This window comes from Serratia sp. 2C06 (assembly GCF_050037615.1).
In the GTDB taxonomy this organism is placed as follows: Bacteria; Pseudomonadota; Gammaproteobacteria; order Enterobacterales; family Enterobacteriaceae; genus Serratia; species Serratia ureilytica.
This window is the reverse complement of record NZ_CP188299.1, coordinates 3072434-3181854: the sequence shown is the minus strand read 5'-3', so window position 1 is coordinate 3181854 and position 109421 is coordinate 3072434. Positions and strand designations below refer to the sequence as shown.

At 55.9% G+C, this 109421-nt stretch carries 132 protein-coding genes, 2 tRNA genes and 4 other RNA genes (2 of these 138 running past the window's edge); 42 read left to right on the top strand and 96 right to left on the bottom strand.

What is annotated here, in order from left to right; genetic code table 11:
* The 3 genes in view from ACP3TA_RS15815 to ACP3TA_RS15805 are tightly spaced (at most 44 nt apart) and all read left to right on the top strand, a layout consistent with a single transcriptional unit that may run on beyond the window.
* A protein-coding gene (locus ACP3TA_RS15815; protein WP_033642744.1) for a fimbrial protein crosses the window boundary here: on the top strand, positions 1-970 show its 3' portion. The gene continues 371 nt to the left of window position 1, outside the view; only the last 970 of its 1341 coding nucleotides appear in the window; the start codon falls outside the window, past its left edge; it ends in the stop codon at positions 968-970.
* On the top strand, positions 970-1719 hold the full coding sequence (locus tag ACP3TA_RS15810; RefSeq protein ID WP_046686887.1) for a fimbrial biogenesis chaperone: 750 nt from the start codon (positions 970-972) through the stop codon (positions 1717-1719). The genes ACP3TA_RS15815 and ACP3TA_RS15810 overlap by 1 nt, the downstream gene beginning before the upstream one ends.
* A gap of 44 nt (positions 1720-1763) precedes the next feature.
* Positions 1764-2636, top strand: coding sequence for a hypothetical protein (locus ACP3TA_RS15805; protein WP_046686886.1), 873 nt, complete (start codon positions 1764-1766; stop codon positions 2634-2636).
* 140 nt (positions 2637-2776) lie between these two features.
* On the opposite strand, the gene hutU is transcribed toward ACP3TA_RS15805, so the two are convergent.
* The 8 genes from hutU to ACP3TA_RS15765 all read right to left on the bottom strand — a co-directional run bounded on the left by hutU (position 2777) and on the right by ACP3TA_RS15765 (position 11227).
* Positions 2777-4471, bottom strand: coding sequence for a urocanate hydratase (gene hutU / locus ACP3TA_RS15800; RefSeq protein WP_196018465.1), 1695 nt, complete (start codon positions 4469-4471; stop codon positions 2777-2779).
* A 79-nt stretch (positions 4472-4550) separates the two neighbouring features.
* On the bottom strand, positions 4551-5963 hold the full coding sequence (locus tag ACP3TA_RS15795) for a UbiD family decarboxylase (RefSeq protein ID WP_052764905.1): 1413 nt from the start codon (positions 5961-5963) through the stop codon (positions 4551-4553).
* Positions 5964-5975: 12 nt separating this feature from the next.
* The gene (locus ACP3TA_RS15790) at positions 5976-7208 is read right to left on the bottom strand and encodes an MFS transporter (protein WP_046686884.1); all 1233 of its coding nucleotides are present in this window, start codon (positions 7206-7208) and stop codon (positions 5976-5978) included.
* A 17-nt stretch (positions 7209-7225) separates the two neighbouring features.
* On the bottom strand, positions 7226-8446 hold the full coding sequence (locus ACP3TA_RS15785) for a hypothetical protein (protein ID WP_426784369.1): 1221 nt from the start codon (positions 8444-8446) through the stop codon (positions 7226-7228).
* Complete coding sequence (trpD, locus tag ACP3TA_RS15780) at positions 8406-9494, bottom strand: anthranilate phosphoribosyltransferase (RefSeq protein WP_198809266.1); 1089 nt, start codon at positions 9492-9494, stop codon at positions 8406-8408. Before trpD ends, ACP3TA_RS15785 begins: the two co-directional genes overlap by 41 nt.
* Complete coding sequence (locus ACP3TA_RS15775) at positions 9491-9892, bottom strand: cysteine hydrolase family protein (protein ID WP_198809267.1); 402 nt, start codon at positions 9890-9892, stop codon at positions 9491-9493. Before ACP3TA_RS15775 ends, trpD begins: the two co-directional genes overlap by 4 nt.
* 21 nt (positions 9893-9913) lie before the next feature.
* A complete protein-coding gene (locus ACP3TA_RS15770) occupies positions 9914-10105 on the bottom strand; it encodes an isochorismatase family protein (RefSeq protein WP_198809268.1) in 192 nt (63 codons plus the stop codon).
* Between the two features lie 45 nt (positions 10106-10150).
* A complete protein-coding gene (locus ACP3TA_RS15765) occupies positions 10151-11227 on the bottom strand; it encodes an LLM class flavin-dependent oxidoreductase (RefSeq protein ID WP_426784367.1) in 1077 nt (358 codons plus the stop codon).
* Between the two features lie 621 nt (positions 11228-11848).
* On the opposite strand from ACP3TA_RS15765, the gene ACP3TA_RS15760 reads away from it, so the two are divergent.
* Positions 11849-12265 carry a hypothetical protein gene (locus tag ACP3TA_RS15760; protein ID WP_046686881.1) on the top strand — a complete coding sequence of 139 codons (417 nt, stop codon included), beginning with the start codon at positions 11849-11851 and terminating at the stop codon, positions 12263-12265.
* 43 nt (positions 12266-12308) lie between these two features.
* Here the strand turns inward: ACP3TA_RS15760 and ACP3TA_RS15755 are convergent, their stop codons facing one another.
* The 5 genes from ACP3TA_RS15755 to ACP3TA_RS15735 all read right to left on the bottom strand — a co-directional run bounded on the left by ACP3TA_RS15755 (position 12309) and on the right by ACP3TA_RS15735 (position 14790).
* A complete protein-coding gene (locus ACP3TA_RS15755; RefSeq protein ID WP_046686880.1) occupies positions 12309-12902 on the bottom strand; it encodes an ATP-dependent Clp protease proteolytic subunit in 594 nt (197 codons plus the stop codon).
* 45 nt (positions 12903-12947) lie between these two features.
* A complete protein-coding gene (locus ACP3TA_RS15750) occupies positions 12948-13277 on the bottom strand; it encodes an SRPBCC family protein (protein ID WP_033652026.1) in 330 nt (109 codons plus the stop codon).
* Positions 13274-13588, bottom strand: coding sequence for an ArsR/SmtB family transcription factor (locus ACP3TA_RS15745; protein WP_033642736.1), 315 nt, complete (start codon positions 13586-13588; stop codon positions 13274-13276). The genes ACP3TA_RS15750 and ACP3TA_RS15745 overlap by 4 nt, the downstream gene beginning before the upstream one ends.
* Before the next feature lie 110 nt (positions 13589-13698).
* On the bottom strand, positions 13699-14124 hold the full coding sequence (locus ACP3TA_RS15740; protein ID WP_033642735.1) for a universal stress protein: 426 nt from the start codon (positions 14122-14124) through the stop codon (positions 13699-13701).
* A gap of 147 nt (positions 14125-14271) precedes the next feature.
* Complete coding sequence (locus ACP3TA_RS15735; protein ID WP_033642734.1) at positions 14272-14790, bottom strand: hypothetical protein; 519 nt, start codon at positions 14788-14790, stop codon at positions 14272-14274.
* Between the two features lie 236 nt (positions 14791-15026).
* On the opposite strand from ACP3TA_RS15735, the gene metQ reads away from it, so the two are divergent.
* A complete protein-coding gene (metQ, locus tag ACP3TA_RS15730; protein ID WP_015377546.1) occupies positions 15027-15842 on the top strand; it encodes a methionine ABC transporter substrate-binding lipoprotein MetQ in 816 nt (271 codons plus the stop codon).
* Between the two features lie 46 nt (positions 15843-15888).
* Here the strand turns inward: metQ and ACP3TA_RS15725 are convergent, their stop codons facing one another.
* The 5 genes from ACP3TA_RS15725 to ACP3TA_RS15705 all read right to left on the bottom strand — a co-directional run bounded on the left by ACP3TA_RS15725 (position 15889) and on the right by ACP3TA_RS15705 (position 21322).
* Positions 15889-16653, bottom strand: coding sequence for an SDR family oxidoreductase (locus ACP3TA_RS15725; RefSeq protein WP_426784366.1), 765 nt, complete (start codon positions 16651-16653; stop codon positions 15889-15891).
* A 137-nt stretch (positions 16654-16790) separates the two neighbouring features.
* A complete protein-coding gene (locus ACP3TA_RS15720; RefSeq protein ID WP_033642732.1) occupies positions 16791-17711 on the bottom strand; it encodes a sugar ABC transporter substrate-binding protein in 921 nt (306 codons plus the stop codon).
* 65 nt (positions 17712-17776) lie between these two features.
* Positions 17777-18817: an ABC transporter permease gene (locus tag ACP3TA_RS15715; protein ID WP_033652114.1), complete on the bottom strand. Its 1041-nt coding sequence runs from the start codon at positions 18815-18817 to the stop codon at positions 17777-17779.
* 15 nt (positions 18818-18832) lie between these two features.
* Complete coding sequence (locus tag ACP3TA_RS15710) at positions 18833-20317, bottom strand: sugar ABC transporter ATP-binding protein (protein ID WP_033642731.1); 1485 nt, start codon at positions 20315-20317, stop codon at positions 18833-18835.
* A gap of 75 nt (positions 20318-20392) precedes the next feature.
* Entirely contained in the window at positions 20393-21322 is a 930-nt protein-coding gene (locus ACP3TA_RS15705) for a sugar ABC transporter substrate-binding protein (RefSeq protein WP_033652022.1), read from the bottom strand.
* A 496-nt stretch (positions 21323-21818) separates the two neighbouring features.
* Here ACP3TA_RS15705 and ACP3TA_RS15700 point away from each other — a divergent pair, with 496 nt between their 5' ends.
* The 3 genes from ACP3TA_RS15700 (at position 21819) to dcuR (ending at position 25112) form a co-directional block, all read left to right on the top strand.
* Positions 21819-22661: a class I fructose-bisphosphate aldolase gene (locus tag ACP3TA_RS15700; protein WP_033642729.1), complete on the top strand. Its 843-nt coding sequence runs from the start codon at positions 21819-21821 to the stop codon at positions 22659-22661.
* 125 nt (positions 22662-22786) lie between these two features.
* Entirely contained in the window at positions 22787-24400 is a 1614-nt protein-coding gene (locus tag ACP3TA_RS15695; protein WP_033652021.1) for a sensor histidine kinase, read from the top strand.
* On the top strand, positions 24393-25112 hold the full coding sequence (gene dcuR / locus ACP3TA_RS15690; protein WP_033642727.1) for a two-component system response regulator DcuR: 720 nt from the start codon (positions 24393-24395) through the stop codon (positions 25110-25112). The genes ACP3TA_RS15695 and dcuR overlap by 8 nt, the downstream gene beginning before the upstream one ends.
* A 37-nt stretch (positions 25113-25149) precedes the next feature.
* Here dcuR and ACP3TA_RS15685 read toward each other — a convergent pair whose 3' ends face one another.
* The 6 genes from ACP3TA_RS15685 to fabV all read right to left on the bottom strand — a co-directional run bounded on the left by ACP3TA_RS15685 (position 25150) and on the right by fabV (position 29086).
* Positions 25150-25485: a hypothetical protein gene (locus ACP3TA_RS15685; protein ID WP_033642725.1), complete on the bottom strand. Its 336-nt coding sequence runs from the start codon at positions 25483-25485 to the stop codon at positions 25150-25152.
* Between the two features lie 33 nt (positions 25486-25518).
* Positions 25519-25944 carry a hypothetical protein gene (locus ACP3TA_RS15680; protein WP_050440156.1) on the bottom strand — a complete coding sequence of 142 codons (426 nt, stop codon included), beginning with the start codon at positions 25942-25944 and terminating at the stop codon, positions 25519-25521.
* A 61-nt stretch (positions 25945-26005) separates the two neighbouring features.
* Positions 26006-26305 (bottom strand): hypothetical protein, encoded by a 300-nt coding sequence (locus ACP3TA_RS15675; protein WP_033642724.1) that lies wholly within the window; start codon positions 26303-26305, stop codon positions 26006-26008.
* A 637-nt stretch (positions 26306-26942) separates the two neighbouring features.
* Positions 26943-27158, bottom strand: coding sequence for a helix-turn-helix domain-containing protein (locus ACP3TA_RS15670; RefSeq protein WP_025302459.1), 216 nt, complete (start codon positions 27156-27158; stop codon positions 26943-26945).
* 7 nt (positions 27159-27165) lie between these two features.
* Positions 27166-27729 carry a DUF2975 domain-containing protein gene (locus ACP3TA_RS15665; RefSeq protein WP_033642723.1) on the bottom strand — a complete coding sequence of 188 codons (564 nt, stop codon included), beginning with the start codon at positions 27727-27729 and terminating at the stop codon, positions 27166-27168.
* 157 nt (positions 27730-27886) lie between these two features.
* Positions 27887-29086, bottom strand: coding sequence for an enoyl-ACP reductase FabV (gene fabV / locus ACP3TA_RS15660; protein WP_033642722.1), 1200 nt, complete (start codon positions 29084-29086; stop codon positions 27887-27889).
* Between the two features lie 276 nt (positions 29087-29362).
* Here fabV and ACP3TA_RS15655 point away from each other — a divergent pair, with 276 nt between their 5' ends.
* From ACP3TA_RS15655 to ACP3TA_RS15645, 3 genes are read left to right on the top strand one after another with little or no spacing between them, the layout of a single operon-like run.
* On the top strand, positions 29363-29557 hold the full coding sequence (locus ACP3TA_RS15655) for a hypothetical protein (protein WP_144236179.1): 195 nt from the start codon (positions 29363-29365) through the stop codon (positions 29555-29557).
* Between the two features lie 29 nt (positions 29558-29586).
* A complete protein-coding gene (locus ACP3TA_RS15650) occupies positions 29587-30138 on the top strand; it encodes a DUF4225 domain-containing protein (protein ID WP_164489272.1) in 552 nt (183 codons plus the stop codon).
* Positions 30138-30440 carry a hypothetical protein gene (locus ACP3TA_RS15645; protein ID WP_016928136.1) on the top strand — a complete coding sequence of 101 codons (303 nt, stop codon included), beginning with the start codon at positions 30138-30140 and terminating at the stop codon, positions 30438-30440. The genes ACP3TA_RS15650 and ACP3TA_RS15645 overlap by 1 nt, the downstream gene beginning before the upstream one ends.
* A gap of 50 nt (positions 30441-30490) precedes the next feature.
* Here ACP3TA_RS15645 and ACP3TA_RS15640 read toward each other — a convergent pair whose 3' ends face one another.
* The gene (locus tag ACP3TA_RS15640) at positions 30491-30841 is read right to left on the bottom strand and encodes a DUF4377 domain-containing protein (RefSeq protein ID WP_122017089.1); all 351 of its coding nucleotides are present in this window, start codon (positions 30839-30841) and stop codon (positions 30491-30493) included.
* Between the two features lie 248 nt (positions 30842-31089).
* Here ACP3TA_RS15640 and ACP3TA_RS15635 point away from each other — a divergent pair, with 248 nt between their 5' ends.
* Together ACP3TA_RS15635 and ACP3TA_RS15630 are read left to right on the top strand one after the other, a co-directional pair.
* Complete coding sequence (locus ACP3TA_RS15635; protein ID WP_033642719.1) at positions 31090-31434, top strand: hypothetical protein; 345 nt, start codon at positions 31090-31092, stop codon at positions 31432-31434.
* A gap of 74 nt (positions 31435-31508) precedes the next feature.
* Positions 31509-31727 (top strand): hypothetical protein, encoded by a 219-nt coding sequence (locus ACP3TA_RS15630; protein WP_033640661.1) that lies wholly within the window; start codon positions 31509-31511, stop codon positions 31725-31727.
* Here ACP3TA_RS15630 and ACP3TA_RS15625 read toward each other — a convergent pair.
* The 3 genes from ACP3TA_RS15625 to umuD form a co-directional block, all read right to left on the bottom strand.
* A complete protein-coding gene (locus ACP3TA_RS15625; protein WP_170853218.1) occupies positions 31724-32128 on the bottom strand; it encodes a hypothetical protein in 405 nt (134 codons plus the stop codon). The genes ACP3TA_RS15630 and ACP3TA_RS15625 overlap by 4 nt on opposite strands.
* Positions 32129-32573: 445 nt before the next feature.
* Positions 32574-33842, bottom strand: a complete 1269-nt coding sequence (umuC, locus tag ACP3TA_RS15620) for a translesion error-prone DNA polymerase V subunit UmuC (protein ID WP_122004118.1) — start codon at positions 33840-33842, stop codon at positions 32574-32576.
* A complete protein-coding gene (umuD, locus tag ACP3TA_RS15615; protein WP_033637997.1) occupies positions 33842-34264 on the bottom strand; it encodes a translesion error-prone DNA polymerase V autoproteolytic subunit in 423 nt (140 codons plus the stop codon). The genes umuC and umuD overlap by 1 nt, the downstream gene beginning before the upstream one ends.
* Positions 34265-34713: 449 nt before the next feature.
* Here umuD and ACP3TA_RS15610 point away from each other — a divergent pair, with 449 nt between their 5' ends.
* The 3 genes from ACP3TA_RS15610 to ACP3TA_RS15600 are packed head-to-tail and all read left to right on the top strand — an operon-like array spanning position 34714 to position 37434.
* Positions 34714-35070, top strand: coding sequence for a GtrA family protein (locus ACP3TA_RS15610; RefSeq protein WP_072271515.1), 357 nt, complete (start codon positions 34714-34716; stop codon positions 35068-35070).
* A complete protein-coding gene (locus ACP3TA_RS15605) occupies positions 35067-35978 on the top strand; it encodes a glycosyltransferase family 2 protein (protein WP_060447306.1) in 912 nt (303 codons plus the stop codon). The genes ACP3TA_RS15610 and ACP3TA_RS15605 overlap by 4 nt, the downstream gene beginning before the upstream one ends.
* A 1-nt stretch (position 35979) precedes the next feature.
* Positions 35980-37434, top strand: a complete 1455-nt coding sequence (locus ACP3TA_RS15600; RefSeq protein ID WP_426784364.1) for a glucosyltransferase domain-containing protein — start codon at positions 35980-35982, stop codon at positions 37432-37434.
* Positions 37435-37447: 13 nt separating this feature from the next.
* Here ACP3TA_RS15600 and ACP3TA_RS15595 read toward each other — a convergent pair whose 3' ends face one another.
* From ACP3TA_RS15595 to ACP3TA_RS15480, 24 genes are all read right to left on the bottom strand, one after another.
* The gene (locus ACP3TA_RS15595) at positions 37448-38005 is read right to left on the bottom strand and encodes a tail fiber assembly protein (protein WP_426784363.1); all 558 of its coding nucleotides are present in this window, start codon (positions 38003-38005) and stop codon (positions 37448-37450) included.
* A 2-nt stretch (positions 38006-38007) separates the two neighbouring features.
* Entirely contained in the window at positions 38008-39636 is a 1629-nt protein-coding gene (locus ACP3TA_RS15590; protein WP_399611860.1) for a hypothetical protein, read from the bottom strand.
* Position 39637: 1 nt separating this feature from the next.
* The gene (locus ACP3TA_RS15585; RefSeq protein ID WP_089191830.1) at positions 39638-40225 is read right to left on the bottom strand and encodes a DUF2612 domain-containing protein; all 588 of its coding nucleotides are present in this window, start codon (positions 40223-40225) and stop codon (positions 39638-39640) included.
* Between the two features lies 1 nt (position 40226).
* Positions 40227-41474, bottom strand: coding sequence for a baseplate J/gp47 family protein (locus tag ACP3TA_RS15580; RefSeq protein WP_426784362.1), 1248 nt, complete (start codon positions 41472-41474; stop codon positions 40227-40229).
* The gene (locus tag ACP3TA_RS15575) at positions 41471-41827 is read right to left on the bottom strand and encodes a hypothetical protein (protein ID WP_038875867.1); all 357 of its coding nucleotides are present in this window, start codon (positions 41825-41827) and stop codon (positions 41471-41473) included. Before ACP3TA_RS15575 ends, ACP3TA_RS15580 begins: the two co-directional genes overlap by 4 nt.
* Positions 41827-42513 carry a Gp138 family membrane-puncturing spike protein gene (locus ACP3TA_RS15570; protein ID WP_060419437.1) on the bottom strand — a complete coding sequence of 229 codons (687 nt, stop codon included), beginning with the start codon at positions 42511-42513 and terminating at the stop codon, positions 41827-41829. The genes ACP3TA_RS15575 and ACP3TA_RS15570 overlap by 1 nt, the downstream gene beginning before the upstream one ends.
* A 1-nt stretch (position 42514) precedes the next feature.
* Positions 42515-43360 carry a baseplate hub protein gene (locus tag ACP3TA_RS15565; RefSeq protein ID WP_426784361.1) on the bottom strand — a complete coding sequence of 282 codons (846 nt, stop codon included), beginning with the start codon at positions 43358-43360 and terminating at the stop codon, positions 42515-42517.
* Positions 43357-43659: a phage baseplate plug family protein gene (locus ACP3TA_RS15560; RefSeq protein WP_164144127.1), complete on the bottom strand. Its 303-nt coding sequence runs from the start codon at positions 43657-43659 to the stop codon at positions 43357-43359. The genes ACP3TA_RS15565 and ACP3TA_RS15560 overlap by 4 nt, the downstream gene beginning before the upstream one ends.
* Positions 43659-44465, bottom strand: coding sequence for a phage baseplate protein (locus ACP3TA_RS15555; protein ID WP_164144125.1), 807 nt, complete (start codon positions 44463-44465; stop codon positions 43659-43661). The genes ACP3TA_RS15560 and ACP3TA_RS15555 overlap by 1 nt, the downstream gene beginning before the upstream one ends.
* The gene (locus ACP3TA_RS15550; protein ID WP_204280857.1) at positions 44462-46396 is read right to left on the bottom strand and encodes a transglycosylase SLT domain-containing protein; all 1935 of its coding nucleotides are present in this window, start codon (positions 46394-46396) and stop codon (positions 44462-44464) included. The genes ACP3TA_RS15555 and ACP3TA_RS15550 overlap by 4 nt, the downstream gene beginning before the upstream one ends.
* 208 nt (positions 46397-46604) lie before the next feature.
* Positions 46605-47009 (bottom strand): hypothetical protein, encoded by a 405-nt coding sequence (locus ACP3TA_RS15545; protein WP_049194151.1) that lies wholly within the window; start codon positions 47007-47009, stop codon positions 46605-46607.
* Positions 47009-47446 carry a phage tail fiber protein gene (locus tag ACP3TA_RS15540; RefSeq protein ID WP_038875737.1) on the bottom strand — a complete coding sequence of 146 codons (438 nt, stop codon included), beginning with the start codon at positions 47444-47446 and terminating at the stop codon, positions 47009-47011. The genes ACP3TA_RS15545 and ACP3TA_RS15540 overlap by 1 nt, the downstream gene beginning before the upstream one ends.
* Positions 47446-48930: a DUF3383 domain-containing protein gene (locus tag ACP3TA_RS15535; protein WP_426784360.1), complete on the bottom strand. Its 1485-nt coding sequence runs from the start codon at positions 48928-48930 to the stop codon at positions 47446-47448. Before ACP3TA_RS15535 ends, ACP3TA_RS15540 begins: the two co-directional genes overlap by 1 nt.
* Complete coding sequence (locus tag ACP3TA_RS15530; RefSeq protein WP_426784359.1) at positions 48911-49462, bottom strand: phage neck terminator protein; 552 nt, start codon at positions 49460-49462, stop codon at positions 48911-48913. Before ACP3TA_RS15530 ends, ACP3TA_RS15535 begins: the two co-directional genes overlap by 20 nt.
* A complete protein-coding gene (locus tag ACP3TA_RS15525) occupies positions 49447-49812 on the bottom strand; it encodes a hypothetical protein (RefSeq protein WP_195879960.1) in 366 nt (121 codons plus the stop codon). Before ACP3TA_RS15525 ends, ACP3TA_RS15530 begins: the two co-directional genes overlap by 16 nt.
* Positions 49809-50288 carry a hypothetical protein gene (locus tag ACP3TA_RS15520; protein ID WP_038875748.1) on the bottom strand — a complete coding sequence of 160 codons (480 nt, stop codon included), beginning with the start codon at positions 50286-50288 and terminating at the stop codon, positions 49809-49811. The genes ACP3TA_RS15525 and ACP3TA_RS15520 overlap by 4 nt, the downstream gene beginning before the upstream one ends.
* The gene (locus tag ACP3TA_RS15515) at positions 50289-50759 is read right to left on the bottom strand and encodes a DUF4054 domain-containing protein (RefSeq protein ID WP_038875751.1); all 471 of its coding nucleotides are present in this window, start codon (positions 50757-50759) and stop codon (positions 50289-50291) included.
* Between the two features lie 3 nt (positions 50760-50762).
* The gene (locus tag ACP3TA_RS15510; RefSeq protein ID WP_164144117.1) at positions 50763-51107 is read right to left on the bottom strand and encodes a hypothetical protein; all 345 of its coding nucleotides are present in this window, start codon (positions 51105-51107) and stop codon (positions 50763-50765) included.
* 3 nt (positions 51108-51110) lie between these two features.
* Positions 51111-52139: a major capsid family protein gene (locus tag ACP3TA_RS15505; protein ID WP_122004106.1), complete on the bottom strand. Its 1029-nt coding sequence runs from the start codon at positions 52137-52139 to the stop codon at positions 51111-51113.
* Positions 52139-52621: a structural cement protein Gp24 gene (locus tag ACP3TA_RS15500; RefSeq protein ID WP_038875760.1), complete on the bottom strand. Its 483-nt coding sequence runs from the start codon at positions 52619-52621 to the stop codon at positions 52139-52141. Before ACP3TA_RS15500 ends, ACP3TA_RS15505 begins: the two co-directional genes overlap by 1 nt.
* A gap of 1 nt (position 52622) precedes the next feature.
* Positions 52623-53948, bottom strand: coding sequence for a DUF2213 domain-containing protein (locus tag ACP3TA_RS15495; RefSeq protein WP_060419454.1), 1326 nt, complete (start codon positions 53946-53948; stop codon positions 52623-52625).
* A gap of 3 nt (positions 53949-53951) precedes the next feature.
* The gene (locus ACP3TA_RS15490; RefSeq protein WP_197808277.1) at positions 53952-54635 is read right to left on the bottom strand and encodes a phage minor head protein; all 684 of its coding nucleotides are present in this window, start codon (positions 54633-54635) and stop codon (positions 53952-53954) included.
* A 40-nt stretch (positions 54636-54675) separates the two neighbouring features.
* Positions 54676-56217: a DUF1073 domain-containing protein gene (locus tag ACP3TA_RS15485; protein WP_426784358.1), complete on the bottom strand. Its 1542-nt coding sequence runs from the start codon at positions 56215-56217 to the stop codon at positions 54676-54678.
* Positions 56217-57836, bottom strand: coding sequence for a TerL protein (locus tag ACP3TA_RS15480; protein WP_426784357.1), 1620 nt, complete (start codon positions 57834-57836; stop codon positions 56217-56219). The genes ACP3TA_RS15485 and ACP3TA_RS15480 overlap by 1 nt, the downstream gene beginning before the upstream one ends.
* A gap of 89 nt (positions 57837-57925) precedes the next feature.
* On the opposite strand from ACP3TA_RS15480, the gene ACP3TA_RS15475 reads away from it, so the two are divergent.
* Positions 57926-58393 (top strand): GNAT family N-acetyltransferase, encoded by a 468-nt coding sequence (locus ACP3TA_RS15475; protein ID WP_142076251.1) that lies wholly within the window; start codon positions 57926-57928, stop codon positions 58391-58393.
* A 219-nt stretch (positions 58394-58612) separates the two neighbouring features.
* Here ACP3TA_RS15475 and ACP3TA_RS15470 read toward each other — a convergent pair whose 3' ends face one another.
* The 6 genes from ACP3TA_RS15470 to ACP3TA_RS15445 form a co-directional block, all read right to left on the bottom strand.
* A complete protein-coding gene (locus tag ACP3TA_RS15470) occupies positions 58613-59635 on the bottom strand; it encodes a terminase small subunit (protein ID WP_426784356.1) in 1023 nt (340 codons plus the stop codon).
* 141 nt (positions 59636-59776) lie between these two features.
* Complete coding sequence (locus ACP3TA_RS15465; RefSeq protein WP_426784354.1) at positions 59777-60358, bottom strand: DUF4145 domain-containing protein; 582 nt, start codon at positions 60356-60358, stop codon at positions 59777-59779.
* Between the two features lie 355 nt (positions 60359-60713).
* Positions 60714-60983, bottom strand: coding sequence for an Rz1-like lysis system protein LysC (gene lysC, locus ACP3TA_RS15460; RefSeq protein ID WP_426784353.1), 270 nt, complete (start codon positions 60981-60983; stop codon positions 60714-60716).
* Positions 60868-61254, bottom strand: a complete 387-nt coding sequence (locus ACP3TA_RS15455; RefSeq protein ID WP_426784352.1) for a hypothetical protein — start codon at positions 61252-61254, stop codon at positions 60868-60870. The genes lysC and ACP3TA_RS15455 overlap by 116 nt, the downstream gene beginning before the upstream one ends.
* Positions 61251-61745 (bottom strand): lysozyme, encoded by a 495-nt coding sequence (locus tag ACP3TA_RS15450; protein ID WP_426784351.1) that lies wholly within the window; start codon positions 61743-61745, stop codon positions 61251-61253. The genes ACP3TA_RS15455 and ACP3TA_RS15450 overlap by 4 nt, the downstream gene beginning before the upstream one ends.
* Positions 61746-61749: 4 nt before the next feature.
* Entirely contained in the window at positions 61750-61971 is a 222-nt protein-coding gene (locus ACP3TA_RS15445; RefSeq protein ID WP_230554795.1) for an HP1 family phage holin, read from the bottom strand.
* 263 nt (positions 61972-62234) lie between these two features.
* On the opposite strand from ACP3TA_RS15445, the gene ACP3TA_RS15440 reads away from it, so the two are divergent.
* Both ACP3TA_RS15440 and ACP3TA_RS15435 read left to right on the top strand, forming a co-directional pair.
* A complete protein-coding gene (locus ACP3TA_RS15440) occupies positions 62235-63281 on the top strand; it encodes a nucleoid-associated protein (RefSeq protein ID WP_420287050.1) in 1047 nt (348 codons plus the stop codon).
* The gene (locus ACP3TA_RS15435; RefSeq protein WP_426784350.1) at positions 63274-64491 is read left to right on the top strand and encodes a hypothetical protein; all 1218 of its coding nucleotides are present in this window, start codon (positions 63274-63276) and stop codon (positions 64489-64491) included. The genes ACP3TA_RS15440 and ACP3TA_RS15435 overlap by 8 nt, the downstream gene beginning before the upstream one ends.
* A gap of 29 nt (positions 64492-64520) precedes the next feature.
* On the opposite strand, the gene ACP3TA_RS15430 is transcribed toward ACP3TA_RS15435, so the two are convergent.
* The 13 genes from ACP3TA_RS15430 to ACP3TA_RS15370 form a co-directional block, all read right to left on the bottom strand.
* Positions 64521-64883 carry an antiterminator Q family protein gene (locus ACP3TA_RS15430; RefSeq protein WP_420287048.1) on the bottom strand — a complete coding sequence of 121 codons (363 nt, stop codon included), beginning with the start codon at positions 64881-64883 and terminating at the stop codon, positions 64521-64523.
* Entirely contained in the window at positions 64880-65164 is a 285-nt protein-coding gene (locus ACP3TA_RS15425; protein ID WP_426784349.1) for a DUF1364 domain-containing protein, read from the bottom strand. The genes ACP3TA_RS15430 and ACP3TA_RS15425 overlap by 4 nt, the downstream gene beginning before the upstream one ends.
* A complete protein-coding gene (locus tag ACP3TA_RS15420; protein ID WP_426784348.1) occupies positions 65161-65754 on the bottom strand; it encodes a DUF1367 family protein in 594 nt (197 codons plus the stop codon). Before ACP3TA_RS15420 ends, ACP3TA_RS15425 begins: the two co-directional genes overlap by 4 nt.
* A 70-nt stretch (positions 65755-65824) precedes the next feature.
* Positions 65825-66013, bottom strand: a complete 189-nt coding sequence (locus ACP3TA_RS15415; protein WP_426784347.1) for a hypothetical protein — start codon at positions 66011-66013, stop codon at positions 65825-65827.
* 145 nt (positions 66014-66158) lie between these two features.
* Entirely contained in the window at positions 66159-66689 is a 531-nt protein-coding gene (locus ACP3TA_RS15410; protein WP_142075367.1) for an RloB domain-containing protein, read from the bottom strand.
* Entirely contained in the window at positions 66686-67969 is a 1284-nt protein-coding gene (locus ACP3TA_RS15405) for an AAA family ATPase (RefSeq protein WP_161707498.1), read from the bottom strand. The genes ACP3TA_RS15410 and ACP3TA_RS15405 overlap by 4 nt, the downstream gene beginning before the upstream one ends.
* Before the next feature lie 229 nt (positions 67970-68198).
* The gene (locus ACP3TA_RS15400) at positions 68199-68444 is read right to left on the bottom strand and encodes a hypothetical protein (protein ID WP_411261517.1); all 246 of its coding nucleotides are present in this window, start codon (positions 68442-68444) and stop codon (positions 68199-68201) included.
* Positions 68445-68447: 3 nt separating this feature from the next.
* Positions 68448-68870: a hypothetical protein gene (locus tag ACP3TA_RS15395; RefSeq protein ID WP_060433367.1), complete on the bottom strand. Its 423-nt coding sequence runs from the start codon at positions 68868-68870 to the stop codon at positions 68448-68450.
* 44 nt (positions 68871-68914) lie between these two features.
* A complete protein-coding gene (locus ACP3TA_RS15390) occupies positions 68915-70288 on the bottom strand; it encodes a replicative DNA helicase (RefSeq protein ID WP_342184811.1) in 1374 nt (457 codons plus the stop codon).
* The gene (locus tag ACP3TA_RS15385) at positions 70285-71004 is read right to left on the bottom strand and encodes a helix-turn-helix domain-containing protein (protein WP_342184812.1); all 720 of its coding nucleotides are present in this window, start codon (positions 71002-71004) and stop codon (positions 70285-70287) included. The genes ACP3TA_RS15390 and ACP3TA_RS15385 overlap by 4 nt, the downstream gene beginning before the upstream one ends.
* Positions 71005-71006: 2 nt before the next feature.
* Complete coding sequence (locus tag ACP3TA_RS15380) at positions 71007-71225, bottom strand: hypothetical protein (RefSeq protein WP_164050530.1); 219 nt, start codon at positions 71223-71225, stop codon at positions 71007-71009.
* A 23-nt stretch (positions 71226-71248) separates the two neighbouring features.
* Positions 71249-71668, bottom strand: a complete 420-nt coding sequence (locus ACP3TA_RS15375) for a toxin YdaT family protein (RefSeq protein ID WP_426784346.1) — start codon at positions 71666-71668, stop codon at positions 71249-71251.
* Between the two features lie 95 nt (positions 71669-71763).
* Positions 71764-71970, bottom strand: a complete 207-nt coding sequence (locus ACP3TA_RS15370; RefSeq protein ID WP_047568252.1) for a Cro/CI family transcriptional regulator — start codon at positions 71968-71970, stop codon at positions 71764-71766.
* 80 nt (positions 71971-72050) lie between these two features.
* Between ACP3TA_RS15370 and ACP3TA_RS15365 the strand changes: the two genes are divergently transcribed.
* Positions 72051-72437 (top strand): helix-turn-helix domain-containing protein, encoded by a 387-nt coding sequence (locus ACP3TA_RS15365; RefSeq protein ID WP_047568254.1) that lies wholly within the window; start codon positions 72051-72053, stop codon positions 72435-72437.
* 3 nt (positions 72438-72440) lie between these two features.
* Here the strand turns inward: ACP3TA_RS15365 and ACP3TA_RS15360 are convergent, their stop codons facing one another.
* Entirely contained in the window at positions 72441-72785 is a 345-nt protein-coding gene (locus ACP3TA_RS15360; protein WP_426784345.1) for a hypothetical protein, read from the bottom strand.
* A gap of 148 nt (positions 72786-72933) precedes the next feature.
* Between ACP3TA_RS15360 and ACP3TA_RS15355 the strand changes: the two genes are divergently transcribed.
* Genes ACP3TA_RS15355 through ACP3TA_RS15320 form a run of 8 tightly spaced genes read left to right on the top strand, consistent with a single transcriptional unit; the run spans position 72934 to position 78063 of the window.
* Complete coding sequence (locus ACP3TA_RS15355) at positions 72934-73248, top strand: hypothetical protein (protein ID WP_060450646.1); 315 nt, start codon at positions 72934-72936, stop codon at positions 73246-73248.
* A 10-nt stretch (positions 73249-73258) separates the two neighbouring features.
* Positions 73259-73537, top strand: coding sequence for a hypothetical protein (locus ACP3TA_RS15350; RefSeq protein WP_077038961.1), 279 nt, complete (start codon positions 73259-73261; stop codon positions 73535-73537).
* A 51-nt stretch (positions 73538-73588) separates the two neighbouring features.
* The gene (locus ACP3TA_RS15345) at positions 73589-75727 is read left to right on the top strand and encodes a hypothetical protein (protein ID WP_426784344.1); all 2139 of its coding nucleotides are present in this window, start codon (positions 73589-73591) and stop codon (positions 75725-75727) included.
* Positions 75724-76224, top strand: a complete 501-nt coding sequence (locus ACP3TA_RS15340) for a siphovirus Gp157 family protein (protein WP_077038959.1) — start codon at positions 75724-75726, stop codon at positions 76222-76224. The genes ACP3TA_RS15345 and ACP3TA_RS15340 overlap by 4 nt, the downstream gene beginning before the upstream one ends.
* Before the next feature lie 41 nt (positions 76225-76265).
* On the top strand, positions 76266-76442 hold the full coding sequence (locus ACP3TA_RS15335) for a hypothetical protein (protein WP_168166355.1): 177 nt from the start codon (positions 76266-76268) through the stop codon (positions 76440-76442).
* Positions 76443-76492: 50 nt separating this feature from the next.
* Complete coding sequence (locus ACP3TA_RS15330; protein ID WP_060450650.1) at positions 76493-76699, top strand: hypothetical protein; 207 nt, start codon at positions 76493-76495, stop codon at positions 76697-76699.
* On the top strand, positions 76665-77006 hold the full coding sequence (locus tag ACP3TA_RS15325) for an excisionase (protein WP_080435747.1): 342 nt from the start codon (positions 76665-76667) through the stop codon (positions 77004-77006). The genes ACP3TA_RS15330 and ACP3TA_RS15325 overlap by 35 nt, the downstream gene beginning before the upstream one ends.
* Entirely contained in the window at positions 76981-78063 is a 1083-nt protein-coding gene (locus ACP3TA_RS15320; RefSeq protein WP_342183515.1) for a tyrosine-type recombinase/integrase, read from the top strand. Before ACP3TA_RS15325 ends, ACP3TA_RS15320 begins: the two co-directional genes overlap by 26 nt.
* Before the next feature lie 316 nt (positions 78064-78379).
* Here ACP3TA_RS15320 and ACP3TA_RS15315 read toward each other — a convergent pair whose 3' ends face one another.
* From ACP3TA_RS15315 to ftnA, 4 genes are all read right to left on the bottom strand, one after another.
* Complete coding sequence (locus tag ACP3TA_RS15315) at positions 78380-78721, bottom strand: YebY family protein (RefSeq protein WP_206195936.1); 342 nt, start codon at positions 78719-78721, stop codon at positions 78380-78382.
* A 69-nt stretch (positions 78722-78790) separates the two neighbouring features.
* Entirely contained in the window at positions 78791-79672 is an 882-nt protein-coding gene (gene copD, locus ACP3TA_RS15310; RefSeq protein ID WP_206195937.1) for a copper homeostasis membrane protein CopD, read from the bottom strand.
* 2 nt (positions 79673-79674) lie between these two features.
* Positions 79675-80091 carry a CopC domain-containing protein YobA gene (gene yobA / locus ACP3TA_RS15305; RefSeq protein WP_046686875.1) on the bottom strand — a complete coding sequence of 139 codons (417 nt, stop codon included), beginning with the start codon at positions 80089-80091 and terminating at the stop codon, positions 79675-79677.
* A 293-nt stretch (positions 80092-80384) separates the two neighbouring features.
* The gene (gene ftnA, locus ACP3TA_RS15300) at positions 80385-80903 is read right to left on the bottom strand and encodes a non-heme ferritin (protein WP_033642716.1); all 519 of its coding nucleotides are present in this window, start codon (positions 80901-80903) and stop codon (positions 80385-80387) included.
* 340 nt (positions 80904-81243) lie between these two features.
* Here ftnA and ACP3TA_RS15295 point away from each other — a divergent pair, with 340 nt between their 5' ends.
* On the top strand, positions 81244-81474 hold the full coding sequence (locus ACP3TA_RS15295; RefSeq protein ID WP_206195938.1) for a DNA polymerase III subunit theta: 231 nt from the start codon (positions 81244-81246) through the stop codon (positions 81472-81474).
* 31 nt (positions 81475-81505) lie between these two features.
* Here ACP3TA_RS15295 and pip read toward each other — a convergent pair whose 3' ends face one another.
* Both pip and dksA read right to left on the bottom strand, forming a co-directional pair.
* Positions 81506-82459, bottom strand: a complete 954-nt coding sequence (gene pip, locus ACP3TA_RS15290) for a prolyl aminopeptidase (protein ID WP_426784343.1) — start codon at positions 82457-82459, stop codon at positions 81506-81508.
* Between the two features lie 177 nt (positions 82460-82636).
* The gene (gene dksA / locus ACP3TA_RS15285; RefSeq protein ID WP_033642714.1) at positions 82637-83062 is read right to left on the bottom strand and encodes an RNA polymerase-binding protein DksA; all 426 of its coding nucleotides are present in this window, start codon (positions 83060-83062) and stop codon (positions 82637-82639) included.
* A gap of 369 nt (positions 83063-83431) precedes the next feature.
* Here dksA and ACP3TA_RS15280 point away from each other — a divergent pair, with 369 nt between their 5' ends.
* Entirely contained in the window at positions 83432-84178 is a 747-nt protein-coding gene (locus tag ACP3TA_RS15280) for a carbon-nitrogen hydrolase family protein (protein ID WP_122004079.1), read from the top strand.
* A 26-nt stretch (positions 84179-84204) separates the two neighbouring features.
* Positions 84205-84873: an exodeoxyribonuclease X gene (exoX, locus tag ACP3TA_RS15275; protein ID WP_033644251.1), complete on the top strand. Its 669-nt coding sequence runs from the start codon at positions 84205-84207 to the stop codon at positions 84871-84873.
* Positions 84874-84908: 35 nt separating this feature from the next.
* Here exoX and ACP3TA_RS15270 read toward each other — a convergent pair whose 3' ends face one another.
* The 6 genes from ACP3TA_RS15270 to ACP3TA_RS15245 all read right to left on the bottom strand — a co-directional run bounded on the left by ACP3TA_RS15270 (position 84909) and on the right by ACP3TA_RS15245 (position 91798).
* Positions 84909-86942 carry a S9 family peptidase gene (locus ACP3TA_RS15270; protein ID WP_047575804.1) on the bottom strand — a complete coding sequence of 678 codons (2034 nt, stop codon included), beginning with the start codon at positions 86940-86942 and terminating at the stop codon, positions 84909-84911.
* A gap of 68 nt (positions 86943-87010) precedes the next feature.
* Positions 87011-87664 carry a tellurite resistance TerB family protein gene (locus ACP3TA_RS15265; RefSeq protein WP_033642711.1) on the bottom strand — a complete coding sequence of 218 codons (654 nt, stop codon included), beginning with the start codon at positions 87662-87664 and terminating at the stop codon, positions 87011-87013.
* 149 nt (positions 87665-87813) lie between these two features.
* The gene (locus tag ACP3TA_RS15260; RefSeq protein WP_122004077.1) at positions 87814-88392 is read right to left on the bottom strand and encodes a TorD/DmsD family molecular chaperone; all 579 of its coding nucleotides are present in this window, start codon (positions 88390-88392) and stop codon (positions 87814-87816) included.
* A 42-nt stretch (positions 88393-88434) separates the two neighbouring features.
* On the bottom strand, positions 88435-89172 hold the full coding sequence (locus ACP3TA_RS15255) for a phosphatase (RefSeq protein WP_122004076.1): 738 nt from the start codon (positions 89170-89172) through the stop codon (positions 88435-88437).
* Between the two features lie 90 nt (positions 89173-89262).
* On the bottom strand, positions 89263-90204 hold the full coding sequence (gene ghrA, locus ACP3TA_RS15250) for a glyoxylate/hydroxypyruvate reductase GhrA (protein ID WP_069100598.1): 942 nt from the start codon (positions 90202-90204) through the stop codon (positions 89263-89265).
* A gap of 127 nt (positions 90205-90331) precedes the next feature.
* A complete protein-coding gene (locus ACP3TA_RS15245; protein WP_047026284.1) occupies positions 90332-91798 on the bottom strand; it encodes a peptide MFS transporter in 1467 nt (488 codons plus the stop codon).
* Between the two features lie 446 nt (positions 91799-92244).
* Between ACP3TA_RS15245 and ACP3TA_RS15240 the strand changes: the two genes are divergently transcribed.
* The 6 genes from ACP3TA_RS15240 to ACP3TA_RS15215 all read left to right on the top strand — a co-directional run bounded on the left by ACP3TA_RS15240 (position 92245) and on the right by ACP3TA_RS15215 (position 93618).
* Positions 92245-92334 (top strand) — tRNA-Ser (locus ACP3TA_RS15240).
* Positions 92335-92862: 528 nt separating this feature from the next.
* Positions 92863-92952, top strand: a tRNA-Ser gene (locus ACP3TA_RS15235).
* Between the two features lie 47 nt (positions 92953-92999).
* A non-coding RNA gene (locus ACP3TA_RS15230) (RtT sRNA) lies at positions 93000-93119 on the top strand.
* 46 nt (positions 93120-93165) lie between these two features.
* A non-coding RNA gene (locus tag ACP3TA_RS15225) (RtT sRNA) lies at positions 93166-93285 on the top strand.
* A gap of 46 nt (positions 93286-93331) precedes the next feature.
* Positions 93332-93451: non-coding RNA, RtT sRNA (locus tag ACP3TA_RS15220), on the top strand.
* Between the two features lie 47 nt (positions 93452-93498).
* Positions 93499-93618, top strand: a non-coding RNA gene (locus ACP3TA_RS15215) — RtT sRNA.
* Between the two features lie 54 nt (positions 93619-93672).
* On the opposite strand, the gene ACP3TA_RS15210 is transcribed toward ACP3TA_RS15215, so the two are convergent.
* A complete protein-coding gene (locus tag ACP3TA_RS15210; protein WP_033642706.1) occupies positions 93673-94029 on the bottom strand; it encodes a helix-turn-helix domain-containing protein in 357 nt (118 codons plus the stop codon).
* A gap of 297 nt (positions 94030-94326) precedes the next feature.
* Here ACP3TA_RS15210 and sdeA point away from each other — a divergent pair, with 297 nt between their 5' ends.
* Positions 94327-95514, top strand: a complete 1188-nt coding sequence (gene sdeA, locus ACP3TA_RS15205; protein WP_089194563.1) for a multidrug efflux RND transporter periplasmic adaptor subunit SdeA — start codon at positions 94327-94329, stop codon at positions 95512-95514.
* A 24-nt stretch (positions 95515-95538) separates the two neighbouring features.
* Positions 95539-98682, top strand: coding sequence for a multidrug efflux RND transporter permease subunit SdeB (gene sdeB / locus ACP3TA_RS15200; RefSeq protein ID WP_046686866.1), 3144 nt, complete (start codon positions 95539-95541; stop codon positions 98680-98682).
* Positions 98683-98747: 65 nt separating this feature from the next.
* On the opposite strand, the gene ACP3TA_RS15195 is transcribed toward sdeB, so the two are convergent.
* The 9 genes from ACP3TA_RS15195 to hinT all read right to left on the bottom strand — a co-directional run bounded on the left by ACP3TA_RS15195 (position 98748) and on the right by hinT (position 105917).
* Positions 98748-99227 carry an RrF2 family transcriptional regulator gene (locus ACP3TA_RS15195; protein WP_033642703.1) on the bottom strand — a complete coding sequence of 160 codons (480 nt, stop codon included), beginning with the start codon at positions 99225-99227 and terminating at the stop codon, positions 98748-98750.
* Positions 99228-99492: 265 nt separating this feature from the next.
* Positions 99493-100029 carry a glycine zipper 2TM domain-containing protein gene (locus ACP3TA_RS15190; RefSeq protein ID WP_004928798.1) on the bottom strand — a complete coding sequence of 179 codons (537 nt, stop codon included), beginning with the start codon at positions 100027-100029 and terminating at the stop codon, positions 99493-99495.
* Positions 100030-100385: 356 nt separating this feature from the next.
* Positions 100386-101690, bottom strand: a complete 1305-nt coding sequence (locus ACP3TA_RS15185; protein ID WP_004928794.1) for an NAD(P)/FAD-dependent oxidoreductase — start codon at positions 101688-101690, stop codon at positions 100386-100388.
* A 332-nt stretch (positions 101691-102022) separates the two neighbouring features.
* The gene (gene ycfP, locus ACP3TA_RS15180; RefSeq protein ID WP_015377468.1) at positions 102023-102565 is read right to left on the bottom strand and encodes an alpha/beta hydrolase YcfP; all 543 of its coding nucleotides are present in this window, start codon (positions 102563-102565) and stop codon (positions 102023-102025) included.
* A gap of 79 nt (positions 102566-102644) precedes the next feature.
* Complete coding sequence (gene nagZ / locus ACP3TA_RS15175; protein ID WP_046686865.1) at positions 102645-103664, bottom strand: beta-N-acetylhexosaminidase; 1020 nt, start codon at positions 103662-103664, stop codon at positions 102645-102647.
* A 37-nt stretch (positions 103665-103701) separates the two neighbouring features.
* Entirely contained in the window at positions 103702-104568 is an 867-nt protein-coding gene (gene thiK, locus ACP3TA_RS15170) for a thiamine kinase (RefSeq protein ID WP_033650751.1), read from the bottom strand.
* Positions 104549-105139 carry a penicillin-binding protein activator LpoB gene (gene lpoB, locus ACP3TA_RS15165; protein ID WP_025302429.1) on the bottom strand — a complete coding sequence of 197 codons (591 nt, stop codon included), beginning with the start codon at positions 105137-105139 and terminating at the stop codon, positions 104549-104551. Before lpoB ends, thiK begins: the two co-directional genes overlap by 20 nt.
* Positions 105140-105165: 26 nt before the next feature.
* Positions 105166-105555, bottom strand: coding sequence for a YcfL family protein (locus tag ACP3TA_RS15160; RefSeq protein ID WP_025302428.1), 390 nt, complete (start codon positions 105553-105555; stop codon positions 105166-105168).
* Positions 105556-105566: 11 nt separating this feature from the next.
* Positions 105567-105917 (bottom strand): purine nucleoside phosphoramidase, encoded by a 351-nt coding sequence (gene hinT, locus ACP3TA_RS15155; protein WP_004928776.1) that lies wholly within the window; start codon positions 105915-105917, stop codon positions 105567-105569.
* A gap of 221 nt (positions 105918-106138) precedes the next feature.
* On the opposite strand from hinT, the gene ACP3TA_RS15150 reads away from it, so the two are divergent.
* On the top strand, positions 106139-107044 hold the full coding sequence (locus tag ACP3TA_RS15150; protein ID WP_033650750.1) for a transporter substrate-binding domain-containing protein: 906 nt from the start codon (positions 106139-106141) through the stop codon (positions 107042-107044).
* Here the strand turns inward: ACP3TA_RS15150 and ACP3TA_RS15145 are convergent.
* A complete protein-coding gene (locus ACP3TA_RS15145) occupies positions 107041-107418 on the bottom strand; it encodes a winged helix-turn-helix transcriptional regulator (RefSeq protein ID WP_080273385.1) in 378 nt (125 codons plus the stop codon). The two genes, ACP3TA_RS15150 and ACP3TA_RS15145, sit on opposite strands and share 4 nt — an antisense overlap.
* A gap of 99 nt (positions 107419-107517) precedes the next feature.
* Between ACP3TA_RS15145 and ACP3TA_RS15140 the strand changes: the two genes are divergently transcribed.
* Positions 107518-108267 carry an SDR family oxidoreductase gene (locus ACP3TA_RS15140; RefSeq protein ID WP_060659656.1) on the top strand — a complete coding sequence of 250 codons (750 nt, stop codon included), beginning with the start codon at positions 107518-107520 and terminating at the stop codon, positions 108265-108267.
* 49 nt (positions 108268-108316) lie between these two features.
* Here the strand turns inward: ACP3TA_RS15140 and ACP3TA_RS15135 are convergent, their stop codons facing one another.
* Entirely contained in the window at positions 108317-108835 is a 519-nt protein-coding gene (locus tag ACP3TA_RS15135) for a YybH family protein (RefSeq protein ID WP_069100828.1), read from the bottom strand.
* A 158-nt stretch (positions 108836-108993) separates the two neighbouring features.
* Here ACP3TA_RS15135 and ACP3TA_RS15130 point away from each other — a divergent pair, with 158 nt between their 5' ends.
* On the top strand, positions 108994-109421 hold the 5' portion of the coding sequence (locus ACP3TA_RS15130; RefSeq protein WP_033642696.1) for a LysR family transcriptional regulator. The gene runs 478 nt beyond the window's last position; 428 of the gene's 906 nt are visible here — the first part of the coding sequence; the start codon lies at positions 108994-108996; the stop codon falls past the right edge of the window.

Here is a 109421-nt window from a genome sequence, read left to right as displayed (position 1 = left end):
CGCCACCTACTTCCCTTACGTCGGCATTCGTTTGACCCATCTGGATTCCGGCAAGGTTTTTACCCGTTACTGGCAGTCGGCGCCGATTACCCGCTACGCCACCGTCGGCAGCAAAATTCAGATCCGGGTGAAAGATTTCAGCGCCATCCGTGCCGACCTGATCCGCATCAGTTCGCTGCCGGGCGCGGGCGCCAGCAACTACTGTGGCTACAGCGCCGGCAACCCGCTGGTGGGTATGGCCTCGACCACCGGCAATTCGAACTATACCTGCACGCAGCCGAACGGCTATGTCACCTTTCAGGGGCCCGGCATCGCCTCGGATCCTATCGGCAGCGACTCCGCCACCAACTACGCCACCTGGGGCACTGGGCGCTGGAACGCGATGGGCATGGGCACCGCACCGATCTCTTCGCTGACCTATACCGCCACCTGCGTGGCGCGCAACGTCACGCCGCTGGTGATCCTGCCGACCCTCTCCGTCAGCCAACTGACCGCCGGGCAAACCTCGCAGGCGCAGTTCACCCTCAATATCGAATGCGACAACGCCGCCGTGTCCGGCGTCAGCAGCAACAATACCGCCCTCGGCCTGCAGGTGCCGTATGAAAGCTATGTCGCGGCGCAGCGGCTCGGGTTGGTCAGCGCCAACGGCGGCGTAAGTTACCTGCTCTCCAGCGGCTACGGCACCGACAGCAGCGTCGCCACCGGCGTGGGCATCGCGCTCGCCAACGCTGGCAACGGCGCGCCGATGAACTTTGTCGGCTGGGCGCGCTGCAGCGCCGGGCAATGCCCGCAGGGCAGCGACGCAGGCTGGTATCCGGTGCTCAACGGCGCCAGCGGCGGCGGCAGCACCGCGGCGGGGTTTACCCACTACACCACCCAGCTCACCGCCACGCTCGCCCGGCTGCCTGGCCAGACCGTCACCGCCGGCAAGGTGGATGCCAGGGCCTACGTCTGGGTTAAGGTGCAATGATGAGAAAGAAATACCTGATTATGGGATGCGCCCTGCTGCTGGCGCTGGCCTCCATCGGCGCGCAGGCGGGCATCATCGCCTCCGCCACGCGGGTGATCTTTCACGAGGGCGAGACGGAAAAAACCCTGATGCTGCTCAACACCAACGGCTACCCGATCGTGGCGCAAACCTGGGTCGATAACGGTGACGTCAACGCCGCCCCCGAACTGTCTCGCGCGCCGTTTGTCGCCCTGCCCAGCGTATTCGCCCTGCAGCCTTCGGCGCTGAAAGGGCTGCGGATCCTGTTTGCCGGCGCGAACCTGCCCGCCGACAGAGAGTCGGTGTTCTGGCTTAACCTGTATGAGATCCCGCCCACCCGGCCGACCACGCCGCCGCTGGCGTCGCGCGTGACGCTGGCGATGAATACCCAGATGAAAATCTTCTACCGGCCCAGGGCGCTGAAGGGAAAAGCCGAAAACGCGGCCGAGGCCGTCTCATTCACGCTGCAAAAATCGCCGGACGGTTATCTGCTGCGCTGTCAAAACCGATCGGCGTTTTATCTCTCGTTCGCGCGTATCGCCGTGCACGCCGACAGACGCGATTATCCGGTGCGGCAAGAAAGCGACATGATGACCGCGCCATTCAGCTCGCGGGATTATCACCTCGACGGCGTTTCGGCATCCGCGCTCCCCTCTCGGGCCACCGTTCAGGCCACCCTCATCAACGACCAGGGCCAGCAGATCGTCAAGCCATACACAGCAAACCCATAACGATAAAAAGCAGCGCATTTTTTTAAGTACAGGAAATAGGGAAAATGAGTCTAAGCAGATTCCAGCTACAGTTTCATCTGGAGAAACAGGCCAACAACATCAGGCAGTCAGCGGCGTTTCACACCGCCATCGTCAAACACGGGGAATTATTGAGGGAGACCTACAAGAAGCATCCGCTGTTTTACAAAATCATTTTCAGGAACAGCCGGTTCATCATCTGCTCCACCATCCTGTCCATTTATTACCACCAGCCCGCCGCCGCGCTGAAAGACATCAAAGCCTTTTTCAAAGGGAAGAATATGATCAGCGAGAACTCCCTGGATTCCTTTCTGTTCTTTTTACGGGTCGGGCGCCGGCTGGAGGTCAAACCCTGCGAGCATGACAAACGCCAGTTGCGCTATAAACCTACGCCGCACGCGCTGGCGGAAACTCAGGCGCTGATCGCCTCAATGGCGCGGCCTTATCAGGCGCTGGCGCCACAGATGCCCATCGCGGCGCTGCTGGCGGCGCCCGACTTTCTGCCCACCTTTTTCGCCGCCTACGGGCAACTGATGCTCAAGGAGATCTACCTGATCGACCTGGTGCCACAGTCCGGGCTGTTTATCAGCAAAGACGCCGGCCACATGGTGTTGTTGATGCTGTTTATCGAAAGCATCCGACAGGACTCCCCCTTTCTGCTGCTCTCCTCGGCGAAAATCGCCAAGTCGTGTTCCGTCTCTCGCGCTCACGTGAACCGCATTCTGCAGGCGGCGGAAAAATCCGGCCTGCTGGCCACCACCAATAATGTGGTGATCGAACTCAACAGTTCGTTTTTCATCATGGCGGAGCGTTATTTCAGTCTCTATTTCGCGATGGTCGAATTCGGGCTTGAACACGTTTGGCAAAACTGGCAAGAAGGCCAGACAGCAAAACCGTAAGTTGACGCCAAGACTAAATCGTCACATGCCCAGAGGTGAAATACTCACAAGACAGGCAATACGGTGTAAAAATCATCCTATAGAGAAATAGCGGTTCTACCTTATAAGAACCGCTATAAAGCCTCAATATGCTCTTATTCTCAAAGCATCGGCAGTTTCAATCCAAATCTTTTCGCGGCAGCAACGGCTTGCTCATAGCCAGCATCGGCATGGCGCATCACGCCGGAACCGCAGTCGTTGACCAACACCCGAGCAAGCCGCCGGTCAGCCTCCTCACTGCCATCGCACACGATCACCATTCCCGAATGCTGCGAATATCCCATCCCCACACCGCCACCATGATGCAAACTCACCCAGGTAGCGCCGCCCGCAGTATTGAGCAATGCATTCAGCAACGGCCAATCGGAAACGGCATCGGTTCCATCCTTCATGCTTTCGGTTTCACGATTGGGGCTGGCGACAGAGCCAGTATCCAGATGATCTCGGCCGATAACAACCGGTGCGCTAAGCTCCCCTCTACGCACCATCTCGTTGAAAGCCAGGCCTGCCAGATGACGCTCGCCCAACCCCAACCAACAGATACGCGCCGGCAATCCCTGGAAAGCAATGCGCTCACGCGCCATATCCAGCCAACGATGGATATGCTGGTTTTCAGGAAACAGCGCTTTAACCTTGGCGTCCGTTTTGTAGATATCTTCCGGATCGCCAGATAACGCCACCCAGCGAAACGGCCCTTTGCCCTCGCAAAACAGGGGGCGAATATAAGCCGGTACGAAGCCAGGAAAATCGAAAGCATTTTCCACGCCCATATCGCGTGCGACCTGGCGAATATTGTTACCGTAATCAACAGCCGGCACACCCATGTCAACGAAATCAAGCATTGCCTGCACATGAATGGCGCAGCTAGCAGCTGCGGCGTCAGCCAACCTGGCATGCTGCCCCGGATCGCGTTGCGCTGCTTTCCACTGCGCCACGCTCCATCCCACCGGCAAATAACCGTGGATCAGGTCGTGCGCAGACGTCTGATCGGTAACCAGATCGGGTCGGATGCCGCCTGCACGCGCGCGTTTGACCAGTTCAGGCAACACCTCTGCGGCATTGCCTAGCAGGCCTATAGAAACCGCCTGTCCGGCCGCCGTGTGCGCCTTGATCAAGGCGATAGCTTCATCCAGATCTTTTGCCTGTTTATCGAGATAGCGCGTACGCAAACGAAAATCCAGGCTACTCTGCTGACACTCTATATTCAACGAAACCGCGCCGGCCAATGTCGCCGCTAACGGCTGCGCCCCGCCCATCCCCCCCAGCCCGGCGGTGAGGATCCAGCGTCCGGTCAGATCCCCGCCATAGTGCTGGCGGCCCGCTTCGGCAAACGTTTCAAACGTACCCTGCACAATGCCCTGGCTACCGATGTAGATCCAACTACCGGCAGTCATTTGCCCGTACATGAACAATCCCTTGCGATCAAGCTCGCTGAAGTGTTCCCAATTGGCCCACTGTGGAACCAAATTAGAATTGGCGATTAACACTCGGGGAGCATCAGTATGGGTGCGGAATACTCCAACCGGTTTTCCGGATTGAACCAACAGAGTTTCGTCTTCATTGAGCGCTTTAAGTGAGGCCAAAATCTGATCGTAACATTGCCAATTGCGCGCAGCGCGACCGATACCGCCATACACAACCAGCCCTTGCGGGTTTTCGGCGACGTCGGGATCCAGATTATTTTGAATCATTCGATAGGCCGCCTCGGTCAGCCAATTTTTGCAGGTCAATTCGTTGCCCCTGGGGGCACAAATAGTCCGGGTGGAATCGAAACGAGGATCGAGAGTATTCGTCATGGTTTGTCTCCTTCAACATGACAGACATCATGGTTCGCCAGCCTGGTCAGGCAGGCTGCAGAAAGGCGTACCGCTCACATTAAAACGCCCGTTGAAAACGCCGCCGAGAGCTAAAAGGAACCGTACAATCAACGACGCATTTATTGACGAGCCCATTCGCATCACTCCCGCCATAGAGCGGCAATTGCGAGGGATCAAGGGAAGTGCCGGGCAGCAAAGCGCTGACATGAATATCGCGTTCAAGTCGGGCGCGCGTACTCATAGCCCAGAGGACATCACGCTCCGAATAAGGGTCAACATCCTCATCCACCAGTAACACATTTTTGAGTGACGGCACCTCACCGAGCAATCTCTTGGCTGCGTCGATAACGCGCAGGTCATCACTGCAAGCGCGTTTAACGACTTGCAATACGGTAAGCAAGTGACCGCCGCCGGAAGGCAGAGCCGCGACGCGACAAAACAGCCTCTCAAGCCCCTCTGTTTTTAGTCGGGCGAGCAGCGAACACTCTTGGCCTAAACCAAGCAGAATGGATTGCTCCACACCAGGACCCGACAGCGTCTGATATATCGCCCCGGCGCGGTGGCTTACCGCCTGAACCTGCAGTGTTGTGGCCATACCACATGGCGAGCGATAACCGAGATACTCAGGTAAGGAAAAACCGGCCACCTCCGCTGTCTCCGGTTCTTTTTCCGCCCCCAACATCCCTTCTATAACGATCTCGGCATGGGCGATATATCGCCCCGTATTGGCGTGACATGGCGCAATCTCCACCGCATTGCCGCGCAGGGCCCCCGCAACGCCTAACTCGTCGCTACCGTAAGAAAGACAAGGCCGAGTCAATGTCGAAGCCAGATAAATGGCCGGATCAAGCCCGATATTGACGGAAATCGGCAGTAGCTCTCCGCGCGCCAGATGTGTCGAAAGCATGTGTTGTAAGTGACCACGAGAGTCAATCGCCACCACCGCCGAATCCTCTTTGAAGGTAACTCGGTGGTAAGAACAATTCGCGGCTCCGGTTCGATTATCGTGCGCATAGATCAACCCCAACGTCACCGTCGGCCCAGGATCATCTTGCAGATAACGTAGGATCGGCAGCAAAGCCAGGATTTCAGCAGGCTTACGCACGTTGTGAAAGTTGCGTTCCTCCCCGCCCAGTAATCTGGGCGCTATCGGCCTATTCGCCGCCTGCAACAACAACTGAGCATTTGATATGTCTGCGGAGTAACGTCCGAAGGGATCCAAAAACAGCCTGCAACGACGGCGATTACCAAACATCCCCATCAAAACGGGAAACTCGCCCCGCGTTGGTCGTCGATAAAGCCGTAACGGTTGCTCATCGGCAAACCAGGAACCGCCAGGCTGGCGATAGGCATCGAGAAAATCTTCAATCATCTCCACCTCGGGAGAAATCGATCTCTCCACCGGGGTAATCTCATCCCCTGCTTGCCGCAACAACGCCAAGGCAGAGCGCAAGTCATTAGGCAATAGCATTTGACTCCTCCCTCATCCCATCCGGGAAGTACAGCGAGAAGCCAAGACGATCCCCAACGCAGACAACAGCGCCGCCATGCCGGCCAACGCAATAGACAACGTGTAACTCTGATACAGGTCATACAGCCAACCGGCGGCGCTGCCCCCGCCAACGGCGGCGATCCCCACGGCGATATACAATGCCCCCAGAATGGCGCCCAGATTGGCGGTGCCGAACCATGTACTGGCCACTGCCGGGTACAGCGCAATACAGCCGCCGTTGGCCGCGCCGAACAACAGCGCGAAAATCGCCAGCGCGGTAAAGCTGTGCGCCACACTCCAAAAACCGCATAACAGGGCCAAACTCAACGTGACGATAACCAAAAAACGCCGCGCGCCCAGACGGTCGCCTATTCGTCCCAAAACCAGACGGCCGCCGATATTGCCCACGCCGATCAAACCGATGAGCAGATTGGCTTGTGTTACATGCAGCCCCTGTTGCTGCGCATAAGGATTGATATGAACCAACGCCAGGAACAGTCCGATAGAGCCGAAAAATATCGCGATAAAAAACCACCAAAATTGAGCTCGGCCAGCGGCCTCTCGCAGCGTGACGCTACCGCTGAAGCCTGGACGCTGCATTGAGGTCACCTCAACGGGACGAAGCCCATCGGGATATTCGCCCACGTCCTCTGGCCGGCCTCGTAAAATGAAGGCGGCAGCCAACCCCAACACGGCGATAGCGACGGCATACACTTGCAGAGTGCTTTGCCAGGACAAATGTCGCATCAGCCCACCGGCCACCATCGGCCCCACCAGCGTTCCCAAGCCGGTGCCAGCCAGCGCCAGGCCGGAAGCCGAGCTGCGATGAACGACGAACCAGCGTTGAATGGTTGAAACAGCCGGCACGTAAACCAATCCGACGCCAACCCCTACCAACAGGCAAAACGTGAGCAAAAACGCCGTCAGTGACGACGCCAGCAGGCTACTGCCGAAGAATCCCAGCGAAAGCAGTAAAATACCAATGCCGGTTACCGTCCTTACCGAAGTACGATCGCTCCAGGCACCGGAAAATACCCCAACGGCATAGTAAATTAACGCCGTCAGCGAGAAGATTGAGGCGGTAGAAAAACGCCCTGCGTCAAAGTTCGTCTGTAATGCAGTAAAAAATGCCCCGAATGAGTAAGCAGCGCCAAAAATAACCGCCAGTAAAAGATGAACGGCACCGACCATGTACCAACCGCGGAATTTTCTTTCCTTGACCATCACAGCCTCCTTTTTATTTAATAATTAACGCCGACAACGACCGAATGCTCGCCGCTCACATCCACTTCAATAAGCGATTGCACCGAGATCCCCGTCGCCTCGAACACGCGCCTGGCTCCACCATAATTGCGTTTTTCCACCACACATAAGATGCCTGATACATCAGCCCCTGCTTTCCGCACTGCACAAACCAACCCCACCAATGTTCCGCCAGTGCTGATGAGATCGTCCACGATATAAACGTTATCGCCGGGCTCCACGCCGTTCAAAAAGAGGCTGCCGCCGGTATATTCGCAATCGAAATCAACCTTAACCTGTCCTTCAAGACCGGATGGGTACCAGCGGGCAATGCCGTATGACAGGCCTGAAAGCAGCGAAACGGCAGCCAATAAACCGCCTCCTTTGTCTTCCTCCCCCACCAGCTTGGTTCCCGGCGGAAATTGCGCCGCATCGCAGACTCGCCTGGCTGCTTCACGCAAGAGTTCAGCCGGGGTTGCCGGGATCTGTTCCGTCAGAGCATTCAACAAAAACCGCCGCCCCTGAATCTCCACCAAAGGCTGCCGATCAAAAGACGCCTTGAGGATGTCCTCTTGCCCACTCTCAGCCGGCGCCTGCACGCGAAGGCGATCGGCATAGGCGACAGCGTCAAAAAAGGTTTGGAGTCGCACAGGGTCCTTACGGCGCGCGGACCGAGAGACGCCAGAACAGACATCAATGGCCGTGGGGAAACAATGCTGAATCAGATGGCTGACATTGCCGGCATGCAGTCCACCCGCAACAATTACCGGCCGCGCAAATGTTTTGTTTTTCAACAAACTCCAATCGAATGGCTTTCCAGAACCGCCGCTCAGCCCCTCGACCTGTGTGTCCAATAGGTATGCACTAACCTGATAGTCGTTTATCCTGTCCAGAGCCAAAGTGCTTTCGAGATGGAAACTTTTAATGACCGGGACATCAAATGCCTGGCAATACTCATTCGTTTCGTCACCCTGAAGCTGAATCGCTGTCAGGCCGCAATAACATATAATGTTTTGCACCCATTCCCTGGGTTCATTGACAAACACGCCGACCACCTGAGTAAAAGGCGGCAATCGTTCAATGATCGAACGGGCTTCGTCGGGCGAAACCTGACGTGGACTTTGTGAAAAAATGAACCCCAATGCATTGGCCCCCGCGTTTAATGCCGCCAGAGCATCCTCAAGGTGCGTGATGCCGCAGACTTCCACTCTCGTTCTCATTCATCGTCTCCTTGAATCGTTTAAGAACCTGATACGCCCGCCCGTTATCCAATACTTGCCGCACGAGTTTCGCCGCCTCGCCAAAGGAGCGCGTCTTGCCGGCCAACACCAGCGCCGTCGCGGCGCTCACTATAGTCGCGTTGCGATAGGTCCCCCGCTCGCCGTTAAGCACTGCCAGGCAGATTTTCGCGTTACGCTCCGCAGACCCCCCTCGCAGCGCCCGTAATTCACAGGCAGGGACCTCAAAATCATCCGGCTGCACGGAAAACCGACCTATACAGCCATCACTTACACACAGGACCTGGGTTTCTCCCAGGCAACTGACTTCATCCAAATCTCCGGCACCATGTACGATAAAAGCCGTCACCTTGCCCAACCTCACCAGCGCCTCAGCCATGGGATACAAAAGCGAAGCATGCGCAACGCCTATCAGTTGGTGCGTCACGTTAGCAGGATGAACCAACGACCCACTCAGATTAAACAGGCTACGAACACCCAAAGCGCGCCGTACAGCAGTCAGCCGTTCAGGAAACGCATACCAAGACGAAGTAGAGAGAAACGCGAAGTTGCTCGTTGCCAACGACCGCCGCAGCCATGCTTCATCACCCTTGCGCGAAACATCAATGCCCAACGCCGACATCATGTCGCTGCTGCCGCTGACGCTGGTTACGCGACTATTGCCATGCTTGATCACTGGCACGCCAGTTGCGGCCACAACCAAGGCTGCCGTGGTGGAAATATTGAAGGTCCCGCTCCGGTCTCCTCCAGTACCACCGATATTCAACGTAAGCGGCAAACCGCTTACCAATGGCCGGCAACGTGCCGCTATTGCGTCAACCGCACCGGCGATCTCATCAGCGGACTCGCCCTTTTGTGCCATAGCGACGAGCAACGCGCCGATCTGCATATCATCCAATTGCTGTCCCAGCATGGCCTGGACCAGATCTCGGGTCTGTTCCCGGCTCAAGCTAAGCCGTTTTTCAACCAAGATTTGCAAGACGTTTCTGAATCGCTCTTCCAGCGGTTTTATCGACAGCGTTGCGTTCATGTTTCCTCCAATCCCACCCGCAAGAGATTCATAACCTCAGTCAAACTCTGAATACTGCCAAATACATAACCGATGTTCTCAAGCGCCGCCTCATGTCGCACTTGACGCGTCCCCGCGACGCACTCGCGCGGCACTATGACGCGATAATCTAATTGCATGGCGTCCTGAGCAGTCGCACGAACACAAACATCCGTGGCAACACCGGTCAGAACGACGGTATCTACTCCCATCCCACGCAGCAGAAGATCCAGGTCGGTGGCGAAGAACGCACTGTAACGGCGTTTGATTAATACCTGATCGCCAACCTGTGGAGATAAGTCTGCGATGATCTCAACGCCACGACTCCCTTCGAGGCAATGAAGTGTCTCGCCGTAGTCAAGCTCCCGGCCGAAGTCCACACGGTTGACGCGGTGACTTTCCTAGGTATAGATCACCGGGATGCCCGCACCGCGCGCAAAGCTCAACAAAACTTGAAGCGACGCGATAATCTCCCGCCCTCCTTCGCAAGGAACAGGACCATCTTCATCCAGAAAGTCGTATTGCATGTCGATCACCAAAACGGCAAATCGACGTGTCCGATTGGGGGGCTGAGTTGCTTTTTGACGTTGCATCTTTCTCTCCATGAATGACCGCACGGTGCCGATATTCGGTCTGGGTCAGGCGAAATACGTCGTGACGAGCTCTTGCAATGCGCGATGGCTTTCACGTAAGGGTTTCAATTCATCCAAATGATCGAACCCCATGACATGCAACACACCGAATCCGCCAGACAGCGATTGCATTTCTTCTATGCGTTCACGTACCGTCTCCGGCGATCCAAGGAGCCAGCAATGCTTGGCGCAATACTCGACGGTGACTTCACTGTCGGGTACATCCGGGTGATGTTTGAACAAACCAAGCGCCTTGTTGCCGGCGATCATCGGCAAGTAATCCTCACGAAAGTAACGTCCCATTTCGCCTTCGACAGCAAGCCGCCATGCTTGCGCATCTGTGTCGGCGATCAGAATAGGACGACTGACACGCCATGTATCCCTGGCCGGAGGAACCCTTCCATTCAATGCGGCGCCCTCTTCAACAACTTGCCAATGGGTATGGAGATACTGCGGCGTAAAACAAAAGCTGATAGGGATCCAGCCATTACGACCGGCAATCTTTAACGTCGAGGATGAAGGTGAAAGGCCGGTCACGCCTACTGGCGGATGGGGTGATTGATAGGGCTTGAGGTGATAACCGGAGGTTTTATCCCACTGATCCGCCGGCCGACGCGCTGTCCAATACTTACCTTTAAATTCGAATGGCCCATCGCTATTCCAAAATCGCATCATGATCGCTATCGATTCTGCCGTCATCTCCCGATGCACACCCGACTTATGATCTATGTCGAACATGTCGAGATCCAACGTGGTACCGCTGGCGCCAATTCCCACCATTAATCGCCCCTTCGATATATGATCCAGCCAACAAATGCGATGAGCCAACTCGGCTGGATGATGAAACGGCAGCATAAAGGCGCCCGGCGCCAATTTTATGCGCTCAGTCTGCAAAATGGCTTGAGCGATGAGCAAATCTGGAGAAGGGCACGGTTCAGCCGGCATCGTATAATGCTCGCCAATCCAAGCCTCATCAAAACCGATTTTGTCCAAAAACCTCAAGGTATCAAGATCGTGGTAATGCCCATCGTGCAACGAGCGATAACGCGGATGTGCCGGCATTAAAAATGCGCCAAGTTTCATGTTCGATTATCTCCTTGAAGCGTAAAATCCCGATTAGCACGTGATATACGGCAAATTGACATTCAACCCATCAATTTCATTCAAATTAAAAATGAATTAATGTTTAGACATTATTAAGTCGTAAAATTAAACACCTGAAAAAGTTAACCACGAAAAGTTAAGATGATTATTGAACATTACTTTCCCCTTAAGTATATAGTTGTATAGACAAGGCAATGGCAACACGAAATTGCTTAATTTGTGATCAATAACAAATTCATAACAATTAGCCATGAAGAAAAAAAGACATTACTGGTTCAAAAAAAGAGGCAACGTGAAGTGTGCAAAAGTGAGACAAAAAATGGCTAACCTTACTGTTAAATAAAGAAAAAATAAACATCCCCGCGTGAATGATTGTGAGAAAGATGAAACATCTCTCCCAACTTGGTTTATTAACATAAGGAAACAACCAAATACAATAATTAGAATGACACGCATTTGTAGTTATATTCCAAGTGAATAATTAAACATAAATGCATTTTTAAATATGATGGATTATAGTTTCATTTACGCTTTACCCATTTTATTGAGAAAGGTATATTTACCAAACATCAATATAATAAATATCTCTGGAGAAATATCTTGCAAAATAAACTCACCATCCTCGCGGGCATAGCCACAATTATCGGCACCCTCTTCGCTGGTTATTCTGCCTTTTCATCTTCAACGGAAACACGCAGTCAGTTCGTTAATGGCAGCGCGAATACGACGATTGGTAGTAATAGCGGAAATATCACCATCACTAACACACCGGGTGAAAAGGCGCCTCAGCTAGTGCTGAAGCGGCCGATGCCTTTAATTGCTCAACCCAATATGGGTAACTTGTTGGAACCCACCAAACATATTTGCCAGCTCATCGCCGGCACACAGGTCGCATTGACAGGTAAAAGCGCTGCAATGGACATCGGCAATGCGGAATGGAAAGAAATCTCCATCATTACCGGCGAATGTGCCGGTCAGCGTGGCTGGATCACCTCAACGGCGCTCACCTACCAATAATCGAGTGATATTGCCCCCTTCATTCCGCTATCGGAGCCGACACTCACCGCGCCCGCAATACCCGATCGATCAATCCCCAGGCCGCCGCTTCGTCGGCGGTCATAAAGCGATCGCGATCCAACACCCGCTCCACTTCCTCTTCGCTCAGGCCACAATGTTGGGCATACAGCCGGATCACCCGGTCTTTGGTGCGTTTCATTTCCTCTGCCTGGATCAGAATGTCGGACGCCTGCCCCTGAAAGCCGCCCAGCGGTTGGTGCACATGCAGACTGGCGTTGGGCAGCGCCATGCGGTGCCCCGGCTCACCGGCCATCAGCAGGAACGACCCCATCGAGCGCGCGGTGCCCATGCACAGCGTATGCACCGGGGCACGGATATACTGCATGGTGTCGTAAATCGCCAGCCCGCTGGTGATCGCCCCGCCCGGCGAGTTGATGTACAGGTGGACCGGTTTTTCCGGGTTTTCCGCTTCCAGAAACAGCAGCTGGGCGCACAGCATTTCGGCCACGTCATCGTTGACTTCGCCGTTGAGGAACACGATCCGATCGCGCAGCAGGCGCGAGTAAATGTCAAAGGAACGTTCTCCCCGGCTGGTCTGCTCCACCACCATCGGGACGAGCATCATCTTCTCACGCATCGGTGAACTCCTGGGTTGGCAACAAAGAGAAAGGTGTTTAACGCGTCAGGCGGCGCGCATTACCGTCGTCGGGCCATCGTTGGCGGCGTCGAGCTGGTGGATAATCCGCAGCAGGCTGCCGCCGCCGGCGTCCGGCACGATCTGCAGGGTGACGACGCTTTCGAGAAACGGCGGTTGGTCGTCGCGCAGGCGATAGCTCACCGCTTCGCCCGGCGTGGCGGCCAACGGTTCTGCCTGCGCCAGATCTCCCGTCGGCAGCCACTGCTCGCGCAATTCGGGCACGCTGAGCGCTCGCCACACTTTTTCCGGCGGCGCATCAAGCGAATATTCCAACACCAGCCGTTCATGCGGCGGCGGCTCGGCCTGTTTGTTCATTGATCCATGTCCTTCAGCAAGGTTTGCAGCGCGTCGATGCGCGCCGGCCAGTAAGCACGGTACTTCGCCAGCCACTGCGCGATCTGCGCCAGCCCCTCCGGGTCGACCTGGTAATTGACGAAGCGCCCCTGTTTCGCCTCGCGCACCAGTCCGGCATTGCGCAGCACCGCCAGGTGTTGCGACATCGCCGACTGGCTGATGGTCAGCCCTTCGCGCAGCGCGCTGGCGTTCATGCTGCCGGCGGCGAGTTTGTCGAAGATGCAGCGGCGGGTCGGATCGGCCAACGCCTTGAAGATGTCATTTTCGTTCATACAAACACATTAGTATTCACTTATGTATTATGCAACCGAGCAAGGCATTTTTTGCTGCAAAAGAAACTCCGCGCCGCAGCGCGGAGTGAATGGACGAGGCATGATCGCGCTTATGAACGGATCGGGATCACCAGCACGTCGATATTCAACTGGTTGATGGCGTTGCGGGTGGAAGAAAACAGATTGCTCCACAGATCGTGGTGATGGCCGAACACCAGCAGATCGATGTCTTTATCCACGATCGCCGTGCGCAGTTCGTCAACGAAGCCGCCGCGCCCGATAATCACTTCCGCGATCGGGTAATTGACGTTTTGCGTGGTGGGTTCCAGCTCTTTGCGGATCTTCTCTTCGAACGGCACGCCGTCGTCGCTGCGCTCAGAAAAGCCGATCGCCGCGTGGTAGGTGTCGTAATGAACGTCCACATAGATCAGCGAGAGTTTGGCCTTCAGCGCTTCCGCCAGCAGCGCCCCCTTTTCGACCAGCCGTTTGCCGTCATCGCTCAGATCGGTGGCGATGACAATATGGTGGTAACACATAGCGCCTCCTGTCATGGACTCGGTAGAGCCGAGGCTCCGATATCACGCCGGGGTCATATCGTTATGGTTAATTTTAGTTCAGAAATGGCACTCGTGGCGGGAGGTGATGCGGTGGGAAAGCCCCGTTGCCGGGGCTGAAGGCAGAAATTACTTCTCGCGCTGCGCCTCAAACCAGACGTTGCACAACGACAGGATCAGCGTGTTGGCGTCTTTCACCAGCACGTTGTCGCCGGGCACCCCTTCGGTGCCTTGATCGGTGATGCCTTTGATAGCGATATCGGCATGCTGAATGGCCACGCGCTCGACCGACGGCGTGCTGATGCCCAGCATCGGGAAATCGATGTAGGAACTGCTGCCGGCGTTGTCCTCGACAAACTCCTGCGCCTCTACGGTGCTGACGGTAGCCCCCTCGCTTTTCAGCGCCGTGCCGTTCCAGCTGAACGCATCCGCTTTATAGCTGATCTTGCCGCCGATCAGGCTCTGCGCCTGCTGCTGATCCCAGCAGCCGGTGGTTTGGGTCGGCACGATTTTGCTGACGCGCCAGTTGCCCAGCAGCTGTTTAGGGATCGGCCCGGTATCGCTCTCCGCCGCCCGAACCTGAGTCGCCGAGACGCAGGCCAACACCACCAGCGGCAGCAGCGCCTTGCTCCAAGTGTTCAATCGCATTGTCTTTTCCTTCGTTTCAGTACCCAGTCTGCCCTCGCGGGCCAGCGGCTATCATAATAAGCCCGCCGATTCGCCGTCAAAGCAATCCGCATCGCGCCGGGCGGCGGCTACTCATAGCCAATCGCTATTAGTCATAGTGAATCAGTATTTTGTTTTAGCTCAGCGATTACCTACAGTCACTGCCACTATTCTGCCCGCCTAAATTAGCAGGCAATGTTGACAAGGACCCTGGGGAAATGACATTTACGCTGAAAAACCTCACGCTGGCGCTGGCCGCCGCCGGCACGCTGTTGCTGACCGCCTGCGGCCCGACCGCACAGGACGATCACCACATCAAGGTCGGCATCAGCGCCGGCATCGATCAGTCGCTGTGGGCGGTGGTGCAGAAAGTGGCCAAGCAGAAATACGATCTGGACGTGGAGGTGGTGACCTTCAACGATTACGTGCTGCCGAACGAAGCGCTGAACAACGGCGATCTGGACGTCAACGCCTTCCAACACAAGCCGTATCTGGACAAACAGATGCAGGAGCGCGGCTACAAGCTGGCGGCAGTAGGCAACACCTTCGTCTACCCGATCGCCGGCTATTCGAAGAAAATCACCGCGCTCAGCCAACTACCGGACGGCGCGCAGGTGGCAGTGCCGAACGATCCGACCAACCTGGGCCGCTCGCTGCTGCTGTTGCAAAAACAGGGGCTGATTACGCTGAAAGACGGCGTCGGCCTGCTGCCGACCGCGCTGGACATCGTCAGCAACCCGAAAAAGCTGAAAATCGTCGAGATTGAAGCGCCGCAGCTGCCGCGCGCGCTGGACGACCAGCAGGTGACGCTGGCGATCATCAACACCAACTATTCCAGCCAGATCGGTCTGTCGCCGGCGAAGGACGGGCTGTTTGTCGAGGACAAAAACTCGCCTTACGTCAACATCTTCGCCAGCCGCATCGACAACAAAGACAGCGAGAAAGTGAAGGATCTGGTCAAGGCCTATCAGACCGATGAAGTGGCGGCCAGCGCCGCCGAAATCTACAAGGGCGACGCCGTCAAAGGCTGGTAACGCCGCGCGTAGGGCCCGTGGCGCCTGGCCACGGGCGATGACAGCCTCAGCCGCGCTGGATGGAAACGCCGCCGTCCACCAGCATTGCGGTGCCGGTGACGAACGAGGAAGCGTCAGACGCCAAATACAGCGCCGCCTGCGCGATCTCCTCCGGCATCGCCAACCGCTTCAGCGCGTGCAGCTGGGCCACCTGCGCCAATGCTTCCGGGGTATTGCTCATCTGCCGCCCCATCGCCGTGTCGGTGCCCCCCGGCAGCAGCGCGTTCACCCGAATGCCGTGTCCGCCAAACTCCACCGCCAGCGCCTGCGTCAGGCCGAGCAGCCCCGATTTGCTGGCCGCATAGGCCGCCGTACCGGGAAACGCCGCGGTGTGGCCGACGAACGTGGAGGTGAAGATCACCGAGCCCGCGCCGCGCGCCTGCATGGCGGGGATTTGATATTTGGCGCTGTAGTAAGCGCTGGACAGGTTGGTTTCCAGCACGTCGCGCCATTCTGACGCGCTGAGCGCCAGCGACGGCCCCAGCGGCCCCAACGTGCCGGCGTTGTTGAAGGCGATATCCAGCCCGCCGAATTCATCGACGGCCGTCGCCGTCAACCGTTCGGCGAAGGCTTCGTCGCGCACGTCACCGGCTACCGCCAACGCCCGGCCGCCCTCGCGCCGAATGTCCCCCACCAGTTCAGCCAGCAGCCGCTCGCGCCGGGCGCCCAGCACCAGCGTCGCCCCCTGCCGGGCGAACAACAGCGCCGCCGCCCGCCCGATCCCCGAACTGGCGCCGCCAATCACCGCCACCTTACCGTTCAATGCGTTCATCTCTTATCCTCACACCGTAAAAGAGCCTCAGTGTGAGGCAAGATCCCGCGCCGCGCTGGCCGCAAGCGGACATGCAATTGGCGCCATGAAAAAGGCGCTGCAAGCAGCGCCCCGGCAACGCGGATCCGACGGCGAACTCACGGTTTGGCCGCGTATTTCTCCTGATTGGCCGGCGTCACCAACTCGAACGGGATCCAGTAATACGGCTCAAGCTTTTCGCCGTTGATCATGCGCTGCGCCACATCGACCGACGCCTTGCCCTGGCCGACCGCATCCTGGAACACCGTGACCTGCATCTTGCCGGAGGCCAGCGCCTTGAGGCCGTCGGGCGTGGCGTCGATGCCGCCGATCAGCACGTTCTTGTCCGCTTTGCCGGCCTGCTGCAGCGCCATGATCGCGCCGATCGCCATCTCGTCATTGTTGGCGGCGACGATGTCGATCGTTTCGCCGTTGGTCAGCCAGTTCATCATCAGGTCCATACCTTCACTGCGTGAATAGTTGGCGCTCTGTTTCTGCACCACCTTCATCTTCGGGTATTTGGCCACCACCTGCTCCACGTCTTTGGTGCGCTGCAGCGCGCCGGCGTCGGTCAGGTTGCCGATCATCACCGCCACATTGCCCTGATAGTTGGCCAGCCGCGCCAGTTCTTCCATCTGCAACGTGCCGGACTCCCGCTCGTCGGAGCCGACGAACACCACTCCCTGCGGCAGCCTGGCGTCGCCCGGCGTGCGGTTCACGTACACCAGCGGCACGCCGGCGGCCTGCACCATTTTGGTCATCACCGGCGTGCTGGCCGAGTTGACCGGATCGACGATAATCGCGTCCACCCCGGCGCTGATAAAGCTCTGCACCTGATCGGTCTGGCGGCCGACGTCGCCGCGCGCGTCCTCGAACTGCACGGTAATGCCGCGCGCTTTGGCCTCCTTGTCGATCGCCTGGCGGATAATGGTGAGGAAGTTCTGGTCGAAATAGGCCATCGATACGCCGATGGTTTGCGCCCATGCCGGCGCAGAAGCGCACAGCGCCGCCGCCAGCCACAGCCCTTTCAGAAAGTTCATGATGTGTCCCCCCGGGTAAAAAAACGCCGCCGGCCAACCTTGGCGCCGGCGGCAATTCACGGCAATCAGTGTTTTTTGCGGTTGCGACGCATGTCGATCGACACGGCGGCGACGATAATCACGCCTTTGATGATGTCCTGAATGTAAGAATCGACGCCGATAAAGGTGAAGCCGCTTTTGATAAGGCCGAGGATCACCGCGCCGATCAGCGTGCCGGTAATGCGCCCGACGCCGCCCATCAGGCTGCTGCCGCCGATCACCGCCGCGGCGATGGCGTCCAGCTCATAGGACATGCCCATGCTCGACTGGCCGCTGCTGACGCGCGCCGCCAGCACCACGCCCGCCAGCCCCGCCAACCCGCCGGCGATGGTGTAAACCGTCACCAGGTACTTATTGACGTTGATGCCGGAAACCCGCGCCGAGGTCATGTTGCCGCCGATGGCGTAGATGTATTTGCCATAACGGGTGTGCTTCAGCGCGATGTGGAAGATCACCGCGATCACCAGGAAGATGATCACCGGCATCGCGCCCTGGCCGATCGCCGTGAAGCCATCCGACAGGAAGCTGACCGGGTTGCCCTTGGTGTAGTACTGCGCCAGACCGCGCGCCGATACCATCATCCCCAGCGTGGCGATGAACGGCGGAATGCCGGTGCGGGTGATCAGGAAGCCGTTGATAAAGCCGCAGACGATGCCAACCCCGATCCCCGCACCGATCGGGATCGCCGCCGGCAGATCGAGCAGCCCCGGATACATCGGCGAAATGCTGTCCGAGGTCTGCGCCAGGCTGGCCGCCACCACCGCGGTCAACGCAATCAGCGAACCGGATGAGAGATCGATGCCGGTGGTGATGATGACCTGGGTGACGCCCACCGCGATGATGCCGATGATCGCCACCTGCAGCACGATCAGCAGCAGGCGGTTCGGGTTAAGCAGGAACGACTGATCGCGCATGTACCAGCCGAGGATTTCGAAGATCAGCGCAATGCCGAGCATCACGATGAAAATACCGGTGTCTTTCGGCATTTTGCCGCTCAGCCCGGAGAACAGCGATCCCTTGCCCGTTGAATCGGCGGAGAGCGGCTTCTCAATCTTTACGTTACTCATGATGTTCACCCTTCGTTATTCTGAGGCCAGCGCCAGGATCTTTTCCTGGTCCGCGTCGTCTTTGTCCAAAATGCCGGTGATGCGGCCGCCGTGCATCACCATCACCCGATCGCTCATGCCGAGGATCTCCGGCAGCTCGGAAGACACCAGAATGATGGCGACGCCGCGGTTGGCCAGCTCGCTGATCAGGCGGTAGATTTCCGCTTTGGCTCCCACGTCGATGCCGCGCGTCGGTTCGTCAAGTATCAGGATTTTCGGCTGCGCCAGCAGCCAGCGCGCGATCAGCACCTTCTGCTGGTTGCCGCCGCTGAGGTTATTGATGATCTGATCCATGGTCGGCGTTTTGATGTTGAGCTTCTTGATCTGCGCCATGCAGTCTTTGGCCATCTGCACATGGCTGACGAAGCCGTTCTTGCCGATGTATTCCGACAGGTTGACGATGCTCATGTTTTCGACCACCGACAGCACCAGAAACAGGCCGGACTTCTTGCGATCTTCGGTGAGAAACGCCAGCCCGCTCTCGATCGCCTTCGCCGGGGAATCCACCTTCACCGCCTGGCCTTCGATAAAGATCTCGCCGCCGTCCGCCGGGTGCATGCCGAACAGGCTTTCCATCACTTCGCTGCGTCCGGCGCCCACCAGCCCGGCGACGCCGAGGATCTCGCCGCGTTTGACGCTGAACGAGACGTCGTGGAACCAGCCGCTGCGGCGCAACCCGGCCACCCGCAGCACTTCCTCGCCGATGTTGTTGTTGAATTTGGGGAACATCTGCGTCAGCTCACGCCCCACCATCATGGTGATCAGCGACTGTTTGGTCAGATTTTCGGTTTTGTCGCAGGCGATGAAGGTGCCGTCGCGGAAAATGCTCACTTCGTCGGTGATGGCGAAGATTTCGTCCATCTTGTGGCTGATGTAAATGATGCCCTTGCCCTGCTCGCGCAGCTCGCGAATGATGGCGAACAGGTGCACCACTTCACCTTCGGTCAGCGCCGAGGTCGGCTCATCCATGATCAGCACGTCGGCGTTGTAGGATACGGCCTTGGCGATCTCCACCATCTGCTGGCTGGCGATGCTCAGTTCGCCCACCAGCGTTTCCGGCCGCAGTTTGATGTTCAGCCGCGCCAGCAGCTCGCGGGTTTGTTCATTCAGCTGTTCGTGGTTGACGAACCCCAGCCGCGCCGGCTCACGACCCAGCCAGATGTTTTCCGCCACCGTCATGTAGGGCACCAGGTTCAGCTCCTGGTGAATCATGGAAATGCCCGAATGCAGCGCCTGCAGCGTGTCGCTGAAGGTCACCGGCCGGCCTTTGATTTTGATCGAGCCCTCATCCGGGTGATAGATGCCGATCAGGCATTTCATCAGCGTCGACTTGCCCGCGCCGTTTTCGCCCATCAGCGCATGCACGCTGCCGGGTTTGATTTTAATCGAGACCTTATCCAGCGCTTTGACGCCGGGGAACTGCTTGCTGATGCCTTCGGCCTCAAGAACATAAGGGTACATACCGCTTACCTCCGCACTGACCCACGTTTTCTGCCGCAGGCGCTCAGGTGGAGCGCCTGCGGCAGGCTTCAAGGCTTATTTTTTGTTTTTATCGGCGAATTGCTGGTAATTGGCCTGGGTGATCAACTGATAAGGGATCAGCACGTTGCTCTCCACCTTCTCGCCTTTCACCAACTGAACGGCGGTTTGCACCGCGCCTTCGCCCTGGCCTTTGGCGTCCTGGAACACGCTCAGCGCCAGATCGCCTTTTCTGATGAATTCCAGCGCATCGGGCGTGCCATCCACGCCGGCCACCCGCACGCCGGACTTTTTAGCCTGCTTGAGCGCCAGGATGGCGCCGATGGCCATTTCATCGTTGTTGGAGGCGATGGCGTCGATCTGCTGGCCGGTCAGCACCCAGTCAGTGGTGATATCCACCGCATCTTTACGCGTCCACTTGGCGGTTTGCTTATCGACAATCTTGATGCCGGGATAGTTGGCCGCCACCTCTTCCACGCCGCGGGTGCGGTCGCGGGTCGATTCATTCGACAATTCCCCCATCAGGATCATCACGTTGCCCTTGCCGTTCATCAGCTTGGCCAACGCTTCCATCTGCAGTTTGCCGGCCAGCTTGGAATCGGAGCCGACGTAGGCCATGCCGGCCGGGAGCGTCACTTCCGGCTTGCGGTTGACGAACACCAGCGGGATCTTGGCGTTCTCGGCCAATTTGATCATCGGCTTGACGCCCTGAGTATCCACCGGGTTGAGGATGATGGCGTCGACGCCCTGGCTGACGAAGTTTTCGATTTGTTGAATTTGCTGCGCGATGTCGCCCTTGGCGTCTTCGAACTGGCCGCTGACGTTGCCGTCGGCTTTCATTTTGTTTTGCATCGACTGGCGCAGAATGGTGAGGAAGTTGTCATCGAAGTAAGCCATGGAAACGCCGATCTTGATGTCTTTCGCCAACACGCTGGCCGGCAGCATGCACATCAGTACGGAGGCGGCGATCAGTTTCTTCAGCTTCATGTTCGTTACCCTTTAATCGTTAGAATGAAGTGGTCTGTTGATTGACAGCTAATGAAAGATATTTTTTACATTCAAACAACATTACGGTCGGTGTTATCCCTTTGATACGGCGAAATTACCGCGTTATCACCGTATTAAGGCCGTGAACAAAATGGTGATCGATATCTCAAAACAGATTAAAAACAATCAATTGAAATAAACCCCTGGTAGAGCAAGCCGCGTCTTCGCCGCTTTTTTAAATATTTATTTCATAATTGAGATTATTGAAACTTTTTAACCCAAACAAGCGAAACATGCGTTTTGGAATGGCTTATTAACAAAAACATGACACGGATCTAACAAATGCAGTGAAAGCCATCGGGTAACGCGCCCCGCGCGTGCGCCACGCCGGGCGTCGGCAAAAACTGCGAGCGGGCGCGCAGTTTGCGGTTTCCGCGTTTCCCGACCATCCTTACTCGGCAATAATGGACATATCCCTATCTCAGGAGGACCTGACATGCAGCTCAGCAGTAAGGTGCGGATGAACCGCCTGTTCAATAACGGCAAGTGCCTGGATGTGGCGATCGATCACGGCATCGCCAACGAACCGGATTTCTTAATCGGTCTGGAAGATATCGAACGGGTGATGGGCAACCTGATCGCCGCGCGCCCCGACGCCATTCAGGTCAACTACGGCCAGGCGGAGCTGCTGCAGCGCGCGCCGCAGCGCGAAAAGCCGGCGCTGGTGATGCGCACCGACGTCGGCAACGCCTATAACGCCGCGCGCCACCGTGAGATGTGGGCGGTGTTGCACAACCCGGAAGCGCCGATCCTCGCCGCGCTGCAAATGGACGCCGCCGCGGTGGTGGTCAACCTGTATATGATCCCGGATGAACCCGGCATTTTCCGCCAGTGCGTAGAGAACATCGGCCGCCTGCGCCACGCCTGCGATCGCTACGCCATGCCGCTGATGATCGAACCGCTGGTGATGGCCCCGGCCGGCCAGGGCGCCGCCTACGGGTCGCTCGGCGACGTGGAAAAGATCGTGCCGCTGGTGCGGCTGGCGCGCGAACTGGGTGCCGACATCATCAAGGCCGACCCGACCGAACGGGTGGAAGATTTCCACCGCGTGGTGGAAGCGGCGCGCTGCCCGACGCTGGTGCGCGGCGGCGGCAAGGGGGAGCTGGGCCCGGTGCTGGAGAAATCCGCGGCGCTGATGGCCCAGGGCGCGTCCGGCATGGTCTATGGCCGCAACGTGTATCAACACAGCAATCCGTCGCAGGTGGTGCGCGCCCTGATGGCGATCATCCATCAAGGCGCCAGCGGCCAACAGGCGCTGGAGATCTACCACCAGCAGTGACCCGCTTTTGTAACTAAAATAACCCCTTCGCGACCCGGCAGCATGCTATAACCTGCTGCCGGTAACTGCAGCTTGCCTCATTCCTCGCTAGAATACGCCGTGATATCGCCATTCGGAGAACCGCCATGCCAAAACAACGGGTGCCGCTCAAGCTGAGCACCTCCATCACGCTGATGGTGTCCGCCATCATCGCTTCGGTGCTGCTGGTGGTGTTCGCGCTGTTTTTCGTGCAGATGAGCCGCGAAGGGCAAGATCAGCTGCAGCAAAAAGCCATCGCTATCGCCAACACGCTGGCGCTCTCGAGCACCGTGATAGACGGCCTGCAGCGACGCGATCAAAGCGGCGCCGTGCAGCGCTTCGCCGAGCAGGTGCGCCATCAAAACGAGCTGCTGTTCGTGGTGGTGGTGGATATGCAGGGCATCCGCTATTCGCATCCCAAACCCTGGCTGATCGGCAAACATTTCATCGGCGAAGATCTGGCGCCGGCGCTGCAGGGCAACGTCAACAGCGCCATCAACCGCGGCACGCTGGCCCCGGCGCTGCGGGTGTTCGTGCCGGTGTATGACGAGCAGCGGCGGCAAATCGGCGTGGTGGCGCTCGGCATCGCGCTGGACACCGTGCAGCGGGTGGTGGCGGAAAGCCGCTGGATCATCTATTGGACCATCGCCTTCGCCGCGCTGGTCGGCAGCCTGGGCACTTTTTTCCTGGTCTCCGCGCTCAAACGCATCATGCTGGGTTTCGAGCCTTACGAAATATCCAACCTGTTCGAGCAGCGCAACGCCATGCTGCAGTCGATTAAAGAAGGCGTGATCGCGGTCGATAATGATTCCCGCATCACCATCGTCAACGACGAGGCCAAGCGCCTGCTGCGCCAGAGCGGCCCGGTGGAAAACCTGCTGCTGGACGCCGCCAGCAAGCATTGGCCGGCGCAGCTGCATCTGGCGGAAGTGCTGGCCAGCGGCAAGCCGCTGCGCGATCGACAGATCAGCTTCAACGGCAGCGAACTGCTGACCAATACCGTGCCGGTGATCGTCAACGGCCAGGTGACCGGCGCCATCGCCACCTTCCGCGACAAGACCGAGGTCAGCCGGCTGCTGCAGCGCCTGAGCGGCATGGCGCACTACGCCGATGCCCTGCGGGTGCAGTCGCACGAATTTATGAACAAGCTGCACGTGATACTCGGCATGCTGCACATGAAGGCTTATCAGCAGTTGGAAAACTACATCATCAATACCGCCAGCAACTACCAGGAAGAGATCGGCGCGCTGCTGCGCAAGATCCACTCGCCGGAAGTGGCGGGCTTCTTCATCGGCAAGATCAGCCGCGCTCACGAAGCCGGCATCGAACTGACCATCGAGGAAACCAGCCTGCTGCCGGAAACCGACGACGCGGAAACCACGCACGTGCTGATCAGCGTGCTCGGTAACCTGATCGAAAACGCCATCGACGCCATCGACGGCGTTGAAGGCCACGAGATCGGCCTGAGCTTCCATCACCACGACGATCAATTACACTGTATCGTCAGCGACGACGGCCCCGGCATCGATCCGGCGATCGCCGCGCACATCTTTGAACACGGATTTTCCACCAAGGGAACGGGACGCGGCATCGGCCTGGCGCTGATCCGCAGCCATCTGGAGAAACTGGGCGGCGGCATCGATGTCGAGTCCGAACCGGGCGAGCTGACCCAATTTTTCGTGCACCTTCCCTATCAGGCCAAGAGCGAAACCCATGATTAACGTACTGATTGTCGACGACGACCCGATGGTGGCGGAGCTGAACAAATATTACCTGAGCCAGATCGGCGGTTTTCACTGCCAGGCGACGGTCGCCACCCTGGGCCAGGCGCGCGCCCTGCTGGCCGACGCCAGCGTCAGCATCGATCTGGTGCTGCTGGATATCTACATGCAGCAGGAGAACGGGCTGGATCTGCTGCCCGGCCTGCGCGAGCTCGGCGAGAAGACCGATGTGATCATCATCTCTTCCGCCAGCGATGTAAACACAGTGCAAAAGGCGCTGCACTACGGCGTGGTGGATTACCTGATCAAGCCGTTCCAGTTCAGCCGCTTCAAAGAGGCGCTCAGCCACTATCGACAACAGTCGCAGCTGCTGGCGCAGCGCGAGTTTTCGCAGGCTGACGTCGACAGTCTGCTGCGCCGCCAGCCCGGCGGCCAGGAGAGCAAAAAGCTGCCGAAGGGCCTGACCAGCATCACCCTGAGCACGGTCTGCGAGTGGATAGAACAGCAGCACGACAGCGAATTCTCCACCGACAACCTGGCCAACGCCATCGGCATTTCGCGGGTGTCCTGCCGCAAGTACCTCATCTATCTGGCGGAAAGCGGCATTCTCGGCACCCGCATTCTGTACGGCGCGACGGGCCGCCCGGTTTATCTATATCAGCTGAAGCCGGACGCGATCGCCATGCTGAAAGAGCATTGCCGCCCGGCATAAACGACGCCGGGCGCTGCAAGCGCCCGGACGTTGAAAGCTAGAAGTTGTACATGTAACACCTCGCCTCGCGGTGAGGATCTTTCGAGTGTATCCGCAGGCAGCGCTGCTTTTTCTGCTGTTGCTCCAGGTGTCGCTGCTGCCGCTTGGCGGCTTCTGCGGCCTCGCGCTGCTGTTCGCGTGCAATCGCCTGCTCATTGGCCTGCGTCAGGCTGTCGACATTCCACACCTTGTGGCGCAGCGCGCTGCGTTTTTTCTGGTACTCCTCGGGGACTTTATTGTCCTTCGGCGGCGCCGCGTGGTATTCCAAATCCACCCGCGCCTGCGCAAAGCAGGCGCAACACAGGGCCACGCCGACCAACACTAGCCTTTTCATCGATAAACTCCTGACAAATCCCTGTTCTCATCTTTAGCAATTCAGCGGCCGGCCATTCAGCCAGGCGCGGCAATAAACGCCGACAAACGGCCGATGCGGCCCCGTCAGAGACGTCCGCCGCAGACGCAGCGACAGGCAACGGACGATATCGGCACCCTGTTCACAGGCCGATCGGGCGCTCTGATGCCCCTGTGCGGAAGGTCTCGCCGCTTCCTGCGTTTGCAACCGGATTTCCAACGCTTCCCGCTCCGCACGCAGCAGCGCCAGCTGCATGCGCTCCGCCTGAATCTGTTCAGCCAACCAAATATGCTGCAACAAGCCATCCAGCCGCGCCGGACACCCCGCCGCAGAGGGACTTTCCGTCGAGGCGCCGGGCGAGGAATGGCGATCGATGAACGCCTGACTGCAAAATGAGGCCAGCAGCGCCAGCGCCGCAGCGATTAACGAAGGTAGTTTCAATACACAAGCTCCATGAATAAGCCGACTGGGGCGCGCCGCGAAAAACGACGCAGAGAACCGTTCAACAGCCGTTGAGTGAAGACACCTGAGGCTCCGCGGGATCGGGCGCATGTTGCCCTCCCGTCGCCGGCGCTTTCGCGTTTTCGGCATCGCATTCCGCCAGACGCGCCAGGGTTTCGGCCTCATTCTCCGTGGGCGGGGTCGGCTCAGCCATCTCTTGTCGCAGGCCATGCGCCAGCTCTTTCAATTTCTTCTGAAACAGCACGGGAGAAATTCCCTCGCATTGCCGATCGTAACGGGCCGCATTTGCTTGCAGACTCAACAACGACATTATCAACATGGCGACAATACGCTTTGCCATTGAAAACTCCTGTAAGGATGTCTGGGTATGTTGATATATATTCAACAAGCAGAGATTCATCGTTTAAAGATAAATAACGCATCGGAAAAACAGAGTAACGAATTAATAATAAACCGTTCCACAATATCTTTGAGATAACGTCTGCCGCCCCGCCGAATAAAGAGCGGCGGTTAGCGCCCCCCTATTTTCGACCAGTCCAGCGTACCGCCGATACCGACCCGGCCTTCATTCAGCACGGCAGCGGCGGATTCGCCGGCGATAATGCGCTGTTTCTGTTCTCGCGTTGCGGGCTGCGGTGTTCCCCAACTCCCCCAGTGAGTGGAGGAGGATGAGGATGAAACAGTGGGGTGAATGGCACTGCATCCGTTTAATACAAGACACAATGCCAGAAGAGAATTACGCCATGTCATACTATTTCCCTTAAAATAACGCTATTGGTAGTGACGGTAAATGAAAAACGAGTTTATTTAGTTTAATAACTTTCGCCGCATGCAATCGCCTGCGACAAAAAGAATACGCAAGTGTTAATCACCCGTTATTTTAATTAACCTGAATCAAACAAATATCGTTCAATAAGACAACGCTAATCGCAGAAATGGGCCAGCAGGCTCAGCGCACTTCCGAGTGCGCTGGGATCTTACTCTTCGCCGTCCGGCTGCCAGGCCAGCAGATCGCCAGGCTGGCAGTCGAGAATGCGGCAGATCTTGTCCAGCGTTTCCAGCCTGACTCCCTTGACCTTGCCGTTTTTCAACAGAGACAGGTTTTGCTCGGTGATCCCCACCTGCTCCGCCAGCTCCTTTGAACGCATCTTCCTTTTGGCCAACATGACATCAAGACTTACGATTATTGCCACTCTATTCTCACACGAAAGAAAGCTGTTCTTCATTCAGCCGCAACGCTTCCAGAAATACCCGGCTAAATACCAGGATTGCGCAGCCTACGATCAGCGAGCGCACCGACTCGCTATTGACGCCATAATAAAGGATAAACAGCATTTTTTCATCGGCGGTCAATACCATTACCTGCAGCAGACCGGCTAACGACGGGAACAACACATCGACGATCAGCAAGATGCCAATGATCTGCAACAGCACCATATTGTTGCGATGCCACACGTTGCCGCGGAAGAATTGATAAAATAGCCCGGCGCCGCACAGCAGCGCGCTGTAATAGGGCAAATAACCGAGCATGTCGATAACCAGCGTGGCGAACAGCGCCCAGCGTTGCTGCGGGATCGCGTAGGCGAGCAGCTCCGGGTAATATTCCCGGTAAGAGGCGACGATATCGCGATAGGCTACGCCCTGCAGCCAGTCCCGCACGATGATGAACATCTCAACGCCGGTGCTGACGATCAGCATCGCCATAATGAGCAAACACAGACAACGCACATACAGCGGCAGATGGATCCTTGGCGCAGCGCCCATAATTTTCTATCCCTTAATCAACAGCAATAAATTATCGTAAAACGATAATTTATTGCTGTCAATGATCAAGTGGACTGATGAGTCAGGCGGTGGTCGCCAACGCGCGCACAATAAAAAAGGCCGGGCTAACCCGACCTTGTTTGACCGCTCGACGCGCTTAGACCAGTTCGATCACGTCGAAGTTGGCTTCGCCGCTCAGATCGGCATCGTAATCAACGCCCTGCAGACCGAAGCCGAACAGGCGCAGGAATTCCGCCTTGTAGCCCTGGTAATCGGTCAGTTCGTTGATGTTGCTGTCGTTCAGCTGCTTCCAGATTTCACGGCAGGTTTCCTGCACTTCGTCACGCAGTTCCCAGTCATCCAGGCGCAGACGGTGTTTCTCGTCGGTATCCGGCGCCGCACCGCTGTACAGCTTGGTGGCGAACAGACGCTGGATCTGCTCGATGCAGCCTTCGTGAATGCCCTGCTCCTTCATGATCTTGAACACGATGGAGATATACAGCGGCATCACCGGAATGGCGGAAGAAGCCTGCGTCACCACCGACTTGAGCACCGCAACGTAAGCCGCGCCGCCTTTGGCCTGCAGCTTCTGGTTGATGGCGTGCGCCGCGCGATCCAGATCTTCTTTCGCCTTGCCCAGCGTACCGTGCCAATAGATTGGCCAGGTCAGATCGGTACCGATGTAGGAGTAAGCGACAGACTGCGCGTTATCCGCCAGCACGCCCGCTTCGTCCAGCGCGTCCATCCACAGCTGCCAGTCCTGGCCGCCCATCACCTTCACGGTGTCGGCGATTTCTTGCTCGTTGGCCGGCTCGACCACGGCCTCAACCAGCACGTCTTTGTTGGTGTCCAGCGCGACGGATTTGTACGGCTCGCCGATCGGCTTCAGTGCGGAACGCACCACTTCGCCGGTTTCCGGCATCTTACGCACCGGCGAAGCCAGCGAGTAAACCACCAGGTCAACCTGACCCAGGTCTTTCTTGATCAGATCGATAACGGTCTGACGGCACTCGTTGGAAAATGCGTCGCCGTTGATGCTTTTCGCGTACAGGCCTTCTTCTTTAGCTGCCTTGTCGAAACCGGCGGAGTTGTACCAACCGGCGGAACCGGTTTTGCCTTCGCTGCCAGGCTTCTCGAAAAATACGCCGATGGTGGCCGCACCGCTGCCGAAAGCGGCATTGATGCGCGAGGCCAGACCGTAACCGGTGGATGCACCAATGACCAGCACCTTTTTAGGCCCGTTTTTCAGTTCGCCGCGCGACTTAACGTAGGCGATTTGCTCACGGACGTTGGCTTCACAGCCTGCCGGGTGAGCGGTGGTGCAGATAAAACCACGAATTTTAGGTTTGATAATCATAGTAATTTTTTCTTGGTAGCTAAAAACCGAAGGACAATATACCTGATTTTCTCGATATACTTAAGAAAGTGCGAAAACAAGCGCAGTGAACAGACCAGTTTAGTCGAGGGATCAGGGTTGCCCAACTCCGCATCGTGATGCCTCCACGCGCCACGCTTCGCACCCTCAGCGCGTTCAAGCCTTCCCTCTTAAAATCAGCAAAAGTTGATCATGCTTCTGGCGTTGCGTTATGGTGTGGCTGTTTTTCGGTCGAAATCCAGGGAGGAACAAAGAAAAATGGATAATCCACTGTTACTAAAGGAACGTTTAAATACCTACTCGCAAACGATGGCTCGTCAACAAGGACGTATGCTTTTAGAACTCTCAGAGCGCGTTAATAGGGACTTTTTAAAAGATCGGACAGTCGGTAATGCCTTCAGACATGAGATGCACTGCTTTGTGAATGATAAATTGCAAAATGCCAACAAGTAGGTGAAGCGGCGAATGTTGCAATGAGAGAAATGAAGCAAGAATATCAATCGCTTTCTGAGCAAGAGCGCTTATTGCGAACTGACGCCGTGACACCTTATGCCGTAATGAGAAAGAAAGTCAGTCATGACGCCGTAGTGACCTACGTGTTAGCCGGCGTTGGCTTCCTCTCGGGAATAGCACAAATTTTACTCGGCGTGGGCTTGGATTGGACTGGCGTCGGAGCCATTCCAGGAACGTTACTTTTAATCAATGGCATCAATAATGTCTACGAAAACGGTTATACGCTGTTATTTGGCAAGAATACTATTGGTCCAGGCCGAATGATGTACCGTTCTGCGGCTTCAACGCTAGGCTATTCCCATTCAGCAGCAGACATGGCGTTAGGTGGCGTAGACTTACTGTTATCAGGCTATGGTTTACTAAAACTGTCGCTGAAACCAGAAGCCTGGCGATTATTTCGCTACATCAATACAGACTATATTCGCGGTTGGAGAAACATGGGAAGAACCAGCTTGATGCTTGAAGGTGGCGCAGATGTCTCAACCCTTAATTCCATTTATAAAGGCAGCCAGGAACAGTGATGGAACCAACTTTATATTATATTCTTTCTACTCTCGCTGCCGCGGCCTGTCTGGCCGTGAAATACGGCTTCAGACCGCCTCTGGGTTCCAAGGGTTATGTCGTTCTGGTTACGATATGTTTTTTAATCCTTTGCTGGCAATTTACCCTTTTTGCCAACGGCAACGCGATGTTTATTGCTGACTCTGAAACATGGACCAAAGAAAATTGGCCTCTACGCTACTGTGCGTTGGGGTTTGCTCTTGCACATGCCTTCGCCACTTTCGAATCCTCCAGAAGAAAGAAAAAAGACAAACTTTCCTGAAGTCGTCACCACCAAATGAAACGCCATTTGGTGGTGACAAGGTAGATCCATTACGCCTTGTTCTTTTCCAACTGCTCGATCAGCGTGTAACGCAGCGATGAGGCGTCGGCCGGTACGTTCTCCACCGGGGTGACGCGCACTTTCAGCCGATACTGATAGCCCGGTTCGAAGGTGAAACCCTCGATGCCGGTATAGAACAACTCCCACGGCTGCTGCGCGGAGCGGCGCACCTGCATGCACTTCATCGGGCCGACGCCCACGCAGTCCACCAGCGCGCTGTTGACCAGCAACACTTCCGTTTGGCCGCCTTTCTCGTTCTCGGGCTGATTCATCGAGGTTCCCTCCTGGCTGCAGCCGGCCAGCGCGGCCAACGCAACAAATAACAACGCTTTAATTTTCAATGTACTGCACCAATAGTCATCCAGGGGCGCCATGCTAACAAATTAACCGGCTCAAGAGAACGGATAGCGATACGGATCCACACGCCCAAAATATCATTCCTCGGTGCTCTATCAGTCTGGAAAATATCGCAAAATAAACCCCCTGTTCTTATCCGAACCGGTAATTACCCCCGCTATTTTTTCTGTTAAAAACAGCTGGCTTGCGCAAGCTTTACTGAATTTAACTGAATCGATAAAGAGGGAATTTTATGCAAGAGATCGATGCCAAACACTTTCACCTGATCGCCGGCGCCGGTAACTTTGCCGACAACCGCGGCAGCAATGGCCGCGTCAACAACAACGGCGGCAACAAGAACGGGGGCGGGTCATCCAATCAGGGATTCTACGGCAAGCACACCTCGCCGGATTGCGTTAACGGCGTGATCACCGGTTCTCTGGGCGGCCTTGGCGGCCTGGCGGTGGGCGCGCTCAACGGCGGCTGCTTCAAGGAAGGCAGCAAAGGCGGCGGCAACGTCGGCATGGGGAAAGGCGGCAACAAAAACAGCGGCAGCAACTGCAATAGCAATAAAGGCGGCAATACCTGTTCGCGCTAAGCGGTTTTAATTAATCAAAGCCCCGGCTGAGCCTCTCCGTTCGGTCGGTGCTTTCCGTATTTTTGGTGATAACCATGTTTAAACTGTTTCGTACCTTATGCCTGCTGCTCGGCTTCTGGATCGCCACCCTGCTGCTCAGCGGCGCGGGGGTCTCCTTTACCCACGGCTACGCCGCGCCTAAAAATCTGTCGCATTTCGTCGTCTCGCTGGTGGTGGTCGGCGCCATCCTGCTGTGGATCCATAAATTGCTGCGGTTCTTTTTTGCCGAAAAATTTGAGAAGAAACCGCGTTAAGCCGTGTTCTCGTTGGGGGCACCGCCCGCAACGATAAAACCGGCATCGCGAATCGCCGCCTTAACCTGCCTGGCGTCCATCACGGCCGTTTTCACATAGCCAAAAAAGGCCACCCGTGCGCTGGGCAAACGGATTGGCGTCGCCAGTTGGGCCCTGAGCTCACGATTGCGCTGCGCCATCACCTCGGCGCGCGCCTGCCAAAACGCGGTGGCGTCGGCGCGTGTTTCAGTGGCGGAGTCGAACCGAGAGGCCAACTCGCTGAGCGCCTCCCACTCCGCCAACAGGGCGGCGATCACTTCAGGATTAGCCACCTGCTCCCAGTCAGAGGGTAAGGCCCCCTCACGCCACGCCTCGAGATAGCCGGGCAACATCATCTTTAATTGACTCAGTTGCTCGTTCACTGCGGGTTACCTTTTATAGCGCCTGATGCCGGGATATTTCCCATAATGACACTCTCGTTAAACCGTTGATGGGAGCAATGGTCGAAGCTTATCAGCGCCATAGATGACGTAATGACTTTTGGTGCGGCCAAATTAGCGATGTGTGCGGTTGGGGAGTGAGACGGGAGCTCGGGCTGATGGCTGTGACGCGAAAAGAGAAACGGGGATTGTTGCTGGCGTCTTAGGTGAAATTTACTTATAAATCAATCACACAAAAAAAGACCGAATACGATTCCTTTATACGAAGAGGAATGAAAATATCCTTTTTTAACAACGCGTTACCAAACTTTTAGTCTTTGCAATCCCTTGCTATACCTTGCATTCCCTGCCTTTAATTTCAGATAGTTACTAGAACCCTCGGAGCAATTCGGAATAATTTAGGTACTAAAACTCTCAATCACAAACGCTAATATACTCGCGCACGCGGCAGATCACTCAGCCGTGTCGTGTATGCCGGCGACAGTAGCTCACGCTTCATTGACCACACCTGATGCGCCCCTTGTCCTGCAAACCACAGTTTTGCCCTCCCCGAGTTATTGATCCGATCAAGCACCCCCATCAGTTGCTCGCTGTTATGCCGTGGCTTGTACTCATCGAACAACCCCAACTGAGCCACACCTTGACTGTAAAAATCCTGCAGCATCACCCCGCCTTTCTGATATCGATGGCCAGGTTGCCAAACCGCATCCAGGCAACGCATAGCCGCAGCGATAATGTCCCGAGTATCCTGCGTTGGCGTGCTCAGTTTTATGCTTGCGGTGTTGCCATAGTATTCCTCATTGATGGCAAATGGGCTGGTTTTGAGCCACGCGCTGACATGCCGGCAATACTGATGCTCCTCCCTCAACTTCTCCGCTGCACGCGTCGCGTACATGCAAATAGCCTGATGCATCTGGTCATACTCGGTGATCCGATCTCCGAAGCTGCGGCTGCAGATGATCTGTTGTTTTGTCGGCGCAAACTCCTCCAGCTCGAGACAAGGCTGACCACGTAGCTCGCGGACGGTTCGCTCTATCACAACGCTGAAATGCTTGCGGATCATCGTAGTGCTTGCATCGGCCAGTTGGAGTGCCGTTTCTATACCCATCATGTTGAGCTTTTTCGATATCCGGCGTCCGATACCCCAGACCTCATCGACAGGCACGAGGCCCATCAATTTGCGCTGGCGCCCTTCATTGGACAGATCCACTACTCCGCCAGTCTTGTCCCACTTCTTCGCCGCGAAGTTTGCCAGCTTGGCTAACGTCTTGGTTTGGGCAATGCCAACGCCTACAGTTAGCCCAGTGTTGCGCAGTACCTTGGCCCTCACCTGGCGGCCGAAAGTATCCAGATCAATGCAGTTACGAACTCCAGTCAGATCAAGAAAACTTTCGTCAATTGAATACACTTCTACGCGTGGCGCCATCTCTTCTAAAACAGCCATCACACGCTGAGACATGTCGGCGTATAGCTCATAGTTGCTGCTGAACGCGATGCCCCCTGCGCGCTCAAATTCCCGCTTAATTTTGAAATAGGGTTCTCCCATCTTTAACCCTAACGCCTTCGCTTCCTTGCTCCTGGCTACGACGCATCCGTCATTATTCGACAGAACGACGACAGGACGCCCTCGCAGATCTGGGCGCCACAACGTTTCGCAGCTCGCGTAGAAGCTGTTCACATCAGCAAGCGCGTACATCACTTGAGCCTCGTTATCGAAGACACAACAACGCCCATCACCTCCAGATCGTCACCGCCATCATGAAGCAGGATCGGCTCATACTTCGGGTTCATGGGTTCCAATTGCGCGCGAGGATGCAAACAGAGACGCTTCACGGTGAACTCGCCGGCTATGCTGGCAATAACAATATCTCCATGGGCTGGGCTGATGCTGCGGTCAACAACAAGCATAGAGCCCTCAGTGATCCCGGCCTCAAGCATGGAATCACCTGTCGCATAGAGAAAATAGGTCGCATTGGGATGGCTGATGCAGTACTCGTTCAGATCGATGCGCGAACTGACGTAATCGGCTGCAGGACTGGGAAACCCCGCCGGCACCTTGTCGGCGAAAAGCGGGATTTTGAGCTTGGTTGGGTTTGGTGTTGGATAAAAGAAAGTCATAATGTTGCCTTGTTACTGTGTTTTTATACAGTATATGCGCAAGATTTTGACGGGGGAAAGTTCGGATTTTTGTTAGAAAGGTAGGATATTGATCGGTAAAGAAAGATAGTTTCGATGAATGGCCGAGTTCCCTCCAGGCTACAACTCACGATCGAAGTTCGACCTTCAGCGCGTTTTCGCGTCCACAAGTAGAACACTGTGCCGATGTTTATCGCGACATTATCCCTTGAGATATCAGTCTGAGAGGAGCGCCAGAACCCAACTATCAGGTGGCGTGAGGCAACGCTGACGGACGGCGTGCTGGGAGTCATACGTTGTTACTACAGTACGTCACCATGCCCCAACGATAGTGATTGTGCTTACTTATCATCTTGATGGGCTAGAAAATTTTGCCATCAATATCATGCGATGGCAGAATATGGCAAACCAACATTTAAGAATTTTACGCATTGAATACTTTTATACGTTATGCATCTGTAGGGGTAATGAATACCCTGGCTCACTGGGCTGTTTTTGGGCTCATGCTCTTTAGCGGTTTCTCACAATCAGTTTCAAATGTTGTCGCTTTTGGCATCGCTGTAACCGTTTCGTTCTTTGCTAACGCCAAGTGGACGTTCAAGGCACAAGCTACAACTTACCGCTATATGGTGTATGTGTTGTTTATGGGAGGTATGGCATTCTCTGTCGGTTGGGCAGCAGATACGCTACATGCAAACCCAATTGTAACTCTCGTTACTTTTTCAGTGATCAGCCTAATCTGTGGCTTCATTTATTCTAAGTTAGTTGTCTTCAGGGAAGATAAATGAAAATTTCACTTGTAGTTCCCGTATTCAACGAGGAAGAAGCAATTCCTCTATTCTACCAATCTGTGCGTCAGTTTAAACCTTTTCAGCATATAGATGTAGAGATCGTTTTCGTCAACGATGGTAGCTCAGATAGAACGGAAGAAATACTGTCTTCCTTATCTAATGATGATCAAAATGTTAAATCGATAAATTTTTCCAGGAATTTCGGGAAAGAACCTGCATTATTTGCTGGTTTGGAAGCCGCTACCGGTGATGCTATTATCCCAATTGACGTTGACCTTCAAGATCCAATTGATGTTATCCCACTATTATTGAATAAGTGGCAAGATGGTGCAGACGTGGTGTTGGCTAAACGTATGGATAGGCAATGCGATGGCCGAATGAAGAGAAAAACAGCAGAATGGTTTTATCGAGTACACAATAAAATAAGTAAACCGGCCATAGAAGAGAATGTAGGTGATTTTAGGCTGATGACCAGGGAAGTGGTAGAAAGCATTAAATTACTTCCAGAGAGAAACCTATTTATGAAAGGTATCCTTAGCTGGGTTGGAGGAAATGTTGAAATTGTTGAATACTCTAGAGCCGAGCGAGTCGCAGGAACCAGCAAATTTAATGGCTGGAAGCTTTGGAATTTGGCAATAGAGGGAATTACAAGTTTTTCCACCTTCCCTCTTCGTGTTTGGGCTTACATTGGATTTTTTGTTGCTGCAATTTCCTTCATGTATGGCGCATGGATGATCATAGATAAGGTTATTTGGGGAAACCCGGTAGCTGGCTACCCTTCAATTATTGTTTCCATTCTTTTCCTTGGCGGTGTACAGCTTATAGGAATCGGAGTGCTTGGGGAATATATTGGTAGAATATACATTGAAACCAAACGTCGCCCACGCTATATAATAAAGAAGTGAGATGAGAATTAAAATGTTTTGTAAAATCGACAAAAAAGCACTGCTCCTTTACTCAGGGATTGCTCTTCTTTTTATTTATCCATTAATCCAAGCTGGTATTTTTTATAGGGATGATCTAGATAGAGCCATAACTGGTCAGTATGGATGGAGAGGATTAGGTCGGCCTGTTGCAGATATTCTCATGAAAGTTTTATCCGCCAGTGGCCACTATAACCTTGATCTATACCCCTATACTATGATTGCTTCCTGCTTGTTTATCGGTGGGGCATCGCTTTTACTTAGCGATCATTTATCGAGGTTAGAAGTTCCTTCACACAAATTAGTTGCGGCTCTTCTAATTTTTAATCCATTCATGCTGCAAAATATCGCTTACAGATATGACTCTTTAGGCATGTCCATCGCTTTTTTCCTAGCGGTTATGGCTTATACCTATACAGCCAGTAATCCTACAAGACAAACTTTAGTAAAACTGTTCGCTGGCGTACTATCTTTAACCATATACCAACCATGTGCAAATGTATTTATTGGTTTACTTGCTGTAGACGTAATGATCGCAGCAGTAAAAAATGACTGTAAAGCTACTGACATTATAAAAAGAATACTTAACAAAACGGCTTTATTCGTCTCTTTTTACATGGTTTACATGTTATTCTTTGCTGCAAAAAGTAATTCACGCGCAGAGATCATATCAGCTAATACTGAAGGGCTAGAGCATTTAGCCTCTACGCTTAGTTCATTAAAAAACATGGCGCTATCATATTTCCATGGCCCAGTTTATATTTATTTTTTGATTCCAGTTATTGCTGGCTTGATTTTCATGTTGTTTGCAAATCGCCATAAGAAAAAATCTATATTATCATTCAGTCTTTATTGGGTTATTTCCCTATTTATATTTTTAGTTTCACTGATGGGGCCAACCATATTTCTTAAAGATGCTCCGGTATTCCCCAGGACTTTGGTTTCCTTCTCAGCGTGTCTTGTTTTAATTTCGATTCCCATTGTTTATTTTTTACCAAAAATGAAATATTTATCACTAATTCCTGTTATTACAGCAATTGCATTCAGCGCACAATTAGGCAGTGCCATTAAATCACAGCGCGAGTATGAAGATTTTATTTTTAACATGATCAGTCGTGACTTGCTCACTCATAATGAAATTACCACCATCGGAACAGTTGGCCAGGTCAATATAAATGAAAGGGCTAAATTGTTAGTGGACAACAAACCATTAATAGGCTATTTCCTTAGCCCTGCATCTGAGTTTTTAGCTTCTTTTCAACTAATTAACAAAGGGTTCCCGCAGACTCTGCATGGTTATGGAGATGAACAAAACAATAAAAATGTGCTTTCTCGTATGATTAGCAGTGGGATTAAACCAATCTCAACTAATAAGGAATATTCTCTGTTCATTTCAGGTAATACAGCCATTGTATCATTGGGAATGGATAATAATTGATCTATTCAGCCCTCTACCATGAGGGCTTTATTTTCGGTTCCGGCCACACGATTTTTTCAAGATCTGTGTTATCGCTGATCTTCTCGATCTCGTTAACGTAGTCCATCCATACCCGCAATTTGGCTTTCTCTTCATCGGTAGCCATACCCAATAGCAACTTGCTATTGAGGGTTTGCGTAACCTGGTTAACACGTGCGATACGACGTTCTTTCTCCCCCTGTAACATCTTGCGCTTTTCAGCAGAGCTGTAGGTGCGCTTAATCACCCTTCCGTCACGATATACCCACGTCATATCGTTGCACGCTTCAGGTGGGGTTTCGCTAATCGCCACCTCTGCTACTGAGTAACCAGGAGGGAAAATTGCTGTGACGTCTTTTGATATACAGACGATAATACCATTCTCGTCATACATGACCTTCAGCGTGTCTGGACTAAAATCCACCTGACAGGCGTACCAGTCTCGCCCATTTTTATCTCTGGCGTAAAGAATATCAGGTCTATATGCTGGCTCATTCTCTTCGGTGGATTTAAAATCAGGCTTGTAAATAGCAAAGTTTTCAAATTTAACCATGATTAAGAAGTCCCTATATTTCGCCAAGAACCATTAATTAAAACTTGGATATATGAATAAGAAGCCCAAATAGATGGGTTATAGTTGGCCCCAGACATACCAGTAAACACGCAACCGTCAGGAGCTCTAACTTGCCCCCCAGTATCAGGCTGGTTAATTCGTCCAGTGAGCCTGACGTTTTGGACAAGATTTTGATAAGCCCAGTTTTGTGCGTTGTTTTGCGCGTTCGATATATTTTGATTCAGCCAGTTGCTAAGGTAGCCTCCCCATTGAGGGCCTTCGACATTGCCGTCTGGGTGCCATGTAGTCCCGGCGGAGTTGCTTATAGCTGGCCAGCTCCCATTAAGAGAAAGCGAACCATTATTGTTAAATGCCGGATAGGCATCCAATCCCCCTCCGTGGATATGGAATGATAATGATCCATATTTCCCTACAGTCTCAAGATAATAAATATCTCCATATTGGTCACCAGCACCTTGGATATGCAGTCCGTTTGTTTGGTTAAAACTTTGCCCGTTACTTGTATAGGGGTTAACCCCTAACTTATTAATATATCCAGTATAATTAACCGAAAAACTTGTACCTACATTTATGGAGCCGTCACTGGTGGAGACAGCAAGCGGTCGCAGGTTATTAAATGTCCCCCACTGGTCACCAGCATTGGTGAGCATGAGATAGAGGGCATTGCCGTCATTACGCCAGAATGTACCGTATTGACCTGCAACGATCCTATAGGTGTCGGTATAAGTCGAACCTAGCGCACCACTCATTCTATCGCCAGTCTTAGCAACAGCGTTTACATCGGCAGCAGTAGGTTTAAACCTATCGGTATAAATTCTCGCCCAGGTAATCCCGCCAGCCTCTGCTTGTGAAATGCCGACATACGCCGCCAAATTACCGCCAACAACAGCAACGTAGCCTGAGGATGGTGCCGCATCCATAGGCAAGCATACAACGCCAGCTGATACGTTTCCGGACACTGCAGGAGGCTTATTGGCTGACGAAGCATTTACGCGGAAAAACTGCGCGATGTTACTGTAAGCGTCGCTTTTGGCTATTGGCCCGACACCCAAACCCGCCGTGCCCATTTCCATTACATTACCACTGCCAGTGCCGACGTTTTTCGTCGCAGCAGTACCGAGCTCAAGATTTTTCCGGCCCTCCGCTTTATTTTGTAAATCCGCCAGGTTTTGTGACTTTTGAAGAAACAGCCCATTGGGATCCGCCAACAGATTTTTCCAGCCCGCTGCACTGGCGCCATCCGGATCCGTTGTGTTCGCTTCAACTGTATTCCACCAGATTTTCGAGCCGTCAGCGCTTAATACCGTTGCGCCTTTTGCATATCCGCCGATAGCCTGAGCAAAAGCAGAATCAAAGGTATAATGGCCGCCGGCTTGAGAAAAACGAATTGCCGCAGTGATGTCGTTCAGCAGTCCGTTAAAATCCTTCCCGTGCGGTGGGATACCGCCAGCCGCGATTGCTGTCATTGTGAGTGGCGGAAAGCCAGAGTCATAGGCAGCTTTGCCCTTTTCCTTGGTTTCCTGCGTGGCATTATTGGGGATCGTGTTTTTGTCAGCTGTACCGCTGGCGAACGGCACTGCAATCTGACGCGGTTTATCTGTCAGTTTCATTTTATGCCTTCTGAATTATTGAAACGTTAATACCTGGCGGCGCCGGCAGCGCGCCGGAGGACTGGACGATAGCCAGCTCTGCGGTCGACAGTTCAAACTCGAACACATAGCTCATCTTCATTCCGCCATCGTTCTGGATATAGGCGCGCCCCCGATCGCCGAACATGTAACGCAACATCCGATTGATATTCGGTATTGAGCAATCGGTGATATTGCTCATGGCTTTCATCATGATCAGACGGCGATAGATCGGGTCCGCAAGTTCAATGGTCTGCGTTGTGCTCTCACCGCTATAGAACGGCGCCTGGTCAAATGGGCGGGGATCTGTCCGCGTTGGCGTATCCAGCCGCGCCTCACTGAACCCCAAATAATTAAAGTCGTCGTCGACCGTTAGCCGCCGGCTTACGTCCACAATTTTTCCCCACACATCGAGGCCATAGGTCTCTGCGGTTTCGATGTTCCAGATCAGATCGTAAAAATCATCGACGAACTTGTCGGGGGAAACGGCTTCGTTGAAGCTGCCGATCAGGGCGTTAAGGCGGGGGCTGGCGGCGTACTGTGCGAGCACAGTGGCGGCCACATTCTGCAATTTAGACCTCCTGCAGCTCTACGCTGATATTGTTCGGATCCAGCGTCGGAATTTCGTCGATTCCAAACTGGAGGGATGATGAAAAGGCGTTACCATCCCTGCTCAGTGCCAGGCTGAGAATATCGATGTTTGAAGGGTCAATGCTGTAAATGCCCGCATAGAATCGCCCGGCGGCCAGCGCAGCCGCTGCACGCGCACGATTGCCCCCATCAGCGCCATTGAATGCCGCGATCACTTTACCCTTTACCTGATCGGTAATGTCCGATGGTAAATATTCGCTTTTTTTCAGGATACCCCTCACTGACACGCTCACCGGCTTCAACCCTTGCCAGGTGATCACATACTCCGGGTATGGCGGCTCATAGCCGTCGGTATCTGCAATCGTGTATGAAGAATCACCGTTCATGTCGACACCGGGCGGCGCCTTGCGCCAGATAGCATCCGCGATATCCTCAGCCTTTCCGCCATATACGCCAACGTAGAACGAGTTTTTCTTCAATGTATATTTGGATGAGCCGACTTGTCTGTCTACCGGGGTCGGGTTATGCGTAACGTATACATCCACTACGTTGGGAACTTTGGCGAGGATCTCGCCGCGGATCGCGTTCAATGTGTTCCGGGCATTGTTGGCAACGGAATTGCGTCGGCGGTGCTCAAAGTCGGCTCTGCTCTCCTCATTGTTGCCCGGCACCCCGGCGGCGCGGTTCGTCACACCAGACCAGCCAGGGATCGCTTTGTAGACCTTGCTGAGCGCACCAATGGGGCAACCGGTCGGGCCTGTCGTGAGGTTCTGGAAAACCACATCAACGCTACCGGCGGCGCCGATCGTGGCATCGGACAGGCTGGCGTAGAGATACCCTGCTTCATCCTGTGCCAGGCTTCCAGCAGGGATCAGCGTATCCACCAGCCCTGAGCACGTCCCGGTTACTGTCGTGCCGGTGGCACCGATGCGGTCGAGGAAATAAACCCGGCCAATCGCATCCTGAAACCTGCCGCTGCTGTAGTCCGCGTTCACCTGGTTCGCGATCGCCAGCAACTGATCGTTCTTATCGGCGATGATGGCCGAATCGCTCATCGCCAGCTGTCCCTGTGGGCTCGTAAGGCTGGTCCCCATCGAGCTCCCCAGCGCGGTGGAGAAATCGGTTAGCCGGCCGTTTAGTATGTCCACCTCATCCGGCACCAGCAGCCCCGTTTTTGAAAACGTAACCGCCGGTACCGCAGTTGTGTAATTGGTGTTTTCATCCGTCATAACAGCACCGTGTAATCGTTGAAATTGGTATCGGTGATCGTCATTACGCCACCAATGCGGCGATCGCCATCTGAGACTGCCGTACACAACGCGCTGGAGACCGTCGGCAGTTTCATCGCCTCCTGCTGCATTTTTGTGTTAATCAGCTGCGTGCCGGGCCAATGGCCGAGGATCCGCGGGTAATAAGGAATTCCGAGCGTGTTGTCATACCAACACTCGCCAAGGAAAGTGCTGCAGGCGCACGCCACATCCTGCGCCACCGCATAAGGATTGTCCGTGACCGCCAGGTTGCCTTTGTCGTCCAGCATCAGATCCCAGGTATTCGTATCGAGAAGAAGTGAGCGAGTTTGCATCATGCCCCCTGTTGCGGTTTATTCGTCTGCGCGCTACCTGATTGCACGCCACCATGCACGTGGTCACCAAACTCGATGCCACCAATCGTGGCGCCGCCGGACAAGTCCGCTTTGCCTTTAGCTGTAAACTTCTGGCTCACCTCGGTCGCGCCGTTCAGTGCGATTTCCGGCGAGTTAACGGCAAAGCGCTTCGATGCATTGGTTTCAACATCCGGCGCATTCAGCGTGATTTTCCAGGGTGAAGTTACATTGATCTGCTGATCAGCAAACTCGACAAATTGCACCGGGTCGCCATTCAGCACACCACCCAGATAGATCGCATCTGACAGGCTGTGCGTGCGCCTTGATCCCGGCATCGCGGGCTGGCGCGTGGCTTTAACCCCGCTGATATCCCGATCGCAAATCGCTATGAACCCAATATCACCAGCTTTCGGTGGCATAATCACCGCACTTTGGCCACCCTGCAGACGCCATACCGGCACGTTGTAAATTACCTCATGCGGGATAGGTGAGCCGTCACCAGCGACGGCCATCACCATAGGGCGAATGTCCACGTGCTCCCCATTGGCATTGATCACCCTACCCAACGTGATAAACGCATGACGCCCCAGAAACTGGCGCATAACGAAGTCCTGCGCGTTGATATCACCATTCAGATCGGAGCCGTTTACATGAAAATTTTCCATATCAGCCCCCAGGTTGCCGCAACAATTCGCAGGATGTTGAACATTGGCCGCCCTCAATCCATGAGGTTAACGTGTGCATTGCACTGAGCACCGCATAGCGGCCGCTGGCGTTCGGGAGTGAGGTCACCAACGACAATTTGCGACCAATAAAAATATCAGGACAGAACAGACACGAAATGCTCAGCCCAACATTGGTAAAAATGGGATACCCGATTAATCCGTGGTCGGGAGAAACGAGCAATGCCGGCTCTTTTCGGGATACTCCCTTTGGCCAGATCGTCACCTTCTCCACGTTGATATCGATCTCGGCATCAACAGCCCGTGCCGCCTCGATCATCTGCTGCGTGATATCTCCCTGGAAATACGGATCGGGCAGTGTGCGTTTAACGCCCTGATTCTCATATTTCAGCCCCACTGATGATGCCATTGGCATCAAAATGTCATCGATCGAAACGGGACCTTGCGCACTGAATGGCGACACCTTTTTCGCCCGCAGATAAAACATCATGTTCGCCGTAATAATCAGCGGCACATCCGGCGCCTGGTTGTAATCCGCATATGCATCGCTGATAAAACCCTCGAAAATCAGACGGTCAGCAGCCCATACGCGGATCCGATTAGGCTTGGCCCCATCAATCCAAATCCCTTTGTAGCTCAGCGCCGCCATCTGCTGGGCCACGAGCCCCCACAGATAAAGCGTAATTTGCGTGCCGGCAATCCCGCCATAAGCCGCCAGGCTTATATAACAGCGCGCATTTTTGACGGTAAGCACGTTACCCCGATCGTCAAACGTTCGCCCCTCTGCCAGGGTAAACTCCACCCTGATATCCCGTTGTTGATAGCTCACGGCATTTCCTCCGCCGCAAGGTAGTAAAGTTTGAAACGCTCACCCAGGCCGGACCATTCAGGATCCGCGTTTCCCGCCAGGTCAGCGAAAAATAATTCGCCGGCGAATGGCAGATAGCCGTAACGTACGATCTTGTTGCCGTTCAGGCACAACACCCCCTGCAGGCAGGGAGTACCGTTAACGGTCAGATCGATATATAGCCCCGTGGTACGCTGTGCCAGACGAATTTCACAGGCCTGATTATTCAGGGAGACGGTGAATCGTTGAGACTTGAGGGGCTTGAGTACAATTTCCAGCATCAGGTTAAACTCCCCGCCAATTGCTTAACCGCCGCATCCAACTTTTGCGTCGCGCTGACGGTGACCTCTCCGAGAGGTTTGGTCACATCCTCGACCGCTGACGAAACCTTATCGGCAATGTTCCCAACCAATTCCGACGCCGAGCGCTGCACGCCGGAGGTCGCTTTCTTCACATCAGAAAGGGTGGAACCACTCGTTGAAGAGGTAACGAGCTCCGTTTTGGCGCTCGCTCCCTGGGTGATTTGATTATTGGTAGTGTCGGCCTGCGATGTCTCGCTGCTGACGGTCACCTCGGCCACGTCCTGCACGTCCTGAAAAACCGCCGTTACCGTAAGCAACGTCGGGCCGCCGTCGCTTCGGATCCGATAATCGTATTTGGTCAGGTCATAAGACGAATAGGTTTTGTCGGGGGTTTCGATGTCATAAACCTCCGCCGTTGTTCGCATCGTCTCCAGGGTGGCCAGCACGTCCGAGCGGGATGTCAGCGTGAGATTGGTCAGGTTCGGAAGCCCGCCTGAAAACCCTGTCCAGCCCTCCACGGTAAACGTAATGTGTAATTCTGCCGGCCGCTGCACCTTGTTGAACGACGTGTAACCACCTCGCTCGATCGGTGCAGTAGTGATCGACGCTTCGCCCCCCACTTCGATAACGACAAATGACGTTGGCGAAAAGGGCTTCGTGCCAACACTGGCGCCGGAGGCATAATAAATTCCGTATCCCGGTGCCAGCACGCTGTTAACGACAGACAGCAGGCCACCGCCCCGCACAGCATTCAGTACAGTGGCCTGATTCAGGGAAAACCTCATGTCGACACTCCCGATGCATACGCGCCCACAAAGCTGGAGCGATTAATTTTTTGCCTTGCGTCGTCGATGATCCCTTTCGTGCTGTCCGCCGGCGAATTCACCTGCAGAGTGCCGATATGGGTTGTTTCGGTGATCGTGGATTGCGAACCGCCGACCGGCTGGCGCGCCTGCGCCGCCATGCCTGCGCCCGGCTGAGGCAAATTCGACAACACCTTCGGCACGTATTCCCGCGTTTCCTGCGGGGCCGCGCCGAGCCCTTTGCGCTCAACATTACCCTGGCCCCAGTTATACGCCGCCAGCGCCTTACCCAGATCACCATCGAACATTTTCAGCAGCTGCGACATGTAGCGCGCTGCGGCATAGGCTGATTTCTCCGGATCAAAAACGTCATCGCCGACCAGCCCAAAGTCCTTCGCCGTGCCTGGCATGAACTGAAACGGCCCTTTGGCGCCCGCTTTCGATATAGCCTGAGTATCGCCGCCTGACTCCGTGATCACCATGCTGCGCAGCAGCCCGGCAGGGAGCCCGAACGTTTCCTCCAGCTTGCTGAGTTTCGGCTGCAGCCACGCCAGCATTTCCTCACCGGCCTTTGTTGGCTGTGGCCGGCGTACAGATTGAGCAAACTGCGTCGGAGCCTGGTCTTGCCCGTAACCATCACCACGCGGAAGATTGATCCCGAATGTATCCTTAACCCAATCGTGAGCGGATTTTCCCCACCCCTCTACCTTGTCACTGAATGGCAGATTGTTCAGGGCATCCGCAACGGGGTTATTTTTCAGCGCAGGGTATTTTTCCTCGAGGGGTTTAATGACAAACTCCTCAAGCGCCACCAGAGCTGCAATAAGGCCGGCAGGCCCCATCAGCGCCCCGCTGAGCCCTTTAAACAGGGAAAGCAGCTTGCCACCCACCGATGCGCTAACCAGCAGCAGAATGGCGTTCTGCCAGCCTCCTACCGCATTGGCGGCTTCACCGGCGATACCGACAATGCTCGACAGAACATCGAACACTCCCTGCACTGCGGCTTTGATTTCATCCGGGTGCTGTGCCATCCAGCTCGCCAGATCGTTCAGCCACGCGTTGAACTGTTTGATGTAAGGCAGCAGCGCGTTAAAGAGGATGTATCCCGTTTTCTCAAAGGCCTGGCTGATCTCTGCCCACTGCTGGCGAAACTTTCGCGCCGCCGCGATTGACTGATCGTCAACGCCTGAGCGCGCTGTAAATCGGTCAACATCGCGCAACGCATGGCCAGAGCCGAACCATTGCTGCGCGGCGTAGCCATACCCCAGCTCACTGCCATAGGCCTGCTGCTGATCCTTATTCAGGTTTGGAAACGCGGCTGCCAATTTGCGGACAATATCTTCAGTCCCATCCCGGCCCAGATCGATATTGGCGCCCGCCTGGTTGGCGGCCAGTAGCAGGCTTTGAAGTTGTGGATCCAGCCCAAGGCCAGATTTTAAGCGTGCCTTTGCATCGTTGATGCGGGAGAACGCGCCAACAATCTCATTGGCACTGACACCGAACGCCTCGCCCGCCTTGGTCCAGCCATCCAGCGATTTGGCCGACATGCCAAAAGCATCGGCCGCCGTCGCCAACTGGTTCAGGTTACTGGTGAACCCGGTAACAAAGCTTTTGAGGCCGCCCAGCGACAACGTGACGCCGGCCAGCGCCAGCACCTGGGCGCGAATACTGGAAAAGAACGACGCCGCCTTTTTGCCGCTGGCTTCCATGTCTTTGGCGGTTTTGTCGGCTTTTTTCCCGGTTTTATCCAGCGCCTCGCTGCTTTTCTTCTCACCGGTGTCGAACGCCTGCGCAACGTTCTCCATGACCGCTGTCAGGCGGTCAAGCCCTGCCACTACCGCCTGCTCGCCAGCGCTGAAGTTTTTGTCGTCAATACCCAGGGCGAGGACGAGCTCGTCAAGTACCATTGCCACTATTTCCCCTCCTGCATTACGCGTGCGTTATGGGCGTCCACCTGGATGATTTCCAACAAATCCCACAAGTCCTGCACACCAAGCACCGCATCCAGCTCGGCCTTGGAGGCTTTGCCGGCGGAAATCACGGTAGCGATGGTGTGCGGAACGTTGGTGTAATCGACAAGCCCAAACGGCCTGTCAGGATTGGCAAAACGAGGCGGTATATCTAGCGGCCGGCGGTAGCGAAAAAATCCACGTGCAGTTTGAACACCTCCGCGCGCAGGTTAAGGCGTGTGGCCACTTCATCGATATCGGCTTCAATCAAAGGGCGAACCACGGTTTTATCCGCTGGATTCGGCACGGCCTGAACACAGGTCATCAACTCATCAAGCAGCGGCTTGGCCTCATCCGGGGGGATCTTCGAAATCGCCTTTAAGCCCTCAACAGCCATCGCCGCGATCCCCATGCTGCGTAAATTATCGGGGATCTCGACGCCGCCGCGCCCCATCGCCATGAGCGCCCGCAAAGCCCACCATTCAGCCTGTGACGCCGACATTTCCTTGATATAGAAAACCTTGCCCTGATCGCGCCCGGCGGCGTCGATAGTGATAAACGTCTCTTTACGTGCCATCAGTTAAACGCCTCCGGAGTGATGGATTCCCATTCGATGATCGCCTGGCTGGCCTGCAGAATGCGGCCGGCATCCGGTAGCGCCTTCCACTGCTTCAGCACGCCGTTCACACATTTATATTTGCGCTTGAGCGCCGGCAGGATAACCGTTGCATTGCAGCGGAACACCGCCACGCTGGCGCGCGATGTGGTCGCCCAGGTATCGAACACGTCCCGGCTTTCCGAATCCGGCATAATGTAGATCGTCTGGTTGATGTTGCCGTAAATGAAGCCAGCCGATAACTTGCCGTCGGCGCCGCGCACCGTTTCCGCCAGGCTCAGCGCGTCGGTCCCGTAGATATTATCCGCAGCAAAACCCTGCAGCTGCACGCCTGACGGGTACAGGTTCATTACCGACAGCGTAATGATGGCGTCGGCAGAAGTGATGGTGTTGGACATTATTGAACCTCCGTCGATGCAATATTCAATTTCTGGATGCTGCCGCCGTCGCTGTACCACAACGCGCAGTTCGGGCTGGTGCGAGCAGGACGAAGGGCCGGCAGCATTTCACCGACATAGAGGTAGTACCCCGTCGCGAAAATTGTCGCCGACACGTCTTCCCCTACTGCGTTGCTGATCTCCAGTTTTTGCGCCGCGGACAGTGTCACCCCTGCACGAATGCCGCCCCATGCTTTAAACTGCTCGATCACATCGGTCATCGAGGTTGCAACCAGCGCGCGCCCGGCGTTGTTGTAGGGGATCGTCTTGTTGGATTTGAACAGCGCCAGCACCGCGCCCTGCAGGTTGGCGTTCAGCCAAATTTGCCCGGCGAAGCTGTCCAGCCATTTGAAATCGCCGGTGATCGAGCCATCTGCCCAATAATCCTCGACGATGTTATTGGCGGCGTACTTGCCGTAGAAGTTATAGCCATTGGCGATCAGCACGTCGTACTCACCCCCGCTGGTCACATCGGCCGCCAGCCCGTTGTATTCGCGGAATTTGAACGGCACGCGCCCTTCTGTGCGGGTAAAGTCCAGCGCAGCGGCATATCCCAATACGGATGCAGGTTTTTTGACGTCAGTGCAGAACACCGGCACGACACTCCCGTAATTGTTCACGGTGATGATCTTGTACGCGATGTGATCCTGATTGCCCGTAATTCGGGCTTTTTCGTTGGTGGTCCACGCCACATAGAAAAAGCGCTCCTCCTGCGCGCTGGCCCATGCGGACAACGCCAGGTGTTCATCATCCTTGCACTCGAAAACGGTCGAAAATGAGGCCCACTGCTGCGACTTGGCGATGATTGCCGTGAACAGCGCGGGAACCACTGCCGCCGGCGCCCCCTGGGAGATCTTGGCGCCGAGATCGCTGGTCATCTTCATGGGTGCCGCTGCGGTGCTGGTCGCATACGCGATAGTCGTCGCTTCCGGCTTGGCGCCGGCAGCAGTGATGATGAAGGCATTGTGCGTGGTGTCATATACCACCGTCGCCACGGCGGCCGTCAATGAGGTTTGCAACGCGGCGGCCGCCTCCGCAAAACTGGTTACCGCGCTGAAATTGACTTCCGCACTGGCATTCTTCCCGCTGATGCTGATCGTAAGCGTACCGGAGATTTTTTTCAGCTCCTCGACCGTCACCCCTTTGAACGATCCGCTGCGCAACCATGCTGCCGCCGGCGCGCGGTTGAATCGGGCGAACAGCAACGCCCCCGGAGATTTTGTCGCGTTGTTGTAGCTCTGAAAATACATGGATGCCATAACGTATTCGTCAGAGTCACCACCGAAATAATCGGCCACGCTCGAGGGTGACGAAAACGAAGGGACGTCGCCGATCGGTACGTAAGGGCTGTCGGTTAAAAGCAGGCCGTTGAGGTCGACCGCATTACCCACGGCGGATAGCACGCCCGGTTTGATTTTTACGTCTTTACTGATTGGAATTGCCATCGATGGACTCCGTTGTGGTCGTTTTGATGGTCACGTTGTCGAAGAACGCCAGAGGCGCACTGACCACCGGTTTGATTTGCGCGATGAATTCCAGCGTCCAGCGCGGTTCGTATTGCCACTCGCCGTTAATCATCGTGGTCTGACGGGGATCGCTACAGTAGAGCGGCGTTAAGACGCCCCCGGAGCAGCGAAAAGCGGAGGTGCCAAACTCCGAGCGGATCAGCGTGGCGAACATCAGGGAATTTCGCTCCGCGCTGTCGCCAAAGAAATCAAGCTGACATTCCCAGCGCGTGGTGCGCGTGATGTGTTGCGTACCCATTCCGGCCGCCGGTGGCGGCGTGTACTTCACCACCGCCGTAGACAAACCGGCGGAATTCAGCGAAGTCATCGCGATAAATTCGCCCTGTGGCATCGACACCCCGTTTTGCTGAGTGCGCTCGATCTGCGCATCAACAAAAAGCCCCTGGAGAAAATCGCCAAGGGCTTTATAGAGATCGCTTTCAGTGATCGAGAGCGTTACGTTTGCAGACATGCAACAACCCTCGTCCAATCCGGCCAGTTCTCCGGCACCGCCACCACAAGCCACGTTTCGCCCGCGATGACGAATTTGTCACCGCCGACCTGCTTCGGTCGGCTCACACCGCACCAGTTCCCGTTCGTATAGATGGACGTGAACACCCCCTGAATATTCAGGTTGTCCAGGTGGCGGATATCGCCCTGGGTAACAGCCTGTTTTTGTACCATCATCGAAATGGGCGCGTCATAGGCCGGCGCCCGGGAATAATCCTCACGTTTTTCGGCACCGAGCGATCGATAAATCTGCGCCTCAACGAAGGGATTAACTGCGCCGACGGCGCGCGAAACAATACCGTGCAAATTCACTCATCACCTCCATCAACGGCATAGTCGACGCTGTTCTGCATGTGGCCAGTGTCGACCAGCGGCTTATCGAACCCTTTGCGCTTAATGGTCGATTCCGCCAACGGCGGAGAGTTGAGCTCCCGGATAGAGTCCTGCAGCTGGCTTTTTATCCGCTCCCCCATCAATCCAAGCGCTAACCGCGCGTCATAATTTGATGAACGGATAAGCTGCGAAAACTCACCGGGCCACTGCGCACTGTTGGCTGAAATCATGTTGCGGAAAAAAGGCCGCGGCAGCTGAAAATAGGACTCCCCGGCCTTGGTCATCACCATTTTTCCGAACTCGTTCGCGGCGGCCACCAGCGCAACCGGGGTCCCGTCCTCATAGGTCGCATCGGCCAAAAAACCCACCTTGAGGCTCTTGCCCGAAGACAACCCGTCGGCAATTTGCGCCAGGCGCGCTTTAAACGCGGCACCGCCGCGAACACTTGCACCCATTTAGCGCCCCCGCCTGACCGGCCGATAGTAGTGATCTGGATAGCGCGATGGCGATGAGCCCGGGTGATAAACCATCGTCCTGTAGGGCGCGGTCGCTTGCCAATAATCCGCGCCATAGGGAGTCTGCAGATACCACCATGACTGATCGTTACTGCCGGCGCTGTCCACCGATACAGAAACCGATCCCTCTGAGGCACTGGTAATGCGGCCAACAAGGCCGCTTCCCTGACCGCCCGACTGTCCTGAACCAAATCCGCGCAACGCACAGAGATGAGCAACAAGCAGGAAAAATAACTGCTCGCGCTCTTTCAGATCCTGCACTTTGCTTTCATCGGTATTATCGAGGTAGAGGGTCGAGGCCTGATTGAACAGCGCCTCGAGCAGGTCATCACTTGGCGCCGATCCGCATCCCGTTGCAAACGCCGGGTAAAGCGCCCGAAATGCCTTGATGTTGAAAACCACGGCGCCCATGCATTACTCCTTTTTATTCATCGCTTCATCATCACGCTTGATCCCCGGCGCCGGGTTGTTCTGCGGCAATGGGTCAAGGCCTGACTTCAACTTTTCCTGCTCTTTGGCCTGCGCACGGGCGCTGTTGCCATTGTCCTGGGCGAAGATCACACCGTTTTTTACATACGGTTGATCTTTGTGGATCTTCAACCAGGCATCCCACAGTTCCTTATCGACCGGTGTGAGGCCATAGCCGCCGATAATGCGCACATCTTCGCCGCGGTAACCCGCGACCGCCTGCTGATGGCCGTCGACTTCCAACACCAAACCGTTCGGCAATTTGCAGCCAACTGTTACTTGCTCTGCCATCTTTTAAACCCCCAACATTTGTACGTAAGCCAGCGGTTGGCGAATGATCGCCCCCCAGGTACCGGCGGATTTTTTCTGGTGCCAGGCTGAAGACTCCGTCACCACGGCGTGCGCGCGCATTTTCTCGGTGAACGCACAGTAACCGGTGTCGTTCTCCCCCAGACGCTCGGCAATCAGCTGAACCACTTCACCCGCATCGCTGGAATACTCCACCGCCGTTTCGATGGTCATACCCGGGAAGTTTTTCTGCAGCAGGTCTGCAACGTTGACCTTGTATTGGTTGGTCTTCGTCAGGTTGGCTTCCGACAACGGAGACATATTCAGCTTCATCTTGTCGGTTCGCTCGACATACCCTTTGGTCTGACTGACGAGCTGCTTGTACAGCTTGACGATGTCGTTATAAATCGCCTCGGCGTCCTTATCGTCCCATTTCAACTTACCGCCAACGTCAATCGGGGTAATCGGCGCCGACAGCGATGGATCGTTCAGCAGGCCGTAGTTCTGCAAACCCTCGATGCCGTAGAAGTAGGATTTATTCTGGAACTTGTTCAGCACCAGGGCAGACGCGACATTCAACTCCGCCGCCCAGCCGATGCGCGCTGCGCCGTACATATCCAGTTCGCGTTCACCCCAGCGGGTGTGCGTCTGGTAGTGGTAGCTCTGGCGTGGCACCCAGTTTGCGTTCGCGGTTACCATGCCGTTGTTGTTGTAGTCGCCGTAAGAGCTGGTGTCACCGGCTGATTCCACGATCGGGAATTGAGTGGTCAGCGTCGTCCAGTCGCCCTTTTTGGTTTCGCCCAGGATTTGGGCTGCTTTCATCGGTGTCACCAGCACGCGAATTAATTCTGGATCAACGTAGTTGGTGAAATAGGCCGGCACGCCGGAGTTTGAGACCGTTACCAGATTAGGCTGCGCATCCATCGCCAGCGCGAAATCGCTCGCGTACTCCGGCGGCAGGTAAGCCTGCGCGCCCGGCAGGATGATGCCGTAATCGCGGCTGGCGGTAGCGTAATGCTGCTTAAATTTATTCATCACTTGCTCCAGGTGCTGATTTTGATACGTTCTTTGGCCGCCGCGGCGCTGGCCACCGAGAATGCCGTTTCCGCAAAGCCTTCAATGGTCGCGCCGGCGGCACCGGTAGCAATCTCGCCGGTGGTCAGTGACGCAAACACTTTTTGGCCGACAGTGGCCGCTGTCGTGGTAACCGCCCAGTAATCACCGCCGGTGTGCAGCGTGCACTCTCGCCCCGGCTGGATCACGTTAGACGCCGCGCCCAGCCATTCAACGATTGACGCCTGGCCATCGCGAGGAACAAACCCCGACGGCGCGCCAGTGCCTTTGTTCGATGCCACGCCCTTCACCACCCAGGCAAATCGCCCAATGGTTAACCCGTCGGCACCGGTGACCAATGCCCCCTCACCGGCCACATAGCTGGTGTATGGGTTGTTACTGGCAAAAGCCCCCTCAATACCCGGAGCCGGGTATTGGTTAATGCTCGTCTGAAATCCTGACATGTTAATAACCTCGTTTAAGTTTGCCGGCGGTAGGGAAGTCGGCAGCGAAAGACGATGCAGCCGCGGAGTCATGGGCCAGCTTCGGCGCCTTGACGGCCTGTTTTTGTTCTACGGCATACTTCACCATGCTGCGGTAAGCGCTTGGGTGTACGTCGGTGATATCGATCCCGGCCTGTTCGAGCGCGGTGCGGTAAACCTCCTCGGCGGAGTCCATCGCCACCACGTCACCAATCAGAGGACGCACCTCACTTTCAGCGGTGCGAACCGCCTGGAAGTTTTTCGCCGCCGCCTTGGTGGCGTTGTCAGCCGCCAGCCTGATAGCTGCGTCCATCGCCGGTTTGCTGACCGTATCGGGATTCGGTTTTACCGGGTCTTTTGCTGGATCGTCCGGGGTGTCATCCGCCGCCGGCATCAGTACCGCTTTGATTTTTTCCAGCACTTCCTCCGGCACTTTGTCGGACAACAGCGCCAGGATGCTTTCCAGTGGGTTTTCCGTATCAAACGCTGGTCCGTTCTCTTCCGGCTCGACCACTTCTTCGGCGGCCTCCATCAGTTCGGCAAGCTCGGCCGGCTCGATTTCCATATCCTGCGCCAGGCGGCCGGAAAACGCGGATTTGACCGCATTCGCGATCGCGTTGGGGCGTTTATGCTGGCCCACCAATTGCGTGAGGTCTTTCGGCGAGGCGTCTTGCGCCAGGCGAGGTTTAAGATAGGCGCCCAGCGCTGCGCGCATGGCGACACCCTTACGATTTAATTTCATGTTTTGTAACTCCTTCGGGAGGCAATCAAATACCAGCACATCGGATCCGGCCCGGCCGTCACCGACCAGCGCCACGTGGTTACCGACGATATCCCGCATCACGCCGTCAAATTTGACGCCATCCGGGGTAACGCCTGGGGTCATGTCAGCGACGTACGCATACGACGATGACAGTTCTCGTTGCTCGTCGGTCTCGATACCGGCGATGGCGGAGTTGTCCCAAATCGACAATCCGTTTGTTAGGTAGGTGCCATCAAAATCACTGTTGGCGTGCGTTGTCCCCACCCGAAGCTCACGCGCGGGCGCGCCTGGGTAATCAGGCTTGTGTCGGCAAAGGATGGGGATGTTATTGAAGGTTTTCGCTGCCTTGCGCAGCTCGTCGGGGTCGCGGTACAGCATGTACAGCCGGTCGGGCTCAAGTCCTAGCGCCTCGGAATTCGGGATTTCTCGCCCGTAATAGCCGCACACGTTGGCCTTGCTGATGTTGCTGCGTTCTACCTGCAGCCGTCCGACCTTATCAATTTGCCGCACCGAACCCCGGTCAAATGCCAGTCGTTCAGTCGTCATTCATTACTCCAGTCCCGGTAAAATCGCCTCCCATCCACACCTGCAACGAATTTTTTCCCCTGGCATGATCCATTCGCCATCGATAAACATGCCTTTGTCCAGATCGAATTCTTTGCCGTCGGCTTTCACATGGGAGATGCGCGGTTCTTTCCCTGCGTGGGAATGGCGCCAGCGCCCTCGGCGGAAGCCAAGCGCACGCTGGCGCGCCGACTGCATGGCAGACGTTGCCTTGTTGTTCTGATCCAGCGCGATAAAAGCCGCCCGGCGCCGGGTGACGCCATAGCGCTGTTGCAACTCTTTGGTAAGGGTGCCGAGATCACGCCCGCGGGATACCGACTGCATTACCAGCGTTTCGACCTGCGTGAGGTATTGCTGCGGAATGGAGCGGATCAGGTTGACGTTCTCGGTGATGGTCGCCTGCAGCGCGTTGTTCATTTCCGCCGTCATTTTGAATGGCACCGTGAAACCGGCCTGCTGCAATGCAGTGGAAAGCGACGCATCGCTATTCTTCAACACATCAGAAGCGAAACGCTCAGCCAGTTTCCCGGCCAGCACATCGAATTTTTTTCGCCAGCGCCGCGACAATTTGCGCATGGCATCGCGCATCATGATCGCCGGTGAGGCATCCTGCGCCAGCCCGGTCTGACGGTATTCGGCGCGCAACCAATAAAGCGTGCTGTTGTGCAGCTCCTGCACCGCCCTATCCAGCTGCCGCCGGTACCAGGCCTCAATCCCCGCGTTGGGTCGGATCTGACGGAGGGTCTTTTTCCGACGCGCTTTCCTCGAGGTTGAAGTTTTCGTCGTCTTCGTCGTCAATCTCAATCTCCCCGCTTAAATCCAGACCGCTGTAGGGGCTGTTCGGATCAGAGGCCAGTTTTTCGCGCACTTCGTTATTCGTCACCGCGCCGATACTCTCGTAAATCTGGTCCGTCTCCGCTTCTGTTTTGCGGATGGCGGCCTGCTGTTCACGCGTCATTTCGTGCAGGGATTCGAATTCAAAGGTGATATCCGGATCGATGTCGCCAAACTCCGACAGCTGGATAATGTCCATCACGCGCTTTATCGGGTGCTTGAGCAATCTGGACGCGCCGGCTGCTATCGTGTCGTAGAACACCTTGATCTCGCCCTCGCTCGAGGCATTCAAACCCGTGGGGCTAAGGCCGGCGAACTTCACCGACGGGATCGCGCTGACAAAGAACATGTGCTCTTGTGCCTGCGCCTGCAGCGTATCCAGCCCACTCAATGGCGTATTGAACTGGAAGAACTCCTCCTGTTGCTTGTCCAGAATCAACAAGCCGCGTGTGTCCCGCGTGCGGTTATACAGCTCCGCGCGCTTGGCATAGTTGGGATCGTTCTTTCCGCTTAACGCATTCCCCATGTTCGTGAGGATGCCGCTCAGGGAGAAGGAATGAAGCACATCACCCACGCTATCGCGGGTACGCAGCCAGTTATTGACGTAGGGCTCGGCGATTTGCGTCAGCGACAAGCCACCGAAGTTATAGGCCGGCTTCAACATGTCAGGCACCGGCCGGGAAATCAGATCCAACATGCGGCTGGCGTGTACGGTCTTACCCATCACGAACCACTCCGCCGGCTTGTAGAAATCATCGCTCAGCGGGTTATCGGCGTTGTAGATGCCTGGGTAGGTCCATACCGGCTCAATCACGCGAAAGCCCACCAGCGAGCCGGGCGTGATTTTTTTGTTGGACAGGAACAGCCGGGATTGCAGCTCCTCCGGATCCGTCCATGCGGACAAACCGCGCGGGGAACGCACATCGATGTATATCTGGCCGCGGCCGAAAAATCCGTCGTGCTCAATAGCCAGGCGGAAAATATCCTGCACCTTGTAGCGCTCCATCGCCTTAACGAGCAGCGCGATGCGGTCAGCCTTGCTTTCATCCCCGTCACTGGCCGCTTTAACCTTGATCCATTTGCGGGTCATTTCCTCGGCGATCACGCTCACCATCCGGCGATATTCCGGCAGTTGGGCGAGTTGCGCCAAATAGGGGTAGCCAGGGAAGCCGCCGAAAACGTAATCGGGGTAGCTGCCGTTCAGTGAATCGTATGGCGTTGCATCCATCGCAAGAATCGCACTGCGGATACAGTCGGGGATAACACCGGCCGGCGGTTCGTACTTCTCGAACTCACGCCGCTTTTTGTGTCCGACCTCGGCGAGCATCTCGTCGCTGATCGCAATCCCTGGCGATTTTGGCGCCTCCTGCACTGGCGGCGCCTCGCCACTCGTTTTTGTTCGCTTAAAGGGCCACATCAAATACTCTCCAAAAAGTCGTCGGAAATGAGCATTGGCATTTCCATTGGGGCGTAGGCGATCATTGCCGAGTCGGCGAGGTTAGGTGATTTGGTGCCGTCAGGCTTTTTATCAACCACGATTTTCCCCACACCATTCACCGTGTAAGTGGACTGGGATAATTCAATAACCAGCTTGTCCTTTTTTTTCATCGTCCCAGAGATGGAAATGATTTCGTCAGGATCAAATTCCATCCCTTCAGTCACTGCGCGGTAGGTTTTTTGGAACCGGGTACGCAGTGACCACCATCCCTGTGCTTTGGCATTGGCGAAAAAGTCCTTGTTAAGGCGGGCGGGCCGTCCGTTATCACCACGAACAGCTTCGCCTTCGGGATCGAATACCGCGCCGCTACCGCGGAATGGCACAGCGACAATTGTCGGTATGTCCTCGGCTTCACGGTTTTCGTTTATTACCCGTGCATCGCCGCGCGCCCCGGCTCCCAAACCGTCTGAGTCAAACCGGAAGTGATCAAGCAGTTGCTGATCGCAAATGTTAAAAGCTTTCTGAACGGTTCCAAAAATGTCGTCGCCCTTCCCCGACCACTCGTCGATATCCTCCAGGAGGAAGCCGTGACGGGACGTAAAGGCGTTGGTGTCCTTGCCTTCATCGGCAACATCCAGCGCTCCCATGCGCACGCCCGTTGGCTCGATGCCAAGCGCGATGTGAGCGTCGATCGCCGCCTGCACCCATGCAGACGGGATCAGCACGCCCTCGACGGATGCGCTGTAGTTGATGTCGATTTCTTGTGCCACGGTGACCGCGTCGAGTTCCTCTACCTGCTTGTCGTACCAAGCCTGGTCTTTGCGAGGGTCATCACGCCAGTGGAACGTAAACACGTCGATCTTGCCGCTATGACGGCGCTCAGCGAAGGAGTTTGCCATGCCGTTCGGCGTTGAAATATCCTGCCGGCAGTTGGTGGTGGCAGACAGCGACGCATCAACCAGATAAGGCCGCTCCAGGAACGCAGATTCGTCCACGATGTAGAAACTGGTGCGGTCACCACGCCCGATGCCGTCACCGGCCTCACCGGTCATTGCTGATTCGGTTTCCGGGAACAGGATACGCATGTGCGGCGCGTGCTGTTTGGCACTCCAGCCGCCGCGAAACTCTACCGGCAGCAGGCAAATGAAGTTACGGGCTTTGTCGAACAGCGACTTCGGTGAGCCGATTTTATCGACATACTCCTCTTTGCGAGAGCCGAAGCCGGCAAAGACACCACGATTGAACAGGCAGAGCGACGACGCCATCCCTACCGTCAGCCACGACATGCCCATGTCGCGGGTTTTCTCCGTGATGCCGGGTTTTGATGCCCGCCAGTGCTCTACAAACCACTGGATCCACTCCTCCTGCTTTGGGAACAGCAGAAATGGGATACGCGCCGGTAAGCCACGCTCGACGTTGCGCGGGTCAACCGTCATTCCCCAATCAATGATGAACTGGGCCGGGTTGTCCTTATAAAAGGCCTTCATGATTGGGAGCGATTCAGGATTAGCCCTGATGCGCTGCAGGCGCTCCATCCGCCATTCGAACACCTGGGTGTAATCCGGATTTTTGAAGTCGAACGGGAATGGGATCGGCATAACAGAAATACCCTTAACTAATACGATTGAGTTTTTTTGTCTTATAATCAAATTTTTAACACAGCAAAAAGGACAAAAAAGTGGCAAAGATGACCGACCCACATGATGCTTTGGTTAGCTATCAGCAAGCTTTAGAAAAGGCGGAAATAGCGCCGCAAAAGTGCAAATTACACCCTGAACTTTCGCTCTTACTTGACGATGCAAATGGAACTCCCCGACTGACTTATGCTCTTGTACAAGATGGCAAAGCCAAAGGAATTGTCATTTACTTATTCGCAGAACCTCTGGAAGGGAAGCATTGTTTTGGCATAGGATACGCCGTAGCGGAAGAGTTTAGAAATCAAGGCATTGCAAAGAAAATCATTCAGATGAGCATCGACGAGATGCAAAATGGTTTTAAAGATAAACTTTCCGATTTTTATGTTGAAGCTATTGTTAGTGCATCAAATGTTCCTTCGCAAAAAGTGGCAGCCCGGTTAATTTCATCTTCACCTAAGGAAGTAACAGATCAGTATTCGGGTCAAGCTGCCTATCAATATGTGCGTTTGATTAATTAATAGACTGATTACTTATAAAAAGGGCAATACAAGCCCTTTTTAACATAATGATGGTTACCCGCACCGCCGTAATAGCACTCATCACCAGATCCCCTTCAACCGCCTATTTCTGCCAAACTTCGAGCCAGACCGTTGAAAACGGACTGCATAAACAGCGCATAAAACACGGGTGTTTTTGCATAGTGCCAAAATTGGATTTTCGGGCTGTTTCTGGCAGTTTTACCCCATCAGCTTGCGGTAGGCCTCTGCAGCTTCTTCCGGTGTCAGATTGACGCTTTCGGTTTTGACAGGGCCTCCATCCGGACCACTCAGTTCAGTCTTGTTTCTCACCATCCCCAGGTGCTGCGCCACCATCTTCAGCGCGTCATCCTGATTTCGGGTGATCACTTCAATTCCGAACTTGCCCTCCTTAATGCCAGCGAAAAGCCGCCGGGCGGCGCCGGTCAAATCTCGAGAGTCGTGGAAGTGCGCGCGGCCAACGCCAGCGCCATTGCAGCGAGGGCATTCAGGATTGGGATCCAACATCGCATCAAAGCCGTAACCACCTCTGTCGGATGGCTCAGGCTTATTCGCGGCTTTAGCCTTCACCGCCGCCTCCTCGTGCTCCACCGCATCCATCCACTGATACTGGTGGCCGAAGCCCCAACAATAACGGCAGCATAACCGGCGGTACTCAGTGATCTGGTTGACGTCGGCCGTGGCGATGTCCCACCACATTTTCAGGACTGCATCTTGGGTGATCTGGGTGCGAAGTTCGCGAGCAGCCAGCGCGTCGCTGATTGCCCTGTTCACCTTAGCGTTTCTATACATGCGGCTGGCGCTGACATATGCCGTGTTGCCTTCGCCCTTCCCACCCGCGCGTTTGTATGCCGCCGTCCTGTTCAGATCGATGAGGTACTCATTCACGAAACGCCACTGCATATCGTTTAACCCGTATTTGCGCGGGTCTAGGCCTGGCGTATCGTCATCCCCATAATCGGCATAAGGATTGATGTCATTATCCGGGGCGACTGCTTCTATGTTGGCTTTGGGACTGGTACGCACCTTTCCATTATGCGTACCGCTTTTGCGTACCTGCGTACCCTTTTGCGTACCGCTCTTTCCCTTGCGTACCCAGCCATGCTTTTTAGCGCGCTTCCTGATTGCCCCCTCACTGATGCCGTATATCTCTGCCAAGTCGCGGAGAGAAAGTTGACCGGCACAGTAATCGCGCTCGAGGCCGCTTTCTTCCGGTTGTGACATAACGTTCTCCGAGAATAAAAAAGCCACGGGCAACCATGATCTGAGTGATCGGTGGGTGTCGCCTGTGGCTTTGCTTGCGCATTACGCAGCACCTGGATAGATGCTCTGTGATGGACAATAAAAAAACCCGCCGTAGCGGGTCTAGTGTTTGACAGCCTTTCTTTCCGCCTGCTTTGCTTTGGCTAGTTCCACAATTTTGCTCGTTCTTCTATGGCGTTCCTCTCTTTCGACGTACCAATCTTTGAGCAACACTTCTATAAGCTGGATGAGTAACTCAGCCTCTTCAGGTTCGACATCTACAATTAAGTTGATGTCTCTTTCCATGTGAGCACCAATATTTCCAATACTTCGAATGGCGTTAATGGCTTCCCATGTCCCGTGATCTACCTGACCCTCTATAGCATTAATTTCATCAACCAACCTTCCAGCTTTAACCCCCCAAAAGTCCCTTATCATTCCCTGTATACACCGTCTAGCTAGTGTTGCAGATGCTTTTGGGGATAAGTTACATATCAGTGCAGCTTCTTTGTAATCATCAAGGATGACTTTAGGAATATAATCTGGAAACACCTTGACTGCTGCTTGGGGCCTCAACCTCCAGGTATCTAGTTTCTGTTCAGGGTTCCACCGCCCATCTCTGAACTTAGCTGTCATTAAGTTAGATGAAACCACAATCTCTTTGCACTCTTCATTAGGGCACAGTGCTATTGAAGAAATCATCATAACCTTGCCATATCGAGTGTCCTCTCGAAAAAGCAAAGATTCTGTAGCGGAAAGAACCGCATTCGCAGTTGCTATTTGTCCGCAATATGGACAAATCCAAGATGCCATGTTTACCTCTAAGTAGATAAGTGACCTCTTAATTTAACACTAAATTTAATAGTTTAATAAATTGTTGTTTACTTACCGTCTCTCCGGCTGTCACACCGTTTCTTCTACCACGGCTGATGTTTCCGCTATGACCGCCCCCTAGCTCGAGGGGTATTAACCGTTTTTGATTTCTCCCACCCGCTCGCCGTGAGGAGCCCGGGTCGTGGCTAGGGCAGGAAAACGGCGACGGCTCAGCGCTTTGGTATTTTCACCTTTTCGGCAAGGCGGCCCGCCAGGCATTCAGCGTGGCAATTCTGCCGGCACAAATTTTCAGTGAGGTTTGTAGTGCCAGCGTATAGCTGACGGCGTCGCCCCATGTGTCGCCGGCCATTTCTGGCTGCTCACACAGAGTGAAGGCTGATTCAGGGGGAAAGAGGATTAACGGCGCTGGGGGCTGTGCCGGTGGCCGGGCGCAAGAGCTCAAGCACAGCGGCAGGCAAAGGCTGACCAGCGCAGGGATCGTTTTTAATCGCTTCACGGTATTTCCTTTGGGCGGTGTCGTGCTGCTGGCGCAGCTGCTGCTCGCGTTGTTGCTGCGCCGCCATCAGCGCGCGATTCTGCGCATCTTGCGTCTGCAGAGTAGCTATCAGCCCGGCCTGTTGTGCCAACGTCTTCTGCTGTTCTGCAGCCTGTTGGCATGCCAACTGCAACCGGTGCGACAACAGCGAGCTGTAACCGCCAAGGCAGATAGCCACCAGCAAAAGAAGCGCCAGGCTGCCGCCGGCGATCTTGCTCATCCAGCCGTTCATGATTGGCTCCATGTGCAAACGGTGTTTTCGACTTCACGCCGGGTGATCAGCCCTTTCCATTCTTTGCCGCCGGCATACTTCCAGCGCTTCAGTTCACCGCACGCGCCGGCCGGGTCGTCGGCATTCAATTTTTTCAGCATCGTGGAGTCGATAAAAGCATACGGGCCGACGTTGTACGAGAACGAGTAAATAGCGGCGCGCTGGGTTTCCGTGGTTTTCACCTTGATCGAAGGATCGACAATCCGAGCAACTTTCTGCAGGTCAGATTTCAACAGCGCATCGCATTCTGCGTCGCGGTATCGCTTGCCGAGGATAATATCGGCGCCGGTATGTCCATCGCAGACCGTCAGAATGCCGACGACGTCGCGATAGGCCACATACCGCCGTCCCTCTAATCCATCGTGGCCGCCGAGCATTGCAGTGGCGATCGCAATCGCCCCGCCGCCACCTGTTATGGCAGCGACGATTTTGTTTCTCAATTGTGGGTTCATGGCATCACTCGCTCATCGCTTTATAGGCTGCTTTCGCGCGCTCTTTGTCATAACCTACAGCAGTGAGCTTATTGACCAATTTGCGTTTGTAGTACCAGTTCACTCCCGCGGTAAAAACGGCAACGAGGATCCCCACTAGTACGGCCCAATCTTGCAATGTCATGGCGCCAGCAGCGGCCAGAAGTGATGCAACCCAGTACGAGAGTTGGGAGCTGTATTTGTCCATTCTCATAACCTCCCCCTGCCGGGGCTTAGCCCGAACATCGGGTGGTAGAAACGAAAAAACCCCGCCGAAGCAGGGTTTCTGATTGAGTAAGCTACTTGACTACGATACCGCTCTTATCACGTTACAACACATTTTGCGTACGCGTTAGTTTTTTTCTTAGAGTTATTTCTTTATATTAAACATCATATCCCAAGCGTATCTTGGGGAAAGGTAGCCACACTAAATAATAACCATTCAAAATAGTTGACATGCTAAGGATTTTCATGACTAACCAGCAAGAACAGGAAGAAATTTTAATTCATCATTTAGTGATTCATGTAATGAATAAAGAGCAGCACGCGCATGCTGAGCTAGAGCCATCTCCAGATGAAAAAGCCGTCCGTGATGCATCAAGAAGATTAATAAAAGATATCACTGCTAAGTATTCTGGGCGAGCAGGAAAAGGTTATGGGCGATTCGAAGATGACCGTGATAGCTACCCCATGGGAAACATCGCTGATGACTATTACGTGAGTAAACGCCAGAATTTTTATGACATTAGTCTTAGAATGCTGAACCATTTATCTGACAGAGCAAATAGCGAGCAAATGTCGACAGGTGGTTATGTTTTAATTACTCACATTGAAAGTGATTCTAAAGAATATTTACTAGTTGCTCTTTTAACTGCCACTATAGGATCAACTGTAAGAAATTTTGATGTAGAGGACAGTGAGTATTTAGATATATCTAAACTCCGTGTCGCTGGACGTATAGATCTTACATCATGGACAGAGGGTAGAGAGAGATATATCAGTTTTCTGAAAGGTCAAAATTCAGTTTCTGCATACTTTAAAAAGTTCCTTGGGTGTAATGACATCCTAATAGCGAAAAAAGAAACCGAGAAATTAAGGGATGCTTTAAGGGAGTTTGTCCATGAGCAAAATTTAGAAGGTGAAGATAAAGAAGAATTTTTAAATCAAGCTCATACTCAGCTACAATCTTTGAGCAAAACAGGGACACCATTTGACATATTGACTTTCGCAAACGAATTATGGCCTTCGAACCCAGAGATTTTACTAGAAAAGTTATCTAATGATGAGCTTCAGCTATCAGATGGCTTTGTTCCAGATGGAAAAGTGATACGGGATCTGGTAAGCTTTAAAGGAAAATCACGGCACTGGACCTTGAAGTTTGATCGAGAAGCTTTAGTTGATGGTTCTGTGACATATGATAAAGAAAATGACCGTTTGCTTTTATCACAAATCCCAGAACCGTTGAGAAATGAGCTTTTAGCCGAAACAGATGAGGAAGAAATAGAGGAAGATGTCTAGAAATTTTGAGCATTTGGTCCTGTTGTATAGGGACATAAAATTTGATAATTCAGAATTTTCTGAAGGCTCGCTCATTATTGATAGTCAACAAAAACTTGACATACTGCATGATATTCTTTCAGACGCAAATACTTACGGGCTTAACGTTGAATCAGGAGATGTAGCATTAGGTCAACGTGTTTTATTAAATGTGCGTTCACCACGTGTTAATGTCGGAAGAATATATCGCAATTTTTCTCATTTTTTGGAAAACCCAAAAAATAGAGTTAAAGAACCCAAGAACTACTATATTTTCAGTTTATCATATTACAACAAAGATATTCATGACTCTAATGTCATAAAACGATATAAACTGATACTAAAGTTCATTTCACTACTTAAAGAGAGCGAAGCTTATCTTGATGAGATAAATTGTGAGTTGGTTTACTTTGATAAAGATATAGTAAAAATTCCGTTAAACTACCAAGAGACTGACATTGATTCGCTTGATGAGAACTGTGTCAGTGAACTTTTTTCCAAATTTACGGAGGATACCCATAGAGATCAAAAACTAACTATTCTTGGCAATAGTGTGAAATCCATCTGTGGTGATTTCACTAGGGCGTCAGCATTTAGCAGCTTATTAAATGGAGTTGGGAAGTTAAAAGAAAGCTTTGACAAAGGATATAAAGCTTTTGTATCTGGGTTCTCTTATGAAAAGATAGTTGACCAGCTTAGGACAGCAAAAGTTGAAGAGATGGGTAAAATCCATAAAACATTTTCTGATATACAAAACCATATACTAGGCATTCCTGTAGCTACAGTAATCGTAGCTACTCAGTTAAAAGAGACCGCTTCCTGGAATGGTCAAGCAATTATCAACTCAGCGATAATGGCGGGAAGTATAATATTTGCGCTTCTTGTTTTGTTGGTATTATGCAACCAATTTCAAACATTAAATGCTATAAAAGAAGAAATAAAATATAAAAAAGCACAAATTGACAAGAATTATAGTTTATTATCCAAAGATGTTAGCGGAACTTTTAAAAGTTTATTCTGCAGGCTGCGCATACAAAAAACAGCAATGGTTATAATCGGTCTGATTTTGATATTTGGGGTCATACTTACTTTAGCAGCTTACTTATACTTTACAAAACCAGCCCTAGTTGATTTAATTAAAATATGGAAAGAGTTTTCATCCTCGCCCCTCCCCCATACAACTGGAAATTAACACCCACGTAAAAACATGGGTGTTAACTTTTAATATAACGCAATTTTTGTTTCTAAGACGCAAATCATACCCTGTATGAATCCTTCAGCCTTATACATTTCCTTACGAATGGTTCCATCCGAACACTTACGCATCTTAGCAATTTTGCGCAAAGAAATTCCGTAAACATGGTGCGCAATCACCAGGTCGTACTCGTCCGGCTTGTACTGCTTCAGCCTTGCCACACATCCATCGATCACCAACCCATCATCATCGCAGCAGGACAGTTTACCATTGGACGGGTGAGGCAATAGCCCCTTGAAACCTGCAGCGATTGGCGAATAATCAATGCCACTACTTTCTCGCGCCCACACACCCCAACGGGACAGCACTTCGTACATGTCCAATTTCATAGCTTTCCTTCCTTTCTCAAAATTTCTTGTGTGCGCATGACGCCTTCGGCGTGCATCAGTCGGGCGTCGTTCGCGTCGATAAGGCGCGTGCGGCGGTCTATTTCGTCGTGGCATGCGCTGCACGCCCACGCCGCCTGTGCGTCGTCTGGTTTTATTGCCGTGCCGCAGGTGCCAGCCAGTCGGTAATGTGCGGATACCGTGGTTTCTGGGTTGAAGTTGCAAACGCCGGGGATCCGCACCTGGCATTCTCGACCGCGAGCCTCTTTGGTTAATTTGCTCATGACGTGTACCCCATCAGCTGGGCGGCCGCGTTTTCTGCAGACTGTTGATCGGGGAAAGTGCGAAACAGGATGAAGTTCCAGAGCACATCAAGGACGGCTTTATAAAATTCGCCGAATTCGATGTCGTCCATTTTGGCGAACGAGATCGACTTTGGCTCATTACGAGTGGTTCCGTCAGGCATGACGAATTTGGTGGAGAAGCCCGCCTGAATAGTTACCCATGCCCGAAAAGCTTCGAATGACTTTGCGGCGCTAATATTCCCAGCTCGCTTTTCCGCTATATCCGCAAGATATTCATCGGCAGCGGCCTGCAACGCATCTTCACCGCCGGCGTAATATGCGAGGAATTTTACATACCCATTCACAAGCACTTTGTCTGTGGGGGATATGGCGCCACCGGTCGGCTGCCAGTAGTCGAAGCCGAGATTCAGCAACGAGAACAGCTTGCGGTGAAATGCCGGGTTTCTGGCCTGTTTGAAATCGGCGTATAAAACAGAGCCGACTTTTTTGGATCGCAGAAAATCTCTGGCATCTCGGGTCGCGGGTACCAGCAGATCACCTGCTGCTTTGATGTACGAATACTGCGCCATTGAATGTTCTCCAGTAGCGCAGCAGTTGCTCAGAATTCGAACGGGCTGGGTGTTCAGACCAGCCCGTTAATTATAGCGCGTTTCCATCAGGACTGACAACCGAATAACCTGCGGATTTTGCCAAATCAATCAACGCGTTAAAAGATGCTATGTGCTCGTTATCCTTAACGATGCGAGTGCCGGTTATGACTCCATTTTTGCAGGAGATAATCATTCTTCCAGTGCTGGGCAATGATTTAACTAAATCTTTAATATTCATCAATTAACTATCTCTTTATTGTGTACCGCAAATATATTGCACCACATAGCTGTACAAATAAACAGTAGCCGTCTTTGTATTATGCGTCAAACAAACGGCTTTCTGCATTCCTTTGCCGCAAGCCACTAACTATTATGACCTAATGTTACAAAATGAACATACCCCGTATCTCAGCGAATATTCTCGAGGAAGGATTTCTTTCATCATCGATGACAGACAAGAAAAATTCCTGTGTTAAATGTTCCTCGTACCATCTTTCGGTGATCACAAGATCCAAATTGTACAAATCTCTCATCTCTTGTTTAGCATGCTGAGAGTCTCTGATTTCCTTTGCAAAACCTTTGGATTTAAGTAGCAAGCCCTCAAGACAAAACGGTTTTGATTGGATAATTTGGATGTTCTTACGCTGCGAAATTTTAGCAACCTCTTGTGTTATAGCTATATCTGAATCAATGAACATATATTTTCTATCAAACTGGCCGGGGTAGTTAATTGCTCTATTTAATACCCCCCGAGGCCCACCACCGCCTGACTCATCAACTGTAACTCTCAACCCACCATCACGCTGAACAGTAAACCGCTTTATTCGCTCTAAGAACTTCTTATCAGATACCCCTTCACATACAATCAAAAATGTTTTATTTACTACCCGAAGCTTCCTTATCTTCTTGCTCATAGGTCAGGAACTCCACCAAATGCCCCCGACAAATATTTCGCAGCTAAGTTATCGTCGGCTCTTGCCTCCGAAGCAGGAAATTCATCCAATCTAAAGCATTCGCTGGTGTTGAATGTTTTTTCGCAAATTATAACTCTATTCTTGCCGAGATAGTTTATTAGCTCTGGCTTGTGGCATGCAAATATAAGCTGGGCACCATCAGGATTCGTTTCGCGATCGCTAAACAACTCAAGGATTGGCTTCACCATGTGTGGATGCAGATCATCCCCCAGTTCATCGATGAAACAATGCCCGCCTGTATCAAGAGTAGTGATTATGTCAAAAAGACGAACATAGGCACTTTGAGTCCCAGCAGACTCGAAATAGAATGGCAATTCAAATTTATGTCCATTTTCTAGAGAATGAATTCCAAAAAGATGATAACGTTCTTCTTTCTCGCCATTATCTCCAGTACCCTCTTCCTTCTCAATTCGAATGTCATCTAATCCTAAATCCCATTTTTTAAGTATATTCTTAACTCTCTCTAAAGAGTCTGGATTATCATAGAAAAACTCAGAGGCCTCTTCAATGTCACTATACTCATGATGATTACGGCCCAAAAACGTCACGTTAGACCGAGATGCCATGCACCGAGTTATATCATTAGCTAGTTCTACGCCAACACGACGAGCAGAGGACACTACGCTTGTATTACATGGTGTTCTTTTGCCTTCCTCTAAACCAAGAGGGAAAAGTTCACTTTTCTCTTTATAACTATACTTGAGTTTTTTCAAACATTCCTCAAGTCCCTTTTTGGATGGTTTCTTTTTTACTTCCTCCAAGTCGTTACTAAACTCATCGATAAAGCCTATATCAAGCTTTCTCTTAAAAATATAAACATACTTATTGTTCTCGTTTTTTTTGTATAGCGCTTCCTCTAAAATGAAAGCGGTACAAGAAATTAGTTCATACTTATAAAATTCACCATTAAGCATGAATTCAACAAATATCTCACAGCTATTATTAACCCCCCTATTAACAGGAATAAACATATCGTCACTTAATCTTTCAGGGATCTTCCAAAATAACCATGCAAGAAATGGTAACGGCTTTAAAAGAGTCGTTTTGCCAGAAGCATTAGCCCCCATGATTGCAGTAACCAAGTTTACTTTTTGTCCGCCTATGTCTCGCCACAACTCCCTGTGGGGATCACGGGAGGTAGTTGTCAGTTCGACCACCCCTCCTTCCTCCCCAAAGCTGCCAAAATTTTTCACACCGTATCGTAGGATTGCCGTATTCATAAGTACCCTTTTCATACATTTTTTTGTTCGAATTCAACCTAGACTAAGCTAGAAGAAGACAAAACGCTAGTTTTCCCGATGTGCCAATAACAAATGAACCGCCATTGACAAAAGGTCGCTCAATCCCGGGCCACCAGTAAAACGGTCACCGCCGCCACAACAGCCCTGAAAACTGCACACGCCCAGTACAGTCCCCCTGGGTTGCTTATCGCCCAGCCTTTGAAATGTGTCATTGTCCTTTCCCCTCGCTGCGCTCACGCCAGTAATTCAGGCGTGCTCTGAAATGTTCCCGGTATTGCTCCGGTGCCTCTTCAATCGCCACCAGCACCTTTGTGCGGGTGATCTTCCTCGCGAATAAATCGCGCACCAGGCCACAGGCGCGCAGGTCGAACTGCTCTAAATCGCGTTGTTCCTGCGTCCAGGCGCCTCGATTGAATGGCAGGCCGGGCGGTAGATAGTCCGATTGTCCGGCCATGGTTTATGCCCTCGATTCGGCCGCCAGACGGCGCATGACGTCTTTTTCACGTGGGGGTAACCCACTTGCCACGCTTTTCTGTATCTCGCGGCGTACGGCCGTTATAGGCTTCAGGATGTGCAACACCCGATCGAGGGGCATGCGGAGCATCAGCGCGATGCTTTCGGGAGAGCGCCCCAGGCGCTGCAGCTCGTAGATACCGGTCATCACCCGGCGTCCGTAGCTGATACGGTCACCGATTTTGACGATCGGGCCAGACTCGGCTGCCGGCCGGGCTACGCGCTGGGGTTTCGGAGGTGGGCAGTACGGCGCGCGCGAACGGGCGCGGGCCGCCTGGTTGATTCTGTCCATGATGGCCGGCAGGTGATCACAGCCGTCATCCATCACAAACCGCTTATCGCGGATCATTTCGTTGATAGTGCTCATGGTCTTTCCTCGTTTTGGTCGTTCAAGCGCTGGTCAGGCGCCGGTTAAAATGGTTTTGTCGCGTAACGTCGTTCTTTCGGTTTGGGTTGCTGTGCCTCCTTCTGGATGCGGGTTGCTTCCTGTGCCACTATCTGATCGCAGGCGACGAAGTGGCCGTTCTTAAACTCCTGGTAAACCGTGCCGCCGGGGCCGAATCGGTTTTTACCAACGATGATTTCCGCATAGCGCGCCGCCGGGCCGTCCGGGTTATAAACCCCGTCGCGGTACAGTAAGACAATGCTGTCGGCGTCCTGCTCAACCTTGCCGGATTCGCTGAGGTCGGACATTGTCGGTCGCCGAGCAGTGACCGGGCGATCATCAACTTTTCGCGATAACTGGCTCAGCGCCAGCACCGGCGTTTTGCTCCGCATGGCCATAGTTTTCAGGCTGCGGGAAATATGGCCCATGGCCAGATCATTTCGCTCTGCTTTTGGCTTGGCGATTAGGCCCAGATAATCGACCATGGCGACGGCCAGGTGCGGGTAGCGGCGTTTGTGGGTTTCGGTTATGGCGCGGATCTGGTCAACGTTCAGATCGGTCGCATCAACGATCCAGATATCGCGGTTATTCAGCACCTCCAGCGCCGTGTGTATCCGGCCCCAATCCTCGTCGCACAGCGATTCCGGCTTGCGCAGCTTCGACACGGACAGGTTTCCGGCCCCGGCGACGGAGCGCTCAACCATCTGCAGCGCCGCCATTTCCATGCTGAAAATCAACGCCCCGCCGCCGTCACGCGTAGCGCCCTCGATCACCTTCAACGCGAATTCGGTTTTACCCATGCCCGGGCGACCGGCTACCACAATCAGATCCTGCGGGTTCCAGCCGCCGGTGATCGCGTCCAGCTCAGCAATCCCGCTGTACAGGTTGCGCATTTCGGCGTCGCCCTTCATGCGGCGATCCATCAAATCCATGTAACCGCCCAGCAGCTCACCCAGATGCACCGGCACCACGCCGCCGGTATCGGCAGACATTTCGATCAGCTTGGTTACGGATGACTGGATCGCGGCGTCGCGCTGCTCTTGGTTTCTGGCGTTGCGGATACTGTCGGCGCCATCCTGCAGCAGCGTGGCCATCTGGCGGCTGCGCCAGCCCTTGGTTGCCAGCGACGCGAAGCCTTTCAGGTTGGCCAGCGTGCCAGGCATGCGGCTGATATCCACCAGCGGCGTAAGGCTGTCACCACCAAGCGCCTCACTGATCAGCACCACATCGATCACCCCGTGCGTCAGTGCCTGTTTTTTAATTTCCCGGTATGCCTCGCGGTAAAACCTTATGCTGAATGCGTCATCTGGCATGGTGGCGATCACGTCCAGCGCGTCAGGTGTGGCGCCACCAACCAGCAGGCCGCTCAGCACACATGCTTCCAGTTCCTGCGGAGTCATAGCGAACCCTCTCGGGTTTTAACCAGCACTTCGGAGCGGAGCAGGTAATCGAATCCGGCACGCCAGCCGCGGTTGTTATCGCCGAAGTAAAACGGCCCAGCAGTGTCAGCGAACGTCTCGAGGTAGGCTTTAACCGCGTCCAGAGTTGGCTCATGCAGTTCGCCCAGCAGGCGCTTGATTTGGCGTTTGCGCTTGTCGTTCAGCTCCTGCACCTTCGGCAGACGATCACCCAGGATTTCGTTGTAGGCGTCCGCCACGTCCTGATATTTAATTTTTGACTTATCCGGCGCGCCAGCGTCGTCCCCCTCCTGGGGGTTAGGGGGTATTGGTTCAATGACTGGTTCTAAACTGACTGATTCTGGGTGCAGCTCCTGCACCCTCCCCCCTGCAGCAGATGCACCCATGGGTGCAGGATTTGCACCATAAGGTGCAGGATTTGCACCATAGTTATTCAGCACTAAGTGGTAGATATTTGAGCGGTTCAGGCCGTTCTCGGCTTTGCGCTCTTCGATGCGCACCAGACCATCTTTGACCAGCTGCTGAATGTGATTTTGGGCGGAGCGCTTGGAGATTTCGCACTGCTCGGCGATGTACTGAACCGCCGGCCAGCACTCCCCCTGATCGTTGGCATTGTCGGCCAGTTTCAGCAGCACCAATTTGCGCAGCGGGTTGCCGACTTTGATTTTCATGGCCTGCACCATCATTTCCATGCTCATGATCAGATCCCCAGCGAGTCTGCAAGCTGGCGGCACGCGTCCTGGTACTGCTCCGGCGATAGGTTTTCTTCACGCAGCGCGGCCTTGCCCTGCTCGTATTTTTCCCAGACGGCATGCGCGGCAGCCTGGCGATCTTCAAATATCGGTCTGATATCTGCGGCGTCGGCGGGCATGCCATTCAGACGCCAGCCGTTCCGGTATGTGATGTGGTTGGCTTGCATTGGTCTTTCCTCGGTACAAAGTTTTACGCGGCGCTGGTCAGGCGCTGGGTTTCCTGCAGGGCGACAAGTGCGCCGGCAATGCGCTGCGGCGTGTCACAGGCGCCGAGCAGGATTGCGATAATCGCGGCGGCAAATTCTCGGATGGCCACCGAAAGCAAATACTGTTGAGTCGGGCCAGCCAGTCGGGCGCGCCGTTCCGCCGGCAGCGCGGCGAGCATGGCGTCGGCCAGCTCCTGCACCTTCTCACGCGCGGCTTTCGACTCGCTGCGCATGTGGCGAAATATCGCCTGCCGGTTGGTGTTTATCGCCCGCCAGTCGGCTGCGCCGGTTTCATCCTCGATCGGATACAGCCGAACCCGCTCACCGTCGGCGCCGAGCTGGAACCATGCGCGCGTGATCTCGATGGCAACGTGTTCCTGCCCCTGCTCCGCCGCCCAGCTCACGATCTCGTTTTTCAGTTTTTTCGATGTTTTCCACTTCGCGTCTCCTGTCGCTCGAAAACCAATTTTGCTTAATCGGATTTCGGTGGGGTTGGTTGTTAAGCTGCACCCTTGTTGACACCGTCGCGGTTTTGATAAAGCGCGGGATCGTATTTCAGGGCACCGTTAGTAATACGTTCAAGACGAGCGGCACGCCCTTCGGGAACAAGCTCGCCCCATGCGTAAACAGTTGGTTTTTTTACGCCGGCCGCAGCAGCCAGCCCTGCTTTAGTTTTGAAGAATGCGATTGCATCTGCGGTATACATACGGACACCTCTTGTTAGATTTGTCTAACAAACTAGATGTTCAGGATAACGAAGTCAAGAAAATTTAGAATAATCTAACTATGACATTACCCGGCGAGCGCATTCGTGCGCGAAGAAAAGAACTGAAACTCACCCAGCGCGCTCTTGCAAAGAACGTGCAGGTTGCCCACGTCACAATCTCGCAATGGGAGACGGGTGACAGTGAGCCAGGAGGGAAAAATCTATTTGCCCTCAGCAAGGCTTTACAATGCTCACCTACGTGGATTCTTTACGGAGATGAGAATCAGCAGCCAGGCGATCCAGTTGAGTTGCCGCGTCAACTCGATGAACGTGAAACTGAACTGCTGGATTTGTTTAAGGCATTACCAGAGTCTGAGAAAGAAGCCCACCTAGCCTCTCTTAGGGAAAAAGTCGATGGTCTAAACCGGCTGTTTGAAGAGCTGCTTCAAGCCAGAAAATCTCTATAAAAATTAACCCAATGTTTTCATGACGTTGGGTTTTTTATCGCTCATCTTGTTCGTTTTATCTAATTTTATGTTGACCACCAAGTTAGAATTATCTAAATTACTTTCCATCAACAGCGCACTAACCCTGCAGCGGTTGTTCAGAAATGTTCCGCCAGCCGGGCGATACGCGGCAAAGGATTTAAACGTGGTGGTCGTAACTTCGGGGCGTTGTTCTCGGCCACCACAACCCGAAAGACATTGCTGTGTGTAGTCTTTCGCCCCGCGCGCCGGGGCAATTTTTTCACCCAGCAAATTGAGGAAAGACCATCGGCCTGACCAGCCTGACAGCCGGGAAAGACCGGCAACCACCAGACGTAAAAAAACCCGCCGAAGCGGGTTCTTTTACCCCGGCGCCGACCAAAGCAACCGGGAATGATACAGGGGACCAACCCTGTATCGAGGAAAGACCAATAACCCATGGAGCTACTGATCAGCTCCGATTATATCAGGAGTCGCTATGAAAGCACTACAGATACCCGTCACGCTGTTTATCCATGCAACAACCTTCCCACTGACCGAAGGATTCGCGGTTGCCACCGCTGATATGACGTCATTCCGTGGTTATGTTCTGCTGGAAACCCGCCAAATCCACATCGACGTCAACCAGCCTGAGCCGATCGACATCATCGGGAAACAGGTTGAGGTGTTGCAGCTGGAAAAAGCCCGTCTGGCCGACGCCACTTACAAACGCATTGCCGAGATCGACGATCAGGTGCAGCAGCTGCTTTGCATTGAGCACTGCCCTATCGAAGCCGACGAACTGCCGTACTGAGGGCGTGGCCATGGATATCGAAACCCACAATCTGGGCGCAGAGCTGGCGCTGTGGCAACGCCATGATGAAACCGGGCAGCGCAACCAATTCGAAGCCGCAGCGACGCACGGTTATTCCGACGAGGCGATCGAGGTTTTCACCCACATCGACGGCACCGCCGCAGACACCCGCGACCGCCTGCTGATGGCCGTAATGATGGCGACGCCGGACACCATACAGCAGCGCCAGCGTGAGCTTTACAGCTGGTATTGCGACAACGTGAAAGCCGTATCGCGCGAGAAGTTTTAACCCACCCCGGCGCCTGACCAGCGCCGTTTTTAAACAGAGGAAAGACCCAAAATGCCTATCTACATTTCACTTTTTGAGCCTAAGAAAAAGGCTCAGGTTAACGGCGCCGTGCCGTTGGTGATCGCGTTGGAAGCGCCAAACAAGCGCGCGGCCGAAAGCATCGCCACCGGCAAACTGTATGAAGCCTACCCGGAGGGAGGCGACAACTTCTTCAATCCGAAAACTGTCGAAGACCAAACCGGCCACCCTCGTCCGGCTATTGGCCAGTTCGATGAAAAGTTTGCCGCTGAGAACACTTTCGACGGCAACGCATGGACGCCAAAAGAGCCTGAGCCGGAAGTTCCACCCGGCCCGGTCGATTTGATGGCGCAGCCTGCGGATATTCGGATCGCCGCCGTCGTCATGTACTGCAACACCGAGATCGATAACCATCAACTGTCGATGGCTGCGGATTTCATCGACGACGAAGAAACCCCGGACGATACCGGCATGCGCGACCTGATCACTGGCCTGCAGTCGGTAAAAGCGGTCGGTGCAATGTCACCCGAGGCGATTTTGCGGCTGGCGCAGGCTGTCATTCAGAGCTTTGGGGATGATATGCCGTCGCATGACGATGTTGTCGAGTTTGCTCAGGCCTGGGTGGATAATCCGCGCGATCGCGAAAACCTTACTCAAACCAGCACCAGCACCGACAATGCCGGCGGCGCGGCCGACTACAACACCCTGAGCATGCACACGGCGTTATCGATCATGGGCGTTAATCCTGCAGAGGCGAAAGCGGCCGACGTGAAGAACGCCAAAGAGATTATCGCAAACCGCGATAACGCTTGGCGCGCGTGGGACAAAACGCTGCGTGTGATCGTCGGCATTCTCAACGTCGAAACCGACGTGCGCCATGGCATCATTTCCGACGGTCTGAAAAACCTCAAGCTGATCAGCGACGATGCAGAACGTCTGCACTTCGTGAAATCGCGCCTCGCTGGTCACACTGCATGCCCAGCGCTGGATTCCTACGGCAAGAACCCACCACCGGTATCAGTGGAAAATCTCGGCGGCGGCCGCTTCTCTATCGAAGGTCTGATCGGCAGCGGTGAGCAGCAGCATGCGGATCCAGACACGGCGCAATCTACCACCTCAAATCAGGGTGTAAAAACAGAAGTAGCGCAGCAGCAAGTTACCGACGCTGCGGCGGCGCAGGCCAAGCAGCAACTGGATCAGATGGGCTATGGCGTTTACGCCAACGCACCGGCGGAGAAATCCCCGCAACTGCAGCAGGCGGAAGAAAACGCCGACCGCGCCGAAGCTCTGGCGCAGCAACTGAAAGCCGACGATTTCCAACAGCGCGCCGCGCAGGTTGAGCAGGTAATCGCAGAACAATCAGCAGAAGATAGCGACAACCTCGGCATTTGGAACCGCGTTTATAAGACCGATGCCAAGTTTACCAAGGCATTCAGCAATAACGGCGGCGGAACATCGATCAACGGCACCTACATGGTGATGCAGGCCACCAAAGTATTCGGGCCACAGGGCATTAACTGGGGTGTAGAAATCATCGAAGAGCGTTTCGATAACGGCGCTCCAATCATGCGATCGGTGAAGCAGCAGGACGGGAACTTTATTCAAGAGATCATTCCGAACGGCGCCGGCGGTTATCTGTGTGAGGTAAACCACACCGTGAAAATCCGCCTGTGGTACAAGCACAGCGGTAAGACTGGCGAGGTGATCGCTTATGGCTGCACGCCATACGTTTACAAGAGCAAAAACGGTCCACTCAGCGACGGTGAAGCCCCGAAAAAATCTCTTACAGACGCCACCAAAAAAGCTCTGTCACAACTCGGTTTCTCCGCCGACGTGTTCCTCGGACTGTACGACGATCTGACCTACCGCCAGGAGAACGATGCAGAATTCGCGCTCAAGAACGCCAGCGAGAAAGCCGAGGGCGTAACCCGTATGCGCGAAGAGCTGGACGAGCATCTGGCGAAAGTCGCCGAGACTCTCAAAGGTGCGGTTACAGCCAATGAGGCGACCAAGGTTCACGGTTCTGTCGCTCGTGAGATTGAAGCCCATCGCAAGGCCGCCGACGGCAAAGGCGATAAAGAGTTTGCCCAATACCTGGCCGGCCGCCTGCGCCGCCTCACCGCCCTGAAAGATGAACGCATCGCCGCACTGACCGAGGAGAAAGCATCATGAGCATTAACGCCATTGCATTAGCAGCTGATTACGCCAAGTTTCAGGAGCTGATCGAAACCTCCGACGATCTGACGCCGGAGATGATCGCCGACACGCTGGAGGGTATCGAGGGGGCGCTCGGCGACAAACTGGACGCGGCTTTTATCCACGTTCGTAATATCGAGGGGCAAGCCGACACGCTGGCGGCTGAAATCAAACGCCTGACAGACCGTAAAAAATCATTCGAGAACCGCGCCAAGTCGATCCGCAAGTATGTGCTGGCGTGCCTGCTGGCCAGCGGCCAGGGCTCCATTAAAACCACCGCAAATACCTTCACGGCGCGCAAAGGATCCGCCGGTGTGGTGGTCGACAATGCCGACCTGTTGCCGGATGAACTGGTGACGGTGCAAACGGTGGTAGCGCCGGACAAGAAAGCCATCAAAGAGGCAATCGAGAACGGCGTGGAAGTCAAAGGCGCGCATATCGAAATCGGCGAACCGTCGCTGCAGGTGCGTTAATCATCCGGCCCCGGCGACGGGGCCAATACTGAGGATCTCACATGCTGAGAATGTACCTGGCCAAAGGCGATGCGGTGCACGTGACCTTCCCTGACGGTACCACCGGAATCATTGAGGCCGAGAGCCGCGGCGAGCTGGCTTTCCACTTCCCGCAATCTGTACGCCTGACACGCGAGAAAGAAGCCTTTAAAAAACCGATTACGCCTAATCAGAAATAACCACCCCCGCCATGTTTGCATTGTTGGAAACCACACAACGGGGAACAGCAATGCAACCATGGCAACCAGGCGCCCGCCTACTCTCTGATTTCGATATCAAGATCGGCCGGCTATCTGCCAGCGTCAGAAAAGCGACGCTGAGCGATGACGATATAGCCCGGGCGTGTCGTGTGACCGACGACGCAATCGCCCAATTACTGAAGCTGAAACTGAGGAAAGACCATGTCCAACAAATTGATCCAGGGGAGTTGCAATAGTCATCTTCCAAACACAATCAACAGCACTAGCCACGCCGTATTTTTGACCTTAGAGGAATGGTGCAATAGCACTTATCCTGGGAAAAAACCGTCATTGCAAACTCTTCAGCGCTGGGCTCGAAACGGCAATTTTTACCCGGCGGCTGAAAAACACGGTAAGCAATACAGGCTTGTACCTGGTGCCATATACATAGACCCAAGCGATCCTCGCTTAGGCAAAAAAATAAAAGAAGCTCGCAGCATCGAGCCAGCAAGAACAGCGTTTATGGAGAAAGTGATTAATGACTCGGCAAAGGGGGGGGTATGACATGCGACTGCCTAAAAACCTGACATTCCGCCGAAACCGGAACGCGTTCTACTGGCGCAATCCAGTCACCAAAAAAGAGATCTCTCTCGGCCAGATTTCGCGACGCGAGGCTATCGCCCAAGCGATTGAAGCCAACCACTATATCGAGCAAAATTACTCTCCCGTTCTGCTCCTGGAGAAAATCAAGGGCAGCCACGAATACACGCTAAACGCCTGGCTCGATCGGTACGATGTCCTATTCAAGCGGCGAGAACTGGCCGAGAACACATACAAAGTGCGCGCCGGCCAAATTGCCATTATCCGGGAACGCCTGGGCGACATGGTGCTGACAAAAATCTCGACACGCCACATCGCCGAATTTCTCGAGTTTTGGATCGCCCAGAACAAAAAGACAATGGCCGCAACCATGCGATCGGTGCTGTCTGATATTTTCCGCGAGGCGATCGTGGAAGGTCACATCGAAAACAACCCTGTGACCCCTACCCGCGCGGCGAAAGCTGTCGTGATGCGCGAACGTCTGGAACTGAAGCAATACGGGCCGATTCGAGAGGCCGCGGAAACAATGCCGCCTTGGTTCTGCCTGGCGATGGATCTCGCTCTGGTCTCCGGCCAGCGCCGCGAGGATCTGACACAAATGCGCTTTAGCCATATCGTTGACGGCCGCCTGCAGGTTGAACAAGGCAAAACGGGGGCTTTGCTCTCCCTCCCCCTTGATCTTGAACTGAAATGCATGGGCCTGCGGCTTGGCGCCGTTATCGACCGATGCCGATTGGTCAGCACGACTGACTTCATGATCAGCGCCGGCATCAGGAAAAATAGCCCAGATGGCTCGATCCACCCCGACGGGCTAACGAAAAAATTTGTCGCCGCGCGGAAAGCATCAGGTTTGGAATTTCAGGAAAGCCCGCCGACGTTCCACGAGATCCGAAGCCTGTCCGGCCGTCTGTACGAAAAGCAGAACGACAAGGCATTTGCTCAAAAGCTGCTGGGGCATACAACGGAAATGATGACGCTGAAATATCTTAAAACGAGGGGAAAAGAGTACGTGATGCTGTAAAAGACCGAATATCAAAATTCGGACATATTTCGGACATTTTCGGACAAACGAAAATAAATCCTTTAAAATCAACAACTCAAAAAAAGACCGAATACGATTCCTATATTCGGTCTAGGGAAATGGCTCTTGGGAGAGAGCCGTGCGCTAAAAGTTGGCATTTAATGCAGGGCTTGTTCAGCCGTGCACTTTAAGAGTAGCCTACCGCGCCAGTTTTGCCAGCCGCCCGGCGGCCGCGTGATAGTTTCGTGACGAAATAACTATGCGGCAAATGCGCATCAATCTGCGCGCGCTGGGCAAGGCGTTGGCAAACAAGCGGTTAGTCAGCGCACAGCTTCTCGGCGCGTTCGATAAACGGCGCCATGCTCATTTTCTTCCCCGGTTCAGCGGGATCGTCCAGCAGGATCACGTCCAGCGGCTGCGCGCGCTGATGGCCCTTCTTCACCTGCTGCTCCGCCGCGTCGTTGAGCGGGTATTGCATCAGGGTGCTGTTATTTAGCACGAACAGCGCGCCGCCGCTGCGGCACTGTAGCGTCACCTCTTCCTTGGTGAACGCCCACTGTTTGCCGTACTCCAGTTTGGTGATGTTAATCAGTTTGTCTGCCGCCAGCGCGCCGGTCGCGGTTGCCAGCAGCGTAATGCCGAGTAATACCGATTTCATGTGATGGCCTTAAGGTTGCTATTCGCGTCGATTTTCCCGCAGCTTGCCGGCCTGCGGCAAGCTGAAATGTCAAACCGGCGCATAGGTTGCAAATAAACTGACCAGCAGAAGCACCGCCATCCCCAGCCCGACTTCGAGCCAGCAGGCCAGCACCACCCCGCGCTGCGCCAGCGCCGGTACGCGGCTCATCGCCGGCACGATGGCGTAGCGATTGGCCAGCGCCACCATCACCATCAGAGCCACCAGCGCGGTTTTGATCAGCAGCAGGCGCTGATAAGGCGAGCTGAGATTAAGCGGCCAACCGCCGAGTATGATCAGGCTGTTGACGATGCCGGTAACAATCACCGCCGCCACCGCCAGGTGCCCCCAGCGCGAGAAACGGATCAGCGTGGTGATGGCGTCGCTGCGCCACTGCGGCGGCTGCAGGTAGCGCAGGCAGACCAGCAGCGGCGCTAGGCTGCCGAACCAGTAACCGGCGGCCAGCAGGTGCACCGCATGGTTGGCGCGGTGCAGCGCGCCCAGCGCGCCTTCGTGCATCGCCGCGTGGCCGATGAACGCCAGGCTCACCAGCAGCAGCGCCGAGCACAGCGCCACTGCCTGCGCGCGCGGCCGTTCCGGCAGCAGCAGGCTCAGGATCGCCAGCAGCGACAGGCCCAGATGCCAGCGCCACACTTCGCCGAAGGTGGTGCCGAGCACCGCCCACCAAACCTCCAGCCGCCAGGTGTCTTGCCAACCGTCGCCCATCTGCCCGGCCTGAATGGCCAGCAGCGCCACGGCGGAAAGCCCGGCAATCCAGGTGCCGGCAAGCAGCAGCGGACGCACATCGCGGGAGAGGATCGGGGAAAGGCGCTGCGGTGCCAATAAGGCGGTGAACAGACTGATGCCAAACATCAGCATCACCGCCGCAAAGTGCACCAAGCGACACAGAACGAACAGGGTCGCCAAACTCACGATCAGTTTACGGTGAAGCTGTACTGGCCTTTGGTTTTATGCCCGTCGACCGACACCACATGCCAGCTGACGTTGTATTTGCCCGCGCTCAGCTCGCCTTCGATCGGCACGTTGACCTGGGTGTTGTTGTTCGGATCGAGCTGCAGCTTGCCGGTTTTCACCACGGCGTTATCCGGGCCGGTGATTTTCACGCCGCTGAAGTTCGGCTCGATGCCTTCGGAGAAGCTGAGAGTCAGCGCCTTCGGCGCCGGGCTGACGCTGGCGTCGGCCTTCGGCGTTTCCACTTTCAGGTGAGCGTGCGCCAACGCTTGCTGTGAAGACAGGCCAACGAACAGGACGAAAACGGTGGAAAGCAGGCGACAGGAGGAACGAATTTTACCGATCACAGTGGTATCCCTTAACAGTATAAAGAGGGTCATAAGGGTTAAGGCCACAGCCAAGGCGATGTATCAGCGGCCCCAACCCACCGCAAATGATTGCGCCACGGGTAAACAGAAAAACGGGTTGTATCGGCTAACCCGCTGTTTTGACTCTACCATCCCTGTAGCGTATCGCGGTAAATCATAGCGAGCACGCCTCAGCAAGTCGAGCGCATCACTGGCATTTTGCGATCCGGCAGCACGTATCGCCGCATAACCGCGATAAACGCAGGGTAAAAAAAACCACGCGTCGGGTTTGCCCCGCGCGCGGTTTTTCAATGTTCAGTCAGGGATCAGGCCTGGCCGTTGCCGCCCTGGCCCATCGCGCCCATTTTCTTCAGGTCTTTGTCGATGAAGAACAGGCCTTTGCCGCTGGTGCCCACCAGCGCCAGCTTATCCAGCACGGATTTGAACAGTTTCTCTTCTTCGTGCTGCTCCGCCACGTACCATTGCAGGAAGTTGAAGGTGGAGTAATCGTGAGAGGACATTGCCGCGTGCGCCAGCTCGTTGATCTGACGGGTGATCAGCTTCTCGTGTTCGTAGGTCTGTTCGAACACGTCCGCCAGTGACTCAAACGCCACCGGCGGGGCCGCGATGGTGCCCAGCAGCGGCAGAGAGCCGGTGTCGCTCAGGTAGTCGAACAGACGTTGCATATGCTGCATCTCTTCCTGAGAGTGCTCTTTAAGAAATGCGGCGGCGCCTTCAAAGCCTTTGTCGCTGCACCATGCGCTCATCTGCAGATACAGGTTGGCGGAGTAGAACTCCAGATTCAGTTGCTCATTCAGCTTTTGAGTCATTTCTTGCGTCAGCATAATGATTCCTTTTATTTTGCAGGTCATGAATTTAATTTCCGCGCATTATGCCCTGTCGCCGTAAAAATAAAAACACCTTATTTACACTCAAATCATATTAATTACAAAAATCATAAATATCAATAAATTAAAATATCACCAATACATTGAGAATTAACATGAGAATTATTTAGATCTTTTATTTTAATCAAAAAGCGAATCATTCTTATTTAAAAGAATAAATAGATTGCATTACTCTTGGATAAATATCGCCCACCGCCGCGGCGCAACGGGCTTGCCAAGCGCCGCCGGGTGGATTACCTTCTGCGCAGATTCAATGCGGCAAAGTAAGGAGCATAAGGTGGGTTACAATCTGGCCGAGTTGTCCAAAGAAGAAATGGACAGGGTGAATGTGGATCTCGCCGCCTCAGGCGTGGCGTACAAAGAGCGTTACAACATGCCGGTGATCCCGGAAGTGGTGGAGCGCGAGCAGCCGGAGCCGCTACGCGACTATTTTCGCGAGCGCGTGGCGCACTACCGCGCGGAATCCCACAGGTTTTCGCGTCTGCCTTACGAACCGAAGGCCAAATAACAAAACCCGCCGTTACGGCGGGTTTTTCGTGTCACTTGCCGGCGAACCGGTCGGAGGCGATCATCAGCTGGTGCAAAATGCCCGGTTCATCAAACGAATGCCCCGCCCCTTCCACGATATGCAGCTCCGCCTCCGGCCAGGCCTTGGCCAGATCCCAGGCGTTCTGCACCTGGCAGGCCATGTCATAGCGGCCGTGGACGATCACCGCCGGGATATGGCGGATCAGCGGCACGTTGCGCAGCAGTTGGTCATCGCTCTCCAGGAACCCCAAATGCGTAAAGTAGTGGTTTTCAATGCGGGCGAACGCCAGCGCGAAATCATCCTCGCCGAACGAAGCGGATTCACGGCTTGGCAACAGCGTCACCGTTTCCCCTTCCCACACGCTCCACAGTTTGGCCGCTTCGAGCTGCACCTGCGGATCGGCTGAAGTCAGCCGCTGCCGATAGGCGGCAATCACGTCTTTGCGCTCGTCATCCGACAGAATGGACAGCACGCGCTCCCACTTGTCCGGGAAGAAGCGCGAAGCGCCGTCCTCGTAATACCAATGCAGCTCCTGCTTGCGCAGGGTAAAGATACCGCGCAGCACCATTTCACTGACGCGCTCCGGGTGGGTCTGCGCATAGGCGAGCGCCAACGTAGATCCCCAGGAGCCGCCGAACACCAGCCACTGCTCGACGCCGGCCATTTCGCGCAGCCGCTCGATATCGGCCACCAAATGCCAGGTGGTGTTGTTGTCCAGACTGGCGTGCGGACGGGAGCGGCCACAGCCGCGCTGGTCGAACAGCAATACCTTGTAGCGCTCGGGATCGAACAGCTGGCGATGATGCGCAGAGATGCCGCCGCCCGGCCCGCCATGAATGAAGACCGCCGGTTTACCGTTCGGGTTGCCGCTCAGCTCCCAGTAGATCCGGTGGCCATCCCCAGTGTCCAGCCAACCGCTGTCGTATGCCGCTAACGGCGGGTACAAACCTCGTAATTGTTCCATGGCGCTTTCCGTCTCTCTGTGAGTCATGCTTTCATCAAAGCGGAAGCCGCCCGGCAGGTCAACGGTAAAACCTGAAAACTCGAACGCGCGCCGGGAACTCGGCGCGCGTTTGCTCAAAATCGCAACGACCCGCCTGCAAAATGCCCACAGGCCCGATCAGTTCACGTCTTGTTACGCCTACACGCCTTTACGCATATGCGGCTCGCGCATCTCCTGTGCGGTTTTCGCCTCGATGCTCAGTTCCGCCGTCGGGCGCAGCAGCAGGCGTGCCAAGCCGATGGGTTCGCCGGTTTCCCGGCAGTAGCCGTATTCGCCGTTCTGCAACCGCGCCAGCGCCGCATCGATTTTCGGCAGCAGGCGGCTTTCGCGATCCAACTGGCGGAACAACAGGCGCAGCTCTTCTTCGCGCGCCGCCTTGTCGGCTTCATCACCCGTCGCTTCGCCGCTGTCGATCGCCTTCTTCAGCTCATCGATGTGCAACAGCAGTTTTTGCCGCTCATCCTGCAGCAGCTGGCGGAAAAAAGCCCGTTGAACCGAGTTCATGTAATCAGAATCCGGCATGGCCAGCAGTTGCTGCGCATCCGGTAATGTCATCACTGTCATTGCGTTCTCCGAACCCTAAAAGTGTAATATTATAACATAATAATTATTTTAAGCACCCGGTCATCCAAAAACAAAATTTCACGTGCAAACAGCCAGTTACATACTACTTGCACTTTGTCGCTTGCATCCTGTCGGCTTTAGGCGGTTAATGGCTGAGCAAGCCACCCAATCATAGGTAACGAGAGGCCATCATGAGTAAGGGAATGGATAGCAAAAAAAATGCGAAGAAGAAGCCGTTGAAAACCCCAGCAGAGAAACGTGCGGAGAAACGCGCCAAAAAAGCGCATCCGTCTGGTGAGTAAACGTCCTTCCATCCGTCATTAAACCCGCCAAGGCGGGTTTTTTATTGCCTCACTGGAGAGATGGCCAATGCCGTGCTTTACCCTCGCCGCAGCCCAATACCCCGCCGCTGCGGCCAATATCGCCTGCAACCTTGAACGTCACCTTGAATTTGTCGCGCAGGCAGCCGAACAGCAGGTGCAACTGCTGGTTTTTCCCGAACTGTCGCTAAGCGGCTATGAGCTGGCCGATGCCGCCGAACTGGCGCTGACGCTGGACGATCCGCGTCTGCAACCGCTCGCTGCGGCGGCGCAATCGCATCAGATGACGATCATCGTCGGCACGCCCTTGCGCAGCGGCCAGGCGCTGCATATCGCCGCCTTGATCTTTCACCCCAACGGCGCGGTGGCCGCCTATACCAAGCAACATCTGCACGGCGCGGAACAACAACGGTTCTTGCCCGGTAATGGCGGCACGCTGCTGGAAATACATCGGCAACGCATCGCGCTGGCTATCTGCGCCGACACCTCTCAACCCGGCCACGCAAGCGCCGCCGCGCTGGCGGGTGCACAGATTTATGCCGCCGGCGTGCTGGTATCTGAAGCCGGTTACGCGAAAGACAGCGCTGCGCTGGCAGGCTATGCCCGTCGTTATGGCATGGTCACGCTGATGGCCAACCATGCGGCGCCGACCGGAGGCTGGATCCCGGCAGGCCGCAGCGCCATCTGGGATGAAACGGGAGCGCTTTTGGTTGCCGCGCCGGATGACGCCCCTGGTCTTATCATCGCCGACAGGACCCGCGACGGTTGGCACGGCCGCCTGTGCCGGTTAAGCTGAAACCTGACGGCAACGCGGAGGAAAGCATGACGTTACGCGTAATAGATACCGAGACCTGCGGGCTGGACGGCGGCGTGGTGGAAGTGGCCTCCCTCGATCTGCTCGACGGCCAATTGACCAACCCGATGAGCGACCTGATCAGCCCGGACCGCCCCATCAGCCTCGACGCGATGGCTATTCATCACATCACCGAACAGATGGTGGAAGGCAAACCGCGCATTGCGGTGGCGATCGGCCGCTATCAGGGCAGCCCCTACTATGTGGCGCACAACGCCGCCTTTGATCGCGGGGTGTTGCCGGAGATGAACGGTGCCTGGATCTGCACCCTCAAGCTGGCGCGCACGCTGTATCCGGACATCAAGTACGGCAACCAGTATCTGCGCTACGCGCTGAATCTGGACGTGCAGCTGCCGGCAGACGCCACGCTGTACCCGCACCGCGCGCTGTATGACTGCTACGTCACCGCCGCGCTGCTGCAACGCATCATCAAGGATTCGGGCTGGACGCCGGAGCAAATGGTGCAGATCACCGAACAGCCGGTGCTGCTGAAGAAGTTCAAGTTCGGCAAGTATCGCGGGCAGGAGATCGACCGCATCGCCCAGGAAGACCCCGGCTATCTGCGCTGGATGCTGAAATCCATCGACGATCTGAGCCCGGACATGAAGCACACGCTGAAATACTATCTGATTGGCTAACACGGCGGACGGCGCAGGCCGCCCGCCGCACGCTATTATTCCGCCAGAGCCAGAATGAAGGCGTACTCCAACGCAATATCCTCATAGGCCTTGAAGCGGCCGGATTTGCCGCCGTGGCCGGCATCCATGTCGGTATACAGCAGCAGCTGCCGATCGTCGGTTTTCAGCTCGCGCAGCTTGGCCACCCACTTGGCAGGTTCCCAATACTGCACCTGCGAATCGTGCAGGCCGGTGGTCACCAGCAGATGCGGGTACTCCTGCGCTTTCACCTGATCGTACGGGCTGTACTGCTTGATGTAGTCGTAATAGGCCTGCTCGTTCGGGTTGCCCCACTCGTCGTATTCGCCGGTGGTCAGCGGAATGGACTCATCCAGCATGGTGGTCACCACGTCGACGAACGGCACCTGCGCCACCACGCCGTGGAACAACTGCGGCGCCTGGTTGATCACCGCGCCCATCAGCAGGCCGCCCGCGCTGCCGCCCATCGCGAACACCCGCTTGCCGTCGCCGTACCCTTGGGCGACCAGCGTTTCGGTCACGTCGATAAAGTCGTTGAAGGTGTTCTGCTTGTTGAACAACTTGCCGTCTTCATACCACAGCTGCCCCAGCTCGCCGCCGCCGCGAATGTGCGCCAGCGCGAACACGACACCGCGATCCAGCAGGCTCAGGCGGCTGGCGCTGAACGCTGGATCCATGCTGCTGCCGTAAGAGCCGTAGCCATACACCATCAGCGGGTTGGCGCCGCGCTGGAAGCTGTCCTGGCGATACACCAGCGAAACCGGCACCTCGACGCCGTCGCGCGCCTTCACCCACACCCGCTCGCTGCGGTAGTTTTCCGGCGTGAAATTCTTCACTTCCTGCTGTTTGAGCATCGTCCGCTCGCCGCTGTCCATGTTCAGCTCGTACAGCGTGGTCGGGGTGGTCATCGATGAATAGCCGTAGCGCAGCAGCGCGGTCTCCGGATCCGGGTTATACGCCAGCCAGGTGGTGTAGGTCGGATCGTCGAAGGCGATGCGTTTCTCTTCGCCGCTTTGCCAGTGGATCTGGCGCAGCAGCGTCAGGCCGGCATTGCGCTCTTCGATCACCAACCAATCACGGAACAGGCTGAAGCCCTCCAGCATCACGTCGGCGCGAGGGGCGATCAGCGTCTGCCACTGCGCTTCGTCCGCCTGTTCGCTTTGGTACAGGCCGAAGTTCTTGCCGTCCTTGTTAGAGCGGATATAGAAATGCTGGTGATAGTGATCGATGGCGTACTCGTGATCCTTGCGGCGCGGCACGAACAGCTGCGGCTTGGCATCCGCCCGATCGGCGTCCAGCAGCAGGATCTCCGAGGTGGTGGTGCTGCTCAGGTGGATCAGAATAAAGCGCTCGGAGGTGGTCTTCTCCAGCCCGACGTAGAAGGTGTCGTCCTGCTCTTCGTAAATCAGCTCGTCCTGCTGCGGATCGCTGCCGACTACGTGGCGATAAACCTGATACGGCAACAGCGTCTTGGCGTGCTTGCGCACGTAGTACACCGTCGAGGAATCGTTGGCCCACTCGAAGCTGCCGGAGGTGTTTTCCAGCACTTCGTCCGCCCAGCTGCCGTCGGCCAGGTTCTTGAAACGAATGTCATACTGGCGGCGCGACAGGAAATCCTCCGCCACCCCCAGACGCTGGTTGTCGGGGCTGACGTCCAGCCCGCCCAGGGTGTAAAACTCGTGGTTCTCGGCGCGTTGGTTGCCGTCGATAAGCACATCCCACTGCTCGCTCTCGGCCTGCGGCTGGCGCACATAAATCGCGTATTCGTTGCCCGGCTCGTAGCGCGTCTGATAGCGATAGCCGTGGCGCACGTAAGGCACCGAATGTTCCTGCTGCGGGATGCGCGCCACCATCTCTTCGTACAGGGCTTCGCGCAGCGCCTGCTGCGGCTTCAACATCGCATCGGTGTAGGCATTCTCCGCCTGCAGGTAGTCCAGCACCTGACGATCTGCGCGCTCATCGTCGCGCAGCCAGTAGTAGTCATCCACGCGCGTATCGCCGTGGATAGTGATGGGATAAGGCCGTTTTTCCGCTTTCGGTGGGGTCATCATTGCTAAATCATCCGCTTACATAGATTGCGGCAAGAGTGACACGATTCCCCCCGGCTTGCCAAGCGGCGCTATGCCAGCTCGCGCTTTTTCTCGTTGACGTCGCTCTCGATGCCCTGTTTGACGTCCGCCGGGATCTTCAGCGCCTGCGCCAGCGCATCAAGATAGCCGCGCTCCATAAAGTGATCGACGTCGATTACCAGGCAACTCAGGTAATAAACCTCCAGCGCCTCGTCTTCGTTTTGCACGCTGCGGGCGATTAACGCCGGGTTGAGCGGCTGGTCGAGCGCTTCCTGCACCCAGCCCTGCGCCTCTTCCCCCACCTGCAGTTGCGCCAGGCTGTGATCGATGGCGCGCTGCTCGTCGGCATCGATATGGCCGTCACTCTTGGCGGCGAACACCAGCGCCTGCACCAAACGCTTGGCGCGCAGATCCACCGGCGTGGTTTGCAAACCGAACTGCGGTTCGTCCTGATGGGTCTCTTTCACCCGCTGCTTGTACTTATTCCACAGCACCGCGCCCACCGCCGCGCTGCCGCCGATAATCAGCGCATTCTTGCCGAACTTACCCACCAGCTTGCGCGAAGATTTGTTGGCCAACAGCACGCCGACCAGGCCGCCCAGCGCCGTGGGCGCCAGCAGTTTGCCGATGCCTTCTGCCCCGCCCATCGCGCCGGCCTTCTGCCCGATCAACGTTTGAATCTGCTGCATCCAGTTACTTTTCATCATCTACCCCTTGCGTGAGAAAACGCGGCGCGCAGGCGCGCCCGAACCGACGGTAAACCGCCAGATTAGGGGATCTTTTGTCAATTTACGTCTGGGGGATGCAAACCTGTGTTTAGCGGGCCGGGCGGCCCGCCTGGATGGCTGCGGCGTTACGCGTCTTCGTCGCCCGCTTCATCGTCCTGCTCGTACTCGGCCAGCTCGTCGCGCATCGCCTGGAGGGCATCGCGGGTCATCAGCGCCAGCGTGCGGTAGAAACCGGTGGTGGCGTGCGCTTCCACTTTGCCGAGGAAGCGGCCGCACCACGGCAGCAGGAACTCGTCGAACAGCGCGATCTGCGCCTGCGCTTCATCTTCCTGCGACTGATCTTCCAGCCAGGACGCCGCCAGCAGCAGCTGGCCGAAATGGTCGGCCGGGGCCTCCGCCAGCGGCATGCCGCGCTGCTGCAGGAAGGTGCGCACTTCCGCCTCGCTGGCGCCTTCAACGTAGTCGGAGCGGAACGGCGGCACGCTGCATTCGCTGCCGACGAACATCGCGTTGAAGTCGGTCGCCAGCTGGTTGACGTCACAGCCCTGCTGCAGGCGCTTCAGCAGGTCATCCTGCTCCAGCGGCCAGTGCTGCTGCAGCTTGCCCTCTTTAATCAGCGCGAACAGCGGCACCAACAGCGGATCCTGCGGCTGGCGGTAGAACAGCGTACCCAGCACGCGGCAGACAATGGAAAACTCATTCATGATAAGGCCTTATACAATACGGAAAATTTTGCCGGGACGATGTCACAAATCGGCCAATTCCGCAATCGCCGGCTTGCCGCGCCGTTCGAGAAAGTCCAGCAACCGGCGCGGGCTGACGTTGAGAATGCGCTCCTGCGGGAAGCCCACCTCGTCGATGATGCGTTCGCAGTGCTCAAAGTTACCCAGCGAAAAGGCGACGTGCGAATCCGAACCCAGCGCCAGCCAGCCGCCGGCGTCGCGCACCGCGGCGGCGATCGCCCGACAGTTGGCCTCGCTGCCCTTGCGGGAGTGGGTGAACGACGAGTTATTCAGCTCCAGCGCCACCTCGTATTTGGCCGCCGCCGCCGCGACGGCGGGAATGTCGATCGGATAACGCGGGTTGCCGGGGTGGCTGATGATATGCACGTCCCCCTGCGCCATCGCGGCGATCATCGCTTCAGTATTGGACGCTTTATCCTGCGGCGCAAACACCGGCTCATGGAAACCGGCGATGATCACGTCGGTGGCCGTCAGCATCGGGCCGGTGCAGTCGATATCGCCCTGCAGGTTTTTGATGTTGGCTTCGATACCGCGCAAAATGCCCACGCCGTTCACCCGGCGCGGCCAAACGTGCATGTTCATAAAGTGCCAGTAGTGCGGCGCATCGGCCATGTCCGGGCCGTGATCGGTGATGGCGAACAGCTGGATGCCCTTCTGCCGGGCTTCGGCGATGTAATCGTGCAGCGTGCTGTAAGCGTGCGTGCTGGCGACGGTGTGCATATGCAAATCAACGGGATACATTGTTTCTCCTTCCAGAGGGCCTGCCCGCAGCGGTGCGGGCGGGCGCGATGACGGTGTCAGCTTATCAGTTACCGAACGGCGGCTGAAGGATCAGTACCCCCGTTGCCTGTCGACCACGCCGGCAGGGGTATGCCCCGCCTCCAGCGCGCGAATGTTGGCGGCGATCTGATCCATCGCCTGCTGCGGCAACGTGATGGCAGCAATATGCGGGGTAATGGTGACACGCGGATGACGCCAGAACGGGTGATCCTGCGGCAGCGGCTCGCGGGCGAACACGTCCAGCGTGGCGGCGGCCAGTTGCCCCTGCTCCAGCGCCGCCAGCAGCTCGGCTTCCACCAGGTGCGCGCCGCGCGCGATGTTGATGAGGTAGGCGCCCGCGCTCAACTGTGCGAACAGCTCGCGGTTGAGGATGCCAACGGTCTCCGGCGTATTGGGCAGCAGGTTGATCAGCAGTTTGACGCCGTCGAGGAAGGCCGCGCGCTGATCCTCCCCGGCGAAGCTTTGCACGCCGTCAATCTGTTTGGCGCTGCGGCTCCAGCAGCGCACGCTAAAGCCAAACTCGGTCAGCTTACGCGCCACGCTCTGCCCCAGCACGCCGGCGCCAAGGATGCCGATGGTGAAATCATCCAGCGAGTGCGGATCGAGCGGCTGCCATTCCTGCCGCTGCTGCAACGCCTGATACTCGTCGAAACGGCGGAAATAGCGCAGCACATAGCTCAGCGCATATTCCTGCATCTGCTGCGCCATGCCGGTATCCTCCAGCCGCAGCAGCGGCACGCCGGCGGGCAGCGTGCCGGGGTGTTTGCGCTCCTGATCGAGAATGGCGTCGACGCCAGCGCCGAGGGCGAACACCGCTTTCAGATCGCGGCGGTTGGCTAACATCTCGTGCGGCGGGCGCCATACCAGCGCGTAATCCGCCGGCCGCTCGTCGCCGCGCTGCCATTCGCGGATCTCGGCCTGCGGCAGACGTTGCTTGATGCCGGTCAGCCATTCCTGGGCGTTAAATAAGGGATGGTAATAGATGATGTTCATACTGCGGGCTCCCGTTTGTTTTTATTGGTTTTCCTTCAGCCTTCCGCGATTCATCGCCGGATGCAAGCGTTAAAGCCCAAAATAAAAACAGCCCCGACCAGTGGGGCTGTTGTGCATGTGCGCAAAATCAGGCGGCAGACGCGCCGTCGCGCCGGATAAGACGCCGCAACAGCGGAATTAAAATCAGCATCGCCACGCCGACGCCCGTCGCCCCCCAACCCAGCGCGCTGAAGATTTCGCTGTAGCCGGGATTGGTTTGCAGCGGCGTACTGCCGCTATTTTCCGGCATCAGGCCGGATACGTAGCCCGCCAACACCGAAGCGACGCCGGTCACCATCATCCAGCAGCCCATCATCACGCCCTGATAGCGCGGCGGCGCCAGCTTGCCGATCATCGCGTAACCGATCGGCGAGATCATCAATTCACCGACGCTTTGCAGCACATAGCTGATGACGATCCATTTGAATGCCACCAGCCCGTCGCCGCCCGCCATGCTGATGCCCAGCGGCAGCACCAGCATGCCGAGCCCGATGCAGAACAGCGATCCGGAGAACTGCAGCGGAATGTCGATGTTGCAGCCGCGGGCGCGCAGGCGGTTGAACCACCAGGCCAGCAGCGGGCCGCCCACCACGATCACCAGCGTGTTGATGTTCTGGATCCACTGCGGTGCCACCTGAATGCCGTAAACGTTCAGATTGATGTTGTGCTCGGAGAACAGCATCAGCCCCATCGGCGCCAGCTGATACAGTGCCCAGAACACCAGCGACCCCAGCGCCAGGATCAGATAGGCCGCCATTCTGCGGCGCTCATCGCGCGGATGGTGGCGCAGCGTCACGAGGCACAGCATCAGGAAGATCAGCGCGCCGAGCACGATCACGAAATGGCCGCTGAACTCGGCATGGGTCAGCATCACGCGGATAATCGGCACCAGCGCCACCAGCACCGCCAACCCGACCAGCATGCGCCAGCGGTATTGGCTGCGGCTGGCGTCGTGGAGCGGCGTATTGAGATCGGCCAGAATGCGCCAGCGACAGACGGCGACGATGATCGCCGCCGCGTTGCCCAGCGTGGCGAACAGGAACAGCGCGCGATAATTTTCCGTCAGTTGGAAATACCCGGCCACGGTAAAGCCAACGAAGAATCCGAGGTTCATGCCGGCGTAATTCCACAGGAACGCCGATTCGCGCCGATCATCGTCCGGTTTGAAACGCTGGGTGAGCATCATATTGATGCAGGTCACGTTGAGGCCGCTGCCGGTCAGGAACATCGCCAGCCCCCAGTACAACCCCCACACGCCCGCGACGGCAATCAGCGCGCAGCCGAACACCTGCAGCACCATACCGAGCACGAACAGGTTGCGGTTGCTGAGGAAACGGCCGCCGAGATAGCCGCCGAACATGTGCAGGCCATAGTTGAAGGCGCCGAACACGCCCATCATGGCATTGGCGCTGCTTTCGTTGAAACCCAATCGCTTGGTGGCGTACAGCACCAGCGTGGAATAGAGCACGGCGAAACCCAGCGTGGCGAAGATCTGGATGAAGAACAGCGCCCCCGCGCCGGGGGGAATGGCATGGCGCGCTTGCGGCGCCGGCATGGCATCTGAAGGAGTCAAAACGAACCTCTACTGCATTATTATGTAATGAGTCTGTCCCTGTCTGCGGTATCGCCGGCCTGTCACCCGGCAATCTGCGCGGCGACGTGATGTTCCTTGCCAAAAACGCCGCGCCGACATGATTCCATTTAGCGACACATCTGACTAATAATCCAGTATTAATGCATATAACAGCAAACAACCCAACCTCAATGGCGAGATATTGAGCTATTTGTACAGAAAAAAGTCAAACAATCGGCTTTCACGCATTTTGCTCGCTGCCGCCCTGTCTGCCGGCGGCCGAGAGTCAGGATATCGTTCGGTAAATCAGCAAATTGCTGCAAGTTTGGCTAAACAGTCATGAGAATGAAATAAGAGGGTTGACGCTGAGATCAGATTCTCCTACATTAGCGCCCGTCGACAGCGCAAGGCGTTATCGGCAACAAAACGGTGAGGTGTCTGAGTGGCTGAAGGAGCACGCCTGGAAAGTGTGTATACGCGAAAGTGTATCGAGGGTTCGAACCCCTCTCTCACCGCCAACTTCAAAGAGAAAGCCTGGATTCGCGTCCAGGCTTTTTTTTGCATGGTGCACCGCCGAGAGGGGCGAGAAGCCTCGACAGGGTTCGACAAAACGCCCGCGTTTTGGACCGCCAACGGCGGCCCGTAGGGTGAGCGCAGCGAATCAAGCCCTCTCTCACCGCCAAATTCAAAGAGAAAGCCTGGATTCGCGTCCAGGCTTTTTTTTTGCATGGTGCATCGCCGAGAGGGGTGAGAAGCCTCGACAGGGTTCGACAAAACGCCCGCGTTTTGGACCGCCAACGGCGGCCCGCCGCGAACGCCTCCCGCCTTACGCTGCCGAGGTTCCCCTTTTTCTCGGTTCTCCTCGAACCGTCTCTCTGATTTTCTCGCCCTTTCATGACTTCTGACGTGTAGTTCGCCGCAGTTTTCAACAAAGTGAACACGGCTTGAGCGGACAAGCAAAAACACAGAAATTATTCTTGACCGGATCGGCCCCACTCCCTATAGTAGCGCCCCGTTGCAGCGATGATTTCGCAACAAAAAAATATGGTGAGGTGTCCGAGTGGCTGAAGGAGCACGCCTGGAAAGTGTGTATACGCGAAAGTGTATCGAGGGTTCGAATCCCTCCCTCACCGCCATATTCTAACGAGAAAGCCTGAGCGAAAGTTCAGGCTTTTTTGTATGCATAGCGCACCGACCGGGAGGGTGAGAACCCTCGACAGGGTTCGACAAAACGCCTGCGTTTTGGACCGCCAACGGCGGCCCGCAGGGTGAGCGCAGCGAATCTATCCCTCCCTCACCGCCATATTCTACGAAGAAGCCTGAACTCGCGTTCAGGCTTTTTTGTTTGCATCGCGCACCGAGCGGGAGGGTGAGAATCCTCGACAGGGTTCGACAAAACGCCTGCGTTTTGGACCGCCAACGGCGGCCCGCAGGGTGAGCGCAGCGAATCTATCCCTCCCTCACCGCCATATTCTACGAAGAAGCCTGAACTCGCGTTCAGGCTTTTTTGTTTGCATAGCGCATCGACCGGGAGGGTGAGAATCCTCGACAGGGTTCGACAAAACGCTCGCGTTTTGGACCGCCAACGGCGGCCCGCAGGGTGAGCGTAGCGAATCAATCCCTCCCTCACCGCCATATTCTAACGAGAAAGCCTGAGCGAAAGTTTAGGCTTTTTTGTTTGCATCGCGTACCGACCGGGAGGGTGAGAACCCTCGACAGGGTTCGACAAAACGCCTGCGTTTTGGACCGCCAACGGCGGCCCGCAGGGTGAGCGCAGCGAATCAATCCCTCCCTTACCACCATACAAAAAAGCCCGAACGCAAATTCAGGCTTTTTTATTCCCACTGCCAAACCGCTCAGTGGTGCGTGCATCTCACCGCCGTCGGCTGCGCCAGTGCGCGGCGCCAGTCCCCCGGCGTTTGGCCGAACTGGCGTTTGAAGCTGCGGTTGAACGACTGCTGGGAGTCGAAGCCGAGCGAGATCGCCACGCTGACGATCGGTTCGCCGCTGTTGGCCAGGCGCTCCGCCGACACCTTCAGTTTTTGCATGCGGATATACTCCCCCAACGCATAGCCGGTCTGGCGCTTGAACATGCGCTGCAGATGCCATTTGGAGTAGCCCGCGCGGTCCGCTACGGTGTTGATATCCAGTTTTTCTTCCAGATTGTTGTCGATCCACGTCTTCAAATCGGTAATGAAACCCGTCGTGTTCATGCTGATGCTCCCATCATGTCGGCAGGGTCCCCCTCTGCCCAGTGCGCATACGTTGCAACAGTTTCGCTTTAAATGCAATTTTTATTATTGCATTTACCAGAAAGCCGCCTCTATACTCCACCCAATTAATGTAACCGATATTGATACATTAATGTGACACCAATATGTTTCAAAACCTAACGTTGCGCCATGACAAAGCGCGGCGCCCCTTCCGCCGAACGCCGGCATGAAGGGAAAAGCCCGGAAAACAGGGCTGGGTATGGGGCCAGACAGCGCTTACTTATCGGAATAAAAATAATGCCAAATCAACCAAACTCATCGTTCAACGCCGGCGGCCGCACGCGCGCCTTCGCTCTGGGCCAGCGGCTCTCCGGGGTGGCGCTGCTGGCCGCCCTGCTCGCCGGGTGTGACAACAGCGTCGCGCACAACGCCCCGCCACCGCCGCCGGTGGTCAGCGCCGCCAGCGTGGTGGTCAAACCGATCAGCCAGTGGGATGCGTTCAATGGCCGGGTCGAAGCGGTGCAAAGCGTACAGCTGCGCCCGCGGGTTTCCGGCTACATCGAGCGGGTCAACTACACCGAAGGCGACGAGGTGAAGAAAGGCCAGGTGCTGTTCACCATTGACGATCGCACCTACCGCGCCGCGCGCGAACAGGCGCAGGCGGAGCTGGTGCGGGCGCGCAATCAGGCAGCCCTCGCGCGCAGCGAATCTTCGCGAACCGAGAAACTGATCGGCACTCAGGCCATCTCGCAAGAGGTGTGGGAACAGCGCCGTTCGTCCGCCGCGCAGGCGCAAAGCAACGTGCTGGCGGCGCAGGCCCAGCTCGATATGGCGCAGCTTAATCTCGACTTTACCCGCGTCACCGCCCCGATCGACGGGCGCGCCAGCCGCGCGATGATCACCGCCGGCAACCTGGTCACCGCCGGCGACAGCGCCAGCGTGCTGACGACGCTGGTATCGCTCGATAAGGTTTACGTCTATTTCGACGTGGATGAGGCGACCTTCCTGCGCTATCAGCAGCAGGGTCGGCATGACGCCCGCTTGCCGGTGAAGGTGGGCCTGGTGGGCGAAGACGGCACCCCGCACCAAGGGCTGGTGGATTTCACCGATAACCAACTGAACGCCGGTACCGGCACCATCCGCATGCGCGCCCTGCTCGACAACCGCGATCGTCGCTTCACGCCGGGGCTGTTCGCACGCGTGCAGATGCCCGGCAGCGCCGAGTTCAACGCCATGCTGATCGACGATAAAGCGGTCATGACCGACCAAAACCGCAAGTTCGTTTACATCGTCGATAAAGACGGTAAGGCGCAGCGCCGCGACATCGACGTGGGCCGCATGGCCGAAGGATTGCGCATCGTGCAGAAAGGGTTGGCAAACGGCGATCGGGTGATCGTCGACGGCATGCAGAAAGTGTTTATGCCGGGCATGCCGGTCGACGCGAAAAGCGTCGCGATGACCACCACCGCTTCCGCACTTAACTAAGCCCCCAGCCGAGACTTCTGACCCATGGACTTTTCCCGTTTTTTCATCGACCGGCCGATCTTCGCCGCAGTGCTGTCGATACTGATTTTTGTCGCCGGGGTGATCGCCATTCCGCTGCTGCCGATCAGCGAGTACCCGGACGTGGTGCCGCCCAGCGTGCAGGTGCGCGCCGAATACCCGGGCGCCAACCCGAAAGAGATCGCTGAAACGGTGGCCACGCCGCTGGAAGAAGCGATCAACGGTGTCGAAAACATGATGTACATGAAATCGGTCGCCGGTTCCGACGGCGTGCTGGTGACCACCGTCACCTTCCGCCCCGGCACCGATCCCGATCAGGCGCAGGTGCAGGTGCAAAACCGCGTGGCACAGGCCGAAGCGCGCCTGCCGGAAGATGTGCGCCGCCAGGGCATCACTACCCAGAAACAGTCTCCGGCGCTGACGCTGGTGGTGCATCTGGTATCGCCTTCCGGCAAGTACGACTCGCTGTACCTGCGCAACTACGCCACCCTGAAGGTCAAGGATGAACTGGCTCGCCTGCCGGGCGTCGGCCAGGTGCAGATCTTCGGCGCCGGCGAATACGCAATGCGCATCTGGCTCGATCCGAACAAGGTCGCCGCGCGCGGGCTGACCGCCTCCGACGTGGTGAGCGCCATGCAGGAGCAGAACGTGCAGGTCTCCGCCGGCCAGCTCGGCGCGGAGCCGATGCCGACGCGCAGCGACTATCTGCTGTCGATCAACGCCCAGGGCCGCCTGCAAACCGAAGAAGAGTTCGGCAACATCATTCTCAAGAGCGGCGATAACGGCGAGATCGTGCGGCTGCGCGACGTGGCGCGCATCGAAATGGGTTCCGGCAGCTACGCGCTGCGCGCCCAGCTCAATAACAAGGATGCGGTCGGCATCGGCATCTTCCAGTCGCCGGGCGCCAACGCCATAGAGCTGTCGGATGCGGTGCGCGGCAAGATGGCCGAGCTGGCGACCCGCTTCCCGGACGGCATGAGCTGGAAATCGCCGTACGATCCGACGGTGTTCGTGCGCGATTCGATCCGCGCGGTGGTGGATACCCTGCTGGAAGCGGTGATCCTGGTGGTGCTGGTGGTCATTCTGTTCCTGCAGACCTGGCGCGCTTCGATCATTCCGCTGTTGGCGGTCCCGATCTCCGTGGTCGGTACCTTCGCCGCGCTGTATCTGCTCGGCTTCTCGCTCAACACCCTTAGCCTGTTCGGGCTGGTGCTGGCGATCGGCATCGTGGTGGATGACGCCATCGTGGTGGTGGAGAACGTCGAGCGCAACATCGAAGAGGGGCTGTCGCCGCTGGCGGCAGCGCACCAGGCGATGCGCGAGGTCTCCGGCCCGATCATCGCCATCGCCGTGGTGCTGTGCGCGGTGTTTGTGCCGATGGCGTTCCTCTCGGGCGTTACCGGCCAGTTCTACAAACAGTTCGCCGTCACCATCGCCATCTCGACGGTGATCTCCGCCATCAACTCGCTGACCCTGTCGCCGGCGCTGGCGGCGCGCTTGCTGAAGCCGCACGGCGCGCCGAAAGATCTGCCGTCGCGCCTGATCGACCGGCTGTTCGGCTGGTTGTTCCGGCCGTTCAACCGCTTCTTCGCCAGCGGCTCGCAGCGTTATCAGCACGGGGTATCCCGCGTGCTGGGCCGACGCGGCGCAGTGTTCGTCGTCTACCTGCTGCTGCTGGTCGCCGCCGGGGTGATGTTCAAGACCGTGCCCGGCGGCTTTATCCCGACGCAGGACAAGCTGTATCTGATTGGCGGCGTGAAGATGCCGGAAGGCGCCTCGCTGGAGCGCACCGATGCGGTGATCCGCAAGATGAGCGCCATCGGCCTGAGCGTGGACGGCGTCACCGATGCGGTGGCCTTCCCCGGCCTGAACGCGCTGCAGTTCACCAATACGCCGAATACCGGCACGGTGTTCTTCGCGCTGGAGTCATTGAGCACCCGTACCCGCACCGCGGCGCAGATCAACGCCGAGATTAACGCGCGCATTTCACAGATCCAGGAAGGTTTCGCCTTCTCGATCATGCCGCCGCCGATCCTCGGCATCGGCCAGGGTTCCGGCTATTCGCTGTACGTGCAGGATCGCGGCGGGCTGGGTTACGGCGCGCTGCAGACCGCGATCAACACGATGTCCGGCGCCATTATGCAAACGCCGGGCATGGGCTTCCCGATCTCCTCTTATCAGGCCAACGTGCCGCAGCTGGACGCCAAAATCGATCGCGACAAGGCCAAGGCCCAAGGGGTGCCGCTCAATGCGCTGTTCAGCACGCTGCAGACCTACCTCGGTTCGTCTTACATCAACGACTTTAACCGTTACGGCCGCACCTGGAAGGTGATGGCGCAGGCCGACGGCCAGTTCCGCGACAGCGTGGAAGACATCGCCAACCTGCGTACCCGCAACGACAAAGGCGAAATGGTGCCGATCGGCAGTATGGTCAGCATCGGCACGACCTACGGCCCGGATCCGGTGATCCGCTACAACGGTTTCCCGGCGGCGGACCTGATCGGCGACGCCGATCCGCGCGTCCTCTCCTCTACCCAGGCGATGAGCGCACTGACGCAAATGGCCGACAAGCTGTTGCCGAACGGCATGAACATCCAGTGGACCGATCTGAGCTACCAGCAATCGACCCAGGGCAACGCCGCGCTGGTGGTGTTCCCGGTCGCGGTGCTGCTGGCGTTCCTCGCGCTGGCGGCGCTGTATGAAAGCTGGACGCTGCCGCTGGCGGTGATCCTGATCGTGCCGATGACCATGCTGTCGGCGCTGTTCGGCGTGTGGTTGACCGGCGGCGACAACAACGTGTTCGTGCAGGTCGGGTTGGTCGTTCTGATGGGACTGGCCTGCAAGAACGCTATTCTGATCGTCGAGTTCGCCCGCGAGCTGGAAATGCAGGGCAAAGGCATCGTCGAGGCAGCGCTGGAAGCCTGTCGCCTGCGGTTGCGACCGATCGTGATGACCTCCATCGCCTTCATCGCCGGCACCATCCCGCTGATCCTCGGCCACGGCGCCGGCGCCGAAGTGCGCGGCGTCACCGGCATCACGGTGTTCTCCGGCATGCTGGGGGTCACGCTGTTCGGGCTGTTCCTGACGCCGGTGTTCTACGTCACCCTGCGTCGCCTGGTGGCACGCAAAACGCAGACACAGACGGCGTAATCCTCGTCTTAACATGCAAAAAGGTCGGGCATTGCCCGACCTTTCTTTATGCATCAGAACCGCGATTATTTATCGGCGGTTTCGGCCTCTTGCGCGGCGGCGTATTCCGCACAGGCGCGCTTGTCGCCCCGCTCCAGTTCGGCCAGCGAGTCAGCCACGGTGTGGCGCGCCAGCACCGCGAGCGAAGCCTGCTCGGCCTCGTTCACCACCGATTTGAAATACCAACAGGCGTTGGCGCTCACCAGGCAACGGGCCGGCACTTCAGGGCGTGAGGCCCAGATGCGCTTGTCGTCGATCACCGCCAGGTAGATATCCCGCAGGGTAATCTCTTCCGCCGGGCGGCCAAGGTGGATAGAGCCGTTTCGGCCCAGGGTGGAAACGATGATGCCGTCTTTGGTCAGCGGCACCATCAGTTTGCGGATAAAGCTCGGGTTAGCTTCCAGAGTGGCGGCGAGCGTGGCGCTCGTCGAACGCATGCCCTGCTTCTCAGCTACGGCGACGCTAAGGACCATTTGCAACGCTGTCGGAAAGCGAAAATCTAACATGTCGTTATCTCTGCGAGACGAAATACTCGGGTTTGGCCGGTGCGGCGATTAGCGCCGAACACACCGCTTAATCGCACAATAATATAACAAACGCGGGGGCTTTTTTGAAGTTTTGCCCAGTGATATCGCACGCAGACATTAGAACGATCGTCGAATTCGCGGGCAGACAAAAAGCAGAAACCCGCGTCAATGTTAACGCCGCTCGCTTAACCGAGTTAAACGATCAGAACTAACACTGCCCGCGGGTTTAATTCGAATGCGTCGATCAGGCTCTGTTCAGCACCAGCTGGCCGTTTTTGTCCAACGGGATTTGGGTGCCTGGATCGTGATCCATGCGGATCTTGCCCTGCTGATTGCCGATCTTGTAGGTCACGTCATAGCCCAGCATTTTCTGAGACTTGTCGTAGACCGTTTTGCAACGCTGCTGAACGCTGGTGGTGACGTCGTTATTCTGCATCGCCCCTTGCACCTGGTTACCGGCGTAGCCGCCGCCCAGAGCGCCCACCACGGTCGCCACGTCGCGTCCGCGACCGCCGCCGAACTGGTGGCCGATCACGCCGCCCGCCACTGCGCCCAGCACAGAACCGGCGATGCGGTTTTCATCCTGCACCGGTGCACGGTGCGTGACGGTGACGTTGCGGCATTCCTGACGCGGCGTTTTGATGGTTTCTTTAATCGGCGTTGCGGCGAGCACCTGCGCATATTGCGGACCGGCAGAAAAGACGTCCAGGCTGGCTACCGCGGCAATCCCCAGAGCGGCAGCGATGCCAATCCCAACACCGGCTAACATTGACTTGTTCACAGGAAACCTCCTGAAAGTGTTACCACGCATTTTTTCCGGGTCTGTTACCGGCATGGCACCGCGCTTATTATTTTGCGCATGGGCGGCTTGCGGTATCCCGGTTTACGGCGTGCGCGACGCGCCGTCTGTAAACGAGGTAAAGTCTGCACAATGATTTGAGGGCTCGCAATAAGACAAGGGGACCAAAAATGCGGGAAAACGGCCGTTTTGCCGTTGTTTAGGAGGAATCTTAAGAATTTTACCCATGTCGGCGACAGCTTATGCTGAAGAATCAAGCAACCGCCGCCGTTAGCCTCGCCCCGCCATAAAAAAACCCGCGCGGGCGAACCGGCGCGGGTTGATCGACAACGGCGGGATCAGTGCATCTTCAGACGCGGGCGGATCACCCGGTTAATGCCGCCCACCAGCATCATCAGGCCGGTTTTGATGTAGCCGTGCAGCGCCACCTGGTGCATGCGGTACAGCGAGATGTAGACGAAACGCGCAATGCGCCCTTCCACCATCATCGAGCCGCGCATCAGGTTGCCCATCAGGCTGCCGACGGTGCTGAAGCGCGACAGCGACACCAGCGAACCGTGGTCTTTGTACACGTAAGGCTTCAGCGTCTGACCGTTCATCAGCGCCAGGATATTGGTGGCGCAGCGTGAGGCCATCTGGTGCGCCGACTGGGCGCGTGGCGGCACGAAACCGCCGCCCTCTTTCGGGCAAGAGGCGCAGTCGCCGATGGCGAAGATGTTCGGATCGCGCGTGGTCTGCAGCGTCGGCTCCACCACCAACTGGTTGATGCGGTTGGTTTCCAGGCCGCCGATGTCCTTCATAAAGTCCGGCGCTTTGATGCCTGCCGCCCATACCATCAGATCGGCGTCGATGAACTCGCCGCCCTTGGTATTCAGGCCTTTGGCGTCCGCGCTGGTCACCATGGTATTGGTCAGCACGCGCACGCCCAACTTGATCAGCTCCTGGTGAGCCGCAGCGGAAATGCGCGGCGGCAGCGCCGGCAGAATGCGCTCGCCGGCTTCGACCAGCGTCACGTTGAGCGCGCTGTTGTCCAGGCCTTCAAAACCGTAGCTGTGCAGCTGTTTCACCGCGTTGTGCAGTTCGGCGGACAGTTCAACGCCGGTGGCGCCGCCGCCGACGATGGCGATGTTGACCCGCTCTTTTTGCCCCGGCTGCGCCGAGAACTTCAGGAACAGGTTAAGCATTTCGTTGTGGAAACGACGTGCCTGATGCGGGTTATCCAGGAAGATGCAGTGCTCTTTCACGCCCGGCGTACCGAAATCGTTTGAGGTGCTGCCCAGCGCCATCACCAGGATGTCGTACGGCAGTTCACGCGCCGGCACCAGCTCGCCGCCCTGCTCGTCGCAGATCTGCGCCAGCTGCAGCGTTTGCGTCTCGCGGTTGATGTTGGTCAACGACCCCAGCTGGAAACTGAAATGGTGATTGCGCGCGTGCGCCAGGTAGCTGAGCGCATCCACGCCGTCATCGAGGGAGCCGGTCGCCACTTCGTGCAACAGCGGTTTCCACAAATGGCTGTGGTTGCGATCCACCAGCGTGATCTCGGCTTTGTTCTTACGGCCAAGTTTATGGCCCAGGCTGGTCGCCAGCTCCAGACCACCGGCGCCGCCGCCGACAATAACGATTTTCTTCTTTGGCGTTGTCAAAATAACCCCCTAAATGTGAACCATTTGTTATCCCAGGGTAAATAAATAATATCCTTAGAATACATAGGGTTCACGTAAAATAAATCGGCTCTCTGCAGCCAGAATAGCATGTGAGGTTATTTGGTCATACCAAAATTGACGTACATCAATTTTTTTTGGTTAAAGGCTGGACGAGGGCATTTTTTGGGGATTGCGATTCAAATAGTTAGCGCTGAGTCACAGTTTTAAATTTTGCCGATTGCCACGCAAAATCTGGCTTTGGCGCACAAAAAAGCCGCACTTTCCGTCGGTGAAAAACGGGGAGCGCGGCTCGCGGCAGCGTTATGAAACTGTTAACCCAGCGCCTTGAACGCCTTGAGCCGCTGCAGATGCGGCGAGATGTTTTTGAACTTGTGCGTCTGCTGTTCATCCCACACGATCTCGTAGTAGTGATGCAGCAATTCGGCGCTGCGCCGGTTATCCAGCACCTCGTCGTGGCGCGACAGCACCACCAGACAGCGATCGCGGTTTTTCTCGCGGAAATCCTCCACGCACTTGGTGGCGATATCGCGATACTCTTCCGGCCGGTCTATCTTGCCGTGCATGTGCTCTTCCGGGTACAGGTTGGGATTGAACATCGCCTGGCGAATGCCGCACAGGAAGCCGATGCGCTCCGCCCAGAAGCCGCCGAGGCCGACCCCGCAGATCAACGGGTGCGCATCGCCGCCCTGCTGCACCGCCTTGTCCACCTCTTTCAACAGATGCTGCATGTCGTGACGCGGGTGTAGCGTGCTGTAGCTGATAAAGCGCACATCCGGATCGATAAACTGCAGCTGTAACACCTTTTCATGATTGCCGGGGCTGGTGGAATCGAAGCCGTGCAAATAGATAATCATGTGGATCCTCGCAACAAGCCAAGGGCCGCGGGCGCGGCCCTCATCATTTCCGCTCTGCGCCGCGATGCGGCGCCTGGATTCACCCTTGCGAACGCTGCTTGTGCTCCTCCCAGCGTTCGCTCAGCGCGCTGAGCGCCTTGTGCGCCTGCTGCCAGCGCTCGGAGTCGCGCAGTTCCTGACGGGTGAACTGACCGCGATGATATAACCGCTTCACCTTCTCTGCTTTGACCGGGGACAGGTTATCCAACACGCTGACCGCGCCTGCGCGGTGGTTGCACACCAGGATCATGTCGCAACCGGCATCCAGCGCCGCCTGGCCGCGTTCGGCATAGCTGCCCATGATGGCGGCGCCTTCCATCGACAGATCGTCGGAGAAAATCACGCCGTCGAAGCCCAGCTCCTGACGCAGGATCTGCTGCAGCCAGTACGGCGAGCCGCTGGCCGGACGCGGGTCCGCTTCAGTATAGATGACGTGAGCCGGCATGACGGCGTCCAGCAATTGACGATTGATCAGCTCGCGGAAGATCGCCATGTCATGCTCGCGGATCTGCGCCAGCGGTCGCGGATCGCGCGGGGTTTCCTTGTGCGAATCGGCGCTGACGGCGCCGTGCCCCGGGAAGTGCTTACCGGTGGTTTTCATGCCGGCACTGTGCATGCCGAGGATAAAGCGCTCCGCCATCGCCAACGCCTGCTGCGGATCGCTGTGGAACGAACGCTCGCCGATCGCCGCGCTGGCATGGCCGATGTCCAGCACCGGCGCAAAGCTGATGTCGATATCCTGCGCGATCATCTCCGCCGCCATCAGCCAGCCGGCCTCCTGCGCCAGGCGGCCACCTTCTTGCGCATCGTTCAAGGCGGCGAACGATTGCGCCGCCGGCAAGCGGGTGAAGCCTTCGCGGAAGCGCTGCACGCGCCCGCCCTCCTGATCCACGGCCACCACCAGCCGATCGTGCGAAGCGGCGCGGATCTGGCGCACCAGCTCACGCAGCTGCTCCGCATCGTGGAAATTGCGGGTAAACAGGATCAATCCGCCAACCAGCGGGTGTTTCAGAATCTCGCGTTCTTCTGCATCCAGCTCGTAGCCGGCGACATCTAGCATTACTGGGCCCACGGGCACCTCACTTCATATTGTTCGTTCAGAATTCGGATGATGATAAACAGAATTGCCGGCGCAGCGCCGCGCCCCAGCGCAAAAATTCAACGTCGCCGCTCTGCTGCCAGCGCACTTCAAACCACAGCAGCATCAGATAATCCACCCACGGCAGCCAGCGCTGCACCTGCGCCTGCAGCCGGGCGACGTCGTGATAGCCCTGACGCGCGTAGTGCTGCAAAAAGCGCTGCTGCGGCTCAGCCGCCCAGCCGTTGCCGCGAAACAGCGCGGCGATATCCAACGCCACATCGCCGTCGGCGGCATACTCCCAGTCGATAAGTCGCAGCCCCTCGCCGGTCGCGAGCAAATTGCCCGGGTGGATGTCCATGTGCAGCGGCGCCAGGCGTAATGGCCGCGGCGGCGCGCAGCGTAAGAAATGACGCTGCCAACGCAGCCAGGCGGGGGTTAAACGCCGCGTATCCAGCTGCTGCCAGTAGCGGAGGAACTGCCGCCGCAGATCCAGCCGGTAACCGCTGAGCGGCCGCCGGTGCAGCGTCGTCGCCATCGCCGCCAGCTCGCCGCGTTGATTCAGCATGTCAAACTCAGCTTCTGTGACGATGTCACCTTCGAGCCATTCGAGGACAAGCCACTGATTATTCTGCGCGAAAACCCGTGGCCCCAGCCCCGACGCGCAGCGACGCAAGACCTGCGCTTCCCGCCGTCTGCTCACGCCTAGCGCGCGTTTCTCCGCGCTGTTTTGCCGCGCCAGCAGCGTAATGCCCGATCCGTCGATGCGCCAGCTCTCGCCGGTCAGCCCCTGCACCGGGCTGAAATGACAACCGGCGGTATTCACCGCCGGCAGTCTGGTTTCCATCAATTGTCGCAGCGCGGCCTCAGCGTTTAACGGCGCCATTGCCCGACCAGACGATCTCGCCGGTTTGCACCAGCATCAGCTGCATATCCAACGCCGGCGACTTCACGTCGCCGCTGACGTCGCTGTACAACACGTACTGCGCGCCGACGATGCGCGCCAGGCCAATCGCCTTGCTGCGCGAGCCGAAGCTGTCATCCGCCGACAGGCCCAGCGTTTGTCTGGCGCTCGTCAGCTTCGCTTCCGGCACCACGCTAAAGGTGGAGTTCGATGCCAGCGCCTTATACAGCGCCGCGGTGGCTTTGCCCATCTGCAGCGAGCCGTTGGTGTTGTTCTTGACGCTGTCCAGCAGCAGCACGCTGCCGGCCGTGACGCCATCGGCCTTCAGCATCTGATTCACCAGCGGCTGAACGCTGCCCAGCCAGTCGAGCTGCTGGATTTTCGGCGGCTGCGGCACCGGCTCGGTGGTTGGCGGCTGCGGTTGCTCGACCGGCGGCGTCGGCTGTTCCGGTTCGACGGTGACCGGCGGCAACGGCTGATCCGGCTCAGGCGGGCGCGACAGACAGCCGCTCAGGGTGAATGCGGCCAGCGCCACTAAGACGTACTTTTTCATGCTTTTTCTCCAAACCTGGCAAGCGCTTACAGGTACAGATACAGACGCGCGCTTTTAGCTTCCAGATTACCGTTAATCGAGTAGATTTTGGCGTCCGAGTTAGGCGCCACGACGATCTCACGCGGTTTCTCGAAGGGGCGAATATCCAGCCCCTGCGCGTCGTACCAATAGAAACGATAATGCACGGTGACCGGCGTCGGTTGGCTGTTATTGAGCACCGAAGTCGCCATCACCCGCCCGGAAGCGTTCGAGACAGAGGGCGTATCGGCAAAAATGCCGGCGGTCAGCACCGAAGGATCCATCACCACCGTTTGCCCCCGGTTAACCGCGATGCCGGATGGCGAACTGCACCCCATCAGCAACGCGGCGGGCAGCGCCAACGCCATCAGACAACGCAGAGTTTTTTTACCGCGCATGATTTCCTCGCTTAACGTGACAGCAGCGGCCCCAGCGAGCGGCCACCGACCAGGTGCATATGAATATGATAGACCTCCTGACCGGCGTGGCGGTTGCAGTTGACGATCAGGCGGTAGCCGTCCTCGGCGATGCCTTCCTGTTCGGCGATTTTCGCCGCGGCGGTGATCATGCGGCCCAATGCGGCCTCATGCTCCACGGTCACGTCGTTGACGGTTGGGATCAGCACGTTGGGAACGATCAGCACATGGGTAGGCGCCTGGGGGGAGATGTCACGGAAAGCGGTGACCAGTTCATCCTGGTAAACCACATCAGCAGGGATTTCGCGGCGGATAATTTTACTGAAAATCGTTTCTTCGGCCATCTGGCGTTCCTTGTTTTACACAATTAGCTGTACGCAGTATGAGTGACAAATTCTACTGCTTTCAACCTGATTGCGCACTTTCCACGTCGAGTGCTGCAGATTCGCGCAGGCCGTCGCCCCGCTTGTGCATCTTTTCACTTTGGTTATTCACTATTGTTGCTTTACTTGCCCCGCACCGCCGCCAATAGTAACCCCATGATTAACAAAGGATAGAGGGTACTATGCCACTGAAGATTGCGGCGCTGTGCGCGCTGTTGCTGAGCGCCGCCGTGCAGGCGGCCACGACGGGCGGTATCGACCTGCAGGCTAACCGAGAGCCGATACGCGCGGAGAAAAACCCGGCGGCTATCGCGCTGATCCCGGCGAACTTTCACTTCGCGGTGCCCGGCAAGCTGACGGTGGCGGTAGCATTCGAGAACTCCCCGCCGCTGGCGCTGTTCGCCGAAGACAATAAAACGCTGATCGGTAGCGATCCGGACATCGCCCGCCTGGTGGCCGACAGCCTCGGGCTGGAGCTGAATCTGGTGCCCACCTCCTGGGAAGATTGGCCCTTGGGCATCAGTGCGGGCAAATACGATGCGGCGATCTTCAACATCGCCGTCACCAAACAGCGTAAAACCAAATTCGACTTCGCCACTTACCGGGTGGACACGCTGGGCTTTTACGTCAAATCCACCAGCCACATCACCGCGATCAATCGCCCGCAGGACGTGGCCGGGCTGCGGATCATCGTCGGATCCGGCACCAATCAGGAAAACATTCTGCTGGGATGGGATAAGCAGAATCGCGCCGCCGGGCTGCCGCCGGTACAGCCGATCTACGTGACCGACGACGCCGCCACCAACCTCAGCATTCAGTCCGGGCGCGCCGATGCGTTCTTCGGCCCCCACTCCACCGGCGCCTACAAGGCGGCGCTGACCGGCAAAACCAAAATGGTCGGCATCGGCCCCAACGTGGCCTACGTCGCGGTCACCACCAAAAAAGGCAACGGATTGGTGAACGCCGTCAACGCCGCGATCAATGGCGCGATCGTCAGCGGCGAATACGCGCAGGTGCTGGAACGCTGGGGCGAAGGCGACGAAAAGGTCGAGCGTTCAACCATCAACCCGCCGGGCATCGGCGACTAACCGCCGATCAGCTGCGGGGCATGCCGACGCATCCACTCGGCCAACGAGTCCAGCGTCGGCCGCAGCGATTTGCCCAGCGCAGTGACCTGATACTCCACCCGCGGCGGCACTTCGGGATACACCTGCCGCGTCACCAGACCGCGTTGTTCGAACAGCCGCAGCTGGCGCGTCAGCTCTTTTTGCGCGATGGGCGCCACCGCCCGCTGCAGCTCGCTGAATCGCACCGGGCCATCGATTATGATCAGCCGGTACAGGATGGGTATCGCCCATTTGCCCGACACCAGATTGACGAAGTCCACCATCGGGCAGGGTTCGCCCGCCGTCGGCAGCGCCGACAAATTATTTTCCGCCGTTAAAGGCGCTTGCGTCGTCATTTCATCCCTCCTCGTCCTTTAGTATCCAAAAGGTGCCTACTATGCAAAAGGAACTATAGCGCAAATAATGCCGCAACAGACGCTAAAGAGGAATCGGTTATGTCACGACTGCAAGGCAAATACGCATTGATTACCGGCGGCACCAGCGGCATCGGGCTGGAAACCGCCCGCCAATTCATCGCCGAGGGCGCAACGGTGGCGATCACCGGCCGCAGCCAACGCGCCTTGGACGCGGCGGGCCAGGCATTGGCAGGCAACGCGCTGCTGCTGCTGAGCGACGCCGGCGACATCCCACAGCAGCGCGCGCTGGCGCAGCAGTTGGAGCAACGGTGGCCGCGGCTGGACGTGCTGTACGTTAACGCCGGCGACGTCACGCATCGCCCGCTGCAGGAGTGGGATGAGCAGAGCTACCAGCGGCTGATGGACATCAACCTGAAGGGGCCGTTCTTTCTGATCCAGGCGCTGCTGCCGCTGCTGGCCAACCCTTCTTCAGTGATCCTGTGCGGTTCGGTCAGCGCCCATATCGGCCTGCCGCAGAGCAGCGCCTACGCCGCCAGCAAAGCCGGTTTGTTGTCTTTGGCCAGAACGCTCTCCGGCGAGCTGCACGCGCGCGGCATTCGCGTCAACGGCCTCAGCCCCGGCCCGACCGAAACCCCGGCGCTGGGTAAGCTGGGGCTGGCGGAAGCGGATGAGCGGGCCTTGCGCGACGATATCCGCGCGCTGGTGCCGATCGGCCGCATGGGCAGCGCGTTGGAGCTGGCCAAAGCGGCGGTGTTTCTGGCGGCGGATGAGTCGGCCTTTATGGTCGGCGCGGAGCTGCAGATGGACGGCGGCGTGGGGAATCTTTAGCCGTCGCGCGACACAATAAGGCCGCTTGCGCGGCCTTTGTCAGTGTCACTCAACTCACCCCTTGAATCGGGTTGGTATTAAAGGTGTAGACCACGATCTTCCACTGGCCCTGCTGTTTCTCCAATACAAATACTTCACGGTTTAAATCGATCAAGGTGGCTCCGTCGCTTATTCGGGTTACCGTCGCGCCGCGATGATGGTGCGTGCGCACATAGGCCATATTCCCGTTCACACTGATGCTGTCATAAGCAAACTCGGTTTCAAATTTCTCGTTTTTAAATAAATTGTCATATTGTTGTCGGCGTTTTTCATTGCTGTCCGCCGTCGGTTTTTCGTTCCATTGCGAGTAACTTTCCGGGGCAAAAAGTGACAAAATTGTTTGCGTATCGCCGGCGTTAAGCGCTGCCTGGTAGCGGTTTATCAGGTTATACACCGCCTTCTGCTCGGCCGCGACGCCCGCCTCAGCGGAAACCCTGTAACTTTGCGATGCGGCCTCGCTGCTTGCGGCATAACTTTGGCCGCACAAGCCCACGCCCGCCAATAACAATACGACAGTTAATTTTTTCATATAAATATCCTCTCAGGCGTTATTTCATTATGGCAATACAGGATGCGATTTCAGATAAATAAAAACGCTGGAAATAAATTATCCAATGCCGCGTTAAATTGACAGCCGGCATATTTAAAAATACTCTTTTAATAATTTAAATAATGGAAGCCGTTAACATGAATGAACTGCACGCGCTGCGCGTATTCTGCCAGGTGGTGGAAATGGAGGGGTTCAGCCAAGCGGCAACCAAAATGGGGCTCTCCCCGGCCAGCGTCACATACAGCATCAATCAGCTTGAAAAACAGTTCGGGCAACGCCTGTTCAAGCGTTCAACCCGGCGCTTCTCGCTGACCAGCGCCGGGGAGCGTTGCTATCACACCGCGCAAGAAATTCTGCAGCAGTTTGACCGGCTGAAAAACGACATGTCGTGCGATTTTGAACAACCACGAGGACCGCTGCGGGTCGAGATAGCCTCGATGCTCAGCAGCATGCATATCGCCCCGGCGCTCCCGGCTTTTTTGGCGCAATACCCAGAGTTGCAGCTCAGCGTGTCGGTCAGCGATCGCTTGGTCAATCCGGCGGAAGATCGCGCCGACGTGTTTAT

Bases quoted from the DNA above. Each gene is read 5' to 3' on its own strand.
- ACP3TA_RS15485 (WP_426784358.1), bottom strand. From the start codon at position 56,217: ATGTGGCCCTTTAAGCGAACAAAAACGAGTGGCGAGGCGCCGCCAGTG.
- ACP3TA_RS15455 (WP_426784352.1), bottom strand. From the start codon at position 61,254: ATGAACGGCTGGATGAGCAAGATCGCCGGCGGCAGCCTGGCGCTTCTT.
- ACP3TA_RS15510 (WP_164144117.1), bottom strand. From the start codon at position 51,107: ATGGCAGAGCAAGTAACAGTTGGCTGCAAATTGCCGAACGGTTTGGTG.
- ACP3TA_RS15735 (WP_033642734.1), bottom strand. From the start codon at position 14,790: ATGCGATTGAACACTTGGAGCAAGGCGCTGCTGCCGCTGGTGGTGTTG.
- ACP3TA_RS15590 (WP_399611860.1), bottom strand. From the start codon at position 39,636: ATGAAACTGACAGATAAACCGCGTCAGATTGCAGTGCCGTTCGCCAGC.
- umuD (WP_033637997.1), bottom strand. From the start codon at position 34,264: ATGACTTTCTTTTATCCAACACCAAACCCAACCAAGCTCAAAATCCCG.
- ACP3TA_RS15440 (WP_420287050.1), top strand. From the start codon at position 62,235: ATGACTAACCAGCAAGAACAGGAAGAAATTTTAATTCATCATTTAGTG.
- ACP3TA_RS15195 (WP_033642703.1), bottom strand. From the start codon at position 99,227: ATGTTAGATTTTCGCTTTCCGACAGCGTTGCAAATGGTCCTTAGCGTC.
- ACP3TA_RS15410 (WP_142075367.1), bottom strand. From the start codon at position 66,689: ATGAGCAAGAAGATAAGGAAGCTTCGGGTAGTAAATAAAACATTTTTG.
- thiK (WP_033650751.1), bottom strand. From the start codon at position 104,568: ATGGCGCCGTTAAACGCTGAGGCCGCGCTGCGACAATTGATGGAAACC.
- ACP3TA_RS15465 (WP_426784354.1), bottom strand. From the start codon at position 60,358: ATGATGATTTCTTCAATAGCACTGTGCCCTAATGAAGAGTGCAAAGAG.
- dcuR (WP_033642727.1), top strand. From the start codon at position 24,393: ATGATTAACGTACTGATTGTCGACGACGACCCGATGGTGGCGGAGCTG.
- ACP3TA_RS15400 (WP_411261517.1), bottom strand. From the start codon at position 68,444: ATGGCCGGACAATCGGACTATCTACCGCCCGGCCTGCCATTCAATCGA.
- ACP3TA_RS15140 (WP_060659656.1), top strand. From the start codon at position 107,518: ATGTCACGACTGCAAGGCAAATACGCATTGATTACCGGCGGCACCAGC.
- ACP3TA_RS15745 (WP_033642736.1), bottom strand. From the start codon at position 13,588: ATGAACGAAAATGACATCTTCAAGGCGTTGGCCGATCCGACCCGCCGC.
- ACP3TA_RS15470 (WP_426784356.1), bottom strand. From the start codon at position 59,635: ATGTCACAACCGGAAGAAAGCGGCCTCGAGCGCGATTACTGTGCCGGT.
- exoX (WP_033644251.1), top strand. From the start codon at position 84,205: ATGACGTTACGCGTAATAGATACCGAGACCTGCGGGCTGGACGGCGGC.
- ACP3TA_RS15770 (WP_198809268.1), bottom strand. From the start codon at position 10,105: ATGCAACGTCAAAAAGCAACTCAGCCCCCCAATCGGACACGTCGATTT.
- dksA (WP_033642714.1), bottom strand. From the start codon at position 83,062: ATGACAGTGATGACATTACCGGATGCGCAGCAACTGCTGGCCATGCCG.
- ACP3TA_RS15795 (WP_052764905.1), bottom strand. From the start codon at position 5,963: ATGCTATTGCCTAATGACTTGCGCTCTGCCTTGGCGTTGTTGCGGCAA.
- sdeA (WP_089194563.1), top strand. From the start codon at position 94,327: ATGCCAAATCAACCAAACTCATCGTTCAACGCCGGCGGCCGCACGCGC.
- ACP3TA_RS15320 (WP_342183515.1), top strand. From the start codon at position 76,981: ATGACTCGGCAAAGGGGGGGGTATGACATGCGACTGCCTAAAAACCTG.
- umuC (WP_122004118.1), bottom strand. From the start codon at position 33,842: ATGTACGCGCTTGCTGATGTGAACAGCTTCTACGCGAGCTGCGAAACG.
- hutU (WP_196018465.1), bottom strand. From the start codon at position 4,471: ATGACGAATACTCTCGATCCTCGTTTCGATTCCACCCGGACTATTTGT.
- ACP3TA_RS15160 (WP_025302428.1), bottom strand. From the start codon at position 105,555: ATGCGCGGTAAAAAAACTCTGCGTTGTCTGATGGCGTTGGCGCTGCCC.
- ACP3TA_RS15330 (WP_060450650.1), top strand. From the start codon at position 76,493: ATGCAACCATGGCAACCAGGCGCCCGCCTACTCTCTGATTTCGATATC.
- ACP3TA_RS15480 (WP_426784357.1), bottom strand. From the start codon at position 57,836: ATGCCGATCCCATTCCCGTTCGACTTCAAAAATCCGGATTACACCCAG.
- ftnA (WP_033642716.1), bottom strand. From the start codon at position 80,903: ATGCTGACGCAAGAAATGACTCAAAAGCTGAATGAGCAACTGAATCTG.
- ACP3TA_RS15560 (WP_164144127.1), bottom strand. From the start codon at position 43,659: ATGCTGGAAATTGTACTCAAGCCCCTCAAGTCTCAACGATTCACCGTC.
- ycfP (WP_015377468.1), bottom strand. From the start codon at position 102,565: ATGATTATCTATTTGCACGGCTTCGATTCCACCAGCCCCGGCAATCAT.
- ACP3TA_RS15515 (WP_038875751.1), bottom strand. From the start codon at position 50,759: ATGGGCGCCGTGGTTTTCAACATCAAGGCATTTCGGGCGCTTTACCCG.
- ACP3TA_RS15265 (WP_033642711.1), bottom strand. From the start codon at position 87,664: ATGAAAAGTAACTGGATGCAGCAGATTCAAACGTTGATCGGGCAGAAG.
- ACP3TA_RS15505 (WP_122004106.1), bottom strand. From the start codon at position 52,139: ATGAATAAATTTAAGCAGCATTACGCTACCGCCAGCCGCGATTACGGC.
- ACP3TA_RS15435 (WP_426784350.1), top strand. From the start codon at position 63,274: ATGTCTAGAAATTTTGAGCATTTGGTCCTGTTGTATAGGGACATAAAA.
- ACP3TA_RS15725 (WP_426784366.1), bottom strand. From the start codon at position 16,653: ATGAACGCATTGAACGGTAAGGTGGCGGTGATTGGCGGCGCCAGTTCG.
- ACP3TA_RS15385 (WP_342184812.1), bottom strand. From the start codon at position 71,004: ATGAGCATGGAAATGATGGTGCAGGCCATGAAAATCAAAGTCGGCAAC.
- ACP3TA_RS15570 (WP_060419437.1), bottom strand. From the start codon at position 42,513: ATGGAAAATTTTCATGTAAACGGCTCCGATCTGAATGGTGATATCAAC.
- ACP3TA_RS15260 (WP_122004077.1), bottom strand. From the start codon at position 88,392: ATGAATGAGTTTTCCATTGTCTGCCGCGTGCTGGGTACGCTGTTCTAC.
- ACP3TA_RS15755 (WP_046686880.1), bottom strand. From the start codon at position 12,902: ATGCGTGAGAAGATGATGCTCGTCCCGATGGTGGTGGAGCAGACCAGC.
- ACP3TA_RS15345 (WP_426784344.1), top strand. From the start codon at position 73,589: ATGCCTATCTACATTTCACTTTTTGAGCCTAAGAAAAAGGCTCAGGTT.
- ACP3TA_RS15315 (WP_206195936.1), bottom strand. From the start codon at position 78,721: ATGAAATCGGTATTACTCGGCATTACGCTGCTGGCAACCGCGACCGGC.
- ACP3TA_RS15540 (WP_038875737.1), bottom strand. From the start codon at position 47,446: ATGTCCAACACCATCACTTCTGCCGACGCCATCATTACGCTGTCGGTA.
- ACP3TA_RS15790 (WP_046686884.1), bottom strand. From the start codon at position 7,208: ATGGTCAAGGAAAGAAAATTCCGCGGTTGGTACATGGTCGGTGCCGTT.
- ACP3TA_RS15710 (WP_033642731.1), bottom strand. From the start codon at position 20,317: ATGTACCCTTATGTTCTTGAGGCCGAAGGCATCAGCAAGCAGTTCCCC.
- ACP3TA_RS15520 (WP_038875748.1), bottom strand. From the start codon at position 50,288: ATGGGTGCAAGTGTTCGCGGCGGTGCCGCGTTTAAAGCGCGCCTGGCG.
- ACP3TA_RS15715 (WP_033652114.1), bottom strand. From the start codon at position 18,817: ATGAGTAACGTAAAGATTGAGAAGCCGCTCTCCGCCGATTCAACGGGC.
- ACP3TA_RS15335 (WP_168166355.1), top strand. From the start codon at position 76,266: ATGCTGAGAATGTACCTGGCCAAAGGCGATGCGGTGCACGTGACCTTC.
- nagZ (WP_046686865.1), bottom strand. From the start codon at position 103,664: ATGCTAGATGTCGCCGGCTACGAGCTGGATGCAGAAGAACGCGAGATT.
- ACP3TA_RS15325 (WP_080435747.1), top strand. From the start codon at position 76,665: ATGTCCAACAAATTGATCCAGGGGAGTTGCAATAGTCATCTTCCAAAC.
- pip (WP_426784343.1), bottom strand. From the start codon at position 82,459: ATGGAACAATTACGAGGTTTGTACCCGCCGTTAGCGGCATACGACAGC.
- ACP3TA_RS15575 (WP_038875867.1), bottom strand. From the start codon at position 41,827: ATGCAAACTCGCTCACTTCTTCTCGATACGAATACCTGGGATCTGATG.
- ACP3TA_RS15605 (WP_060447306.1), top strand. From the start codon at position 35,067: ATGAAAATTTCACTTGTAGTTCCCGTATTCAACGAGGAAGAAGCAATT.
- ACP3TA_RS15380 (WP_164050530.1), bottom strand. From the start codon at position 71,225: ATGCAAGCCAACCACATCACATACCGGAACGGCTGGCGTCTGAATGGC.
- ACP3TA_RS15805 (WP_046686886.1), top strand. From the start codon at position 1,764: ATGAGTCTAAGCAGATTCCAGCTACAGTTTCATCTGGAGAAACAGGCC.
- ACP3TA_RS15495 (WP_060419454.1), bottom strand. From the start codon at position 53,948: ATGACGACTGAACGACTGGCATTTGACCGGGGTTCGGTGCGGCAAATT.
- ACP3TA_RS15705 (WP_033652022.1), bottom strand. From the start codon at position 21,322: ATGAAGCTGAAGAAACTGATCGCCGCCTCCGTACTGATGTGCATGCTG.
- ACP3TA_RS15370 (WP_047568252.1), bottom strand. From the start codon at position 71,970: ATGTATACCGCAGATGCAATCGCATTCTTCAAAACTAAAGCAGGGCTG.
- ACP3TA_RS15365 (WP_047568254.1), top strand. From the start codon at position 72,051: ATGACATTACCCGGCGAGCGCATTCGTGCGCGAAGAAAAGAACTGAAA.
- lpoB (WP_025302429.1), bottom strand. From the start codon at position 105,139: ATGAAAAAGTACGTCTTAGTGGCGCTGGCCGCATTCACCCTGAGCGGC.
- ACP3TA_RS15270 (WP_047575804.1), bottom strand. From the start codon at position 86,942: ATGATGACCCCACCGAAAGCGGAAAAACGGCCTTATCCCATCACTATC.
- ACP3TA_RS15555 (WP_164144125.1), bottom strand. From the start codon at position 44,465: ATGAGGTTTTCCCTGAATCAGGCCACTGTACTGAATGCTGTGCGGGGC.
- ACP3TA_RS15650 (WP_164489272.1), top strand. From the start codon at position 29,587: ATGAAGCAAGAATATCAATCGCTTTCTGAGCAAGAGCGCTTATTGCGA.
- ACP3TA_RS15630 (WP_033640661.1), top strand. From the start codon at position 31,509: ATGTTTAAACTGTTTCGTACCTTATGCCTGCTGCTCGGCTTCTGGATC.
- ACP3TA_RS15445 (WP_230554795.1), bottom strand. From the start codon at position 61,971: ATGGACAAATACAGCTCCCAACTCTCGTACTGGGTTGCATCACTTCTG.
- ACP3TA_RS15600 (WP_426784364.1), top strand. From the start codon at position 35,980: ATGAGAATTAAAATGTTTTGTAAAATCGACAAAAAAGCACTGCTCCTT.
- ACP3TA_RS15720 (WP_033642732.1), bottom strand. From the start codon at position 17,711: ATGAACTTTCTGAAAGGGCTGTGGCTGGCGGCGGCGCTGTGCGCTTCT.
- ACP3TA_RS15255 (WP_122004076.1), bottom strand. From the start codon at position 89,172: ATGTATCCCGTTGATTTGCATATGCACACCGTCGCCAGCACGCACGCT.
- trpD (WP_198809266.1), bottom strand. From the start codon at position 9,494: ATGAACGCAACGCTGTCGATAAAACCGCTGGAAGAGCGATTCAGAAAC.
- ACP3TA_RS15395 (WP_060433367.1), bottom strand. From the start codon at position 68,870: ATGAGCACTATCAACGAAATGATCCGCGATAAGCGGTTTGTGATGGAT.
- ACP3TA_RS15580 (WP_426784362.1), bottom strand. From the start codon at position 41,474: ATGACGGATGAAAACACCAATTACACAACTGCGGTACCGGCGGTTACG.
- ACP3TA_RS15150 (WP_033650750.1), top strand. From the start codon at position 106,139: ATGCCACTGAAGATTGCGGCGCTGTGCGCGCTGTTGCTGAGCGCCGCC.
- ACP3TA_RS15340 (WP_077038959.1), top strand. From the start codon at position 75,724: ATGAGCATTAACGCCATTGCATTAGCAGCTGATTACGCCAAGTTTCAG.
- ACP3TA_RS15700 (WP_033642729.1), top strand. From the start codon at position 21,819: ATGCAGCTCAGCAGTAAGGTGCGGATGAACCGCCTGTTCAATAACGGC.
- ACP3TA_RS15350 (WP_077038961.1), top strand. From the start codon at position 73,259: ATGGATATCGAAACCCACAATCTGGGCGCAGAGCTGGCGCTGTGGCAA.
- ghrA (WP_069100598.1), bottom strand. From the start codon at position 90,204: ATGAACATCATCTATTACCATCCCTTATTTAACGCCCAGGAATGGCTG.
- yobA (WP_046686875.1), bottom strand. From the start codon at position 80,091: ATGACCCTCTTTATACTGTTAAGGGATACCACTGTGATCGGTAAAATT.
- ACP3TA_RS15280 (WP_122004079.1), top strand. From the start codon at position 83,432: ATGCCGTGCTTTACCCTCGCCGCAGCCCAATACCCCGCCGCTGCGGCC.
- ACP3TA_RS15765 (WP_426784367.1), bottom strand. From the start codon at position 11,227: ATGAAACTTGGCGCATTTTTAATGCCGGCACATCCGCGTTATCGCTCG.
- ACP3TA_RS15450 (WP_426784351.1), bottom strand. From the start codon at position 61,745: ATGAACCCACAATTGAGAAACAAAATCGTCGCTGCCATAACAGGTGGC.
- ACP3TA_RS15210 (WP_033642706.1), bottom strand. From the start codon at position 94,029: ATGAACACGACGGGTTTCATTACCGATTTGAAGACGTGGATCGACAAC.
- ACP3TA_RS15405 (WP_161707498.1), bottom strand. From the start codon at position 67,969: ATGAATACGGCAATCCTACGATACGGTGTGAAAAATTTTGGCAGCTTT.
- ACP3TA_RS15145 (WP_080273385.1), bottom strand. From the start codon at position 107,418: ATGACGACGCAAGCGCCTTTAACGGCGGAAAATAATTTGTCGGCGCTG.
- ACP3TA_RS15635 (WP_033642719.1), top strand. From the start codon at position 31,090: ATGCAAGAGATCGATGCCAAACACTTTCACCTGATCGCCGGCGCCGGT.
- ACP3TA_RS15355 (WP_060450646.1), top strand. From the start codon at position 72,934: ATGAAAGCACTACAGATACCCGTCACGCTGTTTATCCATGCAACAACC.
- ACP3TA_RS15675 (WP_033642724.1), bottom strand. From the start codon at position 26,305: ATGGCAAAGCGTATTGTCGCCATGTTGATAATGTCGTTGTTGAGTCTG.
- ACP3TA_RS15430 (WP_420287048.1), bottom strand. From the start codon at position 64,883: ATGAAATTGGACATGTACGAAGTGCTGTCCCGTTGGGGTGTGTGGGCG.
- fabV (WP_033642722.1), bottom strand. From the start codon at position 29,086: ATGATTATCAAACCTAAAATTCGTGGTTTTATCTGCACCACCGCTCAC.
- ACP3TA_RS15785 (WP_426784369.1), bottom strand. From the start codon at position 8,446: ATGAGAACGAGAGTGGAAGTCTGCGGCATCACGCACCTTGAGGATGCT.
- ACP3TA_RS15415 (WP_426784347.1), bottom strand. From the start codon at position 66,013: ATGAATATTAAAGATTTAGTTAAATCATTGCCCAGCACTGGAAGAATG.
- ACP3TA_RS15665 (WP_033642723.1), bottom strand. From the start codon at position 27,729: ATGGGCGCTGCGCCAAGGATCCATCTGCCGCTGTATGTGCGTTGTCTG.
- ACP3TA_RS15425 (WP_426784349.1), bottom strand. From the start codon at position 65,164: ATGAGCAAATTAACCAAAGAGGCTCGCGGTCGAGAATGCCAGGTGCGG.
- ACP3TA_RS15390 (WP_342184811.1), bottom strand. From the start codon at position 70,288: ATGACTCCGCAGGAACTGGAAGCATGTGTGCTGAGCGGCCTGCTGGTT.
- ACP3TA_RS15740 (WP_033642735.1), bottom strand. From the start codon at position 14,124: ATGTGTTACCACCATATTGTCATCGCCACCGATCTGAGCGATGACGGC.
- ACP3TA_RS15595 (WP_426784363.1), bottom strand. From the start codon at position 38,005: ATGGTTAAATTTGAAAACTTTGCTATTTACAAGCCTGATTTTAAATCC.
- sdeB (WP_046686866.1), top strand. From the start codon at position 95,539: ATGGACTTTTCCCGTTTTTTCATCGACCGGCCGATCTTCGCCGCAGTG.
- hinT (WP_004928776.1), bottom strand. From the start codon at position 105,917: ATGGCCGAAGAAACGATTTTCAGTAAAATTATCCGCCGCGAAATCCCT.
- metQ (WP_015377546.1), top strand. From the start codon at position 15,027: ATGACATTTACGCTGAAAAACCTCACGCTGGCGCTGGCCGCCGCCGGC.
- ACP3TA_RS15645 (WP_016928136.1), top strand. From the start codon at position 30,138: ATGGAACCAACTTTATATTATATTCTTTCTACTCTCGCTGCCGCGGCC.
- ACP3TA_RS15685 (WP_033642725.1), bottom strand. From the start codon at position 25,485: ATGAAAAGGCTAGTGTTGGTCGGCGTGGCCCTGTGTTGCGCCTGCTTT.
- ACP3TA_RS15655 (WP_144236179.1), top strand. From the start codon at position 29,363: ATGGATAATCCACTGTTACTAAAGGAACGTTTAAATACCTACTCGCAA.
- ACP3TA_RS15535 (WP_426784360.1), bottom strand. From the start codon at position 48,930: ATGGCAATTCCAATCAGTAAAGACGTAAAAATCAAACCGGGCGTGCTA.
- ACP3TA_RS15530 (WP_426784359.1), bottom strand. From the start codon at position 49,462: ATGTCTGCAAACGTAACGCTCTCGATCACTGAAAGCGATCTCTATAAA.
- ACP3TA_RS15810 (WP_046686887.1), top strand. From the start codon at position 970: ATGAGAAAGAAATACCTGATTATGGGATGCGCCCTGCTGCTGGCGCTG.
- ACP3TA_RS15475 (WP_142076251.1), top strand. From the start codon at position 57,926: ATGACCGACCCACATGATGCTTTGGTTAGCTATCAGCAAGCTTTAGAA.
- ACP3TA_RS15695 (WP_033652021.1), top strand. From the start codon at position 22,787: ATGCCAAAACAACGGGTGCCGCTCAAGCTGAGCACCTCCATCACGCTG.
- ACP3TA_RS15750 (WP_033652026.1), bottom strand. From the start codon at position 13,277: ATGAACAAACAGGCCGAGCCGCCGCCGCATGAACGGCTGGTGTTGGAA.
- ACP3TA_RS15500 (WP_038875760.1), bottom strand. From the start codon at position 52,621: ATGTCAGGATTTCAGACGAGCATTAACCAATACCCGGCTCCGGGTATT.
- ACP3TA_RS15135 (WP_069100828.1), bottom strand. From the start codon at position 108,835: ATGAAAAAATTAACTGTCGTATTGTTATTGGCGGGCGTGGGCTTGTGC.
- ACP3TA_RS15545 (WP_049194151.1), bottom strand. From the start codon at position 47,009: ATGGCACGTAAAGAGACGTTTATCACTATCGACGCCGCCGGGCGCGAT.
- ACP3TA_RS15245 (WP_047026284.1), bottom strand. From the start codon at position 91,798: ATGCCGGCGCCGCAAGCGCGCCATGCCATTCCCCCCGGCGCGGGGGCG.
- ACP3TA_RS15420 (WP_426784348.1), bottom strand. From the start codon at position 65,754: ATGGCGCAGTATTCGTACATCAAAGCAGCAGGTGATCTGCTGGTACCC.